The sequence below is a fragment of the Shewanella sp. 1311 genome (genome assembly GCF_059338235.1).
This window is the reverse complement of sequence record NZ_CM181686.1, coordinates 3,572,040-3,687,382: the sequence shown is the minus strand read 5'-3', so window position 1 is coordinate 3,687,382 and position 115,343 is coordinate 3,572,040. Positions and strand designations below refer to the sequence as shown.

Here is a 115,343-nt window from a genome sequence, read left to right as displayed (position 1 = left end):
AAGGCTTCACCGTAGCGGCTCTTACCGCTACGGGCGCCGCCTAGGACGAGGTGGATCACAGTATGTTACCTACAACGAGCAATACAAAATAACACACGATTTCAGCTATTTGCTGCGCCGCGCCTAAGGTATCACCCGTGTAACCGCCAATCTGGCGTCTAAAGATCACTATGATCAAACGGCGCAGTCCTATCATCACCAATAGCAATGACAATGCCGCTAACCCCTTGAGGAATAACAGTACTAATACGCCGCTGGCGATCAGGATAAGCAGCTCATTAATGCCTTGATGTTGCGATAGCGGCTTAGACTTACTGGTCTCGTCATCACGGACATATTTTTCACTAAAGATGATGCTTGCTGATACCACGCGGCTCACTGTGTGGGCGACGATAAGTGCCGAGCCCGCCACCACAGGATCGTACAGTGCCAACTCAACTAACAACTGCCATTTCAGCAGCAGGGCCAAGATCAACGCCAGTGCACCATAACTGCCAAGGCGCGAGTCTTTCATGATCCGCAGCTTGTCTTCCGCCGTCCAACCACCGCCAAAACCGTCGAAGGTATCGGCTAGGCCATCCTCGTGAAATCCGCCCGTGAGCAAGACGCCGACCAACATAGCTAACAGCACAGAGACACCGGCGGGGAGCCAGTTCTGCGTCAGCCAAAACACTATGGCACTTAACAGGCCGACCAAAAGACCGACGAGACCGAAATAACGGCTGGCCTTATTCAACTTATCGCTATCGACTTCGACCCACTTAGGCATAGGAATGCGGGTAAAATAGCCCATGGCAACTAAAAACAAATCTATCTCTTTGTGCCAGCTTTCGCGTTCTGACATAAAGTATCCTTAGTGAATTAACACTTGCTACAAGGTTTAAGATTAAAACGGTTGGCTAAAAAGTTATTATTTTAAATAAGTAAAATAAGCGACTTAGCAGCGCACATCATACAACAGCCTCAATCCCCGCATCACTAAAACTCGCCATTTGATTGTAAAAATTTACTGAGGCTTGAATAAGCGGCAACGCCAAAGCTGCGCCAGTACCTTCGCCTAATCTTAGCCCGAGGGATAATAAAGGTTTCGCCTGCAAAAACTCTAACATCCGCTGATGGCCTTGCTCGTCTGACTGGTGGGCAAAAATCAAATAATCACGCACATTAGGGGCGATTTGCACCGCGACTAATGCTGCCGCTGTCGCGATAAAACCGTCCACGACCACCAGCATTTTACGCTCGGCGGCAGCTAACATAGCCCCCGTCATCTGCACAATTTCAAAGCCACCTAGACAAGCTAACACTGATTTGGGCCCAGTTAAGGCGCTTTGATGCAGCAATAACGCAAGCTCAATCAGCATCAATTTACGTTCTAAGGTTTCGCTATTAATGCCCGTGCCTCGGCCGACACAATCAATCACATCCAGCTGCATGATCGCCGCCATAATGGCCGCCGCCGCTGAGGTATTGCCTATGCCCATTTCGCCAAAGGCGACTAAGTTACAACCTGCTTGATGGTGACGTTCAATCAAATCGCGCGCCATCGCAAAGCCTTTATCGACGGTTTCCAGCGCCATTGCGGGCTCTAAATGAATTGCCCCTGTGCCCGCGCCAAGACGTTGATCGATAATGCCTTCAACCCCTTCGACTGGCGTTAAAATGCCGCAATCGATCACTTCGAGCCTAAAGCCCACCTGCCGACAAAAAACGTTAATCGCCGCACCACCATGGGCAAAGTTTTGCACCATTTGGCGCGTCACTTCGCTTGGGGCAATCGACACGACTTCTGCGGCAATACCATGATCACCCGCAAACACTAACATGGTTGGATGAACAATTTTCAGCACAGTATTTTGTGGCTGATCCGTTTGTTGCAAATCAGTCGCTTGCACGCGGGCAATCTGTAAGGCTAAGGATTCGAGCTGACCTAAGGCGCCGGGCGGCTTAGTCTTAAGATCTATTTTCTGCTGGATCAATGGATCCTGCGCTTTGCTCACAGTGCTGATTTGAAAAGACACGGCTGACTGAGACATCCACACTCCACTTATTATCTTAAATAACCACAACGCATCCCGCGTCTATGACTAACATGTCCAATTTTGCATTTCCAATCGCGGGGCAGATATCAACAGAAATGCTGATTATCCCGCCAGTCTGCGCTTGCTAGATGACTCTAGGATTACGTTCTGACTAGGTGCTTACGCCATGACTCTACGTTTACGCAAAATCAGCAAAAAGAACATGCTACCTATGGCCGCCGTGATAATGCCCACGGGCAACTCTTGATTCCCCAATAAACAGCGCGCTAATACATCAATCCACACCATAAATAAGCCGCCTACCAGCGCCGTTAATAAAATCGGCTGACGACCGGGAAACAGCATGCGTACTGTGTGGGGAATCATTAACCCGACAAAACCGATACCGCCACAGGTAGCCACCAAAATAGCGGTAATCAAGGAGCAGAGCAGCAACATATTGAGCCGCAGCTTAGGCACATTCACCCCTAAGGTATGCGCCGTTTCATCCCCCGCCTGCAACGCCATGATCTGCCGTTTCATGCCTAAAATAATGAACAAACTCGCGCCAATCACCAGTGTTGGCAGCACTAATAAGGACCAACTGGCCTTGGCGAAACTGCCTAAACTCCAAAACAGCACAGAAGCCGTCGCCTGCGGACTGGCGAAATACAACAACAAACTTGTTAACGCGCCAAACATAAAGGAGGTCGCCACGCCTGAGAGCAACATGCGTTCCACTTGGCTATTGAGCCCAAGGCCAGACAAGGCCAGCACTATCAGTACCGACAAACTGGCGCCAATAAAAGCGCCGAAGGGCAAGCTAAACCAAAGCAAACCCGACAAGGCGCCCGAACCACTAAAAATCCCCGAGTTCGCCGCCATACCCGCATTCTCAAAAAATCCAGAGCCAGTGAATAACGTCAACATCACCACAGCGCCAAAGGACGCGCCTGAGCTAATGCCAAACAAATAAGGGTCAGCCAGCGGATTGCGGGTAACGGTTTGCAGCACACTGCCCGCCAAGGACAAACCCGCCCCTGCCACAAAGGCCAGTAAAATACGCGGCAGTCTGAGCTCCATCACGATGCGCTCCGTCATGCCATTGGCTTGAGTGAGGTTGGCCATTTTATTGATAAACACTTGGATAACATCCATAAAACTGATGTTCGCCGCGCCAAAACTCGTGGCGGCAATGGGGGTTATCAAAGTGATTATGCCTAATGCGACCAGCATCAGTTGTTGTCTCGTCAAAGGTGTCACGATACGCCCCAAATGTAAGATGAAATGCTGTTTACTCCCTGAATCATCCGCCCTCGCCTCGCTCAGCCAAAGCATCAGCCATGCTGTGCGTCGAATCATGGTAGCCATAAAAGTAGCTGATTAAGGGCTTTTTATGTTGTGGATGGGTCGACACCTGAGCGCACACGCCGAACACATCGCCAATTCGCGCCTCGGTTAATACCTCAGTTGGCGTGCCCATAGCGCTGACTTCACCGTTATGGATCAACAACAAACTGTCGCACAGGGCGCTGGCTAAATTGAGATCGTGAATAGAGGCAATCACGCTGATGCCAAGGCTACGCACCAATTCGAGGATTTGGATTTGATAACGCACATCGAGGTGGTTGGTTGGCTCGTCGAGGATCAGCAGTTGCGGCTGCTGCACTATGGCACGGGCGATTAAGGCACGCTGCTTTTCACCGCCAGATAAGTGCTCGTACTGTTGATGCATCTTATGACTCAGGCCGACTTTCTCTAAGGCTTTGGCAATGCGCTCGCCATCACAGCTCGAATTGGTATCGAACATGCCCTTATGCGGTGTTAAGCCCATGCTGACCAATTGCTCTGTGGTTAAATCGAAATAGTGCGGCGTGTCTTGCTGCACTACGGCAACGCGGCAGGCAAACGCTTTGGGCGATAAACGCTCAATATCTTGATCAAACAGGGTAATTTTGCCCTGAGTCGGGCGAACAAAGCGATACAAACAGCGTAGCAAGCTAGACTTACCCGCACCGTTAGGCCCAATCAAACCCAACATCTGCCCCGTTGGCAGCGCAAAGTTAATATTGGAAAGAATGGTTTTGCCATCGATACACCAGCTTAACTGGCTGACATCGAGCGCGACCGTCTGGCTCGCTGATGGGCGAGTGTCGCTGTCATTCAAAGCATGGCTCGTTTGGATGGCAGAGAGTTTCACCAAAGTGGTGCTCCTAGCGAGTCCAAACCTGAATTAATAAAGGTTGTGCACATTGTCATCGGCTCCCTCGAGTCACCCGCTCGAGAACTAAGGCTGCACGCAGCGATAACAGAAATAGGCAGGTCTCCTGACTCGTCACTTTTTGTATTAAAAACAATATAAAAAGTTACTCACAGTTGCGGGCACAGTTCGGGCTGACTGACAAGCAGCTCCCCGATTCCCTATTATGTTGAGATTGATTTCAAGCCTTTGCAGTGTACGCTGGCAATCGTTGCCACAGAACACACTCGCACCACTCAAAACTCCCAACACCTATTTCTGTGACGTCATCCGATACGCTATCGCAAGCCTTGCAAGGCCGCGTGCGTCGGGGACGTCAGGAAAAAGCATTATCCTATATTTACCTTAATAGGCAATCGACAATCACGCTGGTAAGACAAGAAAAATCTTCACCTTAGGGCAACGCGGATCACTCGCAGCGCCCGCTCGGCCAATCTAAACGCCAGTAACAAACGCCGTGTTCATCTTGCAGCACATTAATGCTCACCACGGCCGCCACGGGTAAATCGAGTTGACTGTAAAATCCCACCGCCCGTTCAACCCCAAGGGCGCGCGCCATTAAGTGACGGATCACTCCGCCGTGGGTCACGACCCATACTTTGGCAGCCACGCCCGCTCCCGCAGCCAGCTCGGCGTTATCTGAGTCGACGGTCAATCGTTCAAACTCGGCGGCAAGTATCTGGTCAATTGCGCCATTCACCCGCGACTCGAAACTGGCCATAGTCTCCCCATTAGGCGGCGGTGTTTGCCAAGGGTTTTGCCAATAGGCCGCTAAACGTTCGCCCTCTTGCTGATACAGCTCATCGAGTCGACAACCGTCCCAATCGCCAAAGTCGATTTCCTGTAAACCCGACAAAAACTGCGCCTGCAATGGCCTTGACTCAGATACCAGCGCCGCCGTCGAATGCAGCTCGGCGGCAAAGGCTTGGGCAAATTCGGCGCAGCGGCGTGAAGTCGAACTATAAATCGCGCTGCAGGTACTTGCCTGCGCCTCAACAGCAGCCGACATTTGCTGCCAGCCCTTTTCGCTTAAAGGCACATCCACACGGCCGCGTAAAATGGCGCCGCCTTCACACTCGCCGTGGCGTAACAATAACAATCGAACTTGTTTCATCGTATTCCTATGTCTATCACTCATGGCACATTTTGTTGAAAGCCCACATTAGACCCGTCGTCCTATATACTCAATTACGCCCTAGCCCAACAACTAGCTCTACAACTAGTCCTAAAAAAAGAGCCGTTAAACTGGGTGAAAAGTGGTGATAGGACTCAATTGTCGTCAGTCAATTTTGACCTTGCCCTGACAATCATAAGTCGCGTATTATGGACGTCTATACGTTTAAATGTCCAAAAACATTTTATAAAAACAAGTATCCAAAAACAAATGTCGATAGACCAGAATAAAATGCACTTTGCATAACAAGGGTCGATGCTTGGACTTAACTTAGCTGTATTTAAGGTAATTATTTATGACGATACCCTCTACCAAAGCCGGCCAGATATTGGCAGACATTCGTAAACAGCTTGCTGAGCGCATTCTAATCTTAGACGGTGCCATGGGCACTATGATCCAAGGCTACAAGCTGGAAGAAGAGGACTATCGCGGCGAACGCTTTAAAGATTGGCACACAGATGTCAAAGGTAACAACGACCTCTTGGTCTTGTCGCAACCCCACATCATCAAACAAATTCACACCGACTACTTAAACGCCGGTGCCGACATCATTGAAACCAACACCTTTAATGCTACGACTATCGCCATGGCCGACTACGACATGCAGTCGCTGTCCGCCGAAATTAACTTAGTCGGCGCGCGCCTCGCCCGTGAAGCCTGTGATGAAGTGTTTGCTGCAACAGGCATTCCGCGCTACGTCGCCGGTGTGTTAGGCCCCACTAACCGTACGTGTTCGATTAGCCCTGATGTGAACGACCCAGGCTATCGTAACGTCAGCTTCGATGAGTTAGTCAGCGCTTACCGAGAATCCACTAAGGCGCTGATTGAAGGCGGCGCAGATATCATTATGGTCGAGACCATATTCGATACCTTAAATGCCAAAGCCGCACTGTTTGCGATTGAATCGGTATTTGATGACTTATTTGGTCAGCATTCTAAAGACAGATTGCCAATCATGATTTCGGGTACCATTACCGATGCCTCAGGTCGTACCCTTACGGGTCAAACCACCGAAGCTTTTTATAATTCCCTGCGCCATATCAAGCCCTTATCTATCGGCCTTAACTGTGCACTTGGGCCAAAAGAGCTGCGCCCGTACGTCGAAGAATTATCCCGTATCGCCGAATGTTATGTGTCGGCGCATCCAAATGCAGGCCTGCCGAACGAGTTTGGCGGTTACGATGAAACCCCAGAGGACATGGCGAACGTGATTGAAGATTGGGCGCGCGAAGGCATGCTCAATATTATCGGTGGTTGCTGTGGTAGTACGCCTGAACATATCCGCGTTATTCGCGAAGCGGTCGACAGACATAACCCGCGCGTGTTGCCCGATATTCCCGTAGCCTGCCGCCTTGCCGGTTTGGAACCACTGACTATCGACGCCCAATCCCTGTTCGTTAACGTGGGTGAGCGCACCAACGTCACAGGCTCGGCTAAGTTTTTAAAGTTGATCAAAGAAGGCAAGTTTGAGCAAGCGCTCGATGTCGCCCGCGAGCAGGTCGAAAGCGGCGCGCAAATCATCGACATCAACATGGACGAAGGCATGCTCGATGGCGCCGAGATCATGCACAAGTTTTTGAACTTGATTGCCTCTGAGCCTGACATCAGCCGCGTACCTATTATGATCGACTCCTCTAAGTGGGAAGTGATCGAAGCTGGCCTCAAATGTATTCAAGGCAAGGGCATAGTTAACTCTATTTCCCTCAAAGAAGGCGAAGCCAAGTTTATTGAGCAAGCCACCTTAGTGAAACGCTACGGCGCGGCCGCCATTATCATGGCATTCGACGAGCAAGGTCAGGCCGACACTAAGGCGCGTAAAATCGAAATTTGTACCCGCGCCTATCGGGTATTGGTCGATAAGGTCGGCTTTCCGCCCGAAGACATCATTTTCGACCCGAACATTTTCGCCATCGCCACAGGGATTGATGAACACGACAACTATGCCGTCGATTTTATTGATGCCATTAAAGCGATTAAAGCCACCCTGCCCCACGCGATGATTTCGGGCGGTGTGTCGAACGTGTCGTTCTCGTTCCGCGGTAACAACCCAGTGCGCGAGGCAATTCACGCGGTGTTCCTGTACCACGCCATCAAAGTCGGCATGGACATGGGCATAGTCAACGCGGGTCAGTTAGCCATTTACGACGATATCGATCCTGAACTTAAAGTACGGGTCGAAAACGTAGTGCTTAACTTGCCCTGCCCAGTTGAAGGCTCAAGCAATACCGAGCAGCTACTTGAAATCGCAGAGAAATTCCGCGGTGATGGCGCACAGGTGGGTAAGAAAGAAGATTTAGAATGGCGCAGCTGGCCAGTGAGCCAACGCTTATCCCATGCGCTCGTGAAAGGTATTACCGAATTTATCGATGAAGATACCGAAGCCGCCCGCCAAGAAGCGAAACGTCCGCTGGATGTGATTGAAGGCGCCTTGATGGACGGCATGAACGTGGTCGGCGACTTGTTCGGCTCAGGCAAGATGTTCCTGCCACAGGTGGTGAAATCGGCGCGGGTGATGAAAAAAGCCGTGGCTTACTTAAACCCCTATATCGAGCTGGAAAAGGTTGAAGGCCAATCTAACGGCAAGATCTTGATGGTGACGGTAAAAGGCGACGTGCACGATATCGGCAAAAATATCGTCGGCGTGGTGCTCGCCTGTAACGGTTTTGAGGTATTCGATTTAGGTGTGATGGTGTCGGTGGAGCGAATTCTCGACGCCGTGAAAGAACACAATATCGATATCATCGGCATGTCGGGCCTCATCACGCCGAGTCTGGACGAGATGGTGCATAACGTGAAAACCTTCCACCGCGAAGGCTTAACCATTCCGGCGATTATCGGCGGCGCCACTTGCTCAAAAATCCACACAGCGGTGAAGATTGCGCCCCATTATCCCCATGGCGCCATTTATATCGCCGATGCGTCCCGCGCCGTGCCTATGGTGAGTAAACTCATCAACAACGAAACACGCCAAGCGACCATAGACGAAACCTATGCCGAATACGACGACATGCGTACTAAGCGTTTATCCCAAGCCAAGCGCAAAGAGATAGTGTCACTCGAAGCGGCCCGTGAAAACCGCTGCCAACACGATTGGGCCAATTACACCCCGTTCACGCCAAACGTGCTCGGTCGCCAAGTGTTTGATAATTATCCGTTAGAAGATTTAGTCGAGCGTATCGACTGGACACCGTTTTTCCGCTCGTGGGAACTGCATGGCCATTACCCTGAAATCCTCACCGATAAAGTGGTCGGCGTCGAGGCGCAAAAGCTGTTCGCCGATGGTCAGGCCATGCTCAAACAAATCATCGAAGAAAAGTGGCTCACGGCGAAAGCGGTTATCGGCTTATTCCCTGCCAATACAGTCAATTACGACGATATCGAGCTCTACACAGATGAGTCGCGCACCACAGTCGAAATGACCACACATCACCTGCGGATGCAGCTTGAGCGTGTCGGTAACGACAACTTCTGTCTATCTGACTTTGTTGCGCCAAAAGACTCAGGCGTCGCCGATTACATGGGCGGCTTTGCGGTGACCACAGGCCACGGCATCGACGAACATGTGGCACGTTTTGAAGCCAACCACGACGACTACAACGCCATCATGCTCAAATGCTTAGCCGACCGTTTGGCCGAAGCCTTTGCCGAGCGGATGCACGAACGCGTGCGTAAAGAGTTTTGGGGTTATGCGGCCGACGAGCAGTTAAGCAACGAAGCCTTAATCCGCGAGAAATACAAAGGCATACGCCCCGCACCGGGCTACCCAGCTTGCCCAGACCACACCGAAAAAGGCTTGTTATGGGACTTGCTCAAGCCCGATGAAACTATCGACTTGAACATCACCGAAAGCTACGCCATGTTCCCCACAGCAGCAGTATCAGGCTGGTATTTTGCCCACCCGAAATCACGCTACTTTGGTGTGAGTAACATAGGCCGCGATCAAGTGGAAGATTATGCCAAGCGTAAAGGGATGACTGTAGCTGAGACGGAGAAGTGGCTGGCGCCAGTGTTAGATTATGATCCCGAGTAATCATTGGTACTCGTTAATGCCCAAGTTTCACTTGGGAAATTAGACAAAATGTGGAATTAAGGGGCTGAGTCAAGTCATCACCCCTTAATTTTTTGGTTTTAATTTTTAAATTTAAAATCAAAATCAAAATCAAAGTCGTGGAATTCCATTCCACACCAGGGCAAGAAGGGGATCAACAGCAATCCCCCTCTTGCATCTCCCCTTGCCGCCCCTAACGAAGTTACATGCATTAGTTACCTGTCTCATACTCCAATAAAAATCGCCTAACGGCTCAGATGGCACATCCATGTGCCCCCGAGCCTGCGCCATCATCCATGATGCCGCCACGGCATTTTTATCTGCGTATTTCGACAACTTCGCCGGGGATCGGTGAACTTCTCTGATATTAGAATTCACTTTTCGCATTGAAAGAGTTATGCCAACTCCACACGCCTTATTGTCCTCAACTTACCAATTTATATAGTAGACTCAAGCTTATTATTGATACTTTTATAAACTAAATATAAGTGTATCAACTCAACCAAAGCGAAATTAACTATTACGACGGTGAAATATTGTAGATCACCCATAGACCATAAGTTAAATAAAAAGAAAACTTCTAGATATCGAAACTTAGACCACCTAAAGTAATTTGACGGATAATCTTTACCTATAAGCATAGGTAACACTTTAAAATTAAAAGTGACTGCAATAGCAATATATACACAAAGCATGCTAAGTAACGAAAATAATAACTTGAAGCTAAAAATATTCATCTGCATAAAAATCGATTCAGACTTAAATTCAACTATCAAATCAACTGCAAGGCCGATAACAAGTGTCAAAGCAAGCACTATGCTCGTACCAAAAAAACTAATTTTTTCATGCAATTTCCTAAAGATAAAAATTGTGAAATCCCATTCAACACAATGATAAAAAGAGTTAACGAGGGGTATTTAAATGTGACTGAAGTTGATTAATTCGCTCTGGGATCAAATCCATTTTATTGTCGGTGTTTAAGTCATCACAGTTTTCAGCAACAACCCGTTCTACACCAGTTTTATCAGTAAAATAGAGTTTTTCGCAGTCGCATCTCAGTTTGGCGATAATCAGTTTTTCCACTTTAGCTTGGCGAACCTCGGCAACCCAACAGGAATCAGCACAACCGCAGGAGTGATAAATCAACTCCTCGTCAGGGACATGCCAATCAAGCTGATATTCGCCAGCTACCGCATTGCCCAAAAATGCCACAAGAGCAAAGAATACGAATAATAGATATCGAATCAATTTTTAATCATCCAAGGCTCAAAAATCAGCCATCTATCAAACCAGAACCCAGATAATAATATCTGCCATATTTCTTTTATTTTATGGTTTGATAGAAAGGCGCATCTTCAAGGCTTATCTGGGTTCTGCGAGGGCGCGGCATACAAACCTCCTTGTTTAATGTTTAACTCAAGCATAACAGGATATTAACTACCGCGCCATTAACGATGGACGTCCATTTTCACAATTTTCACATCCTTGTTAACCCTCGTCTATCATAGTGTGCGCCGCGCTGCCAACGAAGAAAAAAACACCAGAAGCTAACGTAAAGAGAACAAGCTGCATATTTACTAAAAAACTAGAGGTGCCACCATCAATAAGAATTAATGCCAATACAATTAGGCTAGGAACTAAGCCCAAAACTAAAATAAAAGAAAGTAAAACAACTACTCTTTGCCAATTCGACTTTTTGTGTATCACAGACCCTGATACCAACTTTACGATTACTTGACCAAACAAAATTGATGCAGCGAAGCTCCAGTCAGCGGCTTGAAAAAATGTTGAGAAGTCAGACTTATATATTTTAATAATACCTATTACTAGAAAAGGTAGGAAAATAAACAAGTATTCCGACAAAAGTATTAGCCAAGCATCTTGATTTGATTTACTCGTTGTCATACATCATCTCTTGTTGAATATCCATCACTTCAACTTTGTTATGAACGAACTTAACTTCGAACTTCGTGTCGATTAAATTATCTTTTTTATCAAAATATGCTGTAGTAACTAGATCACATAGAAGTCCATCTCCAGGAGCTACAATTTCAACTCTAGAATGAAATTTATTGAGCCAGTCTTCATGAGTGATACGAGCAGAAATAGTAGATTTATTACGTAAAAAATCCCACATTGACTTTCCAATGAAATCAGCTTTTTTTATTACTAATATTTCAGTTTTAGTATTTTTCTCAACTTTCTCGATAAGAATTGCATCTACATCATCTTTGGTTAGATGAAAATTCTTATTAATGATTTTCGACTCGCCGCGAGAATTTAAATAAACTTGATCAACATCGTTCAACTCTATCGTTGATTGTGACAATTCAGTGTAACCTTTTAGCAAGCGGTAACGATCTAGTGAAAAGACATTAGGAAACTCTTCTACTTCAAACTTCAAAGCAGCAGTAGCAATTTCTTTTTCTAGGTCAGCTAAAATATCTAACGATTCTATAGTATTTTTATCGGAGATAAAGGATATAACTAAGTCAGTGCAATAATTTAAGAAGTTGGTTAATTTCCATTTCTGAGCTTCCGTTACATCACCTTCAATTTCTGGACATAGCCATGATTTAATTGAGCCTTCATTGATATCTGAAAGTAAGAAACTTGACTTAGTTTCAGCAGAAACAGAACTCAGGAGGCATGAATGAAACTCTTCAACTGAAGAAATCAAATGACTCATAGAGTTGAAAACACGCTGAGGATTACGAGAATTCTTCTCAAAATCAATTTTGATGCAGAGATCGCTCTCTTTACGCCGTAAATTGGACATGTACATACTCTTTAAATACAAATTGTTACGAGTTTTACATCATTATCAAGTAATGGATTAGTTGAATATTCATAAGGGCTATCCACTTAGCACAACCAACCACTATATATTGTGGTTATCGATTTTTAATTGATTGGTACGTTATTGGCTTAGAGCGCACAGCTTGTTCAAGCAACCTGTAGAATAATAATCCCCGTGAATCTGAATTTCTTCTGTTGAAGCGAAATGTAAACTCGTCTAAATAATAATCAAGTTGCTTAGCCTTTACCGCGCCTTGATACGTACCTAAAAGCCATCTTTTACATAATGATGAGACTCGATGTACCCCAGCCATTGTTTCATGTGCAGGTACAGATGAACCTAAATGCACTATCCGATTATGCTTATATCCTTTTTTGTCTATTTGTTTGTATGCTTGAGAACCATCACTACAAATTGTGCTATCAGGTTCTATTACATCTTGAATGAATTGATGGATATGTTCTTTAGTTGCACTTTCTACTTGCCTTAAACGTATTCGCCCAAATCCAGAGGGTGATAGCAGCTCAACAGCCACCAAAACTACAGCTTTACGTTTACCCTGTTGATTTTTAATAGATGATTTTGGAATGACACCACCTATTAATGTTTCGTCAACTTCTACGATGCCGGACAGTTTATCTCTTTCAGGATCAACCATGGCATATCTTAACTTGTGCATTAAAGACCAAGCTGTTTGATAACTCCCAAGACCTAATAGCCTTTGGACTCCAAGAGCGCTGACCCCATTCTTTTGATTTGTAAAAAACCAAACAGCTGCAAACCAACTTTTCATGGGGGTTCTTGTTTTGTCAAAAAGTGTACTTGATGTTACTGAACATTGAGAACGGCAAGCATGACATTTTAACTTGCCATTACTTAACTGATAAGGTGATTGATGGCTCGAACAGCTTGGACAAATGAATCCGTTTGGCCAACGAAGTGCATAAAGGTAGCTGGTGCAAGATTGTTCATCATGAAACCAATCAACAAATTCGTCCCAATTTGTAGGGTAATCGACGCCAGCTTTTAATAGATACGATGAAGTTTTCATTACTACATATTGACACTGGTGGTGCTAAATGGATAGCCCTTATATTCATACAGTATCGCAGAGTTGATTAACCCTGGCTAAGGGGCTTACAACTCATTACTACTAAACTTAAACGCAACAGCCATAACCAAAAAATAAATCAGACCAACCAAGATAAAACAAGAACATAATCCACTTTCAGTTAGCATTCAAGTAACACAAAGTCACTGAGCAGTTCAAAGCTGGCAATGTATGGTTCCCAATAAAAGTTAAAATATGCATAATTTTTACTAATTAACAATTGAAAAACAACGCCAGAGCCTAAGGAGTACACCATCCCCTCGGAGTTGCCGCAGGGCATTTGCATTCGTTGCGTGATCGAGGCATGGATAATGGAATGGACCCATCCACTTTTAATCGGCCTCGCAATGGGCCACGATGTAGTCGCTAAAACTCATCAGAAAGAGGACGGGTCCACTTATGAAGATTACTACAATTGGTTTAGATATCGCAAAGTCTGTTTTTCATGCTGTTGGTGTCGATAAAGCTGGCAAGTTAATTAAAAAGAAAATGCTTAGACGCAAAGACTTACTTCCCTTTCTTGCTCAAATTGAGCCGTGTCTGATTGTGATGGAAGCCTGTAGTGGGGCAAATTATTGGGCCAGAGAATTTGAGCTGTTGGGCCATAACGTCAAGCTAATCGCACCTCAATTTGTGGTGCCTTTTCGGCAAGGTAATAAAAATGACTACAACGATGCCTTAGCCATCGCTGAAGCTGCGCAGCGACCCAGTATGCGGTTTGTAAAACCCAAAAGCGTTGAGCAGCAAGATGTGCAACTGCTCCACCGCATGCGCGAACGATTAACTAAACAATCAACCGCCTTAATCAATCAAGTCAGAGGGATGTTAGCGGAATACGGCATCGTGATAGCCAAGAGTAAATCGGCTTTTAAAGTACAGTTCCCAGATATTTTAGCGGATGAAACCAATGCGCTAACCACCAAAGGTCGGGCCATTTTTTATCAGTTATATGAAGAGTTTAGTGATATAGAAAAACGGCTTAAGGGTTGTGACGTTCAAGTGCTCACTGAAACTAAGAACAATGTGATTTGCCAGCGTTTAGAAACTATCCCAGGTATTGGTCCAGTCACCGCTACCGCCTTTTATGCCGCCGCAGGTGACGGTAAAGACTTCACTAATGGCAGGCACTTTTCAGCTTGGTGTGGCTTAGTTCCCAAGCAACACAGCAGTGGAGGTAAAGATAACCTCCTTGGGATAAGCAAACGGGGAAATGCGTATTTACGCACCCTGTTCATCCACGGCGCCAGAGCCGTGTTGCAACACAGTTGTCATAAACAGGATAAATTTAGCTGCTGGGCAATCCAGTTAGCAGAACGCCGAGGTTTTAACCGAGCCTGTGTAGCCGTCGCCAATAAACTCGCGAGAATGGCATGGGTTATCGCGGCGCATGACGAAGAATATCGACTTCCAGTATAGTGCTGAATAGATTCAATAAACGTTAATAATTAACCAACCAACCAGCAAGTTGCTAAGACACTTGAATTGATGATGAGACAGTCAGACTGATCTACCGAAAACCTTAGCTCGGCATAGGCTCATAATGAAGCCGCAAGGATGATAAGGACAGTAGAAGCAGATATCCATCAGGGCCAGAGGCATACCTCAATAACAGGCCGGATATATGGGTGCAATGAACTCTTCTCAAAATCGCTATCGAATGTCTTGCAAACCGGATGGGTCCATATATGCCGAGATAGCGTCAGTCGAATCAGGGACGAGCGTCTGACGCGATAGCATAAGGACGCTAAATGCCCAAGGGGCTTTCAACTCCGTTGGGGGGCGGCAAGGGAGATCCAAGAGGGAATTGCTGTTGATCCCCTCTTGGTCGGGTGTGGGTTGAAGACCCACGACCTTGATTCACCTCGGCCGCTAGGCCGCAAATTACCAGTTCACTACTTTGTGAAACGACAAATTGTGAACCGACAAAGCTTCCCCATTGCTACCGCACTTCGCCAACATTAGTCAGCCAAGCCATCAATCAAAACAAGGTCGCACTAGCTCAAAACGTCCACTGCTGAACATTGAGCACAATGCCACTGAGCACTATGACAACAAGCATAAGTGCCAAAGCATATTCACCAATTTGCAGGAGGAGTTGGGTATCTAAGAAAGAGAAAAGACACATCGTCCTGATGCAAGTGACTCGAATCGCGGGTACGCGATTAAAGCTCATCCTTGTTAAAAACCTAAGATAGCGACATAGCGTACACTTGTCTATAACTTTAGCATTATAAATCAAGTAATTAAGCAAGCACTGATTTAATAATGTTGATATGAATGCATGTGACTAAACCAATCGCCATCAAATAACACTATCTCTTGATTTTGCAGTGGCATGAAGTCTCGCTGTGTGAGGCGGTCTTGTTTTGGCAAATGGTCATATTTCGACATGCAAATAAGCCCCAATTGAGTGCATTGCTCAAGGGCTCTGCGCAAAGAGCACTGAGCAAAATTCAGGCATAACGTAACTGAGTTGAATCACAGTACGAACATCACTGCAGAAGCCTGATAACACGGGTTTTACACTCTGATTTAGCTTGGTCAAAACTGCAACGATTAACCGCCTAAATTTGCATTTTCAGCCCTACATGCTAACGTGGCTAATGTAAATTTACATTCAGTGTTTATCAAAGTTATGTCGCAACAATCAATAAAAAGTCGATCGACAACAAGCCTATATCGGGCGATACCAAGCAGCGCGGCTGATATGACACGGAAGCACAACTGAGGTTGAGATATGGAACCATCTAATACATCACGCCGGACCTTTATCAAGCAATGTGTGATTGGCGGGGTTGCCGTATATTCGGCCCCTTTGTTGTGGGAAATGAGTCGCGCGAATGCGGCGATTGTCTCACCTGAACTGGCAGCCCAATGGCAAACTCAGGTTAATGGTCAATCCAAACCTAAGTTTCGTAACGACGGCATAGCGAAGGTCACAGGCCAAAAGGTCTATGGCCGTGATTACCGCGCTATGGACATGGAAGGCTGGCCCAAGCAGCAAGGTTACGCTTTTATTCTACGCGCTGCCGATGCCTCCCATGTTTATCAAGGCTTTTCCCTCGACCACCTGCCCGCGTCGGCTAAGCCCTATAAAGTGATCACTGCGGCCGATCTGGCCCGTGATAAAATCAAGCTGCCCGATTTTTACGGTGACAACATGTTACTGGCCGAGGGGCAAACCGCCGACTACTTAGGTCATGCGGTGGCAATATTGTTGTTCGACAGTTTCCCCGCCTTTAAGCAAGCTAAATCCTTGCTGCAATTTGACCAGACCTTACTGCGCTTTGGTGAGCAAACGCCGTTTGTGTCGGACACCAAAGACCCGTACGCCAGCTGGCGCCTTATTCGAGTAGAAGGTGAAAATGGCGCAAGGGAAGATTTATACAGCCCACTCCACGATGGGCTATTTTTCCCTAGCGTAAAAGATCGCAAGCCAGAATGGTTAGGCAATCCGAATGCCAAAGGGACAGTGTCAGAGCGCGGGCTTTATTATGCGGGTGAGATAGATAAGCAGATTGCTAGCGCCCAAGCCAATCAACAGTGGCAAGTATTAGAGCGGGAATATCGCACCCAGATCATCGATCCTATGATGATGGAACCCGAAGCCTTTAACGGCTGGTATGACGCAACTAGCCAAACATTCCATACTGTGATTACCTCGCAGTCGCCGCAGGATTTTCAAGAGATGGCAGTGCACATGCTGTTATCTGGGCCACTGGCAGGCAAGGTAAAACATCTGGTGGTGCACTCGCCTTATATCGGCGGTGGATTTGGCGCGAAAGACCATTCGATATTCCCCTATTACGGCGTGCTCGCGGCCATTTATGCCAAGGGGCCAATTCGACTCGCCAATGACAGATTCGAGCAATTCCAATCTGGGCTTAAGCGTCATCCGTTCATCATGAAAAGCCGCTTAGCGGTGGATAAATCGACCTTAAAAATCCAAGCCTTAACTTCGCAGATGACAGTCGATGGCGGCGGACGAGTGAACTTTACTCCGTCTGTAACCTCAGTTGGCGCTACGGCGATGCAAAGCATTTACTACACACCGCGTAACGATATTATCGCCACCGCCTATGCGTCGCGTAACCCAGATGCGGGTTCGATGCGCGGTTATGGCACGCTGCAATCGATGACAGCGATGGAATGCATGATCCACGAGATAGCCGACGAGTTAAAGGTTGATCCCTTTAAACTGCGCGCCGCCAACGTGATGGAGTCTGGCCAGCGTAATACTCAAGGCGCAATTCCTAACGGTACTTTGCGTTACCGTGAAATGCTCGACATGGCCGAACAAGATCCCGTGTGGCAAAACCGCGCGGTGAATAAAAAGGACTATGAGGCCAAACATCCGGGGATGCGTTACGGCGTCGGTTTTGGTATCGCCACCAAAGATTATGGTACGGGCGCAGCGGCGCCAAGTGCGGCGGTTCGCCTAGCGAAAGACGGTAAAATCACCCTAGAAATCGGCTTTATCGAAATGGGCACAGGGACACAAACCTCCCAAGCTGTTGTGGTCAGCGATGCCCTCGGCAACTTTGCCGATGAGGTAAAACTCGCCGAAGTGGATATTTGGGATGCGATGCAATTAGTGCAAACCGATAATCCTTATATTATTTCGCAGCAACGCCAAGATGAAATGGCGGCCAATCCACGCTGGACACCGGTTAAAGCTATGGCATCGTCGGCATCTATGTCGGCTTATTATCAAAGCCATGTCACCCGCATCGCCGCCGACGTGATCTACCGTCACGGCCTGTGGCCTGCGGCGGTATCGATTTGGAACGAGTTGTATTTTAACACGCCAATGGGCTCGACTAATTTGCATAACGCCCGCGATGGTCGCTGGGTCGATGGCAAGTTAACCGCCTTGGGCTTTCCGCCACTGTCGATCGATATTCTCGCGAAACGCGCCCACGACATGGGCTTAGTGGTCGGCGTGATGGGCCATGCCTTTAATCGCTGGGCTTGGGCCGAAGCCGATTTCGACATTCTTGGCACTAAAGAGCGTTTAGCACTCGATGCGCTGGCGCTGCAATACGGCGAAGGTAACGCGACGTTTGCGGCAACTTCCGATACGACTATGAGTATCAAAGCGCGTCAAGCCAGCATGAAGTCTAACGGCTATCACTTGATCGATCGTCAAGCCATGAGTTATCCCAGAGCCGAACTGAACAATGCCATGGTGACTTACTACGCCCCCTGCGCCACTTTGGTTGAAGTGGCCGTTAACGAAGGCAATGGCGAAGTCACGCTACTGAGTTCTCACACTTGGTTAGAAGCGGGCAAAGTGATTGTTAAAGAATTAGTCGAAGGGCAAATTCAAGGTGGCCTTGCGATGGGAATTGGCCATGCACTGCATGAAGGCTTACCGCCATTTGAAGCCGGCGCTGGCAATGGTACGTGGAACCTCAATCGCTATCAGGTGCCGTTAGCGCGGCATGTGGGCGTGTGGGATCAACGTCATACCATATTGCCGCAGTTATCTGATAACGATCCCAGCCGTGGTATCGCCGAAGTGGTGATGATCCCTGTGGTCGCGGCGCTGATTGAAGCCGTGTATCAAGCAACCCATGTCCGCTTTTACGATTTACCCATGACAGCGAAAAAAATTAAGGAGGCCATGGCATGAGCCAGTCTATTAAACTGACCATTAATAACCAAGCCGTAGGCCCGATTGAAGTCGCCGATGGTGTGATGATGATTGAGTTTCTACACGAATACTTAAACCTCACAGGCACTAAGTTTGGTTGCGGCGCGGGCGTATGCCACGCCTGCACTGTGATCGTCGACGACGAGCAAGGCATGAGTGAAGTGGTGCGTACCTGCATCAATGGTGTAGAGCGTTTTAATGGTAAACGCGTCCGCACTGTCGAAGGTCATGCTAGACAAAACTCCCTTGGCGAAATCACCGCCCTGAGCCCAGTGCAAGAGGCTTTTTTAGAGCACTTCTCGTTTCAATGTGGCTGGTGTACCTCGGGCTTTGTCAACGAATCGACTGCGCTGCTTGAGCGATTAGAGCGACAACCTATCGCTAAAGATCAAGTTGAAAAAGTAGTTGAAGATGCCTTGAGTGAACACGTATGCCGCTGTACTGGCTACGTAAAATACTATGCGGCGGTCAAAGATCTGATCCTCAAGACTAAGGGGCTAACCCTGTGATGACATCAGCCAATCTGCGCTATTTCCCGCGCCATTTCTCGCACATTAGTAGAATAAAAAATCTGCTGAGTCACAATCTACTCCTGAGTTTAGGGCTAGGTTTGCTCGCCTGTTCCAGCAGCGCTGCCGATGAAGGTGGCAATACAACAAGTAGCGACATCGCACGCGGCGCGTATCTGATGAAGATAGGCGACTGTGTGGCCTGCCATACTGCGGTAGGCGGGCGCGAACTCGCGGGCGGTTTGCCGTTCGAAACCCCCTTTGGCGCTGTGTACTCGACCAATATCACCTCAGATAAAGAAACTGGGATTGGCAAATACAGTTACGAGGACTTTTTTGATGCCATGCACCACGGTGTTGGCGTCAACGGCAACCTCTACCCTGCTATGCCCTACACGTCATACAGCCTGCTGACGGACGACGACACTAAGGCGATTTATGCCTATTTGATGAGTACTAAACCCATCAAGCAAGCCAATCGCGACAATGATGTTTACTTTCCGTTTAACCTGCGTTTTGGCCTAAAAGCTTGGAACTTAGTCGCCCACGATGCAAAGGAATTTACCCCGAACAAGGAAAAAAGCGAGCATTGGAATCGTGGCAATTACTTAGTCAATGCCCTAGGGCATTGCGGTGAATGCCACACCCCAAGAGACACTATGTTTGCCATGGAGCAGGACAAGCACTTTGAGGGCGCGATTATCGAAGGGCTTGAAGCATCGGACATTCGCCCCGCCGAGCTTAACAGGCAGAACTGGACCCATGAGGATTTTAAGTCGCTGTTTACTGAAGGCTATTCCCGAAAAGGTACTGTCTTTGGCGGCATGTATCCCGTGGTGTATCACAGCTTTAGCCACTTAACCGATGATGATATGCGCGCGGTCAGCAGTTATCTGCTCGATACCGACGAAGATATTAAACCACAAGCTCTCACCTTTAACGGCCATAAACCTGAACTGCCAGGCTATACGCTTTACAAAGGTTACTGCGCCGGTTGTCATGGTCAAAATGGTGAAGGTCGCCCTAATGTCGCCCCCGCGATGGCAGGAAACGCCACTTTAGATAAGGCCAGTCCGCACAATATCGTCGCCGTGATGCTAAAAGGTATTCAAAGCCAGCATTACAACGCCACCACCAGCTTTTATGCCATGCCGGGATATGCTGATGAGTTAAGCGACGAGCAGATTAAAGACTTAGCCAATTACCTAAGACTCACCTGGAGCACACAACCCGGTAATCTCGATGTGAAGACCATCCAAAGCTTGAAAGAAGTGATCCTCGAGCACGACTAACCCGCATAAGTATGTGGGAGATTTAAGATAAAAGCCGACGCTAGCGTCGGCTTTTGCTTAAATGCACACAGGTATCAGAGTGAACTTTTACGTCTCATTTGGATTTATCACTTACTCATTAATCAGCTCAATAATAAAGCCAGCTTTACTCACCACGCAGTCGAGTATCGAAGAAGGCTAAGCTGCGCGCCCAAGCGAGCTCGGCGGTGGCTTTATCGTATCGTCCTGTTGAGTCGTTATGGAAACCGTGATTCACATTCGGGTAAAGATAGGCGACATAATCGGCTTTATTGGTTTTCAGTTGGGTTTCGTACTCGGCCCAAGTGTCGTTCACCCGCTGATCGAGCCCAGCAAACTGCAACATTAGCGGCCCTTTCACGCGGCTACGCAGCTCTGCAGCGGCAGGCGTGCCATAGAAAGGTACGCCAGCATTGAGCTCATCGGGAATCGTCGCGGCCAGCATATTGACGATATAGCCGCCAAAACAAAAACCCACGGCACCGAGTTTGCCATTGCTCTGGGGATGGGATTTTAAAAACTGCGCGGCGGCAATAAAGTCCTGCTCGATTTTGGCTCTGTCTAAACTGCTTTGCATGGCGCGGCCAGCATCATCATTGCCGGGATAACCACCGAGGGAATAAAGTGCATCGGGGGCGAAGGCGATATAACCCTGCGCCGCTAATCGACGAGCCACATCTTCGATATAGGGATTTAGGCCACGGTTCTCGTGCACCACTAATACCACAGCAGCTTTTTTACTGGGGTCTAAAGTCTTGGGCTCACCAGCGGCACTGCCCGCGAGCAATAATTCATTGGGTATCACTAAATAACCACGCCCTTCACCGTAACCATTGGGCGAGGGAAACTTAACATAGCTGGCTTGAATACTCGGATCGTTAAAGGACACTTGTTCGGCAAGGGCATAGTTCGGCATGAGTGCGCCCGTGAGCGTTGTCATGGTAAACCCTAGCGCCACCAGTCCTGCGAGCCGCCCCATAAACTCACGGCGGTCGATAATGCCGTGGGCATATTCGTCATACCAGTCAAAGGCTTCCTGCGGTATCGGTTGTACTTTCTGAACACTCATCTGGCTTGTTTCTGCTACGGCTTGCTTGTCTTGCTGTGTCATCGTTATTCCTCCGTTGAACAAGCTAACCACAGGTCACTTCCCTAGCTTGTGGGTGTTAAGATTTAACTCAAGAGTAAAGGAATAATCGTACTTAGGGCAACTGACTTTAACGTGTGCTGTTTTGTAAGCTTGGTTTGAAATAACACACGATTGGCACAAACGACTGTCGGTTAAGGCTAGGCTAGCTTAAAATAGCGATTTAGATTCTAGAGGGCTTGGCGTGATACAACATAGAGCTAGCCAGATGGTGATATTTCACACTCTGGTGACCAGTGGCAGTTTTACCCAAGCGGCAGCTAAGTTAAAAACCTCGACCTCCTATGTCAGCAAGCAAATTGGCGCGTTGGAAGCTGAGCTGAACTTGCTGTTAGTGCAGCGCACCACGCGCACCTTAGTGTTAACTGACGCGGGCCAGCAGTTTGCGCGTTATTGTGAGCAAGTGTTTGAAGCAACGCAAAATGCCGATGCCATGATGCTGGATGCCCGTGACGACATTAGCGGGACGATTCGCCTCGGTTCTTCCCAATCCTTTGGCACCTTACACATCATCCCCGCGCTGGAAGTGTTGCAGGAAAAGTATCCCGAATTACGATTTGAGCTGAGCCTGTTCGACCATAAGGCCGATATGCTAGAGGAAGGTCTCGATCTGTGGATCACTAACCATGAACAGCTGAACGAAGGTTATATCGCCCAGCATCTCGCCGAGACTAACTTTGTGGTGGTCGCCTCCCCCGATTATTTGCTCAAGCACGGCATTCCGCACCATCCACGGGAGTTAGCTCAGCACAATTGTGTTATCTATCAAAGTAAAAGCCGTAATTATGATCGATGGAGTTTTGCTAAGGATGACATTGAGCAAACCGTCAATGTCGCGGGGAATTACCGTGTCGACTTAGCCGAAGCTGTGCGTAATGCTGTGATTGCAGGAAGAGGTATAGGCTACGTGGCCACGTATTTACTCAGTGATGAGTTTCAAAGCGGCAAGCTTATTCAACTCTTACCCGATTGGAAACCGCTGCAACAGATGCCCGTTTACGTGGTTTACCCAAGGCGGCGCCATTTACCGACTAAGTACAAAGTGATTATCGAATGTTTAAAGTCCCATATCGGCCACCCGCCCTACTGGGATAAAAAGCTCAAACCTTGGTTAGGTAAGACAGTCACTTAAACTGCAGCCACTTAAGCTACTGTCATTTAAGCTCCTGTCATTTAACTGTATTCACTTAAGCTGCATTTCAAACCAGCACTGACTACTGCACCAGCCGAAAGTCGTCTGTGGCGTGATTTCGATTATTGCCACAGACACAAATATTATTTCCTCTGGGCAACAGTAGCCGAAATTTATTTTATTATCCTGCATAAACAGCAACTTAAATTGTTTATATTTTCGACGCTTTTATCGTAACAGCCCAGTAACGCCCTCGACTTGCCCTTACGCTGACTCGGCCTACAATGCGCGACTTCTTCTATCACTCAAAAGAATAAACCCATTATGACCGCGATATTAGGCATGATTAGCATCTTGTTTTTTGCTTGGTTACTGTCAGTGAACCGCAAGAACATTCCCTACCGCACTGTGATTTTAGCCCTAGGCTTACAAATTATATTTGCCCTGTTAGTGCTCTACGTCCCTGCGGGTAAGGCCGTATTGCAATCTGTTACGGCGGGCGTGTCGAGCGTGATAGCCTATGGCAACGAAGGGATTAGTTTCCTGTTTGGCGATCTCGCCACGGGTAAAGTCGGCTTCGTATTTGCGATCAATGTGTTAGGTATCATCATCTTCTTCTCGGCGCTGATTTCAGCTCTATACCATATTGGTCTTATGCCTAAGGTGATCAACATTATTGGTGGTGGTCTGCAGCGTTTATTGGGCACGGGCCGCGCCGAGTCTTTATCTGCCACGGCGAATATCTTCGTCGGCATGATTGAAGCGCCACTGGTGATAAAACCCTATTTAAAGCACATGAGCGATTCGCAATTCTTCGCGGTAATGAGCTGTGGTTTAGCCTCAGTCGCGGGCGGCACCTTAGTGGGATATGCCGCTTTAGGTGTCGATCTTAACTATCTGATTGCCGCTGCCTTTATGTCAGCACCTGCGGGTCTGTTGATGGCAAAAATCCTCATGCCACCCAACGAAAATGACAAAAACAACTCAGATGAAATCACCTCTGTCGAATTGCCACGCGCCACCAATGTGGTTGAAGCCTTAGCCGATGGCGCTATGTCTGGCATGCGGATTTCAGTCGGGATTGGTGCCACTCTGCTAGCTTTTGTCAGTGTTATCGCCCTGCTGAACGGTATGTTAGGCGCAGTGGGTGAATGGTTCGGTTACCAGTTAAGCTTCGAATTCTTGCTCGGTTATCTGTTCGCGCCTATGGCGTGGCTGCTGGGTATTCCTTGGCATGAAGCCATTACTGCGGGCTCACTGATCGGCCAAAAAATCGTGGTCAATGAGTTTGTTGCCTTCATCCAGTTAATGAAAGTCGAAGACCAACTGAGTGCCCATTCTCAGGCCGTTGTGACTTTTGCCCTGTGTGGTTTTGCGAATATTTCCACTATGGCAATTTTGATCGGTGGACTGGGTAGCATGGTGCCAGAGCGCCGCGAATTTATCGCCCGTAATGGTTTTCGCGCCATTGCCGCTGGCGTATTTGCTAACCTGATGAGTGCGGCAATCGCCAGCGTGATCCTCTCGCTGTAGCTTGTTTTCGATAACAGGTTTCTGTCCTCGAGTATCAATCACTGATCTCGAGCATCGAAATAGAAAAAGCGGATCCCAGCGTAAACCCAAATCAAGCACGCCTTGGTTTGGGTTTTGTTTTATGCCCCAGCTAAACTCGCCTTTATAGCCGCACGACTGACCTAAACCTCGTCGTAAACAAAATAAGCACGGACAGTCTCTTTACCTTGCTTGCTCGCCTTTTAAGCTCACATTTTGATGACGTCGTTTTATTGCCTCAGATAGTTTTTGTGTATAATGTCGCCAAACCAAGATTAATACATTTACATTTCAATAACATGCGTAGCCAAGGGAGCACAAATGGCCACAGGGAAATACAAGGCAGTTTACGCCGCAATCGCACTGACAGTGGCAGGTATCACACTCTTGTTAACCGCCTGCGATGACTCAACGACGTCCTCCGAATCGGTTACGACGAATATACCCACAGATCGCGAGTATCAGATTATTTCCACCATAAGCCTCAACGATGGTTTCGAAACTCGCAAAGTGTTGCAGGCACGATTACTGCTGGATTACCAATTACAAGATGCAGAGGGTAAGGCGGTCAACTTAACCACACAGTTAACCCATAACGCCCGCTTTTTTATCCAACCTAACCTGCTGCAAATTAGCGATTATGGCATGCCGATCCCGGTGAGCAATATTGACCCCAAAGGCAAGTCCAATGAAATCGTTCAGTTGGTTAAAGATGGCTTTAATGTGGAATTTAACAATGGTGAAGTCCGCCAACTGACCCCCATTGCCAAGATGGATCAAAAAGATATCAAGGAGTTATTTGAGCGCTGGCAAAATCTTAATAACTTGTTTAAACAAGCCCCAACCTTGCCTGTGGCGCTTGAGCCTAGCGTAGGTTATAGCATCAAAGCCCCCATGGATGCGCGCTTAACTTGGACGGTTGAACAGGTCAGTGAAGATAAGTTGATCGCCGTATTACAAGGGGAGAAAGACAAGTATAAGGCCTATGGCAAGTTCGAAGTTAACCGCAAAACCGGTTGGTTAGAGAGCATGGCGTTTTTTCAACGGGAAGAGCGCCAAGGGCGTACCTTTACCCACCGAACCGTAATGGCGCCTAAGGATCGCCCTTACATCATGAGCACGCTTTGGCATGCCGATGATAGCTTTGATGCTGAGCGCGATAGGGATGATCGGCAAAAAGAACTGTACCGCATTAGCGATATACCGCAGGAATATCGCCCCAATAATGAGGCATTTATACAATCCTTATTACCTGAACAACAAGGTATTTTAGATAATCTTGGCCCTTGGGGCACTGATACCCCAGAAGATCTGCAATTGCGCTTTGTCCACAATATGAGTCCGCAATATGTGGAAGCCGATGTGCGTTATGAGGACTTAACCGCCTTTGATGCTAACGGCAAACCAATTGACATTCACTTCTGGCAGCATGGCAAAGGTTGGGCGAGGAATTATAATCCCTCGATAGAGTCTGCAACCGATATTATTGCGACTGGGTGGGATAACACCGCGAATAAACTCAAACAGATAGACCATATTACTGCCAAGCTAACACTTATCCCACAGACGAATAAGATAGTCGAAAAGTCGTGGGATGAACTGCTGGCAACACCTTACACGGTTGGCGATGCCAGCCTAACAATCCAAGTGCTCGATGCCGAGGCGAAACTCTTTAAAGTCGTGTCAAAGCAGAGTGAGGATCAGAGTATTAATCTGCCTTTCCAACAATTTAAAGGCATGATGGCTGAGGCCCGTCGCGAAGGTAATCATCCCTCTTGGCTAACGGCGACGGAAAAGGAGCTGCTAGAACAATTGATTGGGGCCGATGAGAACCATCACCTCACCAGCAACGCACTGTTACTCAAGCTGGATGAAATTCCTAAAACCCTGATGTTAATTGAGCAACAACCCCAGCCGGAGTTGACTCAAACCAAAACGATCCGCTTTGTACAATTTAGCGACTACAACAAAAATCTGGCTAATCCTCCCACCGAGTTTGGTAACGCTGGCCTAGGTAGTTTTATCAATCCGGCGCTAGATGCTGCAAAAAATGAGTTCAGTACGATCCAAGGGATAAAACCTGTAACTGACAATGGTCATAATCTGTATATTCCCATGTCAGCTGCCTTGGCAAGCGCCTGCAAACCTGAAATAGATCAAGGCTTTAATGAGGGTAAAAATCCCGTCACTTGGCAGTTTGATCCCAACGCCCCAAACGGGTCAGCCTATAGTTTGATGACCCCAGACCGCGTGCGGCAGTTTTTCTACGATAAACAGATCAAGGGCAAGATCCATTGCCAAGGTGATATTCACTGGCAGCCTTTAGAACTGGCTGTAACCGACCGCCCTTGGTTAATCGATTTAGAGTCTTGGCTGACGCAAACCGGATATGGCAATGAGCCAAGTAGCGATCTTAAAAATTACTTTAAGGTCGAAGATGCCCAAGGCAATCTGTTAACCATTCGACTCCCCGAAAATACTGAGCAGCGGATAAACGAGGTGCTGGTCGATGGTCGCTATTTAAGTATCGCAGGCCCCGCCGCCAAGGTGAGTTATATGACGATCTCTAAAGACCCCGTCGATATCCCCTATGAATTCACCTTTAAACCTCTGCCATAAAAAGGAGCGGTTATGCGTATATTTACAGTAAAACGGCTCCTTGGAGCACTCGTACTTATCAGTACCCATGTCAATGCGGAAAAGGTGTTACTCGATGTCCATTGGAAGGTTGTCAAAGATGAAAAACAGGCTCAGTACCATTTTGAGCAACCCGTTGATCTGACAGATGGCTACTATAAGGTCGAGGTTTACTACAAAGAAAAGAATATGCTTTTCTGCTCAACGGCCATCGCCGATAAAAATATCGGTAAGGCCCTCACTAGCGAGCAATTTCGCGGGCCTTATCAATGTAACTTCGACGATGGAAAGCCCTACGAACAGGGCTTTCGTAACGCGCAAGGTCAGCTCGATAGCGTAATCAAAAAGTACAATGCCACTGGCCAATTATATACTGAGTCACACTATGAAAATGGTGTGAAACAAGGCCCTGAAACGGGTTATTGGAATGGCGGCAATATCCGCTACAAAACCGATTTTAAAGATGGTCAACAAGTCGGCATCAGCGAACATTTTGGCCCCGAAGGCGAAGTCACTGCCAAAATTTGCCATGACCCTACCTGTGTGAGCCAATACTTTAACCTTGGCAAACTTAACCGTGAGGAGCACAAGGTCGATGGCCTACTGCAAGGCACTGAGACCACTTGGGGGTTGAACGGGCAAGTCATCTCGACCCAAGAGTGGCTTAAGGATAAAAAACACGGCGACTATTTTGAATATTTTGACAATGGTAAGGTAAAGCGGCACTTTCAATATAAACAGAATTATAAGGTCGGTGAGCAACTGGCTTACTATGAAAATGGCCAACTCAAATTAAAGGAAGTGACCAACGATAAGGGTGATGTCCTCCAAGCTATCGAATACGATGAACAAGGGCAAATTAAAAAAACCACAGACAGCAGATACCAAGGTAATAGCTGGGTTTATCGTAAACTGCAGCGCTATCGCGATGGCCAATTGATTGAGACTCAAGAAGAAGACAAACTCAAAAACTGGTCACTCTCCGAAACCTTCAAAAAAGGCTTGTTAATCGAGCGCCAGGAGCGACTCAATAAGCAATTGAATGGCTTACAGATAAAATCTTTCGACTACAACGATGTCATCACCCTCTCCCGCGAATATTATCAGGCGGGTAAGCGTGAAGGCGCCTATGAAACGGTAAAAATTGAGCCTGCCACAGGGAAAACTCAGCTAGTAGAGCAAGGTCAATATGCCAAAGATAAACAAGCAGGTACTTGGAAGAAATTTCAGGACGACGCCACCCTCACCTATAGCCACGATGATAATGGTGAGCTCCACGGTGAATACCATAACGAGACCAACTCTGGCCAGTTGCTTGAATCTATTCACTTTAAACATGGCAAGCCCGATGGATTAGTCCAGCGTTACGCCAGTAACGGCCAAGTGTATGAAAAAGGTGAATACCGTAATGGTGAACAGGATGGCGATTGGATATTTACCGATGGTGAGTACGGTTTCCGCCCAATACCCAACCCTGAAAGACGCTATTGGTATGGTCGCTTCGACCAAGGTAAACGAGTCGGCCATTGGGAATTGCGCTCATCTGAGGACTATGTGCTCCAAATCGCCAATTATGACGAACTGGGCAGGCTTGATGGTAAGCAATACGAGTTTGAGGAACATGGCTGGATACGGGTGATTAATAGCTACCATAATGGCCAGTTTTTAAATCAGGAAATGCCACCCCCTGTGGTCACTTCTGATGATGTTTTCCCTCGGTTTTAGCTTAAGCCTAGACGCTGTGCACTGCATTGAGTGCACAGCGCAATAGATAATTAAAATTAGGATTCTTACATAGGCCGCACATACCTTGGCCTTAAGACCCAGAACAAGGAATCAGCATGTTCAATACCCCATTTCGCGTGATTAGCCTCGCCATTGCAGGGGCTAGCATAGTGAGTCTCCATGCGCAGGCCGCGCAAAATCTCTCCTCCATGATGGTCGAAATCCGCCAACAGGACGGAATTCCCAGCTATTACAATCTCGCCACTGGCATGCCCTTAAATGGCGATATCGCCATAGTCCGCGATAACCAAGGATATACCTTAGGGCAATTTTCCCAGGGGATACCGAATGGTAAATGGCAAGTATTTCATACCAATAACAGCAAGCTTATCGAAGGAAACTATCAGCAGGGTTATCAAGATGGCACTTGGCGACTGTTCGATTTAAGTGGTGCAGTCACAGAGGAGCAGCAATTTACCAAAGGCGTGCCCACGGGCGAATGGAAGGAATACAACAGCAGCGGCCAGCTCACCCAAACAACACACTATAAAGACGGTAAAAAAGAGCAAGTAAAACGCTTCTATGCCAGTGGCAAACTGCAAGCCCAAGAAAGCTACCTCGACAACCTGCGCCACGGTAAATGGGAAAGTTTCTATGAAAACGGCACCTTATCCCAAAGCCAAAGCTATGCAAACAACCAACTCTCCGGCCCCTATTTAGAACAAAATCCCGACGGGCAAGTTTCTGTGACAGGTCGCTTCGATGCCGAAGGCCGCCGCCAAGGATTGTGGGAAACCTTCTTCGACGATGGGACTAAATCGAGTGCCAGTCAGTTCAATCTTAATCAGCTCGATGGTGAAGAACGGACGTTTTACCCCAATGGCGAACTCGCTAGCCTCTGCCAATATAAGGCAGGGCAACGCCAAGGCAAGTGTCAGCAATTTAACGATGCGGGTAAATTACAGGTTGAAGAACAGTATGTTAATGACGCTTTAGATGGGCAACAGCAATATTTTAATGCCGAAGGAAACCTCACCAGCGATCTCAACTATAAGCAGAACCAACTTGCCGGTACGCAAAAGTATTTCTACGACAACGGCCAACTTAAAGAACTGCGCAGTTATCAAGACTCAACGCTAGCTGAAAATGGCCAATATCCTCTTCATGGACCATCGGAGCGTTATGATGCCGAAGGTAATTTACTCGAAAAAAGCCACTACAACATGGGCATTCGAGATGGGCTATTTGAACGCTATAGCGCAGGCAAACTGCAATCTTCTGAGCAATGGCAACAGGGGCAGCGACACGGTGAATCACGCCGTTACCATAGCAACGGTCAACTGCGCAGCTTAGATGAATATGTCGAAGGTAAACTGACGGGTAAATCAGAGTCCTACTTTGAGGATGGCACTGTTAATGAGCGGGGCAAACGCATTAACGGTCAATGGGTTGGTCAATATGAATCCTTTTATGACAATGGCAAACCTCGCGAACTCGCCCATTACGCCTCAAAGAAAAAGGAGGATGCCAGCCGTTATCCGCTCGATGGCCATTTTGCCCGCTGGTATGCCAATGGCGACCCTAATGAGGAAGGCGAATATCAAAACGGCAACAAACAAGGCTTATGGATCCAGTACCGCGAAGGCCTAAAACAACGGGAGCAAACCTTTGACGATGGAAAACTCAATGGTGATTATATTGAGTATTACCACGGACGTCGCCGTGCTGCAGGGCAATATCTCGACAATCAAAAAACGGGTCTGTGGATTGATTATCGCTACGAAGAAAAAGACCCTACCTATGGCGCGATTCCAGAAGGGAATATCCAACAAAAAAGCCATTGGCAGGAAAACAAGCGTCACGGCGTTAGGGAGTTTTACAGCTTTAAGCAAGTGGTTTACCGCTCCGAAACCTATGATAAAAATGATAAAACAGGCCCGTATGCCGAATATTATCCCAATAATGGCCAGCTAAAACTCAGCGGCACTATGAATAAAGGCAATCAAACTGGGCTATGGGAAAGCTGGTTTGAGGATGGAATACAAGCGGCCAGCACTGAGTTTTTAGACGGGCAAAACCATGGTCAATCGAAGGAATACTACAGTAACGGCCAACTCAAACTAGAGGCCACTTATGCCAAAGGCTCGTTCGATGGTCAGGTTAAACAATATCACCAGAACGGTAAACCACAACTCGTTGAAACTTGGGTAAAAGGCCAAAAAGAAGGCGATGCCAGCTATTATCACAACAATGGCAAACTAGCCGAACAAGGGACATATCTGAGGGATCGCAAGGAAGGTCTGTGGCAAAGCTTTTGGCCTAATGGCGAAAAACGCACCGAAGGCAGTTACATCAGTGACCGAGAGTCAGGTGATTGGAATCACTATGATCAACTCGGCAAACTGATTAAAACCGAGCACCACGGCTAACGTAGAAATGGGGTTGGGGATTACAGCGATCTAGCTCAAATATTTATCCTTAACCCCAAATCTAAAAGAAGTTTCATGCAAAGTGTGCCATAACAAGTGTCTATACTAACGGCCTTTTTTTCGCTTTGGACAAACTGCCTATGAAGACATTTATGAAAGACGAGTTCGCCCTGCTACTGGGAATACTGACCTTAGTATTCTTTAAAACCGGTGGCGATAGCCTACTCGCCGATGGCACTGCGCTATCGACATATATTCCCGTATCACTCGCCCTATTGGGCGTTGTCACTTGGGCCATCTTCTCAGTGGTGCGCCACTCTGATGCGCTAGCGATTAAGCTTGGCGATCCCTATGGCACCTTAATCTTAACCCTGTCGGTGATATCACTCGAAGTGGTGATGATCTCCTCCGTGATGCTGACAGGAGAACCTAACCCTGTGATGGCGCGCGACACTATGTTCGCCGTGGTCATGTTGATTATCAATGGCTTAGTGGGATTCACCTTATTACTTGGCGGCTGGCGTTACCATACCCAGCTTTTTAATTTAGATGGCGTAAAATCCTATTTGGTCGTCATTATCCCCCTCGCCTTACTCTGTTTAGTGCTGCCCAATTTTACCGAAGGCGGCACTATCGGTAGCATGTCTAAAGCCATGTCTTGGATGCTGATCATTATTTCGATTCTGCTCTATGGCGTATTTTTAGTGGTGCAAACCAAGAGCCACAGCCATTTCTTTGTCGATGCCGACCATGAAGATCACGAGGAACACCACGGCATATTACGCAGTAATGCCTATCATACCGTGCTATTAATTGGTTACTTGTTGGTGGTGATTTTATTAGCAAAAACCTTAGCTATGCCAATCAATTACAGTGTCGCTACCTTAGGCGCACCGCAGGCATTAGGTGGCTTTATCGTGGCTTGTTTGATCTTGTCACCCGAAGCGGTGGGCGGATTTAAGGCGGCGTTAAACAATCAATTACAGCGGGCGATGAATCTGTACTTCGGCTCAGTGCTCGCCACGATTGCCCTTACCGTTCCCGCAGTATTAATTATTGGCGGCGTGATAGGTCAAGAAGTGCATTTAGGCTTGTCACCCGCCGACATGGTGCTGTTAATCACCAGTTTAATGGTCTGCAAGGTCAGCTTCAGCAGCGGTCGCACCAATGCCCTGCACGGCGCGACGCATATAGTGCTGTTTATCGTTTACTTGTTCTTAATGTTTGAACACGCCTAAACCTTCTTAAATCCAAAGCCGAGCGCGACTTATTTGCGTCTCGGCTTACGCTTTTTAACTGGGCTATGGCCCTCAATTTTCCGGGCCCCCTGAGCACCTCGAGCCCCCTGAGCCCGCTGAGCCCGCTGAGCATAGCGCAGCGAAAGGTAACCCAACACTAACCCACTCAACAATCCGCCAATATGGGCAGCATTGTCCACTCCACCCAATAATCCTGCGACAAGACTTATGGTCACAAAAAATGCCAAGTTAATACTCAGTATCCAGTTGATATCCTGAGGGAAAATCTTTTTCCAAGCCCAAATCACGAGTATTCCTAATAGCCCCATAATGGCGCCCGATGCACCGACACTCACAGTGGCATCATACCAACAGATACTGGCGATACTCGCCAATACCCCAGTGATCAAATACGCCAAAAATAGTCGCCACTTACCGAGTACAGGTTCAAGAAAGCTGCCGACAAAAAACAAGCCGTAAAGATTCAGCGCTAAGTGGGCTAAACCGCCATGGATAAAGGTACTCGTGATTAAGCGCCACCACTCACCAGCAAGCACTTTAGGTCGAAAGTTAGCCCCCCATTCGAGCATGAAACTACCCTGTAAATTAATAAAATGTTGGCTTGACCATGCCATAAGGATAAACACTAAAACATTGAGATACATCAGAATAGGAGTTGCAATAAAACCCGGCTTGGGCCGTATCATTTCAAAAAAATCGTTAAGCTCGGCGATTGTGCCCGCATGGTTCAAACGCTTTGTAACTGTTTCAGCTTTAAGCGCTTCTTCATCCAGTTTCACCCGTAGCAAGAGCACAAACCAGACTAAAGCACCTGCAACAAACCAAATCAGCATCCAAGCGAGTTTATTGCCATTACGGGCTTCAAATGGCTCAAACTTCGGCATAAAAATCGTTGGGTATTCAGCTTGATAAAGCGGACTTTTTTCCGCTGCGCTAAGTAAGTATCTCTGCAGCGACGAAGGGGCTAACCGTTCAAGGTAAACAAACGTTTGCGGGTCAAACTTATCAAACTCACGTTGGGATTGAGTCAAAAACGCCTTGTATGCTTGTTCTTTTTCATCGGGTTCGAGTCTATTACTGATCTCCTGCTGATAAGTTTTGCCATACCAAGCTAAGACAGAAGTTCGGCGACGATCGGCGCCACTCGCAAAAATCGGCATCGCAATATAGAGCGTCATATTCAAGTGACTGTTACTTTTTCCTGTCACCTCAATATTTCGCTGCACACTAATTTGCGTCTTATCAATATAAGCTTGCTGTAACTGGTAATACTGTGTCTTTTTATGCAGATACAATTCTTGGATCGATGCTAATTGGGTTAACTGACCCGTTGCTGTTTTAAGATATTCCTGCGCAATAATACAAGGCACAGCCACGAGCTGCACGGCGAAAAGTAGATAGAAAAAGCGCGAATTATCCTTAACAAACTTCAGCAGTTTTAGCCTTGGCCTCAGAAAAATAACCAACAAGAGCCATGACAATATCAGCGGTAATCCCAAATTGACCAGATCTTCATCTAAGCTAAAAAACTCAAATTTAATCAACAACAGCCAATGGATTAAGCTGTAGCCAGAGATAAATAACAGGCTCATGAATAAGAAGGGAAAATAGATCAGTTGAAGTTTTTTTAGCAGAACAGCCACGCGTATTTCTTCCTTGAGTACATCAATCACTATGGTAATAATACCACGGGGAATTTACCAAAAATCATCAAGGACTTACAGTATTAAAAAAACCAAAGGCCAGATGGATTGCTCATCTGGCCTTTGGTTTTTTAGTCTTTATAAAGCCGTTAAGGCAAGAGATATGCTCCTGCTCGACTTCTAGGTCAAAGCCTAGGTCTCACTCAACTTAGCCAATTGTTGCTGGCTACGCTGTTTCTTATATTGCTTAGCTTCGGCTGGGATCGGGGTGACTTTACCTGTCTCTAACCAGTTACGTAAACGGTTTGCATCGGCGATATGGGTATATTTGCCGTAGGCATCGAGCACCACAAAGGCCACTTGGCGTTTTGCCATTTCGGTGCGCATCACTAAGCAATGCCCCGCTTCGTTAGTAAAACCGGTTTTGGTGAGATGGATATTCCAGTTATCTTTATAAACCAAACGGTTAGTGTTGCGGAAATCTAAACTGTATCTAGGTTTAGCAAAGGTGACCGTCTTTTTCTCGGTCGAACTCAATTGGCCTAGCATAGGGTAACCTTCACTGGCCTTAAGCAGCACAATTAGGTCGCTGGCGCTGGAGACGTTTTTGTACGACAAACCAGTCGGCTCAACATAACGGGTATTCTTCATGCCCAGTGCTTTAGCTTTGGCATTCATCGCCTTAATAAAGGCTTTATGACCACCGGGATAATGGTGGGCCAGGCTCGCTGCTGCGCGGTTTTCTGATGACATTAAGGTCAGCAATAACATGTCTTTACGGCTAATTTCACTGCCGATACGCACTCTAGAATAGACGCCGCGCATTTCTTTGGTGTCGTTAATATTAACCGCTAACTTTTCGTCCATCGCCAGCTTTGCATCTAAGGTCACCATGGCCGTCATCAGCTTAGTCACTGAGGCGATGGGCACCACTGCATTAGGGTTACTCGAATATAAAACTTCATTGGTTTTAAGGTCGACCACCATAGCGCTACTCGATGCCACTTCTTGCTGTTTTGCAGGCGCTTTTTTAGCGGGTGCATTTTTGCTGGCATGTTTAGTAGTGACAGAGGCCGAATCGGCTGAATGCGCTGTCGCGGCAACAGTGAGACTGCTGCATACAAGGATAAAACTACTGAGCAGAAAACGGATCTTCATTTAGATTTCACTGAATAGATAAGGGATCGATTGTGCTATGGCACAAGGTTTGGCTAAGTATAGGAGTTCTACCGTGAAAGAAATAGAATGCAATTAGACTTTTATCTGCAAGATCAGCAGTTTCTCCTCAATTTTTATTATGTAAAACCAGCTTAACCTGTCACTAATCTTGAATAATCAAGCGGCTAGATCCAACCTTTTGACTTACTACAGCAACTACATCTTTAAAAGAGGGCTTTGGCAGTAGAATCATTGGCAATAAAAATAATGGACGACTTTTTGCACTTTTAACAAAAGCGGCCGCTGTTCAAGGATTTTAAGGATTGGAAGACGTGATTTATGGCGTATAAACGCATTAACATACGCCATAAATACCGCGATTGAGCCGTTATAAGCTAACGTAAAACAAATTCGAGCAATGCTTCAGTATCTTGGCTCTCTTGAATTAATTGACCCGTCAGCACAAACCCGTGTTTTAAGAGGACTAGCTGGGAGGCCAGATTATGCTTAGCCACTTCGGCAAAGAGTGGCCTCGCACTCACTAAAGGCAAAAATTGCGCTAAGGTTTGGGTCGCGATGCCTTTGCCCCAGTAATCACGGTCAATCCAATATCCTATCAGCGCTTGCCCGTCACTATGCCAATGGCCTATGTTGCCCACAAACTTGCCATCGAAATCGATAGCCCTCGCTAGCACATTGACTTGTCCAAGAATATTCCCATGCCAATGCTTAAAAAACGCTTCCCGATCCCTTGGTGGAAACTGTGCAAGCTGGTTAGCAATGGGATCGCTTTGATGGGCAAAAATCGCCTCAAGATCAGTTTCATCAACCGGACGTAAACTCACGCTTAGTTGTGTTTCTAACGGTTTATCTCGCTCATTAGACATCTGTAATCACCCTGAATTCTTTGTATTTCAACTGGGTACAGCATGCCATATTTAGGACGGGTCACAAGCAAAAAAAAGGGCGCATAACTGAGAAGGTGTTAGCGCCCGAAGAGGCAAATTTGCCAAAATTGAGGTGTGTAAATTCAAGCCATAAAACTCACACGATAAAATTCAAAGCCTAGATAAAGATCAACGCAAAAACGGGTGCGCCTAATACCATAGCGATACCAATAAAAATCATCGTTAAACTGGCGATAACGCCCTCTTGTTGGCCGATTTCAGTGGCTTTTGCCGCGCCGGCACCGTGGGCCGAGGCGCCGAGTGCCACACCTTTACCTAACGAAGTACGAATCCGCATAAATTTGAATAGCGGTTCACACACCAAGATGCCAATGACGCCTGTGATTAACACCATCATGGCCGTCAACTCAGGCACGCCACCAAAGGCACTGGTGGCCTCCATAGCGAAGGGCGTCGACACCGAACGCACCAGCAAACTCTTAGACAATTCCACCGGCAGAGGCACAAACTTCACCAGCAGCCATGAAGAAATCATCCCCAGAAATAATCCGGCCGTTACACCTAACCCTATCGTCAGCGGATATTGGCGGATCAAGTTACGCTCACGATAAATCGGCAAAGCAAAGGCGATAGTCGCGGGCGCTAACATGGCCATCAACCAATGGGTGTATTCAAAATAGGTTGGCAGCGGGATCTTAAGATTAAACACCAATAAGGTAATCACTATCGGCGCTAACACTATGGGCGCTAACCACCAGACTCTGTGGTACTTATAGAGACGCTTAGCGCCGAAGTAACAAAATACCGTCAGCAATAAACTAAATAGAGCTAATCCGGTCTGCGACAACACAAAATCCACCACTCTTGAGTCAGTCATAACTAAGCTGCCTTAGCGTGGCGACGGGCCTGCTTTTTGATGTTCAGTTGGCGCTCAAAACGAAACACTCTATCGACCACAAAACCAGTACCAAACATCACACACACACTGCCCATCACTAAGGTAAACAATATATTGGTACCGTATTGCTCAAACAAACCTTCGTACTTAATGACCGAAATCACTGGCGGGATAAAAAACAGCAATAACTCACCAATCAACCAAGCGGCGCCCAGTTGTACGGCATTTTCGGGAATGAGCTTAAAACCTAATAAAAATAAGAGTATGCCTAAGCCAATCACACTCCCAGGAATAGGCGAATGTGCCCAAGTGGCGAACCAATGACAAGCGAAGGACAGTAAACAGAAGAGGCCGATTTGGGTTAATAACAAAGCCCAATGTCGACACTGACGTATTGCGGCTTGTGGGAATGACATGATTTTCTCGGTTAGAACAAAGTTTTCTATGGGGCTATTCTAGGCTTGCTTATTTGATAAAAAAAATGAATATTAATAATGTAATACATGAATTATAAGAATGCATATGAAGGTGAAGCCCAATGGACCTCAAAGTTATTCGCTATTTTATCGAAATCGTCGATGCCGGAGGCTTTGGTAAAGCCAGCGATAAAGTCCACCTCACCCAACCTGCGTTATCAAAAGCCGTGCGTCAGTTAGAACAAGAACTCGATCTCACCTTGCTTGAGCGGGGTAAACGCGGCACCCAAGTCAAACTCACTCCCGCGGGCGAAGTCGTTTATCGTCACGGTAAAGACCTGCTCGCAGGGCGGCAACGCATGCTCGCCGAACTCACGGCACAGCGCAGCTTAACTGCGGGCGAACTCAATCTGGGATTAGCGCCGCTGGGCAGCGCCGAGATTTTTGCCCCCATTATTGCCAAGTATCGCCAGCAATATCCGCAAATTGATATGCACTTACTCGTCCGTGGCGGTGTAGAACAAACTTCGGCGATCCAAAAGGGTGAGATTGAACTGGCCACAGGGATTATCGATTTTGATGACGGCTATGATGGGATTAGGGTGTTTAACGATCCTATGGTAGTGGTGCTTCCCAAGGAAAATCCGTTATCCACCAGACAGATACTGTCGTTTAGGGATCTCAGCGCCGATCCTCAAGTGATGTTCGAAACCGAATACACCCTCTATCAATTAGTACTCAATGCCTGCCGACACGCCGGATTTGTCCCTAAAAACATCACCCGCGTTAGCCAAGCCGATTTCGGGATTGCCTTAGTCGCGGCGGGCACTGGGGTGATGGTATTGCCGCGCTCTATCGCGCGGCGCTACAGTGTACCCGGCGTCGTGAATATCCCGCTGGCGAGTGACGAGCTGCGCTGGGAATTATCGCTCTTTTGGCGCAAGGACCAAGTATTATCCTTCGCAGCTCAAGCCATGATCGCTTTAGTCGAGAAGCACTTAACTCATAAGTGACACTATGTTACCAAGGGATCACTAAGCTCAAACGCACTAGCGTATCGCTATCCCATGGCAGAATAGGCAAATACTCAGCCGAGTTAATATCGACTTTGGCATAGTGGTCTAAATTATATTGCGTGTGCTCGGCGCTCAACACGAGCATGCTGTTAGGCCGCCAAAAATCGGTTTGGTAACTCAGCTCAAAGCGATATTGATTCTCTAACCATTTGCCCTCGTCTTGCCAGGTTTGTGCGGCCACTTGCATATGTAGCTTAGGCGTCACATTAGCCCCGACACTTCCCATAAAGGTATAAGCAAAGGTACCGTTGCCAAAATCGCCACGATCGTAACCTCGGGTTCTAGGCACATCGTCATCGATTTCGAGATAGTAATAACCTGCCCCCGCCTTCAACTGGGCCTGTAATTCTTGTCCGTCAAAGCTAGCCGTCAACCCAGGAAATACCTTAGCTTGTTTCTCCACCGAGCTAACAGTATTACGCTTTCCCTGTAAATCGAACTGCCAACCCAATGAAAATTCGGGGTTAATACGATACAACTCACCACTCGCAGCATAGGCAGACTTAAACCACACAGGGATGTGGTCAGGGTCGAGTTTATCGACATCTACGTCTATATAGGCATCCAGCGCCGCCGTCAGCAAAATATCGCTTTGGGTTTTATATTCTAACAATAGACTCGCATTCACCCCTAAGGTGTGAGAATCCTCGACCACAAAATCATGACTGCCTAAGCTGTAATGCCACTGAGTTTGCTCTTCGGCCTGCAGTGCACTCGATAAGCACAGGGCTAAACACACTAATGCTGAGTTGAGATAGTTCACTTTTGACTCCTGAAATATCGTTTCTAGCTTGATAATCAAATCAGCCAGAGGATTAAACTGCATAAAATAGGAATAACACCAACTAAGGTTGCCGTTAAAGAGCGGCTAAACTAGCCAATTTAATCAAAGAATAATAGGCGATAGTTCAAATTATGACACTCTCATTGAGAAGCCGCTAATAAACACCACAGAAGTATAGATAGCCAAAAACCTAACAGTAACAATAGTTATAGACCAAAGCACAATAATTCAACCCAGAAAAAACAACTTACACACAAATTTGTACAGGAAAGCAGCGCACCTCAATCTTGCGACTGAAAACCGCAAAATAGAAATGAATTTTTAATCAAATTAACAGCATAATTATTGACACTTAATGCTCATCTGCCTATAGTCGCCACACTGATAGTGAAATCGAACAAGAGAGTCTTAAATGAAAAAGTCCATGTTATTAGGCGGCCTGACCTTAACTGCCACCTTGTTGTTAGCTGGATGCGGAAAAAGCGATGACGTGTTAGTCGTTGGCACCAATGCCGCCTTCCCTCCTTTTGAATATGTTGGCGGCCAAAGTGGTGATGAAATCAAAGGCTTTGATATCGATCTGGCCAAGCAAATCGCTAAAGATGCCGGCAAGACGCTGAAAGTCGAAAACATGAAATTCGATTCACTGATCGTCGCGCTCAACTCAGGCAAGATTGATTTTATCGCCTCAGGCATGACGATTACCGCTGAACGTCAGGCCAACGTAAACTTCTCAGAGCCTTACTACGAAGCGACCCAAGTGGTACTGGTTAACAAAGATAACGATAGCATTCATACGCTTGAAGATATTAAAGGCAAACACTTTGCGGTGCAGTTAGGCACAACAGCTGACATTATGTCGAAAAAATACACCCAAAATATCACCGCCTTTAATACGGGTTTCGAAGCCATTATGGAGCTTAAAAATTCAAAGGTAGATTTAGTGTTATTCGACAGCGAACCTGCCGCTAACTATCTGGCTAAAAATCCTGAATTAAAGATGATTAAACTGGATTTTCCTGCTGAGTTTTATGGTTTCGCCGTATCAAAAGAGCAGCCTGAACTGCTGGCGAGCATCAATAAAACACTGGCTAACATGAAAGCCGACGGCCAATATCAGACGCTCGTTTCTGCCCATATAAAGTGATATCAGCATGATAGACGCAATTAATAACTCGCTGTTTAGCCCAATTGGCGAAGACGGCATGATAGGTATACTGCTGATATTAAATGGATTGAAGGTGACGTTAATCGTCACTTTCTTCGCCATGTTATTAGGCGCAGTGTTAGGCATTGGCACCACCTTTATGAAGATGTCGTCTAAGTGGTATATCCGCTTCCCCGCCAATCTTTATGTCGGTGTTATCCGTGGCACGCCAGTGGTTGTGCAGTTAGTGATCCTTTACTTCATCGTGCTTTCAGCATTAGATGTCGATAAAATCACCGCCGCCATTATCGCCTTTGGTCTCAATAGCGGCGCCTATATTTCTGAGATAATCCGCGCAGGCATTCAAGCCGTTGATAAAGGGCAAACCGAAGCTGCCCGTTCGCTCGGTTTATCCCAAGCCATGACCATGAAATCGATTATTTTGCCCCAAGCGATCAAGAATATTCTGCCCGCACTCGGAAATGAATTTATCGTGCTCCTCAAGGAAACCGCCGTTATTGGCTTTATCGGTGGCGTCGACCTGATGCGCGCCGGTGAAATCATCCGTAGCCGTACCTTCGAGGACAGTGTGCCCTTATTTACCTGCGCCCTTATTTACCTATTCCTGACCTACAGCTTCACGTTTGTGCTGTCGAAATTTGAAAAGAGGTTGAAACAAAGTGATTAAAATAACCAACCTGCATAAAAACTTCGGCGATAACCAAGTGCTCAAGGGTATTAGCGAGCATATTCGTCAGGGTGAAGTGGTGAGTGTGATTGGCCCAAGCGGCAGCGGCAAGAGTACCTTTTTGCGTTGTATCAATCTGTTAGAGCAGCCAAGCCAAGGCGATATCGAGATTGAAGGTCAACTCATCACAGCACCAAATGCGAGCGTAGATAAACTGCGGCAAAAAGTGGGCATGGTGTTTCAAAACTTTAACCTGTTCCCCCATAAAACCGTCATTCAAAACATCACCTTAGCGCCCATTAGTCTAAAACTGATGACGCCCGCTCAGGCAGAAACGAAAGCCTTCGACCTACTGGCACAGGTTGGCTTGAGTGACAAAGCCAATGCCTATCCCGCCAGTTTATCGGGCGGGCAAAAGCAAAGGGTCGCCATTGCCCGTGCATTAGCGATGGAACCTGATTTGATGCTGTTTGATGAGCCAACATCGGCACTCGACCCAGAAATGGTCGGGGATGTATTAGACGTGATGAAAGACTTAGCGCTAAAGGGCATGACCATGGTCATTGTCACCCACGAAATGGGCTTTGCGCGCGATGTATCCGATCGCGTGATCTTTATGGACGGCGGTTATGTGGTCGAATCTAGCCCACCCGATGAACTATTTAGCCACCCGAAAGAAGCCCGTACCCAAGCGTTTTTAAGCAAGGTACTGCGCTAGCTTAAGCGGATTCAGTTAAATTCATTATTGGAGGCAGGGGCGGATTGCCATCTTGCATAACTCTCTGGCTTGCCTTTTTAGCACTAACGTAACATTTAGATTTGAAAGAGATACATAACGTACTTTGGGACAAAAGTGCATTGGAAAAAGTGTACGAATAGTAAGATGGAGTGACTTATAACTTAAGCTGTTGAGAACTGAATGCATAGGCCCCGACTTATAGGTGAGCCATGGCATTCGCTCATCGACTCGCAGCCAGTCCATCCGTGGATGCTCGACCGCCCCGTCCATGGGGCGGACGGTCGTCTCGCAAATCACCCTAGCTCACCTTTTTGGCATTAGCGTAATCTGTAGATTTAAAAGCCTTATACAGCACGCTTTTGGACAGAAACGTTTTAGATTTTCAGCTCTAATTCGTGAGTTTCAGATTAGTATTTGTAAGTGCATATTCCGCCCACAATGGACCATTGCTCCGCAACTCAAGGACCAGCACTCCGAATTACTTGGATCAGGCTTCCGCTGAGAATGGACCACAAAATACCTCAAGGTCGGGTCGGCCGAGTTATAGGGATCCTGTTGATTTTATAAGAAGTTACGCGTGTCAATGAGCGAATGCCATGGTTTTAGCATAGAGCTAAGGTTTTTTGTGATATATAACCCCCACTTATTTAGTAAGGTCTGCAATAACTCAGTTCACTATCAAATTTTTATCTACGCCCTATAGATTCTGTAGTAATCCACATAGTGGTTCCATCCACTATTGAACGCACCTTTGTTTTCCCTAACATTCCATAGTTAATAACCACTATATCTACGTTGTATGCGGATAAATAACAATAGTCAGCGGATTTATCTATACCTTGAGCTAATAGATCTATTTGGAAATCAAACTGATTTTCAGTCAAACAAAAGATACTATCGCTTTTAAGATAAAAAGAAGATTGACCTTCTTTATATGAATTGTTTTGCACGATATTTTCAACCGTTTCTGTTACTTTTGCAGTTGTAGTTACTGAACCATCATATTTACTATTTGCTAATTCACTTTTAATCTCACTAACTGTTGAATCTAGTTTTGCATTTTCAATCTCTAAATTTTTCGATTTAACAACTAAATCCTTCAGTTTTTTTAACTCTTCCAATTCTATAATTAAAGCGTCTTTTCTAGCGGCCTCATTGGTTTCTTCTTTTTCTATTGATGAATGAATTGATATTTTTAACTCATTTTTTTTACTTAACATGTCATTTTTTAATGAATTATAAGCATCAGCCCAAGTGTCATTAGGTTTTATATAGTATTCATAAAATGTCGATGCACCTTGAGATCCTAACACTTGTGCATATGCAATATTTTTATCACCAATTTTATCGTCTGTTCTGAAACTGTTACAATTATTTTTATATAGTGAGAAACTTTTGAATATTGCTCAGCAGATGATAAATCATTAGTAAGTTGTTCAAGCTGTGTAAGTAATACTGACGAATTATAATCATAATCCTTTTTAACTCTTTCGGATGCTGCTATTAGCTGTTTTTGTTGAGTAATTATTTCAATAAATGCTGTTCCACAATCGCGATCGTCAGCCATAGTTGTAGCAGATGCCAGTACTAAAAATATTCCTGTGTATAATTTCATTTGATAATCTTATAAATATATCATTTGTGAGATCCTATCACAGGGGAATCGCCATCAGTGCTATATTTTTAGTCGTTTAAACTAAAAATATAGCACTGATTACAACGCAAGTGGGATCTACACATTAATCTCACACGATCAGAGAGTCAAATACGTCTTCGCACAACTCTACAGTTGTGGTCTCTGGGTGATCGCTTCTTTACAATCATCACTCAGGTTTTTTTCCTTATAAATTTCTCGTTCATTACTCTATTTTTAATTGATTAGCTTTTTTATGACAAAACGAAGGCAAGCATTGTTAAATAGAGCTTTGGTTCTAAGCAACTTTGGGGCAATAGCTTTTTAGCTAAACGAACAGCAGAAGTGTTAGTTAAGATTGGCATTGTTGCAACAGTGACCGTTGGCGACATGGATGTCGCCGTCGAGCCCTCAGGGACGAGTTTATGGCGTGTCACTGGGGAAATAATGACAATCAGTGCAGCACAACTGACGACAAATTTGTCTTGTTTTGGGGCAAAAAAGTGACAATAAATTCAGGATTACTAAAGGTTCCTTTACCTCGGCTTTGGAGGGTTAATAGCCATTCAACTAAGGCAGCTAAAGCTTTGCCCTAATCTTTGCTGCCAGCATCTGTCCCTGATATTTATCTATAATTTCCCTAAAATGAAATCGAGCTTCAACGGTAAAGACACCGATTCCCTATCCAAAATCTCAATTAAACGACTTGGCGTTTTACTCCTTTTTAGTGTTGCATCGGCACCCAGTTTCAAAAATTTTTTGAAACTAATACCTGTCTTGATCACATTGTTTTTTACTTGAACCTGCTTAAAATGCTGCCATTGAATTTGTATTCCTGATGATTTGGAGCTGTTACATGAGTGATTTAAGTTTCTTCGCCAAAAAACGTTACACCACTAAAGCCTTTGATCCAACAAAGACGATTCCAGCGGAAAAAATTGCAGACATCAAAACCCTACTGCAATTCAGCCCTTCGTCAGTTAACTCACAGCCTTGGCATTTTGTATTAGCAAGCACGGCCGAAGGTAAAGCTTTAATCGCCCAAGCAACCGAGAATTATGCGTTTAATACCCAAAAAATCCTCAATGCTTCCCATGTGGTGGTGCTCTGCACTCGCACTCAATTAGATGAAGCGTATTTGCTGCAAATCCTTGAGCAAGAGGAAAAAGATGGCCGCTTAGCTAATGAGGAAGCAAAACAAGCCCAGCATAATGGCCGCTCTTTCTTCGCCAACATGCATAAATTTGAGATGAAAGATGCCCAACATTGGATGGAGAAACAGGTCTATTTAGCGCTCGGCACTTTAATGCTCGGCGCAAGCGTATTAGATATCGATACTTGTCCGATTGAAGGTTTTGATGCCACTAAAATGAATCAAGTCTTAGGCTTAAGAGAGCAAGGTCTATGTGCCTGCGTAGTTGTCGCTATGGGTTATCACGCAGAGGATGATTTCAACGCTAAATTGCCTAAGTCTCGCTTAGATCAAGAGGTGATTTTTACTGAAATCTAGCCCTCATCTTAAGTGAATAATAAACATGCCCTTGATTTAATGTGATATAAACAAGGGCATAATTTTTTGCACCCTAGCGCTCTTCGCCGACAATATCCTAAAACCTGCCTGCTATTAACGGCTTATTTGCACAAGAAGCCATCTAAAGTAGGAGTAAACCACCACGGTATTGCTCTAAAATTCATCTTTGCCTACACTTTGCCTCTATGGCATGATTTGCTGCACAGTCCAGAACGGCATAGCTTAGTGGATCATCGTTTATCGTAGTTTCGAGTCATCTTTTTTGCAGCCCAGCGGTTTTATCGGCGCATTGGTCACACTCACAATTTAGGATGGGACAGTCAGTATGTTATTTGCCAAACCCTCGCTCACTGAAGAACCTCAATCGATTCGAGTTGCAAACACTAAGGGCGATAACCCACTGATTTGGCCGTTACTCACGGTTTTACAAGCCTCGAACCAAAGTTGGAAAATCCATCACTTAGCCACAGAATTACAAACTCAAGGGCTGATCCACCAGCTTGATGAAAATCCGGGTAACGATTTATTCAAACGTAACTTCCTGCTGATGAACGCCTTGTTTGAACTGCAGGAAATATTACTGCCCAAGCAGTGGCTGCAAGTCAAAGCCATGGAAATCCAAATCTTCCGCTTAGTCCCATCAAACGTTAACCTTCTGATTATGCAAGATACTTCCCTACGTGAGTATTATCTCGATTGGAATAACTACGACACCAGCGAAAACGTAGTGCGAGAATTACTCGAGGCTTTCTGGAGCAATTATAAGAGCTATATTGGCTTAAATATCAATCTGATGAACAAGGGCAATGCACTGCGAGTTTTCGAATTAGACGAGAGCGCCACCGCCCGCGATATCCGCAAGCAATGGCGCCGTTTAGCGCTCAAGTGGCACCCAGACCGACCCGATGGTGATGCGGCACGTTTTCGCGAGGTGTGCGAAGCGTGGCAGTCACTTAGGGACATTGCCTAAGCATTTCACCAGCGATAGTACTTGCCATTAATCAACACCTATCGAATCGTTACCTGTCGACACCTATCGATTTAGCGGTGTGATCCTGTCTGCACTATTGCGACGCCAAGGCAAGGCTAAAGCAAATCTTAGGTAAAACTTCCATTGGGATCACAGATTTAGCCCAGTCGCGACTGGCCAATTCAGTCATAATTAAGCCTTTCCATTTAACCTGAACCTATGCGTTACGCTGGCATTTTGGCTAGCTAAACTCCTAGATTGAAGCTCACTTTATGGCTTCTGTTGGCCGTTAAATATCGACGATACCCACAACTGACACAGTGAATTCAATCCCACCGAATTTGAGGAAACTATGATTAAACAATTAGCCTTGGCTGTAACCTTAGCAATTGCGCCCTTGAGCAGCTTTGCCGCCAATTTTGTTGAAGGCACACACTACACTCAAATCTCGGCCAAAGCGCCTAGCAGCGAACCTAAACTGACTGAATTCTATTCATTTTATTGTCATAACTGCTTCAACATGGAAACCAATTATTTGCCTGATATCAAGGCAAACCTCAACAAACAGATAAGTTTCGACAATAAGCATGTCGACTTTATGAATAGCGATATTGGCACCGAAGTGATGCGCTCTTTGGCCGTGATCCAAAGCCTTGATAACAAAGACGCCTTAACCCATGCCATGTTTACCGCAATCCAAGGCACAGAGGGCGCAAACGGCCACGATCACAGTGCACCAGGCCATCAACACGAGCCGCAAATTAACAACCGCGACGACATTAAAAAAATATTCGCCCAATTTGGTGTCGATGCCGCTAAGTACGACGAGTTAGCCGACAGCAAAAGCACCGATGAAAAGCTGGCCCTGTGGCGCACTCAGCAAAATGAATTCAAAATCGACAGCGTACCCGCCTTTATCGTGAACGATAAATACGCAGTAAATTTAAACAGCATCAAAACCTTAGATGAGTTGATTGGATTAATTAACTATCTTGCCGTTGAGAAAGATGCCGCAGCCGCTAAAACCTCATCAGGTGGCAGCCTAGGCTGGTTATTTCTAGTCTTTGCCGCCGCAATAGGTGTGACGCGTCAGCAACGTCTTAGCTAATTCCAGACACAAAGGTTCGTTTAAGGTACAAGCGTTAATCCAAGATACGCGCTAGCATAAAAAATGGCCTCCAAATTAGGAGGCCATTTTTATTCGCATTCGATACAAGCTTTCAATACAAGTGCTTAACATTAGTTCTGAACCTGTTATTGGCGAATAAAATCGAGAATATGGCTCGCTGCCAAGACTAGATGTACGATCAAGAAACCGATAAAAGCCTGCGCAAAAATTTGATGATAACTGCGCCACGCCAGCGCTGTGGGTGTGCCTTGAAATAACAACCAAGCGACACCCGTAATCCCAGTCGCCACCAGCAACAGCATGCCTATACCTTCGATGGCACTAAATAACCCTTTGCCGCCTGCGACGGGGAATTTGCCTTTTGTGAGTCCAACCATATCCTGTTTTAACTGCGCCCAATCGCCAGCTAGCCAACCAAAGTATTGGTGCCATTTACCATGCAAGGTATTGCTGAGTAAGAACAATATCCCCAGCACTGCGCACGCTAACCCTAAATACACATGCAAATAGTCCCAAAAACCGGCGTTATCGGGTATCCGTCGGCCCATAAAAATCCACGGGCTGGCACACACGAGTAAACTGCTCGATATCACAATCCACACATGCAGATACGCCATCATGACTCGGAACAAGGAGCTGAGTTTACTCATCATATTTTTCATCCTACTTAATGCTTCCTTTGCCCTTTGCGATGAATGCATTCGTGACGGCTTAATGAGCGCGAATAAAGTGGGCTAGGGGCAAAACGCGGCGCCGTGATTTAATGCCAAAATTAGGCGCGATGGATCTGCTCACCAAAATCAGCCACTTTCTGCCAATCCGTGTATTCCACATTCGTAACAGGATCCGTAGGCCCTTTAGTTAGCCACATGATGAAACGGATGATATTCCTATCTAAGGCGTTATAGCCTTGGTAATTCAGGTTACCCCCAAAAACTCGTAATAACTGTGGCCGCCAAGTGGTTTTACTTAAGAATGCCTGCATATAAGGATTAGTTTCTGGCGTGTTTTTCTCGGGCTTACGCGCCACTAAGCTAACGGAGAAAAAACCACTGACCTTATCCGTCAACACGGCTTGATGCTTTTCGATAAATTCGTACAAGCTAGGATTATGTTTACCATGGCGAATACTGGCGCCTATGATGATTTTATCGAACTCATTGAGCGCGGGAACGGCCTTAATATCAGCGGTAACCACGTCATTGTCCAAGGCCGTTAACTGCTGCGCGAGCTTAGTTGCAATCTTTTGGGTCTGGCCGTGAACACTAGAATAAATGATGAGAATTCTTTTCAATTTAGCCTCGATTAATCCCAAGTAAAATAACCATAAGCGGCCTAAAAAATACTGTTACTGGCGGCTTAATTTCGACTCTCTATGCCCGTTTTGCACATCAAGTGACATCACAACGCACAGACTAAATACACAAAAAGCAGCGATGGACACTCAGAGTCATTGGCATTCCCGTGGGATTTAACTGGGTATGCAAACGTAAAATAACCATTAAGATATTTCATACTAGGTGATTTACCCTGCAATTTACATGAAATAGATCACGGGCTTAGCCCCAAACCACTCAGGTATATGCGGTAGTTTTAACTGTCTCACAAAAATAGCACCTCAGGACTGTTTCCGTGTTCGCAGCTTTACTCACGACCGAGTTAATCTGACTAAAGATTGTTACAAAATTGAAAGGGATAAGTCACACCTCATATAGCCAACCCGAAGAAAAAGCATTAGCATTTGCACACTTATCGCCTGAGTCCATATCCATGAAATTCATTCAAACCAAAGATCCTAAAGCACTCTTGCTGTGGATGACCTTTGTAATGTCGCTTGTGTTTGCCGTTTGGCAGGCACTGCTCAATAACTTCGTGATTGAAAAAGCCCAGTTCACCGGTGCTGAAATCGGCATGTTACAAAGCCTGCGCGAGATCCCAGGTTTCTTGGCTTTCACCGCTATTTTTGTGCTTTTACTCATTCGGGAACAAGCCTTCGCCCTACTCTCGCTGGCCTTGTTATGCATTGGCGTGGCAGTAACAGGTTTCTTTCCTCAAGTCATAGGCCTGTATCTGACGACGGTATTGATGTCTGTTGGATTTCACTATTTTGAAACCATTAACCAATCACTGACGCTGCAGTGGGTCGATAAAAAAGATACTGCGGGTTTTATGGGTAAAGCGCTGGCGTGGCGCTCGGCCGCAGCCTTAGTGGGTTATGCCAGTATTTGGCTAGTGATGACCTGGTTGAAGTTAGACTATCAACACATGTATTTAATTATTGGTGCGTTAGGTCTGGTCATGGTGCTAACTATGGCTTGGTATTACCCAAAGTTTGAGACCACGGAAGTACAACATAAGAAAATCATTCTGCGTAAGCGCTATTGCCTCTATTACCTGCTGACCTTTTTCTCGGGTGCGAGACGGCAAATTTTTATGGTGTTTGCGGGCTTTATGATGGTCGAAAAGTTTGGTTATAGCGTGAGTGAAATTACCGCGCTGTTCTTAATAAACTATGTCGTCAATCTGCTGTTTGCGCCTACGATTGGGCGATTCATTGGCCGGATTGGCGAGCGTAATGCGCTGACAGTGGAATACGTCGGACTCATCATAGTCTTCATCAGTTACGCCTTAGTCGAGCAAGCACATATGGCGGCAGCGCTGTATGTTATCGATCATTTGTTGTTTGCGATGGCGATTGCGATGAAAACCTATTTTCAAAAAATCGCCGACAGCAAAGATATCGCCGCCACTATGTCGGTCAGTTTTACTATTAATCACATTGCCGCTGTGATTATACCTGTGCTTTTGGGCTTATTATGGTTAACCGATCCCGCCTTAGTATTTTACATAGGCGCAGGCTTTGCCGTATGTTCGTTAATTCTGGCGCTCAATGTACCGCGCCATCCTGAACCGGGTAATGAAACCTTATGGTCTTGGACGAGCAAAAAAGCGAAATCCATCGCTAAAGCGGTCGAATAAAGCGGCATAATAACGAGCCAAGGAATCAGCTTAGCTCAATGTTGAGTCTAGAACTGAACGCTTAAGTGATCGCCATCTAAGCTAGGCACTCAAGCAAGCTATACAAACAAGATATTCAAGTTAAATGCTAAAACAAGTTAAACAGATAAAGGTGAGCGCTTTGCTCTCACCTCACCCCCAATGCAGGCTCAAGGATTAACGCGATGAAGGATTCAGATATTTTAATGTTGGCAGAAGAAGGCGAGTCAACATCCGAGGCATCTGCTCGCAAAAAAGCCCTGCTACTCGGCCGTCAATTAGGCTTAGCCAGTGAGCAAGAATATCGCCCTGCGAATGCTTCCATCGCCGAACGCGCCCAACATAGAGCCCGCAAATTATCGAGCCAGTATCAAGCCAATGTGGAAACCATTTTTGCCTTAGCCCTCAGTTATACGCCATCGGATGTGACTGGTGTCGATCTCGATCCCGATTGGAGTCATCAATTCTTTTTGATGGCGGAGCAAATCCATAACCGTAGGATGCAAGACTTGTGGGCACGGATATTATCGAGCGAGATAGTTAATCCCGGCAACTTCAGTCTGCGCACCTTAGCGCTACTCAAGCAACTGACGCACAGGGAAGCACAAATCCTTGAAAAAGCCCTCGGCATGGCAGCTAAGGTCAATAGCGAACAGCGCCTAAAACTCATCAGCGGCTATCGCTTATCCGGTGGTATTGGCCAGTATTTTCGTAAAACGACCTCAGTTAATTTAGGCTTATCCCAGTTTGGCCTACCCTACTCCAGCATTCTGACCTTAGTTGATGCGGGAATACTGCACAGCAGCGAGTTCGAAACCGGCTTACTCAACAATAAAACACCGATTCAATTTGCCCTGCAAGGCATACAAATGAAGCTCACGCCTAAGAGCGGCAATCTGCTTTTTAGCTATTATCGCTTAACGCCGATTGGTGATGAACTGGCCCAACTCGTGCAACCTAAGCCGGATCAAGAATACCTCAAGGCCCTGCAACTCTTGTTCGCTAAGGATTTTAAGATCGAGTAGCGACTTAATCGCTTATATTATTGACTAATAAAAATATTTGCTTGAATAAACTCCATCTGTCGCAAATACTCTATGTATAAAAAATGCTCGTTTTATTTGCTGAGTGAATAAGGATGCGAATGGCATCTCAAGGATGGAGAGAATGATTAGTCAAGAACAAGATGTCTTTTTTTTAGACGAACAACCGTCACCACAACACCTCGAAAATCAAAAAACAGTCAAAATACTCACGGTGGACGATGACTCAAACTTCCAACGTTCGACCGCCTTTGCGTTATCTACTCTCAAAGTATTAGATTGTAAAATTGAGCTGGCCCAAGCCTTTAGCTATGCAGAAGCCTGCCAAGTGTTAACTAAGGAAAATGATTTTGCGATCGCCTTAGTCGATGTGGTGATGGAAACCGAAGATGCAGGGCTACGTTTGGTGCGTGGTATTAGGGAAGTGCTCGGCAACGAAAAAATCCGCATTATTCTGCTTACAGGTCAGCCCGGCATGGCCCCTATTTTCGACGTGATGCGTGATTACGACATCAACGACTATTGGACTAAATCCGAGTTATCGGCCGATAGGCTGCAAACTATCCTCACTACGAGTCTGCGTTCATATCAACAAATTAGCAGTATTGCCAATGCTAAGCGTGGCTTGCAACTGATTGCCGAGTCCAGCGGCGCGCTCTACACCTCTCGCAATATCAAAGAGCTTTCCGGCAAGATGTTGCGCCAGTTATCGACCTTATTGAACCTGCCCCATGGCGGCATTGTGTGCGTGAAATCGACAAATGAATTAACCGAACAGGGTATTTCCCACCAAATTATTGCCGCATCGTGTGAGTTTGAATCTTATTTTGGCCACTCGTTACAACAGCTTGAACAGCAACACATCCGGGCACAACTTGAACTTTGCCTGAGCCGCAGGCAGTCTCGTATTGAAAATGACTTTACTTGCCTCTTCTTCCCCGACGAACTCGCAGGCGCCGATTACTCCGTTTATTTAGCCACAGGCAGACCACTGGATATCACGGAAACTGAAATGATCCGTGTGTTTAGCATGAATATTTGTGGCGGCCTGCATAGCGTGTCGCTCATGAGCCAACTAGATAAGATTGCTTTTGAAGATCCGCTCGTCAAAATCCCTAATCTCAACGTGTTGCTCCGCACCTTAGAAGGCGTGCTGGCGGAAGATATTCGCGAAAAATTTAATTTATTGATTATTGATATTGATAAGTTTTCCGACTTTAATCGTGTATTTGGTTCGCCCCAAGGTAACGAGATGCTCAAACACGTTGCCTCTTGTTTGCGCGAACACTTTGATGCTTGTGTGTTAGTCGCTCGCCTCAAGGATGATAAATTTGCCGTGCTCGGCCCTAAAACCTTAGTCACCGCTGACATTATTAGTCGACTGTTTATTCAACCCTATCAACAGGGAAAATCGAAGATCACGGTCAATATCAGCACTGTCACACTGCCGCTAGAATTAGCCGATGGCACTGCGGTTGACGCCATAACGCAAGTCAACATGGCCCTGAAAACCGCCAAAAAGTTAGGTATTAGACAACATGTGACTTACCAACAAGCCAATGACGATAATGTGGCCTATCACTTCGAACTCTTACAATCGCTGCAACACAGTATTACCTGTAATGACATCCATATTGCACTGCAACCGCAAGTCTGTATTAAAACGGGTGAAGTCGTCGGGGTTGAAGCGCTGGCTCGCTGGACCTTGCCAAATGGTCAAAATGTGCCGCCGTTGGATTTTATCCCCATTGCCGAAGCGACAGGTTTGATCACCCAACTCGGTGAGCAACTATTCGTGCAATCTTGCCAAGCACTCTGCGCACTCAATGAGGCGGGTTATACTAATTTATGTATGGGAGTGAACTTATCGGCCATGCAGTTCGAACAGGAGAACATAGTCGATATTTTAAAGCAGCACATTGCCGACGCTAACATGCCTCCAGGTCAGATAGAAGTCGAAGTCACTGAATCGATTGCAATGCAAAATTTCGAAACCATCCGCAAGCAGTTAAATGACTTACGCTCGATAGATATTAGAGTCGCGATTGACGATTTTGGTACCGGGTTTTCCTCATTAGCCTATCTCAGCAAACTAACCTTCGACCGCATTAAGATTGATAAATCCTTTATCGACAATGTCACCTCAGATGATGGCGCCGCTGCGATAGTCGATAGCATTATCTTGTTAGGACAGCGCTTCCACATGAATGTGATTGCCGAAGGCGTCGATTGCTTTTGAAGATCCGCTCGTCAAAATCCCTAATCTCAACGTGTTGCTCCGCACCTTAGAAGGCGTGCTGGCGGAAGATATTCGCGAAAAATTTAATTTATTGATTATTGATATTGATAAGTTTTCCGACTTTAATCGTGTATTTGGTTCGCCCCAAGGTAACGAGATGCTCAAACACGTTGCCTCTTGTTTGCGCGAACACTTTGATGCTTGTGTGTTAGTCGCTCGCCTCAAGGATGATAAATTTGCCGTGCTCGGCCCTAAAACCTTAGTCACCGCTGACATTATTAGTCGACTGTTTATTCAACCCTATCAACAGGGAAAATCGAAGATCACGGTCAATATCAGCACTGTCACACTGCCGCTAGAATTAGCCGATGGCACTGCGGTTGACGCCATAACGCAAGTCAACATGGCCCTGAAAACCGCCAAAAAGTTAGGTATTAGACAACATGTGACTTACCAACAAGCCAATGACGATAATGTGGCCTATCACTTCGAACTCTTACAATCGCTGCAACACAGTATTACCTGTAATGACATCCATATTGCACTGCAACCGCAAGTCTGTATTAAAACGGGTGAAGTCGTCGGGGTTGAAGCGCTGGCTCGCTGGACCTTGCCAAATGGTCAAAATGTGCCGCCGTTGGATTTTATCCCCATTGCCGAAGCGACAGGTTTGATCACCCAACTCGGTGAGCAACTATTCGTGCAATCTTGCCAAGCACTCTGCGCACTCAATGAGGCGGGTTATACTAATTTATGTATGGGAGTGAACTTATCGGCCATGCAGTTCGAACAGGAGAACATAGTCGATATTTTAAAGCAGCACATTGCCGACGCTAACATGCCTCCAGGTCAGATAGAAGTCGAAGTCACTGAATCGATTGCAATGCAAAATTTCGAAACCATCCGCAAGCAGTTAAATGACTTACGCTCGATAGATATTAGAGTCGCGATTGACGATTTTGGTACCGGGTTTTCCTCATTAGCCTATCTCAGCAAACTAACCTTCGACCGCATTAAGATTGATAAATCCTTTATCGACAATGTCACCTCAGATGATGGCGCCGCTGCGATAGTCGATAGCATTATCTTGTTAGGACAGCGCTTCCACATGAATGTGATTGCCGAAGGCGTCGAGACTAAAGAGCAAGCGAAATGGCTAAGCGACCGCGGCTGCCACGATGCCCAAGGCTACTTTTATGCTAAGCCAATGCCACTACCGGAGTTATTAATTTGGCTTAAAAACTACCAAAAAACACCACTATGACAGCGCCATCGCAATTGACTCAACCTACCTTCTGGGGCTACTGGCTCAGATTCATGCTGCCGTGGTTATTGTTGGTGCCCATACTCACCACTTTGCTTTATCAAAAGCGCCATGAAGATGCCATGGTGCCCTTATACCAAGAGGCGAACACCCTTTTAGGTGATGCCGCTAAAACCATTGCCTACCATATTGGTAATATTAAGCGCGACGCCCTATTTCTTGCTAAATATCAAACACTCCTCGATGCGGCGGCGGGAAATGAGCAAGATCTCACTCAGGTCGAACATTTCTTCGAGAGCTTTAGTGCCGCATCACAAAACTACGATCAAGTACGTTGGCTCGATAATAACGCCTTAGAAAAAGTCAGAGTCAATCTTGTCCAGAATCTCCCACACATAGTTGCTAAACCATTATTGCAATTGAAGGCTAAGCGATATTACGCCATCCAGAGTTTAAGCTTAGCCCCTAATAGTTTTTACTTTTCGCCCTTAGATTTGAATGTCGAAAAGGGAGAAATAGAAAACCCAATCAAGCCCGTATTAAGAGTCACCACTCCCGTGTTTTTACCTTCGGGCGAGCGCCAAGGCTTTATTGCCCTCAATTTCCTCGCCCAATCCATGTTAGACGCCATTGCCAAAATTACGGCGAACAGCAATGTCGAGCTTTCACTGCTGAATAAAGAGGGTTACTGGCTACTCTCATCCAATCCAGAACTCACCTGGGCATTTATGTTTAATCGCCCGGAATTAACCTTAGCTAAGCTCAATCCCGATGCTTGGCAACAGATTACCCAAGATAGCGAAGGTGCCTTTATCACCCCCGAAGGGCTCTGGGATTATGAAAATGTACAAGATGCGACCAACACTTCTGACCAAGATTGGAAACTTGTGATACGGGTTCCCAATGATCAACTCTCAAAGATTAATCAACGCAGCCTGCTAGAAGCGCTCAGTCTAGGGATTTTATTGCTGTTACTCGGCGGTGGGATCTGTTGGCGCGCTGCAAAGTCCATGCGAGAACGGGACAAATTGAATCAAGAGTTAACCGAGCAACAGCAAAAACTCATCCAATCCAATGCCGCGTTAGCCGAATCGTTACAGCACTTACACGACACTCAGCAACAACTCATCGAGACGGGAAAACTCTCATCCTTAGGCATGATGGTGGCTGGCGTCTCCCATGAACTCAATACCCCAGTCGGCGCAGCACAGGTCACGTTATCGAGCATGAAAAATGAATGCACTAAGCTGCAAAACGCTTTCGAAACGGGTCTTAAGCGATCTGATGTTGATACTTACTTTATTCACTTCCATGAAGGCGCGGAGATAGTGCAAGCCAACTTAAGCAGAGCCGCAACCTTAGTCAGTAGTTTCAAACGCTTAGCCGTCGATAGAACAAGGGAAGAGCGCCGTAGTTTTAAGCTCACGAGCCTCGTTCAGGACATGCTACATACCTCATGGCTGCGGATGAAGAAGCAATCCCATGAGCTCGAAATCGACGTTGATGCCAATATCGAACTGAACAGCTACCCTGGCGCACTCGGACAATCCCTTGAAAACCTCGTCACCAATGCGATAACTCACGCTTTTGAAGGGCGAGTTAATGGTCAAATCAAAATCTCGGCAAAGATGATAGAAGAGCAAATAGTCGAAATCACAGTCTCAGACAATGGCATAGGAATGAGCGAGGAAACAATGAAACAAATCTTCGATCCCTTCTTTACCACTCGTAGGGGAAATGGCGGAACTGGGCTGGGTTTACACTTAACCTATCAACTTGTCAGCCAACTTCTTGGCGGGAAAATTACGGTCAGCAGTACGTTAGGTAAAGGCAGCGTTTTTAGTCTAACAATCCCAGTAACAGCCCCAGAAGCCGCCGAGCTGAACCTGAATTAACCGGTTATACGCAACGGCAACAGATAGCCAATATGCTGGCCGAATATGATGCTAAAACTTGATGTCTAAACATGATGCTTGAACTATGGTGTTTGAACACGGCGCTTAAACCATGTTGCTTGAATATCAGCATTGAACATAGCGGACGCATTGCGCCCAAAACAAAACAGGAGCCCAAGGCTCCTGTTTTTTATGACCATTCAATCACTTGCTAAGGCATAACTTGGCTTGATATGGCTAGGTATAACTAGTCATAACACTAGGCGAGCGCTTTAGCCTTATCGGCATTGATAACATTGATTGCCGTTAGATAATCGATTAAGGCGCGGACTTGAGTCGCTAAATCGCCTTTGCTGGTATCTATGGTCAATTCTGCCGCTAATGGCGCTTCATAGGGTGATGAAATACCAGTGAAATTACTGATTTCACCACTGCGTGCTTTCACATATAACCCCTTAGGATCACGCTGCTCGCACACACTTAATGGCGTCGACACGTGCACTTCAATGAACTGACTGGCAGGGAAACGGGCACGAATGCTATCGCGCTCCTCACGAGTCGGGGAAATAAAGGCCGATAACACCACAAGCCCAGCATCCACCATTAATTTGGCCACTTCGCCGACACGGCGCAGGTTCTCGTCACGGTCTTCAACCGTAAACCCTAAGTCTTTACACAGGCCATGGCGCACATTATCACCATCAAGCAAATAAGTGTGGAATCCCGCCTCAAATAACGCCCGCTCTAATGCACCCGCCAGTGTCGACTTGCCCGCGCCAGACAGTCCGGTAAACCAGAGTAATACTGGATTTTGGCCTTTCTGTTCGGCTCTGGCGGCTTGATCTACAGGATGTTGATGCCACACGATATTTGTCATAAAAACTCCTCAATTCCCATGCTGTTAAACGGCTAACACAAGGGCAATAAACTCAAGCTAATCACTAAAATGGAAAGATGATCGGCACCATAAATATCACTATCAGGGAATACAGCACAGATAACGGCAATCCTAGGCGGACGAAGTCACTGAAGCGATAATTACCCGCGTTAAATACCATCAAATTGGTTTGATAGCCGTAGGGTGAAATAAAGCTCGCGCTGGCACCAAAGACCACGGCCATAATAAAGGGTCTTGCATCGACACCGTAATTAAGCGCAATCGCGTAGGCGATGGGGAAAGCTAGCGCTGCGGCAGCATTATTGGTAACTAATTCAGTCAACAACAAGGTCATAAAATACACACCGACAAAAGCGCCAAACACCCCATAACCATTGATAACCGAGAGCAATCCTTGGGCTAAACTGTCCGCAAGGCCAGTGCTCATCATCAAGTTAGCGAGCCCTAACGCACTCCCCACTATCACCACTAATTCCAATGGAAAACGGCGTTTAAGCTCAGCCAAAGTGACAGCGCCAATAACAAAATAACTCAGCAGCAGGAGCACTAAACCTTTAGCCAATGGCAATACACCGGTGACACTCAAAACGATCGTGACCGCAAAGCCGAACAATACCCAACGACCACGGCGACTGTCTAAGCGCACATTCAAATCTAAGCCGCTGATCGCCGCAAACTCTGAACTCAATTTTGCGCTATTGCTGAAACCATCGCCTGGCGTCAATAACAACACATCACCGGGTTGCAGAATAATGTCGCCAAGCCCTCCCTTCAGCGGATGATTGCCGCGGCGGATCGCCATCACGGCCGCATCGAACTGTTCACGAAAACGTGACTCTTTCAACGAACTGCCGACTAAACGGGATGATGGCGCGAGCACAGCTTCAACTAAATTTTGTCCCTTGGCTTGATGCTTACCAAACCAATCTAAACCATCGAATTGATGTAATAACTCAACCGATTCCACCGCACCACTGAAGCGCAGCACATCGTCCGCTTGCAGCACTAACTGGGGCGGCACAGGGCAAATACAAATGCCGCTGCGTTCTAGTTCAACCAGATATAACTTCTTCAGCGCCCTGAGTTTGTTATCCACCACACTGCGACCCACTAAGGATGAGCCTTTTGCCACATGGGCTTCGAGCAAGTAAGGCAGCGCCTCTTCACCCGACTCTTCCCGTCTGTCGGGCAGAATGTTCGCTAGTAAGATCAATAACAAGATGCCAGCGACGACGATCACAACCGCGACCGGCGTGAACTCGAAGAAACCTAAGGCGGGTAAGCCGGCGTTTTCCACAAAAGAGTTCACAATCAAGTTGGTCGAGGTACCAATCAGGGTCAGTGTGCCACCTAAAATTGCCGCATAATTTAACGGCAATAATAACTTAGCGGGTGCGTGTGCTTGATTGCGACGCACAACACCGATAAGCGACGCCACCACCGCAGTGTTATTGGTAAAGGACGACAGCAAGGCGGTCGATAGCCCAAGCTTTGCCATTGTCATAGGCAAAGAACTATTGCCTATGACTTGACTCAACTTTCCCAGCAGGGACGTTTTTTCTAACGCCGTCGCGGCCAATACCAACAGGACGAGTGTGACTAAGCCAATATTTGTAAAGCTTGTTAATGCGGTATCGAGCGCAACCATGCCAAGCAAATAACAGAGCAAAAATGTAAATAAAAACAATACCGCTGGATTGATACGGCCGCTAATTAAGCCAGCCACAAGACCTAACAAAATAATCGCTAACAGCCACAAGTCACTCACAAATTAAGCTCCAAGCTTAGAGATATCTATCGCTTGCCAATGTGGGTAGTGTTTACGCACTAAGGCATTAAACTCAACTTCAAAGGCACTAAATTGTGATGCTGTTTGTTTGTTAACATGCTGACCCGATACCACCATCACTGCGGCAACCGTCGCATTGCTCAGGCGATCGATTAGGATCATTCCGCCGGTATCGCGTACTAACGAATACGCATCGAACACTATGTCTTCGGTCAGCTCTAAGGTCACGCGAGCAATCGCGTTTAACCCAAGTGTATCCGTCGCGCTGCGCGCTAAGGTATTAACATCAACCACATAATCGATAGCAGTCACAGAGGCTTGCGTCTTCTTACCGGCCACTTTGATGTCGTATAACTGGCCGAGTTGTAATGGCTTTTCATCCATCCACACTATGTCAGCGCTGATCACGTTAGCGACGGCGGGTGCTGAATCCGGTCTTGCCAGTAAATCGCCACGGGAAATATCAATTTCATCTTCCAGCGTGATGGTCACAGCTTGGCCAGCAACCGCTTCTTGTATGTCGCCATCGAAGGTCACAATACGTTCAACCTTGCTGCGTTTGCCCGATGGCAAAGCCACTAACTCGTCACCGACATTGATAATGCCAGAGGCTAAAGTACCCGCAAAACCGCGAAAATCTAAGTTAGGACGCGACACATATTGCACAGGAAAACGCACTGGCAATGAGCTGAGTTCACGTTGAGTATCAATGGTTTCTAGCAGTTCCAGCAGAGTACCACCTTGATACCAGTCGCTTTGCGTACTACGCTCAACCACGTTGTCACCATTAAGCGCCGATAACGGCACAAAGTGGATATCGAGGTTACCGAAATCTTTGACGAAATCGGTAAAATCGGCACGAATGCGATTGAAGACTTGCTCGTCAAACCCAAGCAAATCCATCTTGTTCACGGCAACAACGAAGTGACGAATCCCCAGTAATGACGCGATAAACGCATGGCGTTTAGTCTGAGTCTGCACGCCGTAGCGGGCATCGACTAAAATCACCGCCAAATCACAGGTCGATGCACCCGTTGCCATGTTGCGCGTGTACTGCTCATGCCCTGGCGTATCGGCGATGATGAACTTACGCTTATCACTTGAAAAGTAACGGTAAGCCACATCGATAGTGATGCCCTGCTCGCGCTCGGCTTGCAGACCATCCACCAGCAAGGCTAAGTCGATAGCTTCACCTGTGGTGCCCATCTTAGCGCTGTCGCTCTTTAGGCTCGCCAATTGATCTTCATAGATCTGGGCACTGTCGTGTAACAGGCGACCGATTAAGGTACTTTTGCCATCATCCACACTGCCACAGGTTAAAAAGCGCAGTAAGCCTTTGTGTTGCTGCAGGGCTAGATATTCTTTCACACCATGGAGGGTAATTTCTGCCGCCATGAGATTGGTTTTATTGACCGCTTTGTCCATCTTACTCTCACTCTTGATCTGCTTGGCTGAAGGTCGCGCTTTACTTGCGCCACCTTCGCGAAATAGGGTTAACCTTGCCGAGATTAGAAGTAGCCTTGACGCTTCTTCTGCTCCATCGAGGCACTTTGATCTGAGTCGATCAATCGACCCTGACGCTCGCTTGAACGGGTTAACAGCATTTCTTCAATAATCTTCTCTAGGCTGTCGGCCTCAGAATGCATGGCGGCCGTAAGTGGGTAGCAACCTAAGGTTCTAAAACGCACCAATTCTTCTTTAAACTGCTCGCCTTCGGCTAACTTCATCCGCTCGTCATCGGCCATGATTAACTGACCGCCGCGCTCAACCACTTGACGTTTAGCCGCAAAATACAAAGGCACTAACTCAATGTTTTCTTGATAGATATATTGCCAAATATCCAGCTCAGTCCAGTTAGATAACGGGAACACGCGAATACTTTCGCCCTTGTTCACCGCGCCGTTATAGGTGCGCCACAATTCTGGACGTTGGTTTTTAGGATCCCATCTGTGGTGACGGTCGCGGAACGAATACACACGCTCTTTGGCGCGAGATTTTTCTTCATCGCGGCGAGCCCCACCAAAAGCGGCATCAAAACCGTATTGGTTAAGTGCTTGCTTTAAACCTTGGGTTTTCATGATGTCAGTGTGTTTCGCACTGCCATGGTCGAAAGGGTTAATCCCCTGCGCCAACCCTTCTGGGTTGATGTGCGTCAGTAACTCGAAGCCAAATTTCTTTGCCTGGGCATCACGAAACGCGATCATCTCTTTGAATTTCCAACCCGTATCAACATGCAGCAACGGGAATGGGATCTTGCCCGGATAAAAGGCTTTACGCGCTAAGTGCAACATAACGGAAGAATCTTTCCCGATGGAATACAACATCACAGGATTATCGAATTCGGCTGCAACTTCACGAATGATCTGGATGCTCTCGGCTTCCAGTTGTTGTAAGTGGCTTAATTCACGCCCGGCCATACTATTCTCCGTTTACCTTAAATTCGCTGCATTACCACAGCATGGGTTAGCTTAATTTGCTCAATATCTTTAACTACTTAGCATCTTTAACGCTTAGTATCTTTAACTGTTTGTGGCTTAGCTTATCGACGCGGCAGCCGAGACTCTAACCGATTGAGTCTGCTCATCACTGGCTTGAGTCGATTCAACCGCTTCAGGGTTGAACCAATGCAAAGTGTCACTCAGTGCAACCACTTCACCTATGATCATCAAGGCTGGCATTTGTAATTCGGGATCGGCGGCAAGCTGTTCGAGCTCACCTAAACGGCCGATAAAACGACGTTGCTCTTTAGTGGTCGCCTTTGACACTATCGCCACGGGGGTGTCAGGGCTTCGGCCCACATCGACTAAACCTTGGCGAATAATGCCGGCGTTAAGAATCCCCATATACACGACTAAGGTATTGTTAGGATTTGCATAACCTTGCCAATCCATAGGGCGGCTCTCTAACTGACAATGACCGGTGATAAAAGTGACGCCTTGGGCATGGTCTCTGTGGGTCAGGGGAATGCCCGCATAGGCCGATGTGCCGCTGGCGGCGGTAATACCGGGGACGACTTCAAACTCAACCCCCGCTTCGACTAAGGTTTGTAACTCTTCGCCACCGCGACCGAAAATAAAAGGATCGCCGCCCTTAAGACGCACCACATTTTTACGGGTGTAGGCTTTAGTCACGAGTAACTGATTAATCTCGTCCTGTGCGGCGCTATGCTTGCCCGCACGTTTACCTACGGCAATCTTTTCAGCGTCTTTTGGAATAAGAGCTAGGATATCTTGACTGACTAAAGCGTCGTATAGCACAGCATCTGCGGTTTTAAGGATGCGCCATGCCTTTAACGTCAATAACTCAACGTCACCAGGACCTGCACCCACCAGCCAGACTTTGCCTTTGGCCGCTTGGCCCGGTAAAGATAAAATTTCCATCAGCATCCCCAAGATCACTTTAGTCTGTAGAAATATAGCGCGTCTTATATTCCATAATAAATAGATAATTATTAGTTTTTATATCATTTAGGTATAAAAGAAATCACTGACGTCGATTTAAAATAGAAAAATATTGAGTTTCAAAATCAAAAATGCCCCAACACACTAATAACCAGTTGAATTTAAATAACTTAATATGGATTCATCTGTTATATAAAACGAACACCGCTCAGCTAAGTGTGTGATTTTGGCACTATGTTATTGCCAAAAATTCTACCTAAACCTGCCCCAACAGGGTGAAAACCTCACTAACAAGATAAATTGTCACCAAATGACGCAGAATTTTTACATAACCATAAATTCACTTTCTAATGGTAAGCTGGGCATAACTATCTTTGTTGAGTACGACTGACAAATACACAAATAAGCACATCAAGGAGGGCCGATGAAACGACTTTATTCAGGTATTGCAATGGCTGGGCTATTAGCTTGTACGAGTATAAATGCCGATGAATCATTAGTAGAAGGAAGAGTCAAAGATGAACTTGCCACGGCAGAACTGCCTTTTGTAATTACACCCCATAAAGTGAATTACATTTTACCTGCGACCTATAGCCCAGATCCCAACATGGCACCGTTCGCTGAAGATGCCCTCATCAATCCCTACACTTTGGATGAGTTCGAGGCTAAGTTTCAAATCAGTTTCAAATTCCCTATTTGGTACAATGTCTTTGGTGATAATGGTCATTTATTCTTTGCCTATACCAATCAATCCTATTGGCAGGTTTATAACAAAGACACCTCATCTCCGTTCCGTGAAACCAATCACGAGCCTGAAGTCTTTATGCTGTTTAATAACGATTGGAAAATCGGCAGTGTGACCAATTCCTTTTGGGGCGTTGGTGCAGTGCATCAATCGAATGGTAAATCAGGACCGCTTTCTCGCAGCTGGAATCGACTCTATGCCACTATGATTTTTGATGCCGGTCCACTCGCCTTCTCAACTAAAGTCTGGTGGCGTATTCCTGAGGATGAAAAAACCGATCCGCATCAAGCCCGCGGTGACGATAATCCCAATATTGATGACTACATAGGCAGAGCTGAGTTTATTGGTGTCTATGGTATCGATGAGCATAGATTCACCTTAACCCTTAAAACAAACCTAGAAGATATCGACAGAGGCTCAGCAGAACTGACCTGGAGTTATCCTATCGTCGGCAACTTACGCCTTTATACTCAATACTTTAATGGCTATGGCGAGAGCCTAATCGATTACAACTATCACAACCAACGTATTGGTATCGGGATTTCGCTCAACGATATTCTGTAGCAAATATAAAAGTGACAGAGTACAAAAATCAGCCATAATTTGCTGCTAATCTACAAAACCTGCTGCTAAATTGCTCAGATGGATCTGAGTTTATGGCTCAGCGGGACGATTTACATTGATCCTAATGGCATTTAAGCCGATAGTCGCACACCTTTTTGTGCCCTGAAGCCGCGCCTTAACATCATGGAGGAATATGAGTTTTAGCTACCGCAGCATAGTCATGCTACTCAGTGTCATTATTTTCGCGAGCTTACTTAAGCTCGCGTTTTTTGCTGTGCCAAAAGATAACACTGCACCTATGCTTAATGCGCAAGAGGTACGCCAAGATCTCTATGCCTTATTGGATCAAATCGAGCAACACTCGGCGTTTTATGCGTTAACGCCCGATAAAGCCAGTCCGCAACTCAAGTATATGGCGAGCCTGATTGTCGAGCAGTATCAAGATATGACTCCCAATGACCGCTTTGCCGCTGAAATCACTAAGCTACTCAATAGCCTCAAAGATCCCGGTGCTCAAGTGCATGACTTCGATGATCAAAGCGGCGATCTCCCGTTAACCTTACGGCCACTCAACGACCAGTGGTTAGCCTTAGATAGCAGTAACAGTCCAATCAACAACGACTTTCCCTTTGTGACTCATATCGACGGTTTACCTATGAGTAAATGGGTGGCGGCCAGCCAAGCCTATCTACCTGAGCCTGCAAAACAGAGCCAAGAAATGCAATTACCTTGGCTGAAAAAACTGAACCTGCTGCGTGAAGATTTAGGCCTCAGCATCAAGCCCTATGTGCTCGTTACGCTGATTAATGATGATCTACTAACCCAGCAGGTGACTCTCGCCCTGCCAAGCCACGAACCGCAGGCGCAATTAGCGGCAAGTAATCAAGAAGATAAGACACAAGATATGAGTGTTTTTGAGTTCATTAATCAGTTGTCTCAGTTTGAGCGCTCCGAATTTCAAGACGTTCCATATCAATTAGAGACGGTTAACAATACTACGGTCAAACTGAAAATCAGTGATCTGTACGCCTTTGAATTAAATAGAGATCTACAGCAAGAACTGCTCAAGGGCATGACGCATCCCCTACTGATCATTGACTTACGTGATGCTAGTGGTTTTAGCCCAAAGTTATTGACCCTATTATCGCGATATCAAGATGCTGATTTAAATAACACTTTAGCGCCGAACGTGATGGGATTTGCACACTATCGCCGCTCACCGGAACTGAGAAATGACTATCTGCAGCCACTCAACTTTAAGCCTTTAGCTGCGCTCGAATACAGTGTGCCTCGACTAAAATCCCTCACCCGCAACTTACCCTCAGTCGATGAAGATAAATTCAGCCCTTGGTATATTCGCACTAAACCTGCGGTGACTCCTGAAGGGCAAAATCGCTTAGCGCTGCTCGTGAGCCCCAAATGCCGCCAAGAATGTGAGTGGATTGCCTATCGCACTAAATCTTGGTCTAGGGCGAGTTTGATTGGTGAAAAAACCTCGGGCGACTTTGCTCGTCAGTACCATTTCAAACTGCCAAACAGTGGGTTAGACATAAGATTCAGTAGTTCGTTAACCTATGATGCACAGGGAAAACTCTTGTCAGGTGCTGGGACTGAGCCCGATATTTGGCTCCCGCAAAACAGTGATATTCAATGGCAAGGACTAGTGAGTTTAGTGCGTTCGGCTAAGCCAAAAACTCAGCTCATTCAAACATCACAACCCACTAAGTTGGCTCAAGCTAAGCTGAATTAAATCCAAAAAATGAGCCAGCAATCTGCTGGCTCATTTCAAACATTGATTCGTTAACTGATATCAGTTAGCTAAAGAATGGATTCTAGAATTATTTCTTTTCAGTCGCTTTAGAATTGACAACTGAACCTATAACCAAACCTTGCTTATTCACATCGAAGCTCATTTGAACTCGCATGTTGTAATCTTTAAGCATTTTCATTTCTTCAGGGATTGGCTCGCCGCTCATTTCTAACAACGTCAGCATTGGAGTGAACATCTTGCCGTAGTCAGCAGATAAGCTATACATGCCATTCGCAGACAGTTTCTCGCCCGCTAATTTGTTCGCCAAAGCCAAACCTTTGTCACCACTATACACCACTAAATGCTGACCTTTAATCGCGAGCATAGGCTTAATACCTAACTCAGGAGGTAACATCAATATGGGTGATAAATCAGTGGCATCCCCGTTATCGGCTAATTGCACTTCGGCCAACATAGGCGCGAAAGGTTTCACCATATTGAACAACATAGACGGGTTTTCGGCGCTGAGGCTCACTAACGCATCTAAGCTTTCTAACTTAGGCTCTTGATCTTGTGTGCTCATTTTAAAGTCGAGCAATGAAACGCTCATGCCTTTCACACCGTTCGCCATACCAGTGAACATGCCTAGCATAGCTGGGCTCTGTTGGCTCAACTCAGCTTGCAACTCGGCCAGTGGCGCACAGGTCAATTGCGGCTTTTGCAGATCATCCCAAATAGCCGTTAATGAAGGTGCAACTTCGTTGACATCTAAGCCTATGCCCATAGAGAAGATAGTGCTGTCGATATCCGCCAGATGTGCAGGAATAAAGCCACGCATCTTTTGCATGGCCGCAAGAATCGGTTGATTCTTAGTTTCGACCACAAATGAGACCGCCATATGGCTTTCTTTTTCTGTCACAGAAAACGCGGTTACCCCAGCAACTGAACGCGGCCAGTTAGCAGCAATGGCAGTTAATTCGGTGCGACATTCAGGTGTTCTAATTTGAGTTAATGGATCTTCACCGACGCTTTCATTAGCAAAAAACTTTGTCAATTGCTTAGATAACATATTGCTATCGGCTGAAGTCAACGCCTTCACGATTTCAACATGGTTAATAAAGCCGATGCTGTCTTCTTTAAAACCATGGGTCTTAATAATATCGTCTAGTATGCCAGAAGCAGCCAATGAGTGCGGTGCCTTCTTAATACCGAATGCCATTTCTAATAACTCTGGATCGGTAATAGAGGTACTGAAAGTAATCGTTAAAATGCCATCTTTTTGGGCAAATAACAGTTCAACTTTCTCAGTTGAATTTTCATCCGATAATGCATAAGCGCGATAATCAACATCACCCACTTTACGCATTTCGTGGGTCACACCACTGTCTTTTTCGGCTTTATCTAATGCAGCCCAAAAAGCATCCGCCTGATTAACATCAATCTTAAATACAGGTAAAGCACCTAGAGTATAAAAATACGACTTAACTTCATCGGGAAAACCAAAAGTTTTCAACAGTAAAGCAGGCTCTTTAATGCCATCCATATACTGCTGATAAATGCTGATGAAGAACTTGCCCATAGGGCTATCCAGCTCACCGGATTCAGCAAGTGCATTACTTGGATATTGCTGATAATTTCCAGAAATAGACTGTAAATACGTTTTTAACGGGAAGGGTTTAAGCTGACCCGAAAAAATCGGCGTATCAGCAGGCACATAGTCGAGCAAAGGATTTGCAGAAGCACTCGAGCCAGTACCATTCTGCGTATACCAATAACCACCCGCACCAGCTGCAATAATTGCCGCGGCAATCACAATCTTTTTCATTTAAGAAACTCCATTTAATGACAATTCAATTTTATGAAATCAATACCTAAAGTAATCCCTAGGTATTTGAATATTTATCCGCTCTTACATATCCCTTACGCAGATAATGCAAAATCAGAAAACTAAGGTATAAATTTTGCCCGATAATTTAACATTAAACCGATACAGAAGCGAACAGGATGGGAAATCAAACCGTTAAAACGCATCAGCGTTAACCTTAATTCAACAGGTTTCCAATCTTATTTCAATTCAGTAATAAAAGATCTTTAAGTCGTCGACGATTAAACAAAGTGCCCAATGACACATAAATGCATCTGTTCCAAACTCACACGCCAGAACTTCATCCCGCTTCGTGGACTTTTTTAAGCGTGACGTCACCTAACTGGCGCATTTGTTTGCGGATCCACGCGGAGCGCTGCTGCACATAGGACGACGGAGGTGACACTTTATAACGCCAAGGATTGGGTAAGATGGCTGCGAGTAATGAAGCCTCGTATTGGGTTAGTTTTGCCGCAGACTTTCCAAAATAATGCTTTGATGCCGCTTCGGCGCCGTAAATTCCCGGGCCAAATTCAACGATATTTAAATACACTTCAAGGATGCGCGACTTATCCCAAGTCAGTTCCATCATTAAGGTAAACCAAGCTTCTAATCCCTTACGAAAAAAACTGCGGCTAGACCACATAAACAGGTTTTTTGCCGCCTGCTGACTTAAGGTACTGGCTCCGCGAACTTTAGTGCCTTTCTGATTGTATTTCAGCGCCGAACTTATCGCGGCTAAATCGAATCCCGTATGCTCGGCAAAACGTTGATCTTCTGCGGCGATCACCGCCAATTGTAACTCAGGAGAAATGTGCGCTAAATCGCGCCACTGATGCATGACTTCCCCCATAGGTGCAGGTGGAAATAAGGCGCGCTCAATCCGCCAGGTCCACATGGGTGGATTAACGAATCTGAGTAGAATAACCAATAAGATTGAGCAAATTAATGCCCATACTAATCCCTTGAATAGCCAAGACAATAAACGACGAAAGCCACGCTTACGCCTTTGAGGAGCAGGACTACTCGACTTATTGGCACTAGGACGCCTGACATGATCTCGCATCGCATATAAAGGGGCCGTCATTTACACCATCTCATCCGCGCACTCTCATCTCTCATTTATGATATCCAGTCAAGCCAATCCATTAGGCATTCTTTGCAACACCCAAGGCTTATTAGAAAACCGCCTAAAGCGTTAAGGGAGTTGCGGGTCGATCATGCTACGACAATAGAGGAAACACCAAGGATATCTTACTCGAGAATCAAAGATAGGCAGAGAAATAACCACAATAACAAATCACTATTGAAGATGGCGAGGGCTTGACTTAACTTGACCTCGGCAGCTTTGACGACAGCTGACCGAGGTAATGATGGCTGATTAACGAGGGCTAGCAAGTCAATCAAACTGCTTGATACTCGCAGCTGCGAGTCCGGTTTTCAACGCTTTCACTGCATCCAGTCGAATGATATCAATACACAGCAAACCCAGCCCATAAATACCGATATACAACCACTTAACCTCGGAAAAGACATGAATCATGTCAATTTCACAGTAAAATCCCTCAAAACCATCTACGGGAACTTCAAAATATAGTTCAGGTTCAACCAATGTGCATAACTCTGTGAGTAAAAATGTACAATATTTTTATCCTTTAAAGAGCCACTAACCCTAACCCTATGAATATCAATATATCTCAGTGAAATGACGCTTAAATGACATAGCTTCGCTTTCTCGTCAATCCAGAGTATTAAATTCAACCAAAGATAAGACCTTTCTTACCGAGATAAAAAACGCCCCAATGGCAATTGAGGCGTTTAATACTTTAAATCAATAAGATAACTAGATATCGTAATGCAGACCACACTCACGTTTCAGCCCATTAAAGCGAGTTTCTTCCTCTGTCATCCCTAATTCAAGTGGTTTACTCGAATGGGTATCACCAACAGAAACATAGCCTTGGTCCCAAAGTGGGTGGTACGGCAAGTCAAATTGAGTCAAATATAGGTGCACATCTTTATTCGACCACTCGATAATCGGCAGTAACTTAAAGCGAGTGCCATGAATCGCCAGTATCGGCAGCGCCTCACGGGTGGTGGCTTGGCTACGTCTCAGCCCTGCAAACCAAGTACCAACGTCAAGCTCGGCTAAGGCGCGTTGCATAGGCTCAACTTTGTTTAAACGGTTGTATTGCTCTAACCCGTCTAACCCTTGTTCCCACAACTTACCAAAGCGTGCCTCTTGCCATGCGGCTGTCATCGGCGCTTGATATACTTTTACATTCAGTGATAAACGCTGTGTCAGCTCATCGATAAACTGATAGGTTTCAGGGAACAAATACCCTGTATCCGTGAGGATAACCGGAATATTCGCCTGTGCCTGACTCACCATATGCAGCATCACAGCGGCTTGAATACCAAAACTTGACGACAGTGCATGATTACCGGGCAAATAAGTTAAGCCCCACAACACTCGCTCTTGTGCGCTTAATCCAGCTAAGAACTGATTTATGCGTTCAAGCTCTATCGCTTGCTCGGCCTTAGGCGCACTCAATAGCGCCGTTAACTCGGCCGTGCTGACCACAGTCGGCACTGTATCACTGGTTTTTTGTTGATGATCAACCATGAAAATCCTTAGCGGCATCAATCACCGCCTTCACAACGCCTACGCGGACGGTGAAGTTACCAAAGGTTTCGCCTGCATCACGCTCAACGGCGTAGCGGCCAAACAGGGTATCCAATTCGGCGAGAATTTCCGCCTCTTGGATATTTTCTCTGTGCATCTTGTTCAGACGAGTCCCTTCAAAGCTTGCGCCTAAGTACAAGTTGTAACGGCCTGGCGCTTTACCTACAAGGCCAATTTCAGCGGCAAATGGACGTGCACAACCGTTTGGACAACCCGTCATCCGCACCACAATCGCTTGTTCGCTGATGCCATGTTTTGCCTGCAGCGCATCGATATGATCGATAAACTCAGGGAAGTAACGCTCAGCTTCCGCCATTGCTAATGGACACGTCGGCAAGGCCACACAGGCAATCGAATGACCGCGGGTTTGCGTCAACACTTGGCCCAGTAGTCCGTGTTTGCGGGCTAAGCCTTCAATCGTGGCTTTATCTTCTGCCGCGACACCTGCAATGATCATGTTTTGATTCGAGGTCATGCGGAAATCGCCTTTGTGGATCTTAGCTATTTCACGCAGTCCCGTTTGCAGGGTTTGGCCCGGTAAATCTTTAATGCGGCCGCTTTCGATAAATAAGGTTAAATGCCATTTACCGTCAACACCTTCAACCCAACCATAACGATCGCCGCGATCGCCAATCACTACATCACGCTTAGGCTCAAACTTCACCCCAGCGCGCAGTTCGACTTCGGCTTTAAATTTCTCATAGCCATGGTCGACGATAGTGTATTTAAGGCGTGAGCGTTTACGGTTAACACGATTGCCCCAGTCGCGTTGCACTGTCATGACAGCTTCGGCAAACTTCATTACGTCTTCAGTTTTGATAAAACCAAAGTCATCAGCCAGACGTGGGAAAGTTTCCACTTCGCCGTGGGTCGAGCCCATGCCGCCGCCCGCCGTTAAGTTAAAGCCAACCAGCTCGCCGTTTTCAGCAACCGCGATAAAGCCTAAATCGTTAGTGTAAACGTCAACATCGTTATCGGGAGGAACCGCAACCGCCATTTTGAACTTACGTGGCAGATAAGTTTTGCCATATACAGGTTCAACGGTTTCATCTTCGGTTGAGAGTAACTTTTCTTCGTCTAACCAAATTTCGGCATAAGCACGCGTGTGTGGCAGCAGATGATCAGACAGTTGTTTCGCCACCGCATAGGCTTGCTCATGCAGTTTCGATTCTACCGGATTAGGATTACACATCACGTTACGGTTAACGTCACCACAAGCGGCAATCGAATCCAGCGCTTCACGATCTAAGTCTTGAATAATGGTCTTCAAGTTACGTTTAGGAATACCATGGTATTGGAAGGTTTGACGGGTCGTTAAACGTATGCTGTTTGAGCTGGTTAAGGTCGACGCAATTTTGTCTACGCCTAACCATTGCTGTGGAGAACAAATACCGCCAGGTACACGGGCACGCAACATAAAGCTATATAGAGGCTCAAGTTTTTGCTCTTTACGTTCGTTACGTAAATCGCGATCGTCCTGTTGATAGAAGCCGTGGAATTTGATCAACTGCTGATCGCCGTCACTGAAACTGCCGGTTACCGCAGAATCTAAGCCTTCTTTAATCGTACCGCGCAGGTAATCACTGTCGGTCTTTAGGTATTCGTTTAACGCTAACTTTTGCTCACTCATGGCAACTGCCTCTTCAAATTCGGTTCGCTGACTGCACAGGTCATCACGTGTGCAGCTTTGGCTATTCTTATGCGTTTCTTATCTGCGCAACGGTTGAGATTAATACACGTCTTTTTGGTAACGCTTATCGCTGCGCAGTGTTTCAAAATAGGCTTCGGCAGCTTCGGGATTCAAACCACCGACTTCGACTGCCACCTCAATCAAGGCTTGGTGAACATCTTTGGCCATACGTTCAGCATCACCACAAATGTACAGATGCGCGCCGTTTTGCAACCATTGCCACAGGGCTTGGCCTTGTTCTTTAATACGGTGCTGCACATAAACTTTACGGGCTTGATCGCGCGAGAACGCCACGTCGATACGGCTTAAATCGCCATTTTTCAAATACTGTTGCCACTCAGTTTGATACAAGAAATCCTGCTCAAAGTGTGGATTGCCGAAGAATAACCAGCTATCACCTTGGATCCCTTGGGCCACGCGCTCCTGCATAAAGGCACGAAACGGCGCAACACCTGTGCCTGGGCCAACCATAATAACTGGTGTGTCTGGATTCTCGGGTAAACGGAAATGCTTGTTCGACTCAACATAAACCTTAACCTGAGTGCCTTCCTGCGCAGAGGCTAAGAAGTGTGACGCGCCGCCAAAACGGGCCGCGCCGTGACGCTCATCTTCCACTAACGCTACGGTTAAATGGACTTCGGTTTCCACTTCACTTTGGCTTGAGGCGATAGAGTAAAGTCTTGGGGTTAATGGGCGCAGTAACTCAAGCAATCTTGCCGCGCTTAACGTGACAGCGCTATTTGTTAACGGATACTGGGCGACTAAATCCGCAAATTGATGCTTAAGGATAAAGTGACGCACTTGTTCTTTATCTTCGCTCAATGCCAACAGTTCAGCACTGCCGCTCAGTTCGGCCCATGCTTTGACTAATCCAGGATACAACTGAGTCAGCTCTTTCTTCTCAAGCAAAGCTTGCTTAAGGGTCAAAGATTCTGTACCTAGGGTTACTAACTCATCGGCGGCCAATGACAGACCCACGAGGACTTCATCGACTAACACTTCATTATTGCTAAACCAAACACCGAGGGCATCGCCAGCTTGATAGGTTAAGCCTGAGTCGCCAAGGTCAATTTCAACATGGCGCACATCTCGGTCTGAACCGCGGCCAGTAATTTTTTGGCTCGCTAGCACTTCAGCGCTATAGGGGTTTTGCTTAGTAAACTCGCTTTCGCCAATCGCTTTAGCGGTGCCGATAGATACCACGCTAGCGGACGAGGTTTCGATAAGCGGCTTAACGGCCTCTAATACATCGGCGTGCCACTGACCGGCGGCGGCCTCATAGTCCACATCACATTCAACCAAAGGTAACAATGACTTAGCACCCAGTAGCGCTAAACGAGTACTAAAGTCTTTACCGGTTTGGCAGAAGAATTCATAACTTGAATCCCCCAGCGCAAGCACTGAGTAATGAAGATTGTCTAACTTAGGCGCACGTTTCGATGCTAAAAACTTATGTAATTCAATCGCGTCATCCGGCGCTTCACCTTCACCATGGGTGCTGACAACCAGCAAGAGCACAGTTTCTTGTTTCAGTTGGCGAACATTGTATTCGCCCATTGAAGCCAGATTGACCGCATAACCTTGTGCCTGCGCCTTATCGGCGAGCGCTTTGGCAACACCACGGCCATTACCCGTTTGGCTGCCATAGAGAATCGTCACTGTTTGAGCGGTTTGCGCTTCGGTAGCGGGAGCTAGTTGGCCAGCATTGGCGGTGGCAGCAAGATAACCACTCACCCAAGCCAGTTGCACTGCACTTAACTCAGAAGTGAGTTGTTTTAGCTTCTCGACTTGTCCTTGAGACAATGGCGAAGCCAGCGATGAAAGTTCTTTTAACAACATGAGACGGCCCTATGACAGTGTAATGTCCACAAGCTTATCGCGGTTTAAGAAAAGCAAAAAAGAATAAAATCGGATTTTTAATTCCATTTTGGAATATACAAAGTGCAAAATTTAAGCTACAAAAGTGTGCACTGGTTAAAAGTTTTTGATCCGACCAGTGCAGAAACGGCCTGCTTGAGAAATATGCACTTGTGCCAAGCTAAAGTATTGCCACAATGGTCATGAGCCTGTCGAACAGAAATTTCTGTTGCCCACAGAATAGTTTGTTTTTAAAACAAAAAGTGTCCATCCTAGATTGAATGCCCGAACTGACTCGAATCACCAGCCGAGTAATCGCTGGCGATGACAGATTTTGCAGTTGAGTACGATGAAGGAAGCACAGCAGGCGGAACGATTATATAAACCATCAGGGAGTAGTCATGCAGATTGGAATACCGAGAGAAAGTCTCGCCGGTGAAACTAGGGTCGCCGCGACTCCAGCCACCGTCGAGCAGCTTAAAAAACTCGGCTTTGAAGTTGTTATTGAGGCCAATGCGGGTCAACTGTCAAGTTTCGATGATGCAGCCTTTGAAGCTGCAGGCGCGAAAGTGACAACTGACGTTTGGCAAGCCGATCTGATTTTTAAGGTCAATGCGCCAAGCGACGCCGAAATCGAACAAATCAAAGACGGAGCAACTGTCGTCAGCTTTATTTGGCCCGCACAAAACCCTGAGCTGGTTGAGAAGTTATCTAAACGCAAGATCAACGTGATGGCGATGGACATGGTACCACGCATCTCCCGTGCCCAGTCACTTGATGCCCTCTCCTCTATGGCCAACATTGGCGGTTATCGTGCCGTTGTTGAAGCCGCGCATCAATTTGGCCGTTTCTTTACCGGTCAAATTACCGCTGCCGGTAAAGTGCCGCCCGCTAAAGTGCTAGTGATTGGTGCCGGTGTTGCAGGTCTTGCTGCCATTGGTACTGCGGGTTCGCTTGGCGCCATAGTGCGCGCCTTCGATACTCGCTTAGAAGTGGCGGAGCAAATCGAATCCATGGGCGGCCAGTTCCTTAAACTTGATTTTGGTAACGAAGAAGGTGGCTCATCCGATGGTTATGCTAAAACCATGTCGGATGAATTTATTGCTGCCGAAATGGCGCTGTTTGCTGAGCAAGCCAAAGAAGTCGATATCATCATCACTACGGCGCTGATTCCTGGTCGTCCTGCGCCTAAGCTCATCACCAAAGCTATGGTTGATAGCATGAAGAGCGGCTCAGTGATCGTCGATTTAGCCGCTGCAACTGGCGGTAACTGCGAATACACGCAATCGGGCGAGCTGTTTGTCACTCCTAACGGCGTAAAAGTGATTGGTTATACCGACCTACCCGGTCGTCTGCCGGCGCAATCGTCACAGCTTTACGGCACTAACTTAGTCAACCTGATGAAGTTAATGTGTAAAGAGAAAGACGGTACTGCCAGCATCAACTTCGATGATGTGGTCATGCGCAACATGACTGTGATTAAAGAAGGTGAAGTGACCTTCCCGCCGCCACCGATTTCGGTTTCTGCGGCGCCAGCAAAACCTGCCGCAAAAATCGCGCCTAAAGACACCACCCCGAAAGCGCCATCTAAGCTCAAATACGTGCTCGCCGCCTTAGGCGTTGCTGGATTTGCAGCCGTGGCATCGGTTGCACCGCCAGAGTTCCTGTCCCATTTCACGGTATTCTTGCTGTCCTGCGTCGTCGGTTATTATGTGGTGTGGAACGTATCCCACTCACTGCATACGCCTTTGATGTCAGTCACTAACGCGATTTCGGGCATTATCGTGGTCGGCGCCCTACTGCAAATCGGTCAGGGTTCAACTTTGGTCACTGTACTGGCGTTTATCGCCGTGCTGATCGCCAGTATTAACATCTTCGGTGGCTTCACCGTCACTCAGCGCATGCTGAAGATGTTCCGTAAGGATTAAGGGGGTTTAACGTGTCTCAAGGACTGGTAACAGCAGCTTACATTATTGCCGCCATTCTCTTCATCTTCAGTCTCGCGGGACTGTCGAAGCAAGAGACGGCAAAACACGGCAATTTATTCGGTATCTTAGGTATGGCAATCGCCCTACTGGCTACCATTTTCAACCCTGATACTAACGGTATTGCGTGGATCTTAATCGCCATGGTGATTGGCGGCGCGATTGGTATCCGTTTAGCATTAAAAGTCGAAATGACTGAAATGCCTGAACTGGTTGCCATCTTGCACAGTTTTGTTGGTATGGCCGCGGTATTGGTTGGCTTTAACAGCTTTATCGACTTACACCCACAGGAAGTGTCGCAAGTTGTCGTGGCTGTCGGTGGTGATATCAATACGACCCTCGCCGCTGTGCACAATGCCCTCAGCGAAGCGGCCAAAGCCGCCAGCAAAGAACATCTCACTGGCGCCATGCTTAACATTCACTTAGTCGAAGTCTTCCTCGGGATCTTCATCGGTGCGGTCACCTTCACAGGTTCTATCGTTGCCTTTTGTAAGTTGCGCGGCGTGATTTCATCTAAACCTTTGATGCTGCCACATCGCCACAAGTTGAACCTAGTGGCTGTGCTCGTGTCTTTCGCCCTGTTGGTGTACTTCGTCCAAACTGGCGGCACTATGCCGGCACTGCTATTGATGACCTTGATTGCCTTCGCCTTTGGCTGGCATTTAGTCGCATCGATTGGCGGCGCGGATATGCCAGTGGTGGTGTCTATGCTGAACTCCTACTCAGGTTGGGCAGCAGCGGCAGCGGGCTTTATGTTGTCGAACGACCTCTTGATTGTGGTCGGCGCATTAGTGGGATCATCCGGTGCAATTCTGTCTTACATCATGTGTAAGGCGATGAATCGCTCGTTTATTTCTGTAATCGCTGGTGGCTTTGGCACAGATGGTGTGGCCTCGACTGCCGATGAAGAAATGGGCGAATACCGTGAAACCAACGCCGAAGATGTGGCGGATATGCTTAAAAATGCCACCTCTGTCATCATCACCCCAGGTTACGGTATGGCGGTAGCACAGGCGCAATATCCTGTGGCTGAAATCACCAAAAGACTGCGCGATCTTGGTGTGAAAGTCCGCTTCGGCATCCACCCAGTTGCGGGCCGTTTACCCGGCCACATGAACGTACTGCTAGCGGAAGCGAAAGTCCCCTACGATATCGTGCTTGAAATGGACGAAATCAACGACGACTTTAATGACACTGACGTAGTACTAGTCATTGGTGCGAACGACACGGTTAACCCTGCGGCAATGGAAGATCCAGGTAGCCCAATCGCAGGCATGCCAGTGCTCGAAGTGTGGAAAGCGCAAAACGTTATCGGCTTTAAACGCTCGATGAACACAGGTTATGCCGGCGTGCAAAACCCACTGTTCTTCAAAGATAATACCCAAATGCTATTTGGGGATGCGAAGGCCAGTGTCGAAGCGATTTTAAAAGCGCTTTGAGTCTGATGTAACCTTTACAGAGTGGCAATCGTTTAGGCGAAACACACTGTTTCAATGATAAAAAGGGAGCCGCTGGCTCCCTTCTTTATATCGTATCTCGCGCTAACTGCCGAATTGATAAAGCCACTCAATAGCACTAAGCGCAAGAAATGCTAACGTTTAGCGCGCTATCTTAACCTCAGGTTCGTTGAGCATAGCAATCAGTGGATTAGCTTGCATCACTTTGTCTTTTAGGAAAATACCCATCAACAGACCCGCGACAAAACCACCGATATGTGCCCAGTAAGCAACGCCTTCACCAGCCATGATTAAACCAATAATATTAAAGACTAACCAGATGCTGAAGAATGCCATAGGCGAAAGCTTCTTCTGATAAATGATAAACATGAAAGTCAGACTCGCATGTCTAAACCACATTAAATACATGCCAAATAACCCAGCAATGGCACCACTTGCACCAACCATATAAATATTCGAGCCAGGATCGGCAGCAATTTGAGTTGCAGCGGCGGCAAAACCACACACCAAATACAACACAAAAAAGCGGGCGCGGCCAAGCGCATCTTCGAGGTTATCGCCAACCACATATAAAAAGTACATATTACCGGCAAGATGCATTAAATCACCGTGTAAAAACATATGGCTAAACAAAGTCCAAACATGGCTACCGTGCATTACGTCGTCAGCCCGTAGTGCAAAACGAGCAAACACGTTATCAGTCATATCCAGATCGAATCCATAGCCAACAAAAACCAAAATATTGAGCGCCAGTAACAAGTAGGTCACCACAGGCGGTTTTTTCGGCTTGAGGTTAAACTCAACTGGCATCTGGGATAAGAATTGGAATATCCAAGTCTTAGTGCTTATTTTTGCGTCCAGTTCAGCGAGCAGGGTTTTAACAAGTGGAGATTTCACCACTTTGTCGCTTTCATCCCTGTCTATCCATATGCCGCTGCAGCTATGGCAAACATCGACTTCGATTTGGTAACCATCCATCAAGTGGTAGCGCTCAAGCGACACCTCACAATGGCCACATTGGCGCTTAGCCTGACCTAAATGTGCACCGAGTGTTTCTTCAACACGAACTTTGTCATCGCCATTGTCTGCCTTCGACAACGCTTTGTTGAGTTCGCCGTTATCAAACCACAATCCCCCACAGGCCTCGCAAGTATCCACTTTTTCACCGTGAAACTCATATTCACGCATTTTATGGTTATGACAACCAGGACATTTGAAACTCATAATCTTCCCTTTCTTTGAGCTTTGAGCTGACTTTTTTAAATATAACAGTTCGACTTAATCACCAAAAAAGCCAGCAGTTTACACACCACTTTTCATGCTTGTGACGCGAATCAGACCCAGCGTTTTGGCAATGGCTTCCCTAGAATTAATCGAGCGAAATATCGTTTGCTCTTAATTCAGCGGCTAAAGACTCATAGTTTGCTTTTAATGCGGGCAAAGTGGATTTGGTCAGTTCTTCTGTTAACTCAACGAGTTGGGTGGCCCCAAAACGTGGGCCGTAGAATTTACTTTCTATCTTTTCAACCACATTTGCCGATGTGAGGTAGAATCGACGTGCATCACTCAGTATTTTGCTTGGAGTTTCTAAGGTATTGGCTGAATAACGCATGTTTTCCCATACAAAGGTCGCCACATTGGGATGCACTGACTTTATGTCATAGGGTGCCTCAGTCCGAATCTTCTCTGCATACGCGTTTAGCACTTCAACGTTGTCACTCAACTCATCATAGAGCGCATGGCGCAGATGATAGTTGTTTTGCATATTACTTAAGTTATCGAACTTAATCGCCTGCGATAAACCTTCCTGTGCGGCCAAATACACCCCGACAACCGTCGCAATGATCATAAAGATCTGACTCACCCAAAAACTGGTTTTGATGAGCTCTGTATTATCGAGCTTGATGTTACGTTTGGGAGCCTCGGCGGCATTAGAGCTGGGTGTCATGTCCATATGTTTATCCTGTTAAATCAAGAGTAAAAGGCGGTATAACGCAATAAAGGGCATATCTTACACGACTAAAGAATGAGTTTCCTCAGTAAAAATCACGATTTTTACCTATAAAAAAGGAGCCATCAGGCTCCATTTTTATATTAATTGGTCAGTCTATTATGCTGCTTTTGCCACATCGAAATTGGACAATAACATCACAGCAGTACGGCCTAATAAGTGGTTGATCGTGCGATCGCCCGCTAAACCTAACTCAGCAATCGCTTGCTGACGTGCTGTGCTCACCGCTCTAAAGAGGGTAATTTCATTGTTAGCACCACCACAAAGACTAAAGAACAGTCTCAATACTGCGCGGTAATGTTCTTCCTGCATTGCCTGCATCCACGATGTTTCTAATGCCTCTTGGCTAGAAAAATCCAGAGCCGCAACAAATAGATTGCCGATACGGCTATCTAAACGAACGAGAAAATCGCTCTTGCGTGGAAAATGGTGACTAATACCTGTGCGGCTAATACCCGTTGCTTCAGATAACGTAGTATAAGACATAGTCTCAAAGCCGATAGTCAAAATTTGTCTTAACGCTTCATCCATAATCTGATTTATGGTTTGCTCAGTTTGTACTCGCGAGCGCTTAGCCATAGTAAAGTCTCCCCTCTTTTTTTTAGGGGGAAAGCTTACCAAAGCCGCTCAGGGATTACTGCTGTTCACTCGGCTGCAACCAGCGTATTTCGCTTTTGTTCAGCTAGGGTTCAGTTTAAAACAGGCCTAAACGCCGATTCCGTTAACACAATCATAACATTGAATTTTGTACCAACCAGTTATGCGCTTTTTCCTCACCCATGAGTAAAACGAAGGTGGGGTGTAGATAGTGTCCAAGATCGGCTTTTCTCCAAAATAGATATTCAGGAAGGGGTTGCAACACACTCGCGCCAAAAGTCCGTTGCATTAAGCTCGAATACTCGCCTAATAACCTCGGCTCTAATTGCTCAGCTTTAGGATAAAAATCCGCCAGAAAATCCCGATAATCGGTGAATCTCGTCACTTGAGCCACCTCGTAGTGACGCAACACTTGTATCATCATTGGCGAGCTCCAATGCGACAAGTATTGCGGACTTGTTAACGCGTCGAGGTTGCGTCTATGGTATTGCTGCCACGCCAAGGCAAAATCACCCCGCTCCCGCGCGATACGCCAAACCAGATAGATATCGGCTAGCCATTCATGCTGATATGCGCTTAATTGAATCGGTAACACTGTGCCTTGCAGGGCAAGGTTCTCCAAATGACCGAGCTCATGCCATAGGGTTAATTGCGGCTGTTCGAGCAAAGGTAATTGATAGGTCACGAGATCGACACTGGCTAACTGCACTTGCGGCGTCTGCAACTCGTTGACTAAGACTAGGCCCGCAATCTTATTGTCATCGACGGGCATGACCATGGCACTTCTGCGGCCTAAATCGCGCTTAAATTGATCTAACGTGGCGGGCAGCTGCGCCAACACTTGCTTAGGCAATAATGCCAAGCAAGTGCCCAGCTCTGGTAAAGGGCAAATCAAAGCCTGCTTATCGGCAATGGGCGTCCAAGACAAGCTAGATGCAAATACCAGAGCAACTAAGCTCACTGATTAGCCATGATATTTTGAATAATCGCCGTGGTTGAAATACCATCCTCAAAGCCCAGCACTTGTACTTGACCACCGGCGGCAATCACTTCAGCGCCGCCTGCGATGTCTTCGAGCTTATAGTCGCCGCCTTTAACCAGTAGATTTGGCAGCAAGCGAGTGATAATACGTTGCGGCGTATCTTCACTAAAAGGCACCACCCAATCGACAGAGGCTAAGCCAGCGAGCACGGCCATACGGCGATCAACCTGATTGACCGGACGACCATCACCTTTAAGGCGTTTAACCGAGGCATCATCGTTTACTGCAACAATCAAACGATCGCCTAAGGCTTTGGCTTGTTTGAGGTAACTCACGTGGCCCGCATGCAAAATATCAAAGCAACCATTGGTCATCACCACACGCTCACCGCGCAGTTTGGCCTGCTCTAGGGCATAGGCGAGCTGATCTTCACTCACCACCCCAAAACCCGATTCTCCATGATGCAAAGCCAAAGCTTCAATAAGCTCAATGCGGCTCACGGTAGAAGTGCCAAGTTTACCAACCACTACGCCAGCGGCGGTGTTCGCAATTGCGCAAGCCTGCGGTAAATCGGCGCCCGCGGCTAATGAGGTTGCTAAGGCAGAAATCACAGTATCGCCAGCACCCGTCACGTCATAGACTTCACGGGCAACGGTAGGAATGTGCAGCTCGGGCGCATTAGCGGTCACTAAGGTCATGCCCTTTTCAGAGCGGGTAACTAAGATGGCATCAAAATGATGTTGCTTAAGTAAACCACGGGCTTTTTCCAGCAGATCCGCTTCTGAGGTCACAGTGCCAACAACGGCTTCAAACTCGCTCATATTCGGGGTGATCAATGACGCGCCCTGATAACGGCCAAAGTCACTGCCCTTAGGATCGACTAACACCATCACACCTTTTGCGCGGGCAAGCGCAATGAAATCACGCGGCTGATCGATAGCGCCCTTCGCATAATCTGACAACACCACCACATCGACGGAATCGAGTAAGGCCTCTGATTGCTTGAGCAAACGCACACTATCGGCCTTGTCGAAGGCTTCTTCGAAATCGAGTCGGATCAATTGCTGGTTGCGTGATAACACCCGCAACTTAGTGATGGTTGGCTTGTCTGCAATGGTTAACCATTGGGGTTCAACCCCTAAGGTTTGCACGCCAAGCGTTAAGGCATGGGCGGTATCGTCTTGACCGACGAGCCCAGCAAGTTGGACTTGACCACCTAAGGTCGCGATATTGAGCGCCACGTTGGCCGCGCCGCCGGGTCTGTCTTCGACTTGATTAATCTTCACCACAGGTACGGGGGCTTCGGGGGAGATACGTCCCGTTGGGCCAACCCAATAGCGGTCTAACATCACATCGCCGACGACTAACACTCTGGCTTTTTCAAATGCTGGCAGAGAAACCTTCATAGTGCTCTTATCTTTATGCAGAAATTAAACCGTGATTGTACCTAATTTTCAGTAAAAATTGAGTTAGAATAAGCAGTAATTTTCAAAAGTAGTGAGTATTTTTGTGGTCGAGAAAGCCGAGTTTTCATCTTCTTTATATCATCCTAAGCATTGGCCCATGTGGTTTGGCGTATTTTTAATGCGCTTAACTCAGCTTCTACCGCTTTCTTGGCAGATGAAACTGGGTAAAGGTTTAGGTCGCTTAGTGATGAAATTTGCAGGCAGTCGTACTCATACGGCGCGCCGTAATTTGAGCCTCTGTTTCCCTGAAATGTCAGAAGCACAGCGAGAAGCCCTACTCACGCGTAACTTTGAAGAAACGGGCAAAGCCATTTTCGATACCATCAATGCATGGTGGTGGTCCGATGAAAAAGTGCAGCAGCACATGAGCATCACAGGCAAAGAACACGTGCAAGACACCCTCGATGCTGGCCACGGTGTTATCCTGTTTGCCGTGCATTGTTTACCGCTGGAAATGGGCGCACGTATCTTCGGCCAATTCCAACCCGGCGTGGGGGTTTATCGCCCACACAACAATCCTGTGATGGAATACCTCCAAGTTAAAGGCCGTTTACGCTCGAATAAAGGGCTTGTTTCTAAACGCGACTTGCGCCAAATGGTGCGCTGCCTACGTAATCCCGATGTCATTTGGTACACGGCAGATCAAGACTTTGGCCGCTCCAGCGCGGTATTTATCCCGTTTTATGCCATGCCAGATGCGGCAACGATTACGGGGGCCACCACGTTAGCCAAACTCGGCAAAGCCAAAGTCTTACCCTTTTTTGTGGAACGTACCCAAGGTGATGAGGGTTATCGGATTGAAGTGATGCCACCGCTGGATAATTTCCCCGGCGAAGATGAATTAGCCGATGCCATTCGCGGTAACAAGATTATCGAATCCATCATAGATAAAAACCGCGCCCAATATATGTGGTTGCATCGCCGCTTTAAAACCCGTCCAGATCCAACGGACAAATCGTTATATCAGTAACTCATTCCGTTTTTGAATACAAAAATGCCAGCAAATAAGCTGGCATTTTTTATGGCTACTTTCGATTACAATTGTCGATGACAACTTTCAACTTCAACTCTCTATGGCAACTCTATATGGCAAGAAGCATCTAGCGCATGGGATTACAGCGAATGCTCGGTCGGTAAACGAATACCCACGTTAGTGACTTTGCCTTCATACAGCCCCGCCACCACCCAATGCAACGACTGCCATTGGAACTGATCGCCCAGCACAGGATTGGCGCCAAGCTGTGACACCACCAGATCGGCGACCGTCATATCATCGGCAAGATTATCTAAACTCAAGCCATAAATTGGTGCGAGATCCGCAAGCTTAACGTCTGTTTCAATAAAGAAATCACCGAAGAAACGTTGCACTTCTTTATTTTCAGGCGCTTGGCTAAAGAGGTTACTCAAGGCTTCTAAACTTTTCTCCTGACCCAGCACACAGAGTATATCTCCCGCTTCGAGGCGAGTACTGCCCGATGGATGCAGTAAAGTGTCATTCCTAAATACCGCCGCAATCCGTGTTCCATCTGGCATAGCTAAGCGTTTTAGCGGTTCACCAATGCACCACTTACTTTCACTCAAACGATAGACAAACACTTCCCATTCGCTGCTCGGGTAAATTTCAACTCCCGAACGCGAAACGGGCAACGGCTTTGGGGGCAGTTCCACCTTAGCTAAACGCGCCGCAGTGGTCAAAGACGCCCCTTGAACCAGTAACGATACTAATACGACGAAGAAGGCTAAGTTGAAGTACAACTGAGCGCCCGGTAAGCCCGCCATCATAGGGAACACCGCCAAGATGATAGGCACTGCGCCGCGTAGTCCTACCCACGAAATAAACCAGCGGTCGCGACTGCTGAAGCTCTTAAAGGGCAATAGGCTGATCCACACAGCGACAGGACGGGCGAATAGAATCATCCCAAATGCCAGTGCAAAACCTGGGATCAGGATATCGACTAAATCAGAAGGGGTAAGCAATAACCCTAATACCAAGAACATGCCGATTTGGCTGACCCAAGTCATGCCATCCAGTACGTTTAAAATTGCATGACGGCCACGGGTCGGCTTATTGCCGAGGAAAAGCCCGACTAAGTAAATCGATAAAATGCCACTGCCGCCGAGTTTGTTAGACGCAGCATAAATAATCAGACCACCGCTTAAGACTAAAATAGAGTACAGGCCGTCGGCTAATTTGCTCAAATTAACCAGCTTCCACAACATCCAGCCGCCACCTAAACCTAAGCAAATACCCAGACCAAATTGCTTAATAAAGCTGATAAACATAAAGCTGAAGGACATCTCAGTGTCCACATTGGCGAGAATCGCAATCAGCGTCACGGTTAAAAACACCGCCATAGGGTCGTTACTACCAGACTCGATTTCTAAGGTTGCCCCAACCCGCTCGTTGAGACTGCGCCCTTTCAATAAGGAGAATACCGCGGCGGCATCGGTCGAGCCCACAATCGCGCCCACCAGCAAACCTTGCAACCAATGCAAGTCAAACAGCCATGCGGCCATCATGCCAGTGATACTGGTTGTGATAGCGACGCCAAAGGTCGCTAGCGATAAAGCAGGCCACAGCGCCACCCTAAAACTGGCGACACGGGTACGCATTCCACCATCGAGTAAGATGATAGCAAGCGCTAAGTTACTGACTAAATAAGCGGTGGAATAATCATCAAACAATATTCCGCCAGGGCCATCTTCACCGGCCAAAATACCCACGGCGAGGAAGATCAAAAGAATCGGGATACCCAAACGGGAAGACATGGGACTGAGTAAAACACTCACTGCAGTTAGCAAGGCGCCAATCAGAAAAAAACTATTGATGGAATTTGCATCCACAAACGCCTCCTTATACAGGTTGTTTAGTTAAACGATAGACAAATCACCGAGGTTAAAAATGACTCAACTTACAATTTTATGATTTTATGATTTTATGATTTTATGATTTTATGATTTTATGATTTTATGATTTTATATTAGCACAAAAATAGCGAATTATTGGAGCGTTAAATATTAAATTTCAATCATCTACATAGAAAATGCCATAAATGTAACTTTGAATTAACCTTGAGATAAAGGCTAACGTAAAACCTAAAGAACCGCAGAACATTTTCACACGACTTATAAAGATTAAAATAAATAAATATCAGACAGTTAAAAATAACAAACTAAACGTAAACTTAAATCATTCAAGCAAAATTAAGCTCATAAACCTGTATAAACTAGGGTTATCATAGTGAATTCAGCACCAGACAAAACAATGTCGAGTGAAACGGCGAATATTCGAACATCACCCTCAAGCCAATTGTTTTCACTCCATTTATCCGACAATCGGCTCAGCTAGGCGGACTTTGTCAGGTTGAGCATCACCCCCGTTAGAAAAGTACTTTAAAAAAAGTCTCGCAAACGCTGTTTTCGCAAAACCAATCAATTCAGCCACCCTTAATTCGCCATCAAAGAAGACACTATGCATCACGCCAATATTTTAGACGGAGCAATCACCATAGAAGCGTTGCAACACAGCAGCTTAGATCAGGGATTTGCAGCACATAGAGCAATAAAGCAGGCACAGGGTTTAATGATAAGCCGAAATACTGACAATCTTAGTCGCCGAGGAAAACCGTTAAAACAAAAATTAAGCGATAAATACGCTGTACGGATCATATTTCAGTTGAAATAATGTCCAAAATAAGGAAGGATGCGAGCTTCGCGCGCCAGTGCATTTTGCTCGTCAAATTGCCGCTCTCGTTTTAAGAGAGAAAGCTGCGTTAAACACGCTTTTTTATTAACAGGAATCGTAGTATCCGCTTATGAGTATGCTTCGCACCACAGCTTTATTATTGACTTTGGTTTTCCCTAGTCTGTCCGCTTTAGCAACGGAATATCCTTTACCAGCCGCCCAAAGCAGGCTAATTGGCGAGAACCAGTATTATACGGTTCCAGAGGGTAAACACACTCTCGAAGATATTGCTGCCAAATACCAGCTCGGTCTCAGTAACTTACTCGAAGCTAACCCAGGTGTAGATCCATTTCTGCCAAAGCCAGGTAGCCAACTGTTAATTCCATTACAACTGATCCTGCCTAACGCTCCCCGTGAAGGCATAGTGATCAACGTGGCCGAAATGCGTTTGTACTACTATCCAAAAGGCAAAAAGACAGTTGAAGTCCTGCCTATTGGTATTGGCCAGATTGGTAAAGACACGCCAGAAAACTGGGTGACCTCAGTACAACGTAAGCGTGCCAATCCAACTTGGACACCGACGCCACGCATTCGTAAAGAATATGCTGCTAAGGGTGAAATCCTGCCAGCAGTATGGCCAGCGGGTCCAGACAACCCTATGGGACTGTATGCACTGTATATAGGCAACTTGTATGCGATTCACGGTACTAACGCGAGTTTCGGTATCGGTTTACGTGTGAGTCAAGGTTGTGTGCGTTTACGCCATGAAGATATCGAGCACTTGTTCAAGAATGTCCCAGTGGGCACCCGCGTACAATTCGTGAACCAGCCGATTAAAGCAACCGAAGAGCCAGACGGTAAGCGCTACTTAGCAGTGCATCAACCTCTGTCTCGCACTGTGGCTGAGTTTGAATCCAATGAGCCAGTCGCGATTTCATTACCAAGAGATATCGCCAAGTTTATCGCTAAAGCTGACACTAATTCTTCTGTGATCAAAAAGCTGCTCGATGAACGTACTGGTGTGCCGATGCGAATTAATCAATAATTCACTGGCAAATATCACCTAAAAAAATACCCGCTATCAGCGGGTATTTTTTTGTCATTTATTAGATGATTAAACACCTAATAGAATAACAAGATCAATCACATAAAGGTGCACATAGGGCTAAGAAGTGAGTCATAGCAGCACTGTTTGCCAATACGCGTTGGTCGAAGTTTTGCAGCGCTGGCGTTTCGGTACAAGCACCGACACGGGCACCGCTTCGCACTAAACACGCTTCAAACGACGTATCGAAGTGATTGAAGATCAAGCCATCCTTCACAGGACACGCATCAATCTCGCCATCCACAGCAATCGGGAAATAACCGCCTAAGGTATCGCGCAAATCGAGGCTAAAGCGTCCTGGCACTTGGCTTGGCTCAAAAGAATACACATAGGCTTCACGGCTCAAGACATCTTCGTGGCAAGTTAAAATACCGTCTCGACTCGCAGCAAGCAGTAACTGTGCATGATCTAACAACAACTTACCTTCCACCGACGTATGTTCGTTGGCTTTAGGTTTACCATTCTCAAATACAAAACCGCGATTCGGGTTTTCGCCGTATTTGTTAAATCTATGGCCGCGGCTAAATCCGGTTGGATTAACGAGGGGCAATAAACTCAAGTTCACCCGTTCAAATAGGTCTGCTGAAGCTTCACTCAAAAAATGCAGCAAACCCCAAGGGCCTGCAGATTCTTCGCCATGAAATCCTGCGCTGATCAATAAAGAAGGTAAGCCTGACTTAGCGGCGGGAGACTGATACAAGCTAACCTTGTATTTACCGACTTCACCCAAATTCTTCTCAACCATGCCCAAACGGGTCATTTCCTGCTCAAGCAGCAGATAAAAATTATCAATATCAGTGCTTTCACAGTTAAAAATATCGCTTTTCCACTGAAAGGATTCGAACGGGGATCTGCTTACCATATCTTGTACTTATGCCAGAAAAAGAACTGTGCCATCATAGCAGTTCTTTTTAAAAACTGAATGCTATTCAACTGATTTCGATGAAATCCGAGCAGTCGCTAACCACATCGCAATCGGTATCGATACCTGTTGGTGGGTTAATCGCCACTTAGTAACGGCATTCAGCTTCGATGAGTTATTTAACGAATTCAAAAAATATGCTCGGCAGGATGCACTTATGAAAACTCACATCGCCTTTTTTATCGCCCTTGCGACCAGTGCTTTTAGCAATTCGCTGCTGGCACAATGTCGCGCCGAGCATGATGCACAAGCCTTATACGCGCTCGAAGCGAACCTAAAAACCTACACTCTCGAAAATGGCCTGACGGTGCGGTTACTGCCCATGGCTGATAAACAAACAGTTACAATCGCCAGCCAATTTAATTTAGGGGCCCGCAACGAAGCCCAAGGTCAGAGCGGTTATGCCCATCTGTTTGAGCACATGTTATTTAAGGGCAGCGAAAATGCCCCCGGTGATACCTATGCCCAGCAGCTCAGTGCCTTAGGTGCACGTTTTAATGCCAGCACCCATTTTGACTACACCAATTACTATGTGACGCTGCCAAGCCCAGCATTAGAACTGGGGCTGTATCTCGAAGCCGACCGCTTTATCCGTCCAAGCCTTAATGCCACAACCGTTAAAAATCAGCAGGAAACCGTACTGCAGGAAATGGCGCAAACCATAGATAATCAGCCCTATGTCCGCAGCGCGATGGCGTTCTTACTCGACCAAGTGCAAGGCACGCCCTACGGCCACGGTATTATTGGTAGTCGCGAAGATATTTTGCAAGCCACACCTGAAAGTCTCACCGCCTTTCACCGTGCTTATTATCGTCCCGACGCGATGCAGCTTTCCCTTGTCGGCAAGTTAAGTCCACAAACCCTGCAATGGATTGAGCAAGATTTTGCGACTTGGCCTAAACCAACGACGACTGAACCTAGATTCACTGAGTTGAATATCGAGCCTAAACAAGTGCATGCTGAGTTGGTCGATGAGCGCGGACCTTGGCCTGGATTACTGCTCGCTTGGCATACCGTAGGTAAAAATCATCCCGATGCGGTGGCGATTCAACTGCTCGAAGGCTATTTATTTCAAAATACCGCCAGTGCAATTACTAAAATGAGCCAGCATAATCCTGCGCAAATGCTCAGTTATTCCCTGCCCTTCGAATTAGAAAATCATGGAATAGCCAATATTGTCTTGGTTCCGCGGGCTCGCACTTCACTCGATGCTTTAGTGGAAAAAGTGCTGGGACTTGCCGCACAAACGCAACAAGAGACTCTGGATGAAACCAGCCTGTGCACACTTAAACAAGTGTGGTTAAACAATCGATTACAACAACTCAGTGACACCCAAGCATTAGCCACGCAGCTTTCGGCGACCTCTGTTCAAGATAAAGACCATCCTTTTAGCGCGCAGTGGCAGCGGATTAACGCAGTCACGGCAGGCGATATCCAAAGAGTTGCGGCACAGTATTTTACTCAAGACTATGTGCGGGTCGACCTACTACCACCTTGGTATATTCGCTGGGGGAAAACACTGCTGGAATGGCTACCTGGTGATATGAGCGACAGTCTAGAGGATGCGGTATTATGATGAATCTAACTGCGACTCATGGACGACCTAAACAACTACAAAGCTTAATGTGCTACGCAGCGGCGTTATTACTGAGCGCCTGTCAGCAAACGCAAATCGTCTTTACACCGACTGAACCACCGAGCTTAGCCAGCTTTGAAATACCCTATCCACTAGACAATCATTTACCCGAAAGCGGTGTCATCATCCCCGCAACGGATCCAATGTTTAGCGATGAAGTTCATACCGAGTTGGATTTACCCTATCAGTTACATAGACTTGCTTCAGTGCAAAGCACTCATGATCTAAGCAGTAACAGTCTAAGCACTCATGCTCTAAGTAGTAACACTCTAAGCAACAGGGTCAGTTTAGCGGCGATAAGTCCGCAGGCTCCCTTCAATAATCCCGATATTTTACAGATTGCCCTGCAAGAGAAAGCCCGCGCACTGGCGATTAGCCTCGCAGATCCCTGCCTTGAGACCTTCGGTATTCGCGTCAGCTTGCATAGCATAAATCTAAGCCTCACCTGCCCCAACGATGTTAATCATATCTACGGCTTGCTAGTGCAATTTTGGCAGCCCAATACCTTTATTGATGCGACAACCGCCCCCGTCGATGTTGACAATATTCGCCGCCAACTCAAGCTCAATAAGCACTTAAATGCCTTTAGTGGCGCAGAGATAGATAAACTGTGGCGCGAGAAATTGCTCGGGCCTGAACATGCCTACAATAAAGTACTCAATAATGATGAGCTGTTCGATTCACTTAACCTAAAGCAGCTGCAACAGATCCAGCAGCAGGCGGCATCGCAAGCAAAGTGGCATCTGTTTCTACCCAACTCGCAGGCTAAAAACGCCGAATTTAATCTTCAAGCCAGCATCAAACAGTGGCCTATGTTGACGACATCCTTACCTAAATCCTTGTCTAAGTCGTCACCGCAAGCAGATAAGCTAGAAACAACCACACCTAAGCAAACCAAGAAGATTTACCTTATCGATGCGCCGGGCAGCGTGCAGACCCAAGTCCGCTTAGGCTATCGCATAGACCATTCCATAAATCATGCCATAGGTCATACCGTTGATAGTAAGTTAGGCGGTATGTCCGAGACGAGTCAACTCAGTTCACAGGAAGTCGCCTTAAGCTGTCGTAGTTTGTCCGCGCTGATGGGGCGCAGTTTTTCGGGTAGACTCTATTATGATTTACGGGAAAAGCGCGGCCTCACCTATGGCATTTACGGCCAATGTGCCAATGCGCCGCTGTCCAGTAGCATCAAGTTTTACGGCAGTACAGCCATAGAACATACGGGCGCGTTTGTGGTGGGCATACTTGATCACCTCGCGCTCGTTAAAACCCAAAGTGCCAGCCAAGGCGAAATCAATGCACTTAAAACCTATTTGATAGGTGAGGATTTACTCAGCCAAGACAACAGCATTCAGCGTGAAAACCAATATCTCCAACAAATTGCGACAGGATTAACTCAAGTTGATGTGCAACAGCTGAATGCAGAGTTGCAGGCTCTAACGCCAAAAAGGCTGCAGCAGTTAGCCAACGGGGCATTTAGCGGTGAGCCATTGATTATCTTGCGGGGCGATATAGATAGAATAATCCCAGACTTAACCTCTAAGCTGCCAGAGTGGCAGCTTGAAAGGGTCAAGGTGGACTAAATTCTGAATGCAAAAAAGTAAAAGCTGAACAGAAGACTAGCGCACTCTGTGGTAGCAACGTTCGGGGCGGCCGATGGAGCCATAACTTTGGTCCGCCGCCAGCTCATTGCATTCCAACAAAAACTCTAAATAACGCCGCGCAGTAGAACGGCTAACGCCTAGCTTTTCACCCACCATTTGCGCCGTGAGTTTATCCTGCGGCTTAGCATCAAACACTTCACGGATTTTCTGTAGGGTCAATTGATCGACCCCCTTTGGCAAACGAGCGGCAGCCTTGGTCGTCCCTGTCGGCACTTCCATAAAGGCATCGACCACGGATTGAGTCAGCTCTTCTGTGGCAGAAAGTTTGAGCTGGCGACTCTCAAATCGACTCAAAGCTTGGTCTAACCGGCTCAACAGTACAGGTTTCACCAGAAAATCGAACACGCCCAGCTGCATGGCTTTTTCTAAAATCTGCACTTCCTTGGCCGCAGTGAGCAATACCACTTCGCTGCGGATCCCTTGGCTGCGTAATTCTGCCAGTAAATTCAAACCATTACCGTCGGGTAAATACACGTCTAACAGTAAGAGGTCAGGCGTGATAGCGCCCAGTAAAGACCGCGCCGTGCAGATATCGCTGGCCATGCCAATCACTTTATAGCGATTGGTCGAGAACAAATATTGCGCAACCAAATGGGCGACTTCGACTTCATCCTCGACGATGATCACTGTATGCATTAAACAATACCTACTTCAGGCAGAAGTTCAGGAAACAAATACGGTGCGGTTAACTCAGCAACACGCGCAACTTGGTCCGCAACAATCATGACGGTATGCATTAAACGGTACCTACTTCAGGTAAAGGTTTAGTGGGAATATACACAGAAAAACGCGCTCCACCTAAATCTGAGTCGGCAAACTCTAAGCTGCCATGGCAGGCACACAGGTAAGTATTAACGATATACATGCCCACACCGTGCTGCGCCCCCTGCTTAGAGCTGTAATCTGGATCGAATATCGTACTGTACTCGGTTTTAGAAATCCCATCGCCACTGTCTTCCACATCAAAAATCAGGTTAGAGGCAGTTTCATCTAAGGTCACGACCACGCGGCGGGGCTTATGATTGTTCGCCCTGTGCACAGCCTCAATGGCGTTATCGATAAGGTTGCCCATAATCGACACCATCCGCTCAAGCATAATGGCGTCTTGCACATCGCTGAGTTGACTATCAGGGCTGATTTGAAACTCAATATTGAGCTCTTTCGCCTTGTGATACTTACCCAAGAGTAATCCCGCGATCGTCGGCTCATGGATTTGCGACAGTAATAAATGGATTTGAGCCTGCCAACCTTGGCTTTCTTGACCAATAAATTCGACCGCTTTGTCGTAGGCTTTGAGCTGTAATAATGCACCTAGAGTATGCAGTTTATTCGAGTAATCATGGGTTTGAACTCTGAGCATTTCGGCAAACTCTTGCACTTTGGCCAGTTGTTGGCTCAATCGCTCAATTTCATCGGCGGGGCGCATCGTCAGTAGCAAGCCATCATTTTGATCCCGTACCTGAAACGGCACCCGCGACATCACCAGCCATTGCTCATTGGCAAATAGCTCGAATCCCCTAATGGTTTTGTTTTGGTTCGTCAGTAGAAAATCGGCGTGCTGTGGCAATAAATCACTCAACATCAGAGTATTAGGTTGGCAGGTCGGAGATAAGGCTAAGATCTCCCGCGCCCTTTGGTTCAACTTGCGGATACGGCCATCGGCATCCAATGCCACCACGCCCATTCGCACTGTGTTAAGAATCGCGTCTTGCTCGACGAATAAACGGCCAATTTCAGCAGGTTGCAAGCCGAACAACATTTCCCGCACTTGCCGCCCCATCCAAAAAGCCACCAGCACGCCCATCAATAACACTCCTAGGACTGTCATGATGATTTCAGGAATACGTTTATCGATTAACGCGCCCACGGACTGACTCAAAAAGCCCACCGAAACTAAGCCGATAATTTGGCCTTGCTCGTCAAGCACTGGCACTTTACCGCGAATAGAACGACCTAAACTGCCCTGCGCCTCGGAGATATAAGACTCCCCTTCTAATGCCGCTTGGCTATCACCGCCCTCCATCTTCTTGCCAATTTTATCTGAATCTGGGTGCACGATACGGTATTTATGGGTATCGCCCACCACGATAAAATCGGCCTTAGACGCTAGACGTATTCCCTCTATCGCGGCCAGTAATTGGGGGCTCGAATGCCCAGTTTGCAAAGCGGTAATCACATCGGTCCGTGTCGCGACCGCATGGGCCAGCCCTAATGCCTTAGCGCCCGATTGCTCAGTAATACTGCGACTCAAAATTTGATAGCTGATGCCGCCAAATAAGGCGCACAGCAACAAACTCAGGCAAGTCACCCCACTGATTAACCACGTTTCTAAGCGCTTAGGGCGTCTCATTAGCGTACCTTTACATTAAGAGGCTTTCGCCAATTTATCACTACGATGACTACGAATAAAACCGATCAATGGCACAGCCAGCATAGCGATTGCCACAATCAAGATAGTCAGTGTTAGCGGGCGTTCCCACAGAAAGCTCAAAGAACCATCGGAAGCGATCATAGCACGGCGGAAGTTACGCTCAATCATATCACCGAGGATGAAGCCCAGTAGCAGCGGCGCCATTGGGAATGCCAGCAAACGTAGCACCACAGCGACAATCGCAAAACCTATCATCAAGAACAGATCGAAAGTGTTAAACGAGACCAAATACACCCCAATCAAACTGAAGAACAAAATCATCACAGTCAAAATCGACTTAGGCAAAGCTAGCACTTTGGCAAAATAAGGGATCAGCGGTAAATTCAGTACCAGCAGAATAATATTGCCGAAATACATAGAGATAATCACAGACCAAAACACGTCTGGACGCTCTTGCATCAACATAGGGCCAGGTTGAATACCATAAGCGATCAATGCACCAAGCATGATAGCCGTGGTACCCGACCCCGGAATACCTAAGGTCAATAATGGTACAAATGAGCCAGTACAGGCCGCATTGTTAGCCGACTCAGGCGCCGCAACACCGCGAATCGAGCCCTTACCAAACTCATCGCGTTTCGCGCCGCGGGATAAATTACGCTCAGTGCCGTAGGCCATAAAGCTGGCAATCGTTGCGCCTGCGCCCGGTAATACCCCAATCAAAAAACCAAAAATCGACGAGCGACCAATCACAGGCGCTATCTCTTTCACTTCCTCTTTGGTTAAGCGAGTGCTACCAATAGGCTGCGCTGAAAAGTTGATGTTTTCTGTCGACTTCGGCGGCTTAATCACATTCATTAACGCTTCCGACAGGGCAAAAGTAGCCATGGCGATTAACAGAAAACTGATGCCATCGAGTAAATCTGGCTGACCGAAGGTGAAGCGTTCCATCCCCGAGAAAGGATCGATCCCCACTGACGAGAGCAACAAACCTAAGTGAGTCATCATCATGGCCTTGAGGAAATCGCCACGATTCGAAAACGCTGCAATGGCCGTCAAACCGAGGAACATCAAGACCACATAATCGCCCGATTGAAAGCTCAGTGATACTTGCGCTAATAATGGCGCCGCGACCATCAACATGATGGCGCCGATAGTGCCGCCGGTAAACGAAGCATAGGCCGCAATCGCTAATGCTTTGCCCGCCATGCCTTTTTGCGCCATCGGATAACCATCGAATGACGTCGCAACCGTTCCTGCCACGCCCGGGGCGTTGATCAGAATTGATGAAGTCGACCCACCAAAAATAGCGCCGTAGTACACGCCCGCCATTAAAATCATGCCTGAGCTGGGGCCAATGCTGTAAGTCACAGGGATCATCAGAGCGATCGCTGTGATCGGCCCTAATCCCGGCAGCATACCGATCACTGTGCCGACCAAGCAGCCTAAGACCACATACATGAGGTTTTGCAATTCAAACGCGGTCGATAGACCAATAAACATTGCATCGAACATAGTTAACTCCAAAGAGAACCTGAGGCCAAGTAGATACCTAAGACTTGCGTCATCAACACCCAGAACACCAACACCACGGGCACAGAGGCGAGCAGCAAAATCTTAAAGCGGCGCTCTCCCATCAACCAAAATCCAGCGACCAAAAACAATAAGGTAGCGACAACAAACCCCAACGGTTCGAGTCCGGCGGCATACAAGACCATCAGCACAATCAGCGCCGCGGTTTGTTGTAAGGCGGCTTTAGTCAGCAGCGCCCCTCGCTGTTGAACCGTGTTTCCTTTTAGCAAGACGGCAACCAGAGAAAACAGACTAAACATCAGCCCCATGGCAGCATAAATCTTCGGCATAGTGGAAGATGTCACGACTTCAAATTCTTCAAACGGCAATAAGGGAATTTGCCATGCCAGCACGCCATATCCGGTAAACACGGCGACAAATAGCAAGGAACCAATCAGATCACGATTCAACATCTGTCACTCCTTACTTAATAAAGCCCAGTTGCAACATAGTGGCTTTAAGCTGTTGCTCCTGTGCTTCCAATGACTTAATGAATTCGGCTTGGGGTTCAAACAGATTGATCCAACCATTACGGGCACGCACTTGTTCCCATTCTGGCGTCTTAATCAGCGCTGCAAACTTGGCCACATACTCATCAACTTTGGCTTTAGGCGTATCAGGTGCCGCAAAAAAACCGCGCCAGTTAGTAAACGTCATGTCATAACCGAGAGATTTAATCGTCGGAACCTCTGGATGCTCGGCAACGATTTCAGGTGCCGTCATCGCAAGGATCCGCCCTTGACCACTGCCTGCAATTTCTAACGCTTCACTGAATCCCGTCGACAATAAATCGACTTCGCCCGAGAGTAAGCCAGCCTTAGCTTGACCACCCGCATCGTAGGGAACATAACGCAAACGACCGCCATCTAAGCCCGCCGCCGCAATCGCTTGCGCCGCAACTAAGTGATCCATACTGCCGCGCGCCGAGCCGCCAGCGATATTGAATCTTTGTGGATCCGCCTTAAAGGCCGCCAACACATCGTCCCAGGTTTTCAACGGTGAATCGTTACGTACCACAAAGGCACCGTAATCGGCGACTATGCCTGCAACCGGCGTTAAATCACGATAACTAAACGGGATTTGTCCTGAAAGTGCACGGAGCACAATCGGAGTCGAGTTAACCAGTAAAATATCGCCCTGTTTGTTTTTCGATTTGATCATAGAGGCAATCGCACGACCGCCACCGCCACCCGAGAGGTTCTCAAAAGAGGCATTACCATCGATTTTCGACTTCACTAAGGCTTCACCGACGCCGCGCGCAGTAGTATCCCAACCACCGCCTGGACCGCCAGGAATGATAAAGTGGATATCAGCACTCGCCATGCCAGAGGCACCGAGTAACAGCGCACTCATGACTAAAGATTTCATTTTCAACATGATTCATTGCTCCTAAAACACGTATTGCAAACGGGCAGCAAAGGCATCGCCCACATCTTCATTGCCGACTAAGGCAATCGTGCCTGCGCCATCGACAGTAGAATGGATGTAGTTAGCCATCACTTTGATTTTTGGATTGAAGTAGTAAGACACGCCTAAGGTGTAGGTCTGAGCTTTAGTGCCTTGGAAGTCGGAGCTCGCATCCACGCTAGAAAAACGTGCCGCCAATTCCCATGCATCGGTTACGCCCTTAGGCTGGGAAAACACCGCGCTGCCCTTGGAATAGCTACGCTGTTCGCCCGTTAAGAAATAACTCGCCTGCAGGTAATACGCCTGATAACGCTCACCATCGAGCACTGACTGAGGATCTTGGGTGTTTAAACTGCGCTGGGCGTATTCGCCCTGCAACAACAAGGCATTATGTTGAAATGCCAGCTCTAAACCCGCTTGGTTTAGATTATCAATCGCTGCGGTTTCACCACCGGCGACATAGTTAATCAGGCGAGTATTAGTCTCGCGCAGTTCGCCGCGAGCAAAGCTGGCTGACAAGTCATCGCCGCCCATTTGACGCGCTGAGTACCACAAGCCAGCATGCAGCACTTGGCCCGGTTCTTTGGCCTGTGACCAAGTCACTCGCGAGCTCAGGGCATAGTTCAAATCATCGGTTTCATCTTTGCCATCGCTACCAAAGGCATCGTTTTTATAAACACCCAAGGCGTAACGTAAACCTGTGCTGGGGAAATATTGATATGCAGAAACACCCCAGCGGAAGTACGGTGACATAGTATCGGCGAGGCTAGAACGTTCGATCAGCGCAATGTGATTACTGCTGGTGAGCGCATCGAGGCTGATATCCTCACGCAACTTACCAAATTGCAGTTTAGGGCCATTCTCAAAACCCGAGTAACGCATCCGAGCCATGACGATTTCAGCGGTATTTTCAGCAAATTCAAGCAACAGCTTGTAATCCCAATCCTGTAATTCGCCTTCAACAAAGGTACGGACTCGGCGGGGGAAAATATCCTGCGCGCTACTGCCGTTATGTTCGGCGTTATAGGCACCATTGAAGAGGTTGTAATCGAGTTGAATGCGACCACCTATCTCAAAAGCTGGCGCGCTAGGCTTAGATGGAGTCGCAGTGGCATTCGCTGCCTGCTGTTGTTTTAGCTGGTTAACTTCTTGAGTCAATTGGGTGAGTTGTGCTTGAAGCTCTTGTGGCGTTAAGTCTTGCGCATTCGCAAAACCAGTAAAGGCCACAGCGGTTGCCGCGGCAAGTAAGGTCAATCTAGGCATCAATGCCTCCTGTATTGCAGTCTGCCATTCCCTGTGGGAATGCCTGTGTTATTAGAATTGTGTCAGGTCTGTGACGGACTACTTCCTCGCCCAGAGGATGAAATGTATCGTTAACATTTCGTTAAAGATATTTAACGCACTTAATCTTCATTAAGGGACTTAAGGTGACTAAAAATCATAAAGTTCATGAACAAAATGAACTTAACTCAAGGGAAACGGCTTGAAGTGCACAAAACGGGTAAGAATGAGAGATAACTCAATGAAAATATGACAGGAATATTAGCGGACGCTGAATGTTAACAGATGAGTGAAATAGCATAAAAATAGGACGGATTTACCCTTGGAACGTTAAATTAAGCTAGAAGCCATCCATAAAAAGCAAAGCGCCGTTAAGCGCTTCTGAGGGAACTAGCAACAATACTTGAAGAGAGATTGAGTAGGATTGAGCTGGATTTCGGCGATAAGCATTAGCAACGATGAGCAAATAACAGTGGTCTAACAAAAAACACCAAATGCTCGACCCAAGGATGCGAGTACTTATTTATTCGAGCTAATTGATTCAAGCTAATTGATTCAAGCTTATTGATTCGAGCTTATCGCTTAGCAATCAGAGCTTATTGCCTGCATTCTCGCTGGTGGGCGCGGTGCCATTATCACCCTGCGCCATTTGTGCATGGCCTTGTTCCATTTGCTGTAAATCTTCCATCGCAGAATCCTGCGATAAAGCCAGCGGATCGGGATCTGCGGATACCGCCGCCGTATTGTCGGCATTCGCGGTATCTGGGGCAGTCGTTTGCTCAGTCAGTAATGGATAGGCAGCTTTTTCAGCATCTAGCCCCTGAGCCACGGGAGACACTTCAGTGTTGAGCGGGCTATCACTCACATTCGGTAACCACTCACGTAATTGCTCGGGTCCAAAACTAAAGCCCAAGGCGATGACGACAGTTGCCGCAGCAACATACAACCAAGGGCGAATGGCGCGATTATCGCCTCTTAATGAACCGCTCTCACTGGCATATAGGTGCGCATCCGAGCGTTGAGCCGCTGGGGCGATCGCTTTTAGCATATCAGGTAAGGCATCAAGCTCAGGGCCTTTAATGCGCTGACCAATAAACTGGCCGCCTTCGTAAATCTCCATCTGATGGCTAGCAACTTCACCGTCAACCACTCCAGAACTGGTAATAATCAACTTATTACAACAGACTCGACCACTAAATACGCCGCACACCCGCAACTCATCACAGCTGACTTCACCGGAGATCTCGCCGCCAAGTTCGATCTTAATTTGTCCCGCTGAACCAATCTTGCCCTGCAATTTACCCGCAATTAATGCCGTGCTCTCTAACTGGATGTCACCCTCAATCGAGGTTTGTGCACTGATAAAAGTAATGCCATTGCCTTTGCTAGCCATAGGATTCATTCCATATCATTATTTTTGTGACAAAGATGTTAAGGTAAAAGTCCCCGAGAATAAAGCACTGGTTTCGTTTAGTATTTGACCTAAGCCTCAGAGCGGGATTTAAGTCACGCCAGCGACTATGTTACCCTGAGCATCTTGCAATATGGCTCCCGAGTACCTAAGTATGAGTAGCATGATGCCTCAAAAGGCGAGCGCTGATATCGCACTTAATCAAAGCTAAAGCACACACTGATTGCAGTAAACACCTAAAAAAACCGCCAACGAGACCCCGACATGGCTCATTCAAACTCCGCTAGCTCGCAATCGATAACGCCAATGATGACGCCACTGGAAGTGTATCGCGCCAAAGTGAGCGAAAATCTAGTTGACGATCCGGCGCAGCAACAGGCGGTGTTGGCGCTCGATATGTTATTTAAACACTTGATGCCACAAGCCTATTCAGCACGCCTCTCCCATTCACAATCCATCAAAGGCTTGTATCTGTGGGGTGATGTCGGTCGGGGTAAAACCTTTCTGATGGATTTGTTTTTCGATTGTTTGCCAAGTGATGGCAAGTTAAGACTGCATTTCCACCGCTTTATGGCACGGATACACAATGCACTGCGTGAGCATTCGGGTAAACGCGATCCGTTAACCCTGATTGCTAAAAATCTCGCGAAAGAGTGCAAGGTGCTGTGTTTCGATGAGTTTTTTGTCTCAGACATTGGCGATGCCATGATACTCGCAGGGCTATTTGAGTGCCTATTCGAACAAGGTGTGGTGCTAGTCGCGACCTCAAATATTCCTATTGAGCGCTTATATGAGAACGGCTTAGCCAGACACAGATTTTTACCTTGTATCCAATTGCTGCATACGCACACACAAATGCTGCATCTCGATGGCAACCAAGACCACAGAATGCACGCCATCAATGCCGCATTAAACAACGGGATTGGCATTGATAGCGCTGAAATGAGTACCTCGATTTCCCGCAATATCGGCATTACCGGAACACTCGATTTTGAGCAGATTTTTGACAAGCTAGTGAATGGGTTAACGCCAAATACACTCAGTATGAGCGCTATTGGCATTAGCGATACTGGCATTAGTAGTACTGGCATTAGCGGTTCTAGCATGAGTGATAGCAAAATGAGCAATGCTAGCCTCACCATCTGCAACCGTGAAATCCCAGTGATCCGCGCAGCTTTAGAGCCCACAGACAACGCTGTTGCTTGGTTCGACTTTTATGCCCTGTGTGACGGCCCGAGATCCCAACTCGATTACATCGAAATCGCCAGTCGATTTAAGATCTTAATGGTGAGCGGTGTTCCCAAACTGGGCGGCGAAGTGAAAGGCTGGATCCGTGCCCGCGGCACGGAGGATGGCACAGGAGAAAACCAAGCCGCAACTACGGGCGAGCGCAAACTCTCCTACGCCGCCAACGACGACCCTGCGCGACGTTTTATCAGCTTAATTGATGAGTTGTACGATCAAAATGTCAGCCTTTATCTCAGCTGCGACGTGCCACTGAGCGAACTCTACCAAGGTGGCGCACTTAGTTTTGAATTCAGCCGCACCTACAGCCGATTAATAGAAATGAGCCGACATGAATTAGCGTAAAAAATTGATTATTTATCGTTTTGCAGAGACAAAAAAAGAGACAAAAAATAAGTACCAAAATTTTGCTCAAACTATTATTGGACAATCATTAGCAAAAAAATAAAAACGTCCAAAGGAACAGTAGATTACGAAGTCACTTATACAATCAGAATAGCAAAAGCTTGAATAACACCTTTAAAACGACCGACATGACACATGAGTCTAAAGACCTAGATTGCCAATCTAAAACCTTATCAAATCAGCAAAAAACTTCACTTTAACCATTTAAAATCAAAATACTAACCACAGTTCACTCCTTTATTTCAACAGATAACCTTAATAAAACCAGAGGCATTACTCCACTCAATTCAGCAATACGGTTTGCTAACCTAGATATTTAAGGTACGGTATAACTTAGTTTCAATTATGCTAATTTACGCCCTATAGGTTTAAATCAATTAAATTTACACTCTACGACAAGAAATTTTAAAAATATAATCTATAGTGTATTAAACCAAAGACTCATAGTTCCGACTCTGCGCAATAACGCTTAGTTTTAAAGTTAGGAAGTATAAGTTCGACTTTATTTACTCGAACTTTATGGCTCGACTGCAGTAGCTCTAAAGTATTAGCTCAAAGACAGTTAAGAACGACCTTAGACGGAACTAATTTAAATACAGGGACGATTCGCTTATGTGGTTACGACAAATAAAGATTGGCTCACGACTCATTACTGCGTTTGGCTTACTCGGTCTAGTCTTGTTACTTCAGGGACTGATGTCATTACAAACGATGTCATCCATGCGAGTCTCCTCAGAAGAAATTGAAAAAAATACCCTACCGACACTCGTCACGCTGTCGAGCATCAATCTTAACGTGATGCGCGCTAGGGTATTTACATTTCGTCTATTACTCGCCGATTCGGCGGCTGAGCGTGACAAAGGGCTCGAAACCTTAAGGCAAATTCGCGAGAACATTAAAACGGATCAAAAGGCCTACGAGCCTTTAATTAGTTTGCCTGGTGAGCAAGCCCTCTATCAGGATTTTAGTCATAATTTAGAGCTGTATTTACAGAATCAAGATCAAATGATCAGTAAGCTGCAGGCCAATGACACGACTGAAGCTAAACGGATCATGGATGAAGTGATGACGTTACAAGCTGATAAAATAACTAAAACGCTTATCGGCATTGGCGACTTAAATACCGAATATGCAGGCAAACAAGGCGAAATCACCGCACAAGCCTACGAGGAAAGTAAGCTACTCAACAGCGTGGTGATAATAGCCTCCTTGATTGCCGCATTTGTTGTGGCCACACTCTTAACCCGCAGTATTGTGCAGCCGATGAAAGAAGCGGTAGATATTTCAGTGACGGTCGCAAGCGGTGATTTAACGCAGAAAATCCGTACAGATGGCAATGATGAAACCAGTCAACTGATGCAGTCATTAGCAGGGATGCAGCAGAACCTGCGCGATACCTTATCCCATATAGCAAACTCCTCTAACCAGCTCGCCTCCGCCGCCGAAGAGCTCAATTCTGTGACTGAAGATGCTTCCCGCGGTATACAGCAACAAAATGATGAAATACAACAGGCTGCAACCGCAATTACCGAGATGAGTTCGGCGGTGGATGAAGTCGCCAATACCGCAGTCCTCGCTTCGGAGGCCTCAGAAGAAACCGCCCGCAATACTGAATTAGGTAAAAAACAGGTAGATCAAACCGTCGCCGCCATTATCGACATGAATCAGGATGTGACGCAAAGTTCACAAATTGTCCAAACCTTAGCCATGCAAGCTGTCGATATTGGTAAAGTTTTAGATGTGATCCGCGCGATTGCAGAACAAACGAATTTACTGGCCCTCAACGCAGCCATTGAAGCGGCACGAGCGGGCGATACTGGCCGTGGTTTTGCGGTGGTTGCCGATGAAGTGCGCGCACTAGCCCATCGCACTCAGTCTTCGACCCGTGAAATTGAAGACATGATCAACAAGATCCAGCACGGCACCGAAACCGCTGTGCTATCGATGCAGCACAGTGGCCAAAAGGCAGAGCAAGCACTCGCTGTTGCAAGGCTCGCTGGGGATGCATTAAACACGATCAACACTCAAATCAGTACGATGAACAACAGCAATATGGTCATCGCAAGCGCAGCCGAAGAACAAGCGAAAGTCGCCCGTGAAGTCGATAAAAACATTGTGAACATTAGCGATCTCGCCAGCCAAAGCGCCGCGGGTGCCCAGCAAACCAGTGCATCGGCGCATGAACTATCAAGGTTAGCAGTTGAACTGAACAACCTACTGACGCGCTTTAAGGTATAAAGTCACCAGGTAAAGTCGTCTCGATTTAAGGCCAAAAGCCTCGCTTTTCGATTTGAGGTCAAATCTCGTTTTACAAGGGAACCAGAGGGTAACTGCACAAGGTGTGCGAAAAAACGTTACCCTCAATGTATCACCACATCTTTAACTTAATAAAATCATTCAGTATCAAAAACATGAACTCAGCTAAGACCGAGTTTGCGGCGCATGATTAAAGTGCATAGCCAGTTCACTGATATCGGCGGCAACCCATTCAGGCTCGATACACTCGGCCAAATGCGCCGCCATAAAGTCCACCAGCTGCATGGCAGCATAGGGCAAGCGGCGATCTTTGCGGCCAACCAGATACCAGTTACTTTCGAGCGGAAAACCCGTTACCGGCAAAATAGCCGGTTTTTCGCGCCCTTCTTGCAGCGTGTGCGCCGAAATCACTGACAAGCCTAAGCCCGACGCGACGCTTAAGCGTATCGCCTCATTGCTCTCAATTTGCATAGTGTCACCGAGCGTGATGCCTTGACCGCTGCACCAAGACTCGAACATCAAGCGGGTGGCAGAACCCGGCTCGCGCACGATAAAACGCTCATTTTTGAGATCGTTAAAACTTACTTGTTCACGGCCCACCGCCCAATGATACTTTGGCGCAATCAACTGCAGCGGGTTTTTAATGATCCGCGCAGATAAGACGTTATCGCCACTAGGAGGATGACTAAACAGATATAAATCATCTTCTTGGCGCTCAAATCGGCCCAACACATGGGCACGGTTACCTATGTTTAAGGTCACTTTAACCTGCGGAAACTGCCGATAAAAAGCCCCTAAAATCCGTGGTAACACGTATTTGGCGGTAGTGACGATACCGATATTAATATGCCCGACGCTGCCACCTTTGGCCTGCTGCATAAAGGCATCGAAATCCTCAAAACGACTCAAGGTATCGCAGGCTGCGCGGTAGAGTTCATTGCCAATCAAGGTCGGTAACATGCGGCCATCACGACTCTCAAGTAACGGCTCACCCAATACATCGGCCAGCTTTTTAAGCTGTAATGACACTGTGGGTTGGGTTAAATGCAAGGCCCTCGCCGCTGCGGAAATATTGCCTAACCGCACCACTTGCACATACACCTGCAGCAAACGGAAACTCAAGTGCCGCAATTTAAGCTGAGTCGATGACGAACGCTTATCCATAGACAATTATCTATACCTAAGTGGTAAACAATTTATTTTTCAATATAACCAATTAGGTCCAAAATCACCAGCCATCAGGATCACCCGACAATTAAGCCTGTTTTACACGGCTTAAAAATCAAACTTAATGAGATACTTATGCCCGATATTGTCATTGCCTTTTTTGCCTTAGGCTTGTTAGCTGGCCTAGTAAAGTCAGATCTTAAAGTCCCCCCCGCGATCTACGAAACCCTATCTATACTGTTAATGCTCACTTTGGGCTTAAAGGGCGGAATGGCGCTCCACGGTCACACCCAAAACTTAGTGATCACTGAGCTGTTAGCGGTTGTTGCTTTAGGCTTCATTATCCCCTTGGCCCTATACCCAGTGTTAACTCGGCTGGTTCGAATTGGTCACACAGATGCTATTAGCATTGCCGCACATTACGGCTCCGTTAGCGCGGGAACCTTTGCGGTGGTGATGGCTATGGTGGAAAAATCTGGGTTGATATTAAGACCCGAAACCACCCTGTATCTTGTGCTGCTAGAACTGCCGGCGATCGTCGTGATGCTCTGGCTACATAGATACTTAAGCGCCAAAAAAGCAATTGAAACATCACCCAAGAATGAAACTCAATCGAGCGTATTGCACGAAGCGTTAACCAGCCGCGGCGTTGTCTTACTCGTGGGCGGCGTAGTGATAGGTTGGCTTTACGGCCCAACGGGGCTTGCGCCGCTCACACCTGTGCTATTAGGCGGATTCAAAACTTTACTGGCATTATTTTTACTGGAAATGGGCTTAGTGACGGCCAAAGTGTGTTTGCCGCTACCACTAAAACAATGGCGCTTATTGGTGTTCGCCGCCGTGACGCCCTTTGTATTGGCTTGGTGCGGTATTGCCGTAGGATTATGGTTGGACTTACCTTCTGGCAGCATTTTAGTGCTAGCGGCATTAAGTGCCAGTGCATCTTATATCGCAGCGCCTGCGGCCATTCGAGCCGCAATACCCGAAGCTGATATTGGACTGGCTATGCTGGCCTCACTCGGGATAACGTTTCCAATTAACGTGTTAATTGGCTTACCTTTATATCAACACTGGGTCATGCTCATTACAGCTTAATGGCGCAGCTTAGTACTTGTTCGCCGAATAAAAATCAATGAAAAGGGAGACATTATTGTCTCCCTTTTCTTCTTGCTTAAGCACACATCATTTAAGGCGCATCACTGTGGTGCGCGGCTTTATCCTGATACATGGCTTTATCGGCGGAATCTAACAGATCCTCTAAGCTCACATCAGAATCTGGCGTCCAATGGGCGATACCAATACTCGTCGCTAAGCTATGTTGCTTAGGATGCTGTTGATTATATTGCTCAAGTAATTGCTTAAAACGCTCAATCACGCGATCGACTGTATCTCTATGCACAAAACTTAATAGCACCACAAACTCATCGCCGCCAAGCCTTGCAATCACATCCGACTCCCTAAAAGCGGTCATCAAGATATGGGCAAAATCGTATAACACTTGGTCGCCCTTGAGGTGACCAAAGTTGTCATTCACTTCCTTAAAGAAATCGAGATCGAAGAAGAGTAAGGCCGCCTCAGATTCGGTACGTCGACAACTCGCCAGCGCCTGATGGGCCAGTAACTCAAATCCACGCCGATTCGAAATCGTGGTCAAAGGATCTAAGGTGTTTTGCGCGATAGAGAGTAATTCCGCCTCCACCATTTCGCCTAAATCCGTCAAGGTTTCAATATCTTCAGCCGTAAAATCCCGCGGTTCAGTGCCGATTAAACACAAGGTCCCTACCCGATATTGCCTATGAATGGTTAAGGGATAGCCTGCGTAGAAGCGAATATGCGGCTGCTCGGTCACCAGAGGATTGTCACTAAAGCGCGGATCTTTGAGGGCGTCGTTTACGATAAAAATATCGTCTTGATTGATCGCATGGCCACAAAATGAAATTTCCCTTGGTGTTTCAGTCACCTCTAGTCCTTGACGAGATTTAAACCACTGCCGCTCGGCATCCACTAAGGTCACAACACAAGTCGGCAAGGAGAAAATTCTGCGCGTGAGCCGAGTGATACGATCGAAACGTTCCTCGGCATCGGTGTCGAGCACATTGAGTGCGCGTAACGTGACCAAACGTTGCAGCTCGTTTTCAGGGATAGTAGGTAATTGCATGGTGCTCTCTGCTAACTGCTCTCATTAAACTCTAGCCTAAATTGGGCATTCTTGCGGTGTTAAGGCTGATATTCGTTTCAGCCTTACTCCCTTTAGATGACTGTACTATTCCAGCACAGCGCGGTAGATATTGAGCACTCGCTCGGCATGTTCCTCAACCTCTAACACAGGTAACAGCCCCGCCTTTTGTTGCAGAGTCAGGCGATGATTTTCATCCCTGAGTAAGCAATAGGTTTGGGTTAAATGCTGGGCACTCATCATAGGTAAGAGTTCAAGCTCAGCCAAAACCCCAAAAATCCGCACATTGTCAGACCAAATCGTCAGCTCAGGATACTCATGGGCATTAGCCAGCACTAAGTACTGGGCGATAAACTCGATATCTGCAATACCGCCGGGACTCTGTTTTAGATCAAACATGCCATCGCTGGCTTTGAGCAAGTGATCGCGCATCTTCTGACGCATCTCGCGTACCGCTTTTTGCAGCTCAACTTTATCCCGTGGTTTTTCTAATATCGCAGCGCGAATTTGACTAAATTTTACCGCTAAACTATTGTCGCCGAAAACAAAACGCGAGCGCACTAAGGCTTGATGTTCCCACGTCCACGCCTCGTTAGCTTGGTATTCGCCAAAGCGTTCAATCTCACTGACCATCAAACCCGAGGCGCCAGAAGGACGCAAACGCATATCCACCTCATACAACTCACCCGAAGTGGTACGAGTAGAGAACAAATGTAGAATACGCTGGGCAAGTTTGAGGTAGAAATGGCCAACTTCAATCGGCCGTTCACCATTGGTCTGGCTGTTATCTGCTTTGTTTTCACACAGGAAAACTAAATCGAGATCGGAGCCGTAACCCAATTCGATCCCGCCAAGCTTGCCATAACCAACAACGGCAAAACCTGTGTCATTGCCCTCAAGGTGAGCGGGCACGCCATGGCGCACTGAAACCTGTTGCCACGCCTGCATCACCACTTGCTCTATAATGGCTTCGGCTAAAAAGGTTAAGTGATCGCTCACTTGCATCACAGGTAAAACCCCAGTGACATCGGCGGCGGCGATTTTAAGTTGTTGTGACAGCTTAAATTGTCGCAGCGCTTCCATCTGCTGCTCCATATCATCCTCGGGCACACGCAACATGTACTGGCGCAGCTCGCTAGGATAATCATCGATGGAGGTTGTGTCATAAAGCTGCGATGGATCGATAAGCTCATCGAGCAACATGGGAAACTTAGCCAACTGCGCGGCAATCCAAGGACTGGCGCAGCAAAGGCTCACTAACTGTTGCCGTGCGCCTGGGTTTTCACACAAAAGCTCAAGGTAAGTGGTGCGAGTTAAAATCTGCTCCAGCACCTTAGACACGGGCTCAAAGGCAGCCGATGGACTCTGTTGATTAATCAACTCTTCCAATAATCTTGGCATTAATTTATCTAAGGTTTCCCGCCCGCGTGGACCAATGGAACGCTTAGTGACCGTTTCACGCCAACTGCTGAGCATAGGGCACAGCTTGTCATCGTCAATTTGCTGTTCGGCCAATAGCGCGACGGCATCATCAATATCTTGCACATGCCACAGCTGCGTTGTCCAATGCTCGGCCTTTTCTTCGCCTTCTTCACCGCCCACTGTGGCTTTAAAGTGACGATGGATTTTGCTCATTGCCGCTTCGATATGGGTGCGTAAATCGACCTCGTTGGCCATATCGAGCACATGGCACAATCGCGCCCAATCGAGTGGATTATTCGGCAAGGTTTGGGTTTGTTTATCGTCTATGGCTTGCAGTAAATTCTCCACTCGGCGCAGCAATAAATAGCTGTGTTTAAGCTCATCCACAGCTAAATACTCAAATTGCCCTAAGCTGTAGAGCGTATCGATAGCGCCGAATAAACTCTGCTGGCGCAGTGCAGGCTCGCGGCCACCACGAATTAATTGGAAACTCTGCACCACGAACTCGACCTCACGAATACCGCCCGCGCCGAGTTTAATATTGTCGGTCAAATGACGGCGACGCACTTCTTGGGCGATGAGCTGCTTCATTTTTCGCAGGGATTCAATCGCTGAAAAGTCGATATAGCGCCGATACACAAAGGGTCTGAGCAGGCTGTGTAATTCATCGGAGAAATGGCTCCAAGGTCCGAGCGCACGCGCCTTGACCATGGCATAGCGTTCCCAATCTCGGCCCTGTTCTTGGTAATAATCCTCAAGACCACTAAAACTCACCACCAGCGGGCCACTTTCACCGTAGGGGCGCAAACGCATATCCACGCGGAACACGAAACCATCGACGGTAACTTGGTCGAGCAAGTTCACTAGCCTTTGTCCCATGCGGATAAAAAATTGTTGATTGTCTAAACTGCGACGCCCACCGACGGTTTCACCATGTTCAGGGAAAGTGAAAATCAAGTCGATATCGGAGGAGAAATTGAGCTCGCGGCCGCCTAACTTACCCATGCCTAAAATCAGCAATGGCTGTGCATTGCCTTCTTTGTCCATCGGCGTGCCGTATTGGGCGCACATATCTTTATAGAGCCAATCGCGGGCGCAAATCACTAACGCTTCGGCAAGCGCCGACAGATCGAGCAGGGATGCTTCTAAACTGGCGTAGTCTAAAAAGTCACGCCAAGCTAAGCGCACCATTTGGTAGTTACGAAACCGTCGCAGGCTGGCTTTTGCCATCTCTTCGGTTGTGGCGCTACTCAGCACTTCGTGTAACTCAAGATCAAAGTTTTTACGCTCAATCAAGCTTAACTCGCCGGCAAACAGCCTGTTAATCCACTCGGGATGTCGGCATAACTGGGCCGTCACGTAATCACTGAGCCCTAGAACCGTTTTGAGTTCTTGCTGCTGGGCAGGTGTTAATTGCGCGAGTCCTTCGGACCATACTTCCTCTAACCGCAGCCAATTGTGCTCAGCGGTTTGATTAACGAGAATAGACAATGACTTATTACTGTCTTTTTGCATGGTCATAATAATCCCTAACAAATTTAGCTATCGACATATTATGTCGTAAATGATATAGATTGACGCCACATCATGTTATGTTCGACGAGACTTGCAGCTACCTGATGTAGCACACAAATAAAGGTATCCCCTTTTATCTGTGGCATTTAAGGGTACTATAACCTGCGCGGCAGGCATATTGGGCAAGCAGATTATTATTGCCTGCAAGTATTTGAGTTTTATTTCATTACCATTTGGAGAAAACATGGCAGGAATGCTAACCCGTGTTCTCACATCGATACTGTTTTTAACCGTTACGCTATCGCTGACGGGTTGTGGCGATGACAGACCGGATAAAATCGCGAAGTATCAACAACTCACGCAGCAACGCCTAGCAACACTCACGACGATGATCGATGACGGTCAGTTGCGTAACGCTAACCTCTTAAAACAATACACCACACTGTTAAAGCAGCAGAAACCCGATTTAGCGCCTCTGCTTGATGAATTAGCAAAGGATTCTGGCACCCAAGGCCCCATGTATACCTCGCTGAAACGTCGTTTAGATGAATCGAAAGTGGCGAGTAACTTTGCCGATCTCGATCAACAGCTGGCCGAAGCGGAAAATCTTTATCAAGCCGCTGATCCCAGTCTGTTTAACGATATGTTGTCAGATCCTGTCAACGTGGTCGCCGATATGTCCGACGGCAAACTGGCCCGCGTGAATGCGATTAGCCGTGAGGCCGCAACATTAGCCAATGGCGGTGAAGATTTTGGTCCTGGTAGTCAACTGGTTGGTAATCCGTCTTACGGTAACTGGCAAACCGATTCGAGCGGCACGTCGTTTTGGGCTTGGTATGGCATGTATTCGATGTTTTCGAATATGTTCAATCGCCCGATTTCCTACGATCGTTGGTCGGGTAACCGAGGTTATAGCTATTACAATGACGTAGGTCGTTATCGCTATACCTCACCCAAACAAGCGGATGCGCAAAATAAGACCTTCGAACAAACGAAAAAACGTTTCGATTCCCAAGGTAAGCGCTTCGACAGCCCTTATGCCAAACCGCGTACCGGTGGCACGGCGTTATCCCGTGAAAGTACCAGCACGCCTAAGGCCAGCAACACCACGAGCGCAAGCAAGAGTTCGAGTAGTAAGTTCCGCTCTAACTATGCTAAAGACAGCAGTTTCCGTAATTCCAGTAATCGCACGACCCGCAGTGTGCGCCGGGGCAAGTAACTAAGGATTTCCAATGACACTATTTCAGGATTTCGGTATCACACCAGAGCTAGCCATCATTCTGGCTATCGATCTCACCATAGCCGTGATTTTGCTAACGCTAATGCGTTATTTGCAAGGTTGGAGCGTAAAGGTTAACAGCAGTAAAGAACTGGCGGAGCGTGATAACTTTGCCTTCGGTATCAGTACCGCGGGCGCCGTTGCCGCACTGGGTATAGTGCTAACGGGCGCTATCACTGGTGCTGCTGCGCACTCTTATCTGAATGAAGCCATTGGCATGAGCGCCTACGGTTTATTCGGCTTAGTGCTGATTAAACTGGGTCGTTTCCTCCACGATAAGATTGCGTTAAACGAGTTCGATAAGAACGAGCAAATCATCAAAGGTAATGTGTCTGTCGCGATTGTCGATGCCAGTGCCGCCATCGCCACTGCGATTATTATCCGCGCCGTGTTGTTATGGGCAGAAGACTTAACCCTAGATACCTTTATCGCTATCTTCAGCGCCTTTGCGATTTCGCAGTTGATGTTAGTGCTACTGACGCGCTGGCGTGAAAACCGTTTTGCGAGCCGCAATCAAGACTCGTCAATGCAGCAAGCCTTAGTACAAGGCCATACGGCATTAGCACTGCGTCATGCGGGTTATATGATAGCAATGGCGCTGAGCTTTAACGCTGCCAGCCACTTTATTATATTTAATCCAACGGCTTATGTGACTAACGTGATCGGTTGGTTAGTGTTCTCAGTCATCATGCTGATCGCGCTTTCCTTACTGCTGTTTGTCGTGAAGAAACTGGTATTAGCCCGTATCGATTTAGCCGATGAAGTGGAAAGACAACACAATATCGGCATCGCCGCCGTTGAAATGGCGATCAGTATCGCTATCGCACTTATCCTCACGGCACTGATGGCCTAATAGAATGCAAGAAACCAGCTTAACCCCCTCGGCGGCTAAACCTAGCCGCCTAGGTTGGTTCGACGATGTCTTATTATTGGGCATTATGGCCGTATTAGCAGGCTGCGGCCTGATTTACGAATATCTTTTATCCCACTATGCGGGGCGCATTTTAGGCGCATTAGAAGCCGCCATCTACACCATGATTGGCTTAATGATAGTCTCCATGGGGCTAGGTGCCTTCGCCGCCCGTAAGATCCGTGATGCCTTTACCGGTTTTGTGATCTTAGAACTCACAGTCGCACTCTGCGGCTCACTCGCCATTTTAATCACAGCGGCGGTGATTGGTTTCGGCCAACAACTGCCCTTGATGATTGCCAACACCTTAGGTTTACCACCAGATCAACTACCCGAAGGCGGCATGATAGGCTCGCTACAAAAACTCAGCGAATACTTACCCTATGTGTGGGGCGTGTTGCTGGGCCTGATGATTGGTATGGAAATACCACTGATCGCCAGAGTGCGCCAGTCTCTTTCTGACGAGCATTTGCTGCACAATGCGGGGACAATTTACGGCGCCGATTACATAGGTGCAGGCATAGGTGCTGCCATTTGGGTGGGCTTTATGCTCGCCATCGATATCCAACTTGCCGCCGCCTTAACTGCCAGCTTTAACCTGTTGGCGGGTTTTGTGTTTATCTGGCGCTTCTGGCCTAAAATCCGCCGCCCTAAACTGCTTTTGACTGGGCACTTTATCGTGACAGGCATTTTACTCGTGTTAGCCATCCACGGCCCACGCTGGGAACAAGAATTTAATAATTTGCTCTATAAAGACAAAGTGGTTTACGCCAAGGCGACACGTTTCCAACAGCTGACCTTCACCGAGCGACTTCGCGGTAACGGTCTGCCGCCCGTTTATGCGTTATACATCAATGGTCGCTTACAGTTTTCTAGCATAGACGAACACATCTACCATGCGTTTCTTGTGCACCCTACACTCGCAGCCAGTGCCCGCCATAACAAGGTGTTGATCATTGGCGGCGGCGATGGACTCGGTCTTAAGCAAGTGTTGCGCTGGGAGCCTGAGCAAGTGACGCTGCTCGATCTCGATGTCGGCCTAGTGCAATTGTTTAAGTCGCCCGATACAGATATGCCCGAGCGTTTGAGCCGCGCTATGTTGACGCTCAACGGCAATGCGCTAAACGATCCCCGTGTTACTGTGATCAACGACGATGCATTTAATGGCGTCGATAAACTGATTGCCACAGGCGTGAAATACGATGCGATTATCGTGGACTTGCCCGATCCGAGCCATCCCGATCTTAATAAGCTGTATTCGGATTATTTCTACCGTAAATTAAAGGAACTTATGAGCAGTGATGGCGCTCTGACTGTACAGTCAACATCGCCTTACCATGCCCCTAAGGCCTTTATTTCGGTAGCAAAAACCTTGGCATTGGCAGGATTTGACGTCAAACAGTACCATCATAATGTGCCCAGTTTTGGCGAATGGGGCTGGAGTATCGCCACCGCAGGTGGGCTCGATGCACAACACAGATTAGCTAAGTTAACTGAGCTGCCCATCAAAGATGACTGGCTCACCTTAGGTTTAGTGGATGGCGCGTTTGAGTTCCCAGCAAATTTTTATCAAGATGCCGCCAAAATAAAACCCAATGAATTGGGTTCGTTGCAGCTGTATCACTACCATTTGCAAGATTGGTCCGAGAATCAGGGACTGAATCTTTTTTAATAGGATGAGATAGTGCTTGACATATTATGTCTCAGTGCTATCTTTGAACACAGACATAATATGTCAATAAGGACAAATATGAATATCCATACCCTTGCCAATCACCTCAACAGTCTTGGCAATAATAGCCAAACCGGCTTTCAATTCGATTGTTATCCTATTGATGGCGAAGTCGAAGTACTGCAAGTGAATGTGGTTGGCCGTGAAGAAATACCGGTATTCGTATCGGTGACGGATAACCAGATTCTTTGCATCAGTTACCTGTGGGGCGAGAACGAAGTAAACCAAGAACGTCGCAGCGAAATGTTTGAAACCATGCTAGAACTCAACATTCCGATGCCCTTGTCAGCCTTTGCGAAAATTGATGACAAATACGTAGTTTACGGCGCGCTTTCACTGCAATCTAGCATGCTCGAAATCGAGCAAGAATTAGCAGTTTTATCCGATAACTGTTTAGAAGTTATCGATGAAATGGTCGACTATCTAAAATAAGGAGCCACAAAATGGGCATTCTGAATAAAATTTTAACAGCGTTTCGCGGTGGTGCCACCGAAGTTGGCCAAAGCATCGTTGACGCAAACTCAACGCGTATTTTCGAACAGGAAATCCGCGACGCCGAAAAACATTTAACCAACGCTAAGCGTGAACTGACCGATGTCATGGCGAAAGAAATGCAAGCCAGCCGTGAAATCGACCGCCTGAAGCGCTCGATTGCCGAGCACGAAGGGTATGCGACTCAAGCATTGGACAAAGGTAATGAAGCCCTAGCAATTGAAGTCGCTGAAAAAATTGCCCAGCTCGATCAAGAGCTTGCTGAGCAGCAAACTGCCAACGATAGCTTTAGCGCCCATGCAGCACGTTTGAAAGACTTAGTGAAGAAAACCGAGCGTCAACTGTCTGATTATCAACGTCAGCTGAGCATGGTTAAAACCACTGAAAGCGTGCAAAAAGCCACGGCAACCATTACTGACTCGTTCGCGTCTAGCAACTCTAAGCTGCTGAACGCTAAAGATTCACTTGAGCGCATCAAGGCACGTCAGCAACAGTTTGACGACCGCCTGAAAGCGGCAGAAACCTTAGCCGATGAAAACAGTGACAAGTCACTGCAATCTAAGCTAGCCGAAGCCGGTATTGGTGAGCAAAAGTCGAATGCAAATGCTGTGCTAGACCGAATTAAAGCACGTAAAAGCTAAGCAATGATTGACCGAATGCCGAGTCTCAGTGGGATCATCACCCCCTACTGACCTCGGCATTTTTTTGTTTCATCCGCATATAATAATTGACCACTATTGCCCGTTACGATCCGCAGCCAATCGATTTGAAGCCGCACGCGAGCATAGTCAGCAGGAGTCACTATGGGGTTTTTCAATAGTATTTTTGGTAAGAAAGCAGCGCCACAGCGCGAGCTCAATCACCCATCCCAGCTCAATGTGGGCGACATGATCTCAATTGATGACAGCTTTGCCCTGCCGCCACAACTTCGTGGTCAACAATTGAGGGTAGAAGCCGTACATACTTATGAGTCTGAACGTAATCAGCAAGCCGAATGGTTACTTAAAGGCCATGGTAGCGACAC

90 protein-coding genes and 1 riboswitch (2 of these 91 cut by a window edge) are annotated in these 115,343 nt (G+C 46.8%); of the genes, 41 read left to right on the top strand and 49 right to left on the bottom strand.

The genetic code is table 11. The features are described 5' to 3' along the window. The 6 genes from cobU to AC5YB3_RS16375 all read right to left on the bottom strand — a co-directional run. On the bottom strand, positions 1–59 hold the 5' portion of the coding sequence (gene cobU, locus AC5YB3_RS16400; protein WP_006082833.1) for a bifunctional adenosylcobinamide kinase/adenosylcobinamide-phosphate guanylyltransferase. The gene continues 562 nt to the left of window position 1, outside the view; the window shows 59 of its 621 coding nt (coding positions 1–59); the start codon lies at positions 57–59; its stop codon lies beyond the left edge, outside the window. Then, the gene (locus tag AC5YB3_RS16395) at positions 56–844 is read right to left on the bottom strand and encodes an adenosylcobinamide-GDP ribazoletransferase (protein ID WP_012088426.1); all 789 of its coding nucleotides are present in this window, start codon (positions 842–844) and stop codon (positions 56–58) included. Before AC5YB3_RS16395 ends, cobU begins: the two co-directional genes overlap by 4 nt. A 106-nt stretch (positions 845–950) precedes the next feature. After that, the gene (gene cobT / locus AC5YB3_RS16390) at positions 951–2,033 is read right to left on the bottom strand and encodes a nicotinate-nucleotide--dimethylbenzimidazole phosphoribosyltransferase (protein WP_494525737.1); all 1,083 of its coding nucleotides are present in this window, start codon (positions 2,031–2,033) and stop codon (positions 951–953) included. 165 nt (positions 2,034–2,198) lie between these two features. Then, positions 2,199–3,356 (bottom strand): FecCD family ABC transporter permease, encoded by a 1,158-nt coding sequence (locus AC5YB3_RS16385; RefSeq protein WP_259542054.1) that lies wholly within the window; start codon positions 3,354–3,356, stop codon positions 2,199–2,201. Further along, positions 3,325–4,218 (bottom strand): ABC transporter ATP-binding protein, encoded by an 894-nt coding sequence (locus AC5YB3_RS16380; protein ID WP_342900112.1) that lies wholly within the window; start codon positions 4,216–4,218, stop codon positions 3,325–3,327. The genes AC5YB3_RS16385 and AC5YB3_RS16380 overlap by 32 nt, the downstream gene beginning before the upstream one ends. Positions 4,219–4,318: 100 nt before the next feature. Beyond that, positions 4,319–4,484, bottom strand: a riboswitch (cobalamin riboswitch). Positions 4,485–4,687: 203 nt separating this feature from the next. Beyond that, on the bottom strand, positions 4,688–5,392 hold the full coding sequence (locus AC5YB3_RS16375; RefSeq protein ID WP_494525736.1) for a histidine phosphatase family protein: 705 nt from the start codon (positions 5,390–5,392) through the stop codon (positions 4,688–4,690). A gap of 355 nt (positions 5,393–5,747) precedes the next feature. Between AC5YB3_RS16375 and metH the strand changes: the two genes are divergently transcribed. Next, on the top strand, positions 5,748–9,482 hold the full coding sequence (gene metH / locus AC5YB3_RS16370) for a methionine synthase (protein WP_494525735.1): 3,735 nt from the start codon (positions 5,748–5,750) through the stop codon (positions 9,480–9,482). A 921-nt stretch (positions 9,483–10,403) separates the two neighbouring features. On the opposite strand, the gene AC5YB3_RS16365 is transcribed toward metH, so the two are convergent. The 4 genes from AC5YB3_RS16365 to AC5YB3_RS16350 form a co-directional block, all read right to left on the bottom strand. Beyond that, the gene (locus AC5YB3_RS16365) at positions 10,404–10,748 is read right to left on the bottom strand and encodes a hypothetical protein (protein WP_263198266.1); all 345 of its coding nucleotides are present in this window, start codon (positions 10,746–10,748) and stop codon (positions 10,404–10,406) included. A 240-nt stretch (positions 10,749–10,988) separates the two neighbouring features. Beyond that, positions 10,989–11,405, bottom strand: coding sequence for a hypothetical protein (locus AC5YB3_RS16360; RefSeq protein WP_372838127.1), 417 nt, complete (start codon positions 11,403–11,405; stop codon positions 10,989–10,991). Next, positions 11,392–12,279 carry a hypothetical protein gene (locus AC5YB3_RS16355; RefSeq protein ID WP_372838124.1) on the bottom strand — a complete coding sequence of 296 codons (888 nt, stop codon included), beginning with the start codon at positions 12,277–12,279 and terminating at the stop codon, positions 11,392–11,394. The genes AC5YB3_RS16360 and AC5YB3_RS16355 overlap by 14 nt, the downstream gene beginning before the upstream one ends. A gap of 115 nt (positions 12,280–12,394) precedes the next feature. Then, on the bottom strand, positions 12,395–13,351 hold the full coding sequence (locus AC5YB3_RS16350) for an IS1595-like element ISSod11 family transposase (RefSeq protein WP_494525734.1): 957 nt from the start codon (positions 13,349–13,351) through the stop codon (positions 12,395–12,397). A 459-nt stretch (positions 13,352–13,810) separates the two neighbouring features. On the opposite strand from AC5YB3_RS16350, the gene AC5YB3_RS16345 reads away from it, so the two are divergent. The 4 genes from AC5YB3_RS16345 (at position 13,811) to AC5YB3_RS16330 (ending at position 20,868) form a co-directional block, all read left to right on the top strand. After that, positions 13,811–14,827, top strand: a complete 1,017-nt coding sequence (locus AC5YB3_RS16345) for an IS110-like element ISSba19 family transposase (RefSeq protein WP_494525472.1) — start codon at positions 13,811–13,813, stop codon at positions 14,825–14,827. 1,321 nt (positions 14,828–16,148) lie between these two features. After that, positions 16,149–19,046, top strand: coding sequence for a xanthine dehydrogenase family protein molybdopterin-binding subunit (locus tag AC5YB3_RS16340; protein ID WP_494525733.1), 2,898 nt, complete (start codon positions 16,149–16,151; stop codon positions 19,044–19,046). Beyond that, entirely contained in the window at positions 19,043–19,576 is a 534-nt protein-coding gene (locus tag AC5YB3_RS16335) for a (2Fe-2S)-binding protein (protein WP_006082848.1), read from the top strand. The genes AC5YB3_RS16340 and AC5YB3_RS16335 overlap by 4 nt, the downstream gene beginning before the upstream one ends. Beyond that, positions 19,576–20,868, top strand: a complete 1,293-nt coding sequence (locus tag AC5YB3_RS16330) for a c-type cytochrome (protein WP_494525732.1) — start codon at positions 19,576–19,578, stop codon at positions 20,866–20,868. The genes AC5YB3_RS16335 and AC5YB3_RS16330 overlap by 1 nt, the downstream gene beginning before the upstream one ends. Before the next feature lie 145 nt (positions 20,869–21,013). Here AC5YB3_RS16330 and AC5YB3_RS16325 read toward each other — a convergent pair whose 3' ends face one another. Then, the gene (locus AC5YB3_RS16325) at positions 21,014–21,997 is read right to left on the bottom strand and encodes a dienelactone hydrolase family protein (protein ID WP_494525731.1); all 984 of its coding nucleotides are present in this window, start codon (positions 21,995–21,997) and stop codon (positions 21,014–21,016) included. Positions 21,998–22,217: 220 nt separating this feature from the next. Between AC5YB3_RS16325 and AC5YB3_RS16320 the strand changes: the two genes are divergently transcribed. From AC5YB3_RS16320 to AC5YB3_RS16295, 6 genes are all read left to right on the top strand, one after another. Then, entirely contained in the window at positions 22,218–23,165 is a 948-nt protein-coding gene (locus AC5YB3_RS16320) for a LysR family transcriptional regulator (protein WP_006082852.1), read from the top strand. 324 nt (positions 23,166–23,489) lie between these two features. Beyond that, positions 23,490–24,698: a NupC/NupG family nucleoside CNT transporter gene (locus AC5YB3_RS16315; protein WP_494525730.1), complete on the top strand. Its 1,209-nt coding sequence runs from the start codon at positions 23,490–23,492 to the stop codon at positions 24,696–24,698. Between the two features lie 339 nt (positions 24,699–25,037). Continuing rightward, positions 25,038–27,335: a hypothetical protein gene (locus AC5YB3_RS16310; protein WP_494525729.1), complete on the top strand. Its 2,298-nt coding sequence runs from the start codon at positions 25,038–25,040 to the stop codon at positions 27,333–27,335. A 12-nt stretch (positions 27,336–27,347) separates the two neighbouring features. After that, positions 27,348–29,078, top strand: a complete 1,731-nt coding sequence (locus AC5YB3_RS16305) for a toxin-antitoxin system YwqK family antitoxin (protein WP_494525728.1) — start codon at positions 27,348–27,350, stop codon at positions 29,076–29,078. A 116-nt stretch (positions 29,079–29,194) separates the two neighbouring features. Further along, entirely contained in the window at positions 29,195–31,507 is a 2,313-nt protein-coding gene (locus tag AC5YB3_RS16300; RefSeq protein ID WP_494525727.1) for a toxin-antitoxin system YwqK family antitoxin, read from the top strand. A 140-nt stretch (positions 31,508–31,647) separates the two neighbouring features. Further along, positions 31,648–32,745 (top strand): calcium:cation antiporter, encoded by a 1,098-nt coding sequence (locus AC5YB3_RS16295; protein ID WP_063883781.1) that lies wholly within the window; start codon positions 31,648–31,650, stop codon positions 32,743–32,745. 29 nt (positions 32,746–32,774) lie between these two features. Here AC5YB3_RS16295 and AC5YB3_RS16290 read toward each other — a convergent pair whose 3' ends face one another. The 5 genes from AC5YB3_RS16290 to AC5YB3_RS16270 all read right to left on the bottom strand — a co-directional run bounded on the left by AC5YB3_RS16290 (position 32,775) and on the right by AC5YB3_RS16270 (position 37,789). Then, positions 32,775–34,409 carry a rhomboid family intramembrane serine protease gene (locus AC5YB3_RS16290; RefSeq protein ID WP_494525726.1) on the bottom strand — a complete coding sequence of 545 codons (1,635 nt, stop codon included), beginning with the start codon at positions 34,407–34,409 and terminating at the stop codon, positions 32,775–32,777. Between the two features lie 192 nt (positions 34,410–34,601). Next, positions 34,602–35,567 (bottom strand): D-alanyl-D-alanine endopeptidase, encoded by a 966-nt coding sequence (pbpG, locus tag AC5YB3_RS16285; RefSeq protein ID WP_006082859.1) that lies wholly within the window; start codon positions 35,565–35,567, stop codon positions 34,602–34,604. Positions 35,568–35,962: 395 nt separating this feature from the next. Then, positions 35,963–36,454 carry a GNAT family N-acetyltransferase gene (locus AC5YB3_RS16280; protein WP_494525725.1) on the bottom strand — a complete coding sequence of 164 codons (492 nt, stop codon included), beginning with the start codon at positions 36,452–36,454 and terminating at the stop codon, positions 35,963–35,965. A gap of 178 nt (positions 36,455–36,632) precedes the next feature. Next, the gene (locus AC5YB3_RS16275; RefSeq protein ID WP_494525724.1) at positions 36,633–37,352 is read right to left on the bottom strand and encodes an LrgB family protein; all 720 of its coding nucleotides are present in this window, start codon (positions 37,350–37,352) and stop codon (positions 36,633–36,635) included. A gap of 2 nt (positions 37,353–37,354) precedes the next feature. Then, a complete protein-coding gene (locus AC5YB3_RS16270; RefSeq protein WP_006082862.1) occupies positions 37,355–37,789 on the bottom strand; it encodes a CidA/LrgA family protein in 435 nt (144 codons plus the stop codon). 122 nt (positions 37,790–37,911) lie between these two features. Here AC5YB3_RS16270 and AC5YB3_RS16265 point away from each other — a divergent pair, with 122 nt between their 5' ends. Continuing rightward, positions 37,912–38,802 carry a LysR family transcriptional regulator gene (locus AC5YB3_RS16265; protein WP_259513872.1) on the top strand — a complete coding sequence of 297 codons (891 nt, stop codon included), beginning with the start codon at positions 37,912–37,914 and terminating at the stop codon, positions 38,800–38,802. A gap of 7 nt (positions 38,803–38,809) precedes the next feature. On the opposite strand, the gene AC5YB3_RS16260 is transcribed toward AC5YB3_RS16265, so the two are convergent. After that, positions 38,810–39,628 carry a hypothetical protein gene (locus AC5YB3_RS16260; protein ID WP_006085901.1) on the bottom strand — a complete coding sequence of 273 codons (819 nt, stop codon included), beginning with the start codon at positions 39,626–39,628 and terminating at the stop codon, positions 38,810–38,812. 433 nt (positions 39,629–40,061) lie between these two features. Between AC5YB3_RS16260 and AC5YB3_RS16255 the strand changes: the two genes are divergently transcribed. Genes AC5YB3_RS16255 through AC5YB3_RS16245 form a run of 3 tightly spaced genes read left to right on the top strand, consistent with a single transcriptional unit; the run spans position 40,062 to position 42,202 of the window. Then, complete coding sequence (locus tag AC5YB3_RS16255; RefSeq protein ID WP_011847627.1) at positions 40,062–40,796, top strand: basic amino acid ABC transporter substrate-binding protein; 735 nt, start codon at positions 40,062–40,064, stop codon at positions 40,794–40,796. A gap of 7 nt (positions 40,797–40,803) precedes the next feature. Beyond that, positions 40,804–41,484 (top strand): amino acid ABC transporter permease, encoded by a 681-nt coding sequence (locus AC5YB3_RS16250; RefSeq protein ID WP_063883787.1) that lies wholly within the window; start codon positions 40,804–40,806, stop codon positions 41,482–41,484. Then, on the top strand, positions 41,477–42,202 hold the full coding sequence (locus AC5YB3_RS16245) for an amino acid ABC transporter ATP-binding protein (protein WP_494525723.1): 726 nt from the start codon (positions 41,477–41,479) through the stop codon (positions 42,200–42,202). Before AC5YB3_RS16250 ends, AC5YB3_RS16245 begins: the two co-directional genes overlap by 8 nt. A 707-nt stretch (positions 42,203–42,909) precedes the next feature. On the opposite strand, the gene AC5YB3_RS16240 is transcribed toward AC5YB3_RS16245, so the two are convergent. After that, positions 42,910–43,536 (bottom strand): hypothetical protein, encoded by a 627-nt coding sequence (locus tag AC5YB3_RS16240; RefSeq protein WP_494525722.1) that lies wholly within the window; start codon positions 43,534–43,536, stop codon positions 42,910–42,912. Further along, the gene (locus AC5YB3_RS16235; protein ID WP_494525721.1) at positions 43,530–43,838 is read right to left on the bottom strand and encodes a hypothetical protein; all 309 of its coding nucleotides are present in this window, start codon (positions 43,836–43,838) and stop codon (positions 43,530–43,532) included. Before AC5YB3_RS16235 ends, AC5YB3_RS16240 begins: the two co-directional genes overlap by 7 nt. Before the next feature lie 874 nt (positions 43,839–44,712). Here AC5YB3_RS16235 and nfsB point away from each other — a divergent pair. The 3 genes from nfsB to AC5YB3_RS16220 all read left to right on the top strand — a co-directional run bounded on the left by nfsB (position 44,713) and on the right by AC5YB3_RS16220 (position 47,465). After that, positions 44,713–45,366, top strand: coding sequence for an oxygen-insensitive NAD(P)H nitroreductase (gene nfsB / locus AC5YB3_RS16230; protein WP_011847631.1), 654 nt, complete (start codon positions 44,713–44,715; stop codon positions 45,364–45,366). Between the two features lie 346 nt (positions 45,367–45,712). Further along, positions 45,713–46,357 (top strand): DNA-J related domain-containing protein, encoded by a 645-nt coding sequence (locus AC5YB3_RS16225; RefSeq protein ID WP_006082872.1) that lies wholly within the window; start codon positions 45,713–45,715, stop codon positions 46,355–46,357. 352 nt (positions 46,358–46,709) lie between these two features. Continuing rightward, positions 46,710–47,465: a DsbA family protein gene (locus AC5YB3_RS16220; RefSeq protein WP_494525720.1), complete on the top strand. Its 756-nt coding sequence runs from the start codon at positions 46,710–46,712 to the stop codon at positions 47,463–47,465. A 146-nt stretch (positions 47,466–47,611) separates the two neighbouring features. Here AC5YB3_RS16220 and AC5YB3_RS16215 read toward each other — a convergent pair whose 3' ends face one another. After that, positions 47,612–48,139, bottom strand: coding sequence for a cytochrome b/b6 domain-containing protein (locus AC5YB3_RS16215; protein ID WP_259578384.1), 528 nt, complete (start codon positions 48,137–48,139; stop codon positions 47,612–47,614). Between the two features lie 119 nt (positions 48,140–48,258). Beyond that, positions 48,259–48,780, bottom strand: a complete 522-nt coding sequence (hemG, locus tag AC5YB3_RS16210) for a menaquinone-dependent protoporphyrinogen IX dehydrogenase (RefSeq protein WP_063883844.1) — start codon at positions 48,778–48,780, stop codon at positions 48,259–48,261. Between the two features lie 476 nt (positions 48,781–49,256). On the opposite strand from hemG, the gene AC5YB3_RS16205 reads away from it, so the two are divergent. From AC5YB3_RS16205 to AC5YB3_RS16185, 5 genes are all read left to right on the top strand, one after another. Next, a complete protein-coding gene (locus tag AC5YB3_RS16205; protein WP_494525719.1) occupies positions 49,257–50,465 on the top strand; it encodes an MFS transporter in 1,209 nt (402 codons plus the stop codon). A 203-nt stretch (positions 50,466–50,668) separates the two neighbouring features. Then, entirely contained in the window at positions 50,669–51,508 is an 840-nt protein-coding gene (locus AC5YB3_RS16200) for a TIGR03899 family protein (protein WP_259504516.1), read from the top strand. A gap of 142 nt (positions 51,509–51,650) precedes the next feature. Next, entirely contained in the window at positions 51,651–53,765 is a 2,115-nt protein-coding gene (locus tag AC5YB3_RS16195) for an EAL domain-containing protein (protein ID WP_494525718.1), read from the top strand. Next, entirely contained in the window at positions 53,740–55,029 is a 1,290-nt protein-coding gene (locus AC5YB3_RS16190) for a putative bifunctional diguanylate cyclase/phosphodiesterase (RefSeq protein ID WP_494525717.1), read from the top strand. Before AC5YB3_RS16195 ends, AC5YB3_RS16190 begins: the two co-directional genes overlap by 26 nt. Continuing rightward, positions 55,026–56,924: a sensor histidine kinase gene (locus tag AC5YB3_RS16185; protein WP_494525716.1), complete on the top strand. Its 1,899-nt coding sequence runs from the start codon at positions 55,026–55,028 to the stop codon at positions 56,922–56,924. Before AC5YB3_RS16190 ends, AC5YB3_RS16185 begins: the two co-directional genes overlap by 4 nt. A gap of 259 nt (positions 56,925–57,183) precedes the next feature. Here AC5YB3_RS16185 and cysC read toward each other — a convergent pair whose 3' ends face one another. From cysC to cobA, 5 genes are all read right to left on the bottom strand, one after another. Continuing rightward, complete coding sequence (cysC, locus tag AC5YB3_RS16180; protein WP_006082881.1) at positions 57,184–57,801, bottom strand: adenylyl-sulfate kinase; 618 nt, start codon at positions 57,799–57,801, stop codon at positions 57,184–57,186. A 64-nt stretch (positions 57,802–57,865) separates the two neighbouring features. Continuing rightward, positions 57,866–59,590 carry an SLC13 family permease gene (locus tag AC5YB3_RS16175; protein ID WP_494525715.1) on the bottom strand — a complete coding sequence of 575 codons (1,725 nt, stop codon included), beginning with the start codon at positions 59,588–59,590 and terminating at the stop codon, positions 57,866–57,868. Between the two features lie 3 nt (positions 59,591–59,593). Beyond that, on the bottom strand, positions 59,594–61,036 hold the full coding sequence (gene cysN / locus AC5YB3_RS16170; protein WP_012196744.1) for a sulfate adenylyltransferase subunit CysN: 1,443 nt from the start codon (positions 61,034–61,036) through the stop codon (positions 59,594–59,596). 83 nt (positions 61,037–61,119) lie between these two features. Further along, positions 61,120–62,028, bottom strand: a complete 909-nt coding sequence (cysD, locus tag AC5YB3_RS16165; RefSeq protein WP_012586925.1) for a sulfate adenylyltransferase subunit CysD — start codon at positions 62,026–62,028, stop codon at positions 61,120–61,122. 117 nt (positions 62,029–62,145) lie between these two features. Continuing rightward, complete coding sequence (gene cobA / locus AC5YB3_RS16160) at positions 62,146–62,991, bottom strand: uroporphyrinogen-III C-methyltransferase (protein WP_494525714.1); 846 nt, start codon at positions 62,989–62,991, stop codon at positions 62,146–62,148. A 445-nt stretch (positions 62,992–63,436) separates the two neighbouring features. On the opposite strand from cobA, the gene AC5YB3_RS16155 reads away from it, so the two are divergent. Together AC5YB3_RS16155 and AC5YB3_RS16150 are read left to right on the top strand one after the other, a co-directional pair. After that, a complete protein-coding gene (locus AC5YB3_RS16155) occupies positions 63,437–64,321 on the top strand; it encodes a phospholipase A (RefSeq protein WP_494525713.1) in 885 nt (294 codons plus the stop codon). A gap of 193 nt (positions 64,322–64,514) precedes the next feature. Continuing rightward, positions 64,515–66,071 carry a S41 family peptidase gene (locus AC5YB3_RS16150; protein ID WP_494525712.1) on the top strand — a complete coding sequence of 519 codons (1,557 nt, stop codon included), beginning with the start codon at positions 64,515–64,517 and terminating at the stop codon, positions 66,069–66,071. Between the two features lie 88 nt (positions 66,072–66,159). Here the strand turns inward: AC5YB3_RS16150 and AC5YB3_RS16145 are convergent, their stop codons facing one another. The 6 genes from AC5YB3_RS16145 to AC5YB3_RS16120 all read right to left on the bottom strand — a co-directional run bounded on the left by AC5YB3_RS16145 (position 66,160) and on the right by AC5YB3_RS16120 (position 74,150). Continuing rightward, entirely contained in the window at positions 66,160–67,896 is a 1,737-nt protein-coding gene (locus AC5YB3_RS16145) for a hypothetical protein (protein ID WP_494525711.1), read from the bottom strand. Positions 67,897–68,236: 340 nt separating this feature from the next. Next, the gene (gene mtgA, locus AC5YB3_RS16140) at positions 68,237–69,022 is read right to left on the bottom strand and encodes a monofunctional biosynthetic peptidoglycan transglycosylase (protein ID WP_006082890.1); all 786 of its coding nucleotides are present in this window, start codon (positions 69,020–69,022) and stop codon (positions 68,237–68,239) included. A 312-nt stretch (positions 69,023–69,334) separates the two neighbouring features. Continuing rightward, the gene (locus AC5YB3_RS16135; protein WP_226059344.1) at positions 69,335–69,478 is read right to left on the bottom strand and encodes a hypothetical protein; all 144 of its coding nucleotides are present in this window, start codon (positions 69,476–69,478) and stop codon (positions 69,335–69,337) included. Positions 69,479–69,778: 300 nt separating this feature from the next. Continuing rightward, positions 69,779–70,561: a phosphoadenylyl-sulfate reductase gene (locus AC5YB3_RS16130; protein ID WP_494525710.1), complete on the bottom strand. Its 783-nt coding sequence runs from the start codon at positions 70,559–70,561 to the stop codon at positions 69,779–69,781. After that, positions 70,554–72,251: an assimilatory sulfite reductase (NADPH) hemoprotein subunit gene (gene cysI, locus AC5YB3_RS16125; protein WP_006085931.1), complete on the bottom strand. Its 1,698-nt coding sequence runs from the start codon at positions 72,249–72,251 to the stop codon at positions 70,554–70,556. The genes AC5YB3_RS16130 and cysI overlap by 8 nt, the downstream gene beginning before the upstream one ends. Positions 72,252–72,350: 99 nt before the next feature. Next, positions 72,351–74,150 carry an assimilatory sulfite reductase (NADPH) flavoprotein subunit gene (locus AC5YB3_RS16120; RefSeq protein WP_494525709.1) on the bottom strand — a complete coding sequence of 600 codons (1,800 nt, stop codon included), beginning with the start codon at positions 74,148–74,150 and terminating at the stop codon, positions 72,351–72,353. Between the two features lie 419 nt (positions 74,151–74,569). On the opposite strand from AC5YB3_RS16120, the gene AC5YB3_RS16115 reads away from it, so the two are divergent. Together AC5YB3_RS16115 and pntB are read left to right on the top strand one after the other, a co-directional pair. Next, the gene (locus AC5YB3_RS16115) at positions 74,570–76,096 is read left to right on the top strand and encodes a Re/Si-specific NAD(P)(+) transhydrogenase subunit alpha (protein ID WP_006082895.1); all 1,527 of its coding nucleotides are present in this window, start codon (positions 74,570–74,572) and stop codon (positions 76,094–76,096) included. An 11-nt stretch (positions 76,097–76,107) separates the two neighbouring features. Further along, complete coding sequence (gene pntB, locus AC5YB3_RS16110; protein ID WP_494525708.1) at positions 76,108–77,592, top strand: Re/Si-specific NAD(P)(+) transhydrogenase subunit beta; 1,485 nt, start codon at positions 76,108–76,110, stop codon at positions 77,590–77,592. 159 nt (positions 77,593–77,751) lie between these two features. Here pntB and AC5YB3_RS16105 read toward each other — a convergent pair whose 3' ends face one another. The 5 genes from AC5YB3_RS16105 to hldE form a co-directional block, all read right to left on the bottom strand. Further along, positions 77,752–78,834 carry a rhomboid family intramembrane serine protease gene (locus AC5YB3_RS16105; RefSeq protein ID WP_494525707.1) on the bottom strand — a complete coding sequence of 361 codons (1,083 nt, stop codon included), beginning with the start codon at positions 78,832–78,834 and terminating at the stop codon, positions 77,752–77,754. A 145-nt stretch (positions 78,835–78,979) separates the two neighbouring features. Next, the gene (locus AC5YB3_RS16100) at positions 78,980–79,564 is read right to left on the bottom strand and encodes a hypothetical protein (protein WP_494525706.1); all 585 of its coding nucleotides are present in this window, start codon (positions 79,562–79,564) and stop codon (positions 78,980–78,982) included. 156 nt (positions 79,565–79,720) lie between these two features. Continuing rightward, the gene (locus tag AC5YB3_RS16095; RefSeq protein WP_006082899.1) at positions 79,721–80,200 is read right to left on the bottom strand and encodes a TetR family transcriptional regulator; all 480 of its coding nucleotides are present in this window, start codon (positions 80,198–80,200) and stop codon (positions 79,721–79,723) included. A gap of 151 nt (positions 80,201–80,351) precedes the next feature. Next, positions 80,352–81,179 (bottom strand): hypothetical protein, encoded by an 828-nt coding sequence (locus AC5YB3_RS16090; protein ID WP_494525705.1) that lies wholly within the window; start codon positions 81,177–81,179, stop codon positions 80,352–80,354. After that, positions 81,176–82,606, bottom strand: coding sequence for a bifunctional D-glycero-beta-D-manno-heptose-7-phosphate kinase/D-glycero-beta-D-manno-heptose 1-phosphate adenylyltransferase HldE (gene hldE / locus AC5YB3_RS16085; RefSeq protein ID WP_006085938.1), 1,431 nt, complete (start codon positions 82,604–82,606; stop codon positions 81,176–81,178). The genes AC5YB3_RS16090 and hldE overlap by 4 nt, the downstream gene beginning before the upstream one ends. 103 nt (positions 82,607–82,709) lie before the next feature. Here hldE and AC5YB3_RS16080 point away from each other — a divergent pair, with 103 nt between their 5' ends. After that, positions 82,710–83,636 (top strand): LpxL/LpxP family Kdo(2)-lipid IV(A) lauroyl/palmitoleoyl acyltransferase, encoded by a 927-nt coding sequence (locus AC5YB3_RS16080; protein ID WP_081248441.1) that lies wholly within the window; start codon positions 82,710–82,712, stop codon positions 83,634–83,636. 143 nt (positions 83,637–83,779) lie between these two features. On the opposite strand, the gene AC5YB3_RS16075 is transcribed toward AC5YB3_RS16080, so the two are convergent. After that, a complete protein-coding gene (locus AC5YB3_RS16075; RefSeq protein ID WP_006082903.1) occupies positions 83,780–85,510 on the bottom strand; it encodes a potassium/proton antiporter in 1,731 nt (576 codons plus the stop codon). 628 nt (positions 85,511–86,138) lie between these two features. Here AC5YB3_RS16075 and AC5YB3_RS16070 point away from each other — a divergent pair. Together AC5YB3_RS16070 and AC5YB3_RS16065 are read left to right on the top strand one after the other, a co-directional pair. Further along, positions 86,139–86,351 (top strand): hypothetical protein, encoded by a 213-nt coding sequence (locus AC5YB3_RS16070; protein WP_494525704.1) that lies wholly within the window; start codon positions 86,139–86,141, stop codon positions 86,349–86,351. Between the two features lie 130 nt (positions 86,352–86,481). Then, positions 86,482–87,396, top strand: a complete 915-nt coding sequence (locus AC5YB3_RS16065) for a L,D-transpeptidase family protein (RefSeq protein ID WP_006082904.1) — start codon at positions 86,482–86,484, stop codon at positions 87,394–87,396. 94 nt (positions 87,397–87,490) lie between these two features. On the opposite strand, the gene AC5YB3_RS16060 is transcribed toward AC5YB3_RS16065, so the two are convergent. Continuing rightward, on the bottom strand, positions 87,491–88,318 hold the full coding sequence (locus AC5YB3_RS16060) for an N-acetyl-ornithine deacetylase (RefSeq protein ID WP_106649586.1): 828 nt from the start codon (positions 88,316–88,318) through the stop codon (positions 87,491–87,493). A 217-nt stretch (positions 88,319–88,535) separates the two neighbouring features. Between AC5YB3_RS16060 and AC5YB3_RS16055 the strand changes: the two genes are divergently transcribed. After that, positions 88,536–89,954, top strand: a complete 1,419-nt coding sequence (locus AC5YB3_RS16055; RefSeq protein ID WP_494525703.1) for a M16 family metallopeptidase — start codon at positions 88,536–88,538, stop codon at positions 89,952–89,954. Further along, the gene (locus tag AC5YB3_RS16050; protein WP_494525702.1) at positions 89,951–91,597 is read left to right on the top strand and encodes a M16 family metallopeptidase; all 1,647 of its coding nucleotides are present in this window, start codon (positions 89,951–89,953) and stop codon (positions 91,595–91,597) included. The genes AC5YB3_RS16055 and AC5YB3_RS16050 overlap by 4 nt, the downstream gene beginning before the upstream one ends. Positions 91,598–91,633: 36 nt before the next feature. Here AC5YB3_RS16050 and AC5YB3_RS16045 read toward each other — a convergent pair whose 3' ends face one another. The 7 genes from AC5YB3_RS16045 to AC5YB3_RS16015 all read right to left on the bottom strand — a co-directional run bounded on the left by AC5YB3_RS16045 (position 91,634) and on the right by AC5YB3_RS16015 (position 99,702). Continuing rightward, positions 91,634–92,314 carry a response regulator gene (locus AC5YB3_RS16045; RefSeq protein ID WP_115335405.1) on the bottom strand — a complete coding sequence of 227 codons (681 nt, stop codon included), beginning with the start codon at positions 92,312–92,314 and terminating at the stop codon, positions 91,634–91,636. Positions 92,315–92,414: 100 nt separating this feature from the next. After that, positions 92,415–94,028 carry an ATP-binding protein gene (locus AC5YB3_RS16040; protein WP_006085946.1) on the bottom strand — a complete coding sequence of 538 codons (1,614 nt, stop codon included), beginning with the start codon at positions 94,026–94,028 and terminating at the stop codon, positions 92,415–92,417. Positions 94,029–94,043: 15 nt separating this feature from the next. Beyond that, entirely contained in the window at positions 94,044–95,564 is a 1,521-nt protein-coding gene (locus tag AC5YB3_RS16035) for a tripartite tricarboxylate transporter permease (RefSeq protein WP_011623841.1), read from the bottom strand. Positions 95,565–95,566: 2 nt separating this feature from the next. After that, positions 95,567–96,034: a tripartite tricarboxylate transporter TctB family protein gene (locus AC5YB3_RS16030; protein WP_006082912.1), complete on the bottom strand. Its 468-nt coding sequence runs from the start codon at positions 96,032–96,034 to the stop codon at positions 95,567–95,569. 10 nt (positions 96,035–96,044) lie between these two features. After that, on the bottom strand, positions 96,045–96,998 hold the full coding sequence (locus AC5YB3_RS16025) for a tripartite tricarboxylate transporter substrate binding protein (protein WP_006082913.1): 954 nt from the start codon (positions 96,996–96,998) through the stop codon (positions 96,045–96,047). A gap of 12 nt (positions 96,999–97,010) precedes the next feature. Next, the gene (locus tag AC5YB3_RS16020; RefSeq protein WP_342900080.1) at positions 97,011–98,291 is read right to left on the bottom strand and encodes an OprO/OprP family phosphate-selective porin; all 1,281 of its coding nucleotides are present in this window, start codon (positions 98,289–98,291) and stop codon (positions 97,011–97,013) included. Positions 98,292–98,898: 607 nt separating this feature from the next. After that, on the bottom strand, positions 98,899–99,702 hold the full coding sequence (locus AC5YB3_RS16015; protein WP_494525701.1) for a bactofilin family protein: 804 nt from the start codon (positions 99,700–99,702) through the stop codon (positions 98,899–98,901). Positions 99,703–99,984: 282 nt separating this feature from the next. On the opposite strand from AC5YB3_RS16015, the gene zapE reads away from it, so the two are divergent. Continuing rightward, complete coding sequence (gene zapE / locus AC5YB3_RS16010; protein WP_494525700.1) at positions 99,985–101,310, top strand: cell division protein ZapE; 1,326 nt, start codon at positions 99,985–99,987, stop codon at positions 101,308–101,310. A gap of 672 nt (positions 101,311–101,982) precedes the next feature. Continuing rightward, positions 101,983–103,608: a methyl-accepting chemotaxis protein gene (locus AC5YB3_RS16005; RefSeq protein ID WP_494525699.1), complete on the top strand. Its 1,626-nt coding sequence runs from the start codon at positions 101,983–101,985 to the stop codon at positions 103,606–103,608. Between the two features lie 183 nt (positions 103,609–103,791). Here AC5YB3_RS16005 and AC5YB3_RS16000 read toward each other — a convergent pair whose 3' ends face one another. Then, positions 103,792–104,790, bottom strand: a complete 999-nt coding sequence (locus AC5YB3_RS16000; protein WP_494525698.1) for a LysR family transcriptional regulator — start codon at positions 104,788–104,790, stop codon at positions 103,792–103,794. Positions 104,791–104,928: 138 nt separating this feature from the next. Here AC5YB3_RS16000 and AC5YB3_RS15995 point away from each other — a divergent pair, with 138 nt between their 5' ends. Then, the gene (locus tag AC5YB3_RS15995; RefSeq protein ID WP_494525697.1) at positions 104,929–105,888 is read left to right on the top strand and encodes a sodium-dependent bicarbonate transport family permease; all 960 of its coding nucleotides are present in this window, start codon (positions 104,929–104,931) and stop codon (positions 105,886–105,888) included. Between the two features lie 91 nt (positions 105,889–105,979). Here the strand turns inward: AC5YB3_RS15995 and AC5YB3_RS15990 are convergent, their stop codons facing one another. Further along, complete coding sequence (locus tag AC5YB3_RS15990) at positions 105,980–106,951, bottom strand: GGDEF domain-containing protein (RefSeq protein ID WP_494525696.1); 972 nt, start codon at positions 106,949–106,951, stop codon at positions 105,980–105,982. A gap of 105 nt (positions 106,952–107,056) precedes the next feature. Beyond that, positions 107,057–109,912 (bottom strand): bifunctional [glutamate--ammonia ligase]-adenylyl-L-tyrosine phosphorylase/[glutamate--ammonia-ligase] adenylyltransferase, encoded by a 2,856-nt coding sequence (gene glnE, locus AC5YB3_RS15985; protein WP_494525695.1) that lies wholly within the window; start codon positions 109,910–109,912, stop codon positions 107,057–107,059. 238 nt (positions 109,913–110,150) lie between these two features. On the opposite strand from glnE, the gene AC5YB3_RS15980 reads away from it, so the two are divergent. From AC5YB3_RS15980 to AC5YB3_RS15955, 6 genes are all read left to right on the top strand, one after another. Further along, the gene (locus tag AC5YB3_RS15980) at positions 110,151–111,125 is read left to right on the top strand and encodes a hypothetical protein (protein WP_494525694.1); all 975 of its coding nucleotides are present in this window, start codon (positions 110,151–110,153) and stop codon (positions 111,123–111,125) included. A gap of 13 nt (positions 111,126–111,138) precedes the next feature. Then, positions 111,139–112,038 (top strand): DUF350 domain-containing protein, encoded by a 900-nt coding sequence (locus AC5YB3_RS15975; protein ID WP_006085958.1) that lies wholly within the window; start codon positions 111,139–111,141, stop codon positions 112,036–112,038. 4 nt (positions 112,039–112,042) lie between these two features. After that, entirely contained in the window at positions 112,043–113,767 is a 1,725-nt protein-coding gene (locus tag AC5YB3_RS15970) for a polyamine aminopropyltransferase (protein WP_107946619.1), read from the top strand. 78 nt (positions 113,768–113,845) lie between these two features. Next, on the top strand, positions 113,846–114,259 hold the full coding sequence (locus tag AC5YB3_RS15965) for a YjfI family protein (RefSeq protein ID WP_007645549.1): 414 nt from the start codon (positions 113,846–113,848) through the stop codon (positions 114,257–114,259). 11 nt (positions 114,260–114,270) lie between these two features. Beyond that, positions 114,271–114,960: a PspA/IM30 family protein gene (locus AC5YB3_RS15960; RefSeq protein ID WP_106649569.1), complete on the top strand. Its 690-nt coding sequence runs from the start codon at positions 114,271–114,273 to the stop codon at positions 114,958–114,960. Positions 114,961–115,122: 162 nt separating this feature from the next. Continuing rightward, positions 115,123–115,343 carry the 5' portion of a DUF4178 domain-containing protein gene (locus tag AC5YB3_RS15955; RefSeq protein WP_220775920.1) on the top strand. 433 nt of this gene lie beyond the right edge of the window, so only the first 221 of its 654 coding nucleotides appear in the window; its start codon is at positions 115,123–115,125; its stop codon lies beyond the right edge, outside the window.

Coding starts and splice junctions, on each gene's coding strand:
- AC5YB3_RS16395 (WP_012088426.1), bottom strand. CDS start 844: ATGTCAGAACGCGAAAGCTGGCACAAAGAGATAGATTTGTTTTTAGTT.
- cobT (WP_494525737.1), bottom strand. CDS start 2,033: ATGTCTCAGTCAGCCGTGTCTTTTCAAATCAGCACTGTGAGCAAAGCG.
- AC5YB3_RS16385 (WP_259542054.1), bottom strand. CDS start 3,356: ATGCTTTGGCTGAGCGAGGCGAGGGCGGATGATTCAGGGAGTAAACAG.
- AC5YB3_RS16375 (WP_494525736.1), bottom strand. CDS start 5,392: ATGAAACAAGTTCGATTGTTATTGTTACGCCACGGCGAGTGTGAAGGC.
- metH (WP_494525735.1), top strand. CDS start 5,748: ATGACGATACCCTCTACCAAAGCCGGCCAGATATTGGCAGACATTCGT.
- AC5YB3_RS16360 (WP_372838127.1), bottom strand. CDS start 11,405: ATGACAACGAGTAAATCAAATCAAGATGCTTGGCTAATACTTTTGTCG.
- AC5YB3_RS16355 (WP_372838124.1), bottom strand. CDS start 12,279: ATGTCCAATTTACGGCGTAAAGAGAGCGATCTCTGCATCAAAATTGAT.
- AC5YB3_RS16350 (WP_494525734.1), bottom strand. CDS start 13,351: ATGAAAACTTCATCGTATCTATTAAAAGCTGGCGTCGATTACCCTACA.
- AC5YB3_RS16345 (WP_494525472.1), top strand. CDS start 13,811: ATGAAGATTACTACAATTGGTTTAGATATCGCAAAGTCTGTTTTTCAT.
- AC5YB3_RS16340 (WP_494525733.1), top strand. CDS start 16,149: ATGGAACCATCTAATACATCACGCCGGACCTTTATCAAGCAATGTGTG.
- AC5YB3_RS16335 (WP_006082848.1), top strand. CDS start 19,043: ATGAGCCAGTCTATTAAACTGACCATTAATAACCAAGCCGTAGGCCCG.
- AC5YB3_RS16330 (WP_494525732.1), top strand. CDS start 19,576: ATGACATCAGCCAATCTGCGCTATTTCCCGCGCCATTTCTCGCACATT.
- AC5YB3_RS16325 (WP_494525731.1), bottom strand. CDS start 21,997: ATGACACAGCAAGACAAGCAAGCCGTAGCAGAAACAAGCCAGATGAGT.
- AC5YB3_RS16315 (WP_494525730.1), top strand. CDS start 23,490: ATGACCGCGATATTAGGCATGATTAGCATCTTGTTTTTTGCTTGGTTA.
- AC5YB3_RS16310 (WP_494525729.1), top strand. CDS start 25,038: ATGGCCACAGGGAAATACAAGGCAGTTTACGCCGCAATCGCACTGACA.
- AC5YB3_RS16305 (WP_494525728.1), top strand. CDS start 27,348: ATGCGTATATTTACAGTAAAACGGCTCCTTGGAGCACTCGTACTTATC.
- AC5YB3_RS16300 (WP_494525727.1), top strand. CDS start 29,195: ATGTTCAATACCCCATTTCGCGTGATTAGCCTCGCCATTGCAGGGGCT.
- AC5YB3_RS16295 (WP_063883781.1), top strand. CDS start 31,648: ATGAAGACATTTATGAAAGACGAGTTCGCCCTGCTACTGGGAATACTG.
- pbpG (WP_006082859.1), bottom strand. CDS start 35,567: ATGAAGATCCGTTTTCTGCTCAGTAGTTTTATCCTTGTATGCAGCAGT.
- AC5YB3_RS16280 (WP_494525725.1), bottom strand. CDS start 36,454: ATGTCTAATGAGCGAGATAAACCGTTAGAAACACAACTAAGCGTGAGT.
- AC5YB3_RS16275 (WP_494525724.1), bottom strand. CDS start 37,352: ATGACTGACTCAAGAGTGGTGGATTTTGTGTTGTCGCAGACCGGATTA.
- AC5YB3_RS16270 (WP_006082862.1), bottom strand. CDS start 37,789: ATGTCATTCCCACAAGCCGCAATACGTCAGTGTCGACATTGGGCTTTG.
- AC5YB3_RS16265 (WP_259513872.1), top strand. CDS start 37,912: ATGGACCTCAAAGTTATTCGCTATTTTATCGAAATCGTCGATGCCGGA.
- AC5YB3_RS16255 (WP_011847627.1), top strand. CDS start 40,062: ATGAAAAAGTCCATGTTATTAGGCGGCCTGACCTTAACTGCCACCTTG.
- AC5YB3_RS16250 (WP_063883787.1), top strand. CDS start 40,804: ATGATAGACGCAATTAATAACTCGCTGTTTAGCCCAATTGGCGAAGAC.
- AC5YB3_RS16235 (WP_494525721.1), bottom strand. CDS start 43,838: ATGAAATTATACACAGGAATATTTTTAGTACTGGCATCTGCTACAACT.
- nfsB (WP_011847631.1), top strand. CDS start 44,713: ATGAGTGATTTAAGTTTCTTCGCCAAAAAACGTTACACCACTAAAGCC.
- AC5YB3_RS16225 (WP_006082872.1), top strand. CDS start 45,713: ATGTTATTTGCCAAACCCTCGCTCACTGAAGAACCTCAATCGATTCGA.
- AC5YB3_RS16220 (WP_494525720.1), top strand. CDS start 46,710: ATGATTAAACAATTAGCCTTGGCTGTAACCTTAGCAATTGCGCCCTTG.
- AC5YB3_RS16215 (WP_259578384.1), bottom strand. CDS start 48,139: ATGATGAGTAAACTCAGCTCCTTGTTCCGAGTCATGATGGCGTATCTG.
- AC5YB3_RS16205 (WP_494525719.1), top strand. CDS start 49,257: ATGAAATTCATTCAAACCAAAGATCCTAAAGCACTCTTGCTGTGGATG.
- AC5YB3_RS16200 (WP_259504516.1), top strand. CDS start 50,669: ATGAAGGATTCAGATATTTTAATGTTGGCAGAAGAAGGCGAGTCAACA.
- AC5YB3_RS16195 (WP_494525718.1), top strand. CDS start 51,651: ATGATTAGTCAAGAACAAGATGTCTTTTTTTTAGACGAACAACCGTCA.
- AC5YB3_RS16185 (WP_494525716.1), top strand. CDS start 55,026: ATGACAGCGCCATCGCAATTGACTCAACCTACCTTCTGGGGCTACTGG.
- cysC (WP_006082881.1), bottom strand. CDS start 57,801: ATGACAAATATCGTGTGGCATCAACATCCTGTAGATCAAGCCGCCAGA.
- cysN (WP_012196744.1), bottom strand. CDS start 61,036: ATGGACAAAGCGGTCAATAAAACCAATCTCATGGCGGCAGAAATTACC.
- cysD (WP_012586925.1), bottom strand. CDS start 62,028: ATGGCCGGGCGTGAATTAAGCCACTTACAACAACTGGAAGCCGAGAGC.
- cobA (WP_494525714.1), bottom strand. CDS start 62,991: ATGGAAATTTTATCTTTACCGGGCCAAGCGGCCAAAGGCAAAGTCTGG.
- AC5YB3_RS16155 (WP_494525713.1), top strand. CDS start 63,437: ATGAAACGACTTTATTCAGGTATTGCAATGGCTGGGCTATTAGCTTGT.
- AC5YB3_RS16150 (WP_494525712.1), top strand. CDS start 64,515: ATGAGTTTTAGCTACCGCAGCATAGTCATGCTACTCAGTGTCATTATT.
- AC5YB3_RS16145 (WP_494525711.1), bottom strand. CDS start 67,896: ATGAAAAAGATTGTGATTGCCGCGGCAATTATTGCAGCTGGTGCGGGT.
- mtgA (WP_006082890.1), bottom strand. CDS start 69,022: ATGACGGCCCCTTTATATGCGATGCGAGATCATGTCAGGCGTCCTAGT.
- AC5YB3_RS16135 (WP_226059344.1), bottom strand. CDS start 69,478: ATGATTCATGTCTTTTCCGAGGTTAAGTGGTTGTATATCGGTATTTAT.
- AC5YB3_RS16130 (WP_494525710.1), bottom strand. CDS start 70,561: ATGGTTGATCATCAACAAAAAACCAGTGATACAGTGCCGACTGTGGTC.
- cysI (WP_006085931.1), bottom strand. CDS start 72,251: ATGAGTGAGCAAAAGTTAGCGTTAAACGAATACCTAAAGACCGACAGT.
- AC5YB3_RS16120 (WP_494525709.1), bottom strand. CDS start 74,150: ATGTTGTTAAAAGAACTTTCATCGCTGGCTTCGCCATTGTCTCAAGGA.
- AC5YB3_RS16115 (WP_006082895.1), top strand. CDS start 74,570: ATGCAGATTGGAATACCGAGAGAAAGTCTCGCCGGTGAAACTAGGGTC.
- AC5YB3_RS16105 (WP_494525707.1), bottom strand. CDS start 78,834: ATGAGTTTCAAATGTCCTGGTTGTCATAACCATAAAATGCGTGAATAT.
- AC5YB3_RS16100 (WP_494525706.1), bottom strand. CDS start 79,564: ATGGACATGACACCCAGCTCTAATGCCGCCGAGGCTCCCAAACGTAAC.
- AC5YB3_RS16095 (WP_006082899.1), bottom strand. CDS start 80,200: ATGGCTAAGCGCTCGCGAGTACAAACTGAGCAAACCATAAATCAGATT.
- hldE (WP_006085938.1), bottom strand. CDS start 82,606: ATGAAGGTTTCTCTGCCAGCATTTGAAAAAGCCAGAGTGTTAGTCGTC.
- AC5YB3_RS16070 (WP_494525704.1), top strand. CDS start 86,139: ATGCATCACGCCAATATTTTAGACGGAGCAATCACCATAGAAGCGTTG.
- AC5YB3_RS16065 (WP_006082904.1), top strand. CDS start 86,482: ATGAGTATGCTTCGCACCACAGCTTTATTATTGACTTTGGTTTTCCCT.
- AC5YB3_RS16060 (WP_106649586.1), bottom strand. CDS start 88,318: ATGGTAAGCAGATCCCCGTTCGAATCCTTTCAGTGGAAAAGCGATATT.
- AC5YB3_RS16055 (WP_494525703.1), top strand. CDS start 88,536: ATGAAAACTCACATCGCCTTTTTTATCGCCCTTGCGACCAGTGCTTTT.
- AC5YB3_RS16050 (WP_494525702.1), top strand. CDS start 89,951: ATGATGAATCTAACTGCGACTCATGGACGACCTAAACAACTACAAAGC.
- AC5YB3_RS16045 (WP_115335405.1), bottom strand. CDS start 92,314: ATGCATACAGTGATCATCGTCGAGGATGAAGTCGAAGTCGCCCATTTG.
- AC5YB3_RS16040 (WP_006085946.1), bottom strand. CDS start 94,028: ATGAGACGCCCTAAGCGCTTAGAAACGTGGTTAATCAGTGGGGTGACT.
- AC5YB3_RS16035 (WP_011623841.1), bottom strand. CDS start 95,564: ATGTTCGATGCAATGTTTATTGGTCTATCGACCGCGTTTGAATTGCAA.
- AC5YB3_RS16030 (WP_006082912.1), bottom strand. CDS start 96,034: ATGTTGAATCGTGATCTGATTGGTTCCTTGCTATTTGTCGCCGTGTTT.
- AC5YB3_RS16025 (WP_006082913.1), bottom strand. CDS start 96,998: ATGTTGAAAATGAAATCTTTAGTCATGAGTGCGCTGTTACTCGGTGCC.
- AC5YB3_RS16020 (WP_342900080.1), bottom strand. CDS start 98,291: ATGCCTAGATTGACCTTACTTGCCGCGGCAACCGCTGTGGCCTTTACT.
- AC5YB3_RS16015 (WP_494525701.1), bottom strand. CDS start 99,702: ATGGCTAGCAAAGGCAATGGCATTACTTTTATCAGTGCACAAACCTCG.
- zapE (WP_494525700.1), top strand. CDS start 99,985: ATGGCTCATTCAAACTCCGCTAGCTCGCAATCGATAACGCCAATGATG.
- AC5YB3_RS16005 (WP_494525699.1), top strand. CDS start 101,983: ATGTGGTTACGACAAATAAAGATTGGCTCACGACTCATTACTGCGTTT.
- AC5YB3_RS16000 (WP_494525698.1), bottom strand. CDS start 104,790: ATGGATAAGCGTTCGTCATCGACTCAGCTTAAATTGCGGCACTTGAGT.
- AC5YB3_RS15995 (WP_494525697.1), top strand. CDS start 104,929: ATGCCCGATATTGTCATTGCCTTTTTTGCCTTAGGCTTGTTAGCTGGC.
- AC5YB3_RS15990 (WP_494525696.1), bottom strand. CDS start 106,951: ATGCAATTACCTACTATCCCTGAAAACGAGCTGCAACGTTTGGTCACG.
- glnE (WP_494525695.1), bottom strand. CDS start 109,912: ATGACCATGCAAAAAGACAGTAATAAGTCATTGTCTATTCTCGTTAAT.
- AC5YB3_RS15980 (WP_494525694.1), top strand. CDS start 110,151: ATGGCAGGAATGCTAACCCGTGTTCTCACATCGATACTGTTTTTAACC.
- AC5YB3_RS15975 (WP_006085958.1), top strand. CDS start 111,139: ATGACACTATTTCAGGATTTCGGTATCACACCAGAGCTAGCCATCATT.
- AC5YB3_RS15970 (WP_107946619.1), top strand. CDS start 112,043: ATGCAAGAAACCAGCTTAACCCCCTCGGCGGCTAAACCTAGCCGCCTA.
- AC5YB3_RS15965 (WP_007645549.1), top strand. CDS start 113,846: ATGAATATCCATACCCTTGCCAATCACCTCAACAGTCTTGGCAATAAT.
- AC5YB3_RS15960 (WP_106649569.1), top strand. CDS start 114,271: ATGGGCATTCTGAATAAAATTTTAACAGCGTTTCGCGGTGGTGCCACC.